The 115,343-nt window shown below is 46.6% G+C and carries 107 protein-coding genes, 1 pseudogene, 2 CRISPR repeat arrays and 1 other annotated feature (2 of these 111 only partly in view); of the genes and pseudogenes, 11 read left to right on the top strand and 97 right to left on the bottom strand.

Annotation, left to right across the window (positions count from 1 at the left end; all coding sequences use genetic code 11):
* The 5 genes from ABIA61_RS02490 to murI form a co-directional block, all read right to left on the bottom strand.
* A protein-coding gene (locus tag ABIA61_RS02490; RefSeq protein WP_404580251.1) for a hypothetical protein crosses the window boundary here: on the bottom strand, positions 1-898 show its 5' portion. The gene continues 461 nt to the left of window position 1, outside the view; only the first 898 of its 1,359 coding nucleotides appear in the window; the start codon lies at positions 896-898; its stop codon lies beyond the left edge, outside the window.
* A gap of 163 nt (positions 899-1,061) precedes the next feature.
* Positions 1,062-2,042, bottom strand: a complete 981-nt coding sequence (locus tag ABIA61_RS02485) for a S8 family peptidase (RefSeq protein ID WP_404580250.1) — start codon at positions 2,040-2,042, stop codon at positions 1,062-1,064.
* A 245-nt stretch (positions 2,043-2,287) separates the two neighbouring features.
* Positions 2,288-3,688 carry an MATE family efflux transporter gene (locus ABIA61_RS02480; RefSeq protein WP_404580249.1) on the bottom strand — a complete coding sequence of 467 codons (1,401 nt, stop codon included), beginning with the start codon at positions 3,686-3,688 and terminating at the stop codon, positions 2,288-2,290.
* 93 nt (positions 3,689-3,781) lie between these two features.
* Entirely contained in the window at positions 3,782-4,630 is an 849-nt protein-coding gene (locus tag ABIA61_RS02475) for a phosphotransferase (RefSeq protein WP_404580248.1), read from the bottom strand.
* 95 nt (positions 4,631-4,725) lie between these two features.
* Complete coding sequence (gene murI, locus ABIA61_RS02470; RefSeq protein WP_404519172.1) at positions 4,726-5,529, bottom strand: glutamate racemase; 804 nt, start codon at positions 5,527-5,529, stop codon at positions 4,726-4,728.
* A gap of 273 nt (positions 5,530-5,802) precedes the next feature.
* On the opposite strand from murI, the gene ABIA61_RS02465 reads away from it, so the two are divergent.
* Positions 5,803-6,429, top strand: a complete 627-nt coding sequence (locus tag ABIA61_RS02465; protein WP_404519173.1) for an FMN-dependent NADH-azoreductase — start codon at positions 5,803-5,805, stop codon at positions 6,427-6,429.
* Positions 6,430-6,504: 75 nt separating this feature from the next.
* Here ABIA61_RS02465 and ABIA61_RS02460 read toward each other — a convergent pair whose 3' ends face one another.
* The 11 genes from ABIA61_RS02460 to zwf all read right to left on the bottom strand — a co-directional run bounded on the left by ABIA61_RS02460 (position 6,505) and on the right by zwf (position 16,424).
* The gene (locus ABIA61_RS02460; RefSeq protein WP_283655735.1) at positions 6,505-7,479 is read right to left on the bottom strand and encodes a quinone oxidoreductase family protein; all 975 of its coding nucleotides are present in this window, start codon (positions 7,477-7,479) and stop codon (positions 6,505-6,507) included.
* Between the two features lie 213 nt (positions 7,480-7,692).
* The gene (locus ABIA61_RS02455; RefSeq protein ID WP_283655734.1) at positions 7,693-8,202 is read right to left on the bottom strand and encodes a hypothetical protein; all 510 of its coding nucleotides are present in this window, start codon (positions 8,200-8,202) and stop codon (positions 7,693-7,695) included.
* 175 nt (positions 8,203-8,377) lie between these two features.
* Entirely contained in the window at positions 8,378-8,533 is a 156-nt protein-coding gene (locus tag ABIA61_RS02450) for a hypothetical protein (protein WP_170970838.1), read from the bottom strand.
* Positions 8,534-9,064: 531 nt separating this feature from the next.
* A complete protein-coding gene (locus ABIA61_RS02445; protein WP_404580247.1) occupies positions 9,065-9,496 on the bottom strand; it encodes a hypothetical protein in 432 nt (143 codons plus the stop codon).
* Positions 9,497-9,863: 367 nt separating this feature from the next.
* Positions 9,864-10,949, bottom strand: coding sequence for a lactonase family protein (locus tag ABIA61_RS02440; protein ID WP_283655731.1), 1,086 nt, complete (start codon positions 10,947-10,949; stop codon positions 9,864-9,866).
* A 67-nt stretch (positions 10,950-11,016) separates the two neighbouring features.
* Positions 11,017-11,463 (bottom strand): OsmC family protein, encoded by a 447-nt coding sequence (locus ABIA61_RS02435; RefSeq protein ID WP_283655730.1) that lies wholly within the window; start codon positions 11,461-11,463, stop codon positions 11,017-11,019.
* Positions 11,464-11,518: 55 nt separating this feature from the next.
* Complete coding sequence (locus ABIA61_RS02430) at positions 11,519-12,727, bottom strand: MFS transporter (protein ID WP_283655729.1); 1,209 nt, start codon at positions 12,725-12,727, stop codon at positions 11,519-11,521.
* Positions 12,728-12,898: 171 nt separating this feature from the next.
* Complete coding sequence (locus tag ABIA61_RS02425) at positions 12,899-13,168, bottom strand: hypothetical protein (protein ID WP_137062855.1); 270 nt, start codon at positions 13,166-13,168, stop codon at positions 12,899-12,901.
* A complete protein-coding gene (locus ABIA61_RS02420) occupies positions 13,147-13,821 on the bottom strand; it encodes an SOS response-associated peptidase (RefSeq protein WP_283655728.1) in 675 nt (224 codons plus the stop codon). Before ABIA61_RS02420 ends, ABIA61_RS02425 begins: the two co-directional genes overlap by 22 nt.
* Positions 13,822-13,970: 149 nt before the next feature.
* Positions 13,971-14,864 carry a phosphogluconate dehydrogenase (NAD(+)-dependent, decarboxylating) gene (gene gnd / locus ABIA61_RS02415; RefSeq protein WP_192510466.1) on the bottom strand — a complete coding sequence of 298 codons (894 nt, stop codon included), beginning with the start codon at positions 14,862-14,864 and terminating at the stop codon, positions 13,971-13,973.
* Between the two features lie 57 nt (positions 14,865-14,921).
* Positions 14,922-16,424: a glucose-6-phosphate dehydrogenase gene (gene zwf / locus ABIA61_RS02410; RefSeq protein ID WP_283655727.1), complete on the bottom strand. Its 1,503-nt coding sequence runs from the start codon at positions 16,422-16,424 to the stop codon at positions 14,922-14,924.
* Between the two features lie 292 nt (positions 16,425-16,716).
* Here zwf and ABIA61_RS02405 point away from each other — a divergent pair, with 292 nt between their 5' ends.
* Together ABIA61_RS02405 and ABIA61_RS02400 are read left to right on the top strand one after the other, a co-directional pair.
* Positions 16,717-17,037 (top strand): winged helix-turn-helix transcriptional regulator, encoded by a 321-nt coding sequence (locus ABIA61_RS02405; RefSeq protein ID WP_044645595.1) that lies wholly within the window; start codon positions 16,717-16,719, stop codon positions 17,035-17,037.
* 142 nt (positions 17,038-17,179) lie between these two features.
* Positions 17,180-17,509, top strand: a complete 330-nt coding sequence (locus ABIA61_RS02400) for a hypothetical protein (RefSeq protein WP_283655726.1) — start codon at positions 17,180-17,182, stop codon at positions 17,507-17,509.
* 10 nt (positions 17,510-17,519) lie between these two features.
* Here the strand turns inward: ABIA61_RS02400 and ABIA61_RS02395 are convergent, their stop codons facing one another.
* The 36 genes and pseudogenes from ABIA61_RS02395 to ABIA61_RS02220 form a co-directional block, all read right to left on the bottom strand.
* The gene (locus ABIA61_RS02395; protein ID WP_283655725.1) at positions 17,520-18,443 is read right to left on the bottom strand and encodes an NAD(P)/FAD-dependent oxidoreductase; all 924 of its coding nucleotides are present in this window, start codon (positions 18,441-18,443) and stop codon (positions 17,520-17,522) included.
* 218 nt (positions 18,444-18,661) lie between these two features.
* The gene (locus tag ABIA61_RS02390; protein ID WP_283655724.1) at positions 18,662-19,264 is read right to left on the bottom strand and encodes a nitroreductase family protein; all 603 of its coding nucleotides are present in this window, start codon (positions 19,262-19,264) and stop codon (positions 18,662-18,664) included.
* 105 nt (positions 19,265-19,369) lie between these two features.
* Positions 19,370-19,554: pseudogene (locus ABIA61_RS02385) on the bottom strand (hypothetical protein); the annotation flags it as partial.
* A gap of 132 nt (positions 19,555-19,686) precedes the next feature.
* Positions 19,687-20,013, bottom strand: coding sequence for a (2Fe-2S) ferredoxin domain-containing protein (locus ABIA61_RS02380; protein ID WP_283655723.1), 327 nt, complete (start codon positions 20,011-20,013; stop codon positions 19,687-19,689).
* A gap of 29 nt (positions 20,014-20,042) precedes the next feature.
* The gene (locus tag ABIA61_RS02375) at positions 20,043-20,546 is read right to left on the bottom strand and encodes a metallophosphoesterase family protein (protein ID WP_283655722.1); all 504 of its coding nucleotides are present in this window, start codon (positions 20,544-20,546) and stop codon (positions 20,043-20,045) included.
* Between the two features lie 23 nt (positions 20,547-20,569).
* Positions 20,570-21,004, bottom strand: coding sequence for an Rrf2 family transcriptional regulator (locus ABIA61_RS02370; RefSeq protein ID WP_283655721.1), 435 nt, complete (start codon positions 21,002-21,004; stop codon positions 20,570-20,572).
* A gap of 100 nt (positions 21,005-21,104) precedes the next feature.
* Complete coding sequence (locus ABIA61_RS02365) at positions 21,105-21,482, bottom strand: DivIVA domain-containing protein (protein WP_044645601.1); 378 nt, start codon at positions 21,480-21,482, stop codon at positions 21,105-21,107.
* Positions 21,483-21,949: 467 nt separating this feature from the next.
* On the bottom strand, positions 21,950-23,158 hold the full coding sequence (locus ABIA61_RS02360) for a DNA glycosylase AlkZ-like family protein (RefSeq protein WP_283657836.1): 1,209 nt from the start codon (positions 23,156-23,158) through the stop codon (positions 21,950-21,952).
* A 234-nt stretch (positions 23,159-23,392) separates the two neighbouring features.
* A complete protein-coding gene (locus ABIA61_RS02355; RefSeq protein ID WP_404580246.1) occupies positions 23,393-24,406 on the bottom strand; it encodes a Gfo/Idh/MocA family protein in 1,014 nt (337 codons plus the stop codon).
* Positions 24,407-24,425: 19 nt separating this feature from the next.
* Positions 24,426-24,788 (bottom strand): replication termination protein, encoded by a 363-nt coding sequence (locus ABIA61_RS02350; protein ID WP_014281229.1) that lies wholly within the window; start codon positions 24,786-24,788, stop codon positions 24,426-24,428.
* A gap of 249 nt (positions 24,789-25,037) precedes the next feature.
* A complete protein-coding gene (locus tag ABIA61_RS02345) occupies positions 25,038-25,676 on the bottom strand; it encodes a CatB-related O-acetyltransferase (RefSeq protein ID WP_283655720.1) in 639 nt (212 codons plus the stop codon).
* A 168-nt stretch (positions 25,677-25,844) separates the two neighbouring features.
* Positions 25,845-27,017 (bottom strand): acyltransferase, encoded by a 1,173-nt coding sequence (locus tag ABIA61_RS02340; protein WP_404580245.1) that lies wholly within the window; start codon positions 27,015-27,017, stop codon positions 25,845-25,847.
* Positions 27,018-27,206: 189 nt separating this feature from the next.
* Positions 27,207-27,791, bottom strand: coding sequence for a general stress protein (locus ABIA61_RS02335; RefSeq protein ID WP_404519195.1), 585 nt, complete (start codon positions 27,789-27,791; stop codon positions 27,207-27,209).
* Positions 27,792-27,943: 152 nt separating this feature from the next.
* A complete protein-coding gene (hrpB, locus tag ABIA61_RS02330; RefSeq protein WP_404580244.1) occupies positions 27,944-30,478 on the bottom strand; it encodes an ATP-dependent helicase HrpB in 2,535 nt (844 codons plus the stop codon).
* A gap of 132 nt (positions 30,479-30,610) precedes the next feature.
* The gene (locus ABIA61_RS02325) at positions 30,611-30,985 is read right to left on the bottom strand and encodes a DnaJ family domain-containing protein (RefSeq protein ID WP_404580243.1); all 375 of its coding nucleotides are present in this window, start codon (positions 30,983-30,985) and stop codon (positions 30,611-30,613) included.
* 131 nt (positions 30,986-31,116) lie between these two features.
* Positions 31,117-31,311, bottom strand: coding sequence for a hypothetical protein (locus tag ABIA61_RS02320; protein ID WP_044649082.1), 195 nt, complete (start codon positions 31,309-31,311; stop codon positions 31,117-31,119).
* A 43-nt stretch (positions 31,312-31,354) separates the two neighbouring features.
* Positions 31,355-31,516, bottom strand: coding sequence for an aspartyl-phosphate phosphatase Spo0E family protein (locus ABIA61_RS02315; protein WP_200893535.1), 162 nt, complete (start codon positions 31,514-31,516; stop codon positions 31,355-31,357).
* A 304-nt stretch (positions 31,517-31,820) separates the two neighbouring features.
* Positions 31,821-33,239, bottom strand: coding sequence for a helix-turn-helix domain-containing protein (locus tag ABIA61_RS02310; protein ID WP_404519202.1), 1,419 nt, complete (start codon positions 33,237-33,239; stop codon positions 31,821-31,823).
* 956 nt (positions 33,240-34,195) lie between these two features.
* The gene (locus tag ABIA61_RS02305) at positions 34,196-36,745 is read right to left on the bottom strand and encodes a LamG-like jellyroll fold domain-containing protein (RefSeq protein ID WP_404519203.1); all 2,550 of its coding nucleotides are present in this window, start codon (positions 36,743-36,745) and stop codon (positions 34,196-34,198) included.
* A gap of 222 nt (positions 36,746-36,967) precedes the next feature.
* Positions 36,968-38,028: direct repeats of the CRISPR family, unit length 33 nt; unit sequence ATTTCAATCCACGCACTCCATACAGAGTGCGAC.
* A 181-nt stretch (positions 38,029-38,209) separates the two neighbouring features.
* The gene (gene cas2, locus ABIA61_RS02300; RefSeq protein ID WP_014281197.1) at positions 38,210-38,500 is read right to left on the bottom strand and encodes a CRISPR-associated endonuclease Cas2; all 291 of its coding nucleotides are present in this window, start codon (positions 38,498-38,500) and stop codon (positions 38,210-38,212) included.
* A gap of 8 nt (positions 38,501-38,508) precedes the next feature.
* Positions 38,509-39,540, bottom strand: coding sequence for a type I-C CRISPR-associated endonuclease Cas1c (gene cas1c / locus ABIA61_RS02295; protein ID WP_283655703.1), 1,032 nt, complete (start codon positions 39,538-39,540; stop codon positions 38,509-38,511).
* A complete protein-coding gene (gene cas4, locus ABIA61_RS02290) occupies positions 39,537-40,196 on the bottom strand; it encodes a CRISPR-associated protein Cas4 (protein ID WP_283655702.1) in 660 nt (219 codons plus the stop codon). Before cas4 ends, cas1c begins: the two co-directional genes overlap by 4 nt.
* Positions 40,183-41,058 (bottom strand): type I-C CRISPR-associated protein Cas7/Csd2, encoded by an 876-nt coding sequence (cas7c, locus tag ABIA61_RS02285; RefSeq protein ID WP_283657827.1) that lies wholly within the window; start codon positions 41,056-41,058, stop codon positions 40,183-40,185. Before cas7c ends, cas4 begins: the two co-directional genes overlap by 14 nt.
* Before the next feature lie 64 nt (positions 41,059-41,122).
* Complete coding sequence (gene cas8c, locus ABIA61_RS02280; protein WP_283655700.1) at positions 41,123-43,075, bottom strand: type I-C CRISPR-associated protein Cas8c/Csd1; 1,953 nt, start codon at positions 43,073-43,075, stop codon at positions 41,123-41,125.
* Positions 43,072-43,791 carry a type I-C CRISPR-associated protein Cas5c gene (gene cas5c, locus ABIA61_RS02275; protein WP_404580242.1) on the bottom strand — a complete coding sequence of 240 codons (720 nt, stop codon included), beginning with the start codon at positions 43,789-43,791 and terminating at the stop codon, positions 43,072-43,074. The genes cas8c and cas5c overlap by 4 nt, the downstream gene beginning before the upstream one ends.
* A gap of 113 nt (positions 43,792-43,904) precedes the next feature.
* Entirely contained in the window at positions 43,905-46,394 is a 2,490-nt protein-coding gene (gene cas3, locus ABIA61_RS02270) for a CRISPR-associated helicase Cas3' (RefSeq protein WP_404580241.1), read from the bottom strand.
* Positions 46,395-46,406: 12 nt separating this feature from the next.
* Positions 46,407-46,715 (bottom strand): hypothetical protein, encoded by a 309-nt coding sequence (locus tag ABIA61_RS02265; RefSeq protein WP_404519210.1) that lies wholly within the window; start codon positions 46,713-46,715, stop codon positions 46,407-46,409.
* A gap of 591 nt (positions 46,716-47,306) precedes the next feature.
* Positions 47,307-49,104: direct repeats of the CRISPR family, unit length 32 nt; unit sequence ATTTCAATCCACGCACTCATATAGAGTGCGAC.
* A gap of 245 nt (positions 49,105-49,349) precedes the next feature.
* Entirely contained in the window at positions 49,350-50,159 is an 810-nt protein-coding gene (locus ABIA61_RS02260) for an SDR family oxidoreductase (RefSeq protein WP_283655697.1), read from the bottom strand.
* A 247-nt stretch (positions 50,160-50,406) separates the two neighbouring features.
* Entirely contained in the window at positions 50,407-51,243 is an 837-nt protein-coding gene (locus ABIA61_RS02255; RefSeq protein WP_283655696.1) for a hypothetical protein, read from the bottom strand.
* Between the two features lie 12 nt (positions 51,244-51,255).
* Positions 51,256-52,008, bottom strand: a complete 753-nt coding sequence (locus tag ABIA61_RS02250; protein WP_025685035.1) for a vWA domain-containing protein — start codon at positions 52,006-52,008, stop codon at positions 51,256-51,258.
* Positions 52,009-52,082: 74 nt separating this feature from the next.
* Positions 52,083-54,062 carry a serine/threonine-protein kinase gene (locus ABIA61_RS02245; protein ID WP_404580240.1) on the bottom strand — a complete coding sequence of 660 codons (1,980 nt, stop codon included), beginning with the start codon at positions 54,060-54,062 and terminating at the stop codon, positions 52,083-52,085.
* A gap of 207 nt (positions 54,063-54,269) precedes the next feature.
* Positions 54,270-54,545 (bottom strand): WXG100 family type VII secretion target, encoded by a 276-nt coding sequence (locus ABIA61_RS02240; protein WP_013309990.1) that lies wholly within the window; start codon positions 54,543-54,545, stop codon positions 54,270-54,272.
* A 244-nt stretch (positions 54,546-54,789) separates the two neighbouring features.
* Positions 54,790-55,326 (bottom strand): WXG100 family type VII secretion target, encoded by a 537-nt coding sequence (locus ABIA61_RS02235; protein ID WP_404519212.1) that lies wholly within the window; start codon positions 55,324-55,326, stop codon positions 54,790-54,792.
* A 5-nt stretch (positions 55,327-55,331) separates the two neighbouring features.
* Positions 55,332-56,174, bottom strand: coding sequence for a hypothetical protein (locus ABIA61_RS02230; protein WP_404580239.1), 843 nt, complete (start codon positions 56,172-56,174; stop codon positions 55,332-55,334).
* A gap of 16 nt (positions 56,175-56,190) precedes the next feature.
* On the bottom strand, positions 56,191-60,189 hold the full coding sequence (gene essC / locus ABIA61_RS02225; RefSeq protein ID WP_404519214.1) for a type VII secretion protein EssC: 3,999 nt from the start codon (positions 60,187-60,189) through the stop codon (positions 56,191-56,193).
* Between the two features lie 67 nt (positions 60,190-60,256).
* Positions 60,257-60,577: a hypothetical protein gene (locus tag ABIA61_RS02220; protein WP_025685030.1), complete on the bottom strand. Its 321-nt coding sequence runs from the start codon at positions 60,575-60,577 to the stop codon at positions 60,257-60,259.
* Between the two features lie 393 nt (positions 60,578-60,970).
* Between ABIA61_RS02220 and ABIA61_RS02215 the strand changes: the two genes are divergently transcribed.
* A complete protein-coding gene (locus ABIA61_RS02215) occupies positions 60,971-61,210 on the top strand; it encodes a hypothetical protein (RefSeq protein ID WP_081473730.1) in 240 nt (79 codons plus the stop codon).
* 126 nt (positions 61,211-61,336) lie between these two features.
* Here the strand turns inward: ABIA61_RS02215 and ABIA61_RS02210 are convergent, their stop codons facing one another.
* A complete protein-coding gene (locus tag ABIA61_RS02210) occupies positions 61,337-61,489 on the bottom strand; it encodes a hypothetical protein (RefSeq protein ID WP_283655690.1) in 153 nt (50 codons plus the stop codon).
* 216 nt (positions 61,490-61,705) lie between these two features.
* Between ABIA61_RS02210 and ABIA61_RS02205 the strand changes: the two genes are divergently transcribed.
* Complete coding sequence (locus ABIA61_RS02205; protein WP_283655689.1) at positions 61,706-62,725, top strand: flagellar motor protein MotB; 1,020 nt, start codon at positions 61,706-61,708, stop codon at positions 62,723-62,725.
* 42 nt (positions 62,726-62,767) lie between these two features.
* Here ABIA61_RS02205 and ABIA61_RS02200 read toward each other — a convergent pair whose 3' ends face one another.
* The 3 genes from ABIA61_RS02200 to ABIA61_RS02190 form a co-directional block, all read right to left on the bottom strand.
* Positions 62,768-63,106 (bottom strand): L,D-transpeptidase, encoded by a 339-nt coding sequence (locus tag ABIA61_RS02200; protein WP_044644795.1) that lies wholly within the window; start codon positions 63,104-63,106, stop codon positions 62,768-62,770.
* Between the two features lie 76 nt (positions 63,107-63,182).
* On the bottom strand, positions 63,183-64,280 hold the full coding sequence (rsgA, locus tag ABIA61_RS02195) for a ribosome small subunit-dependent GTPase A (protein ID WP_283655688.1): 1,098 nt from the start codon (positions 64,278-64,280) through the stop codon (positions 63,183-63,185).
* Between the two features lie 448 nt (positions 64,281-64,728).
* Entirely contained in the window at positions 64,729-65,325 is a 597-nt protein-coding gene (locus ABIA61_RS02190) for a DUF2087 domain-containing protein (protein WP_014281176.1), read from the bottom strand.
* Between the two features lie 315 nt (positions 65,326-65,640).
* On the opposite strand from ABIA61_RS02190, the gene ABIA61_RS02185 reads away from it, so the two are divergent.
* The 3 genes from ABIA61_RS02185 to ABIA61_RS02175 all read left to right on the top strand — a co-directional run bounded on the left by ABIA61_RS02185 (position 65,641) and on the right by ABIA61_RS02175 (position 67,794).
* Positions 65,641-66,612, top strand: a complete 972-nt coding sequence (locus ABIA61_RS02185) for a YpdA family putative bacillithiol disulfide reductase (protein WP_283655687.1) — start codon at positions 65,641-65,643, stop codon at positions 66,610-66,612.
* Positions 66,613-66,634: 22 nt separating this feature from the next.
* Positions 66,635-67,078, top strand: a complete 444-nt coding sequence (locus tag ABIA61_RS02180) for a DUF441 domain-containing protein (RefSeq protein ID WP_134910013.1) — start codon at positions 66,635-66,637, stop codon at positions 67,076-67,078.
* Positions 67,079-67,281: 203 nt separating this feature from the next.
* Complete coding sequence (locus ABIA61_RS02175; RefSeq protein WP_404580238.1) at positions 67,282-67,794, top strand: ADP-heptose synthase; 513 nt, start codon at positions 67,282-67,284, stop codon at positions 67,792-67,794.
* Positions 67,795-67,929: 135 nt separating this feature from the next.
* On the opposite strand, the gene ABIA61_RS02170 is transcribed toward ABIA61_RS02175, so the two are convergent.
* On the bottom strand, positions 67,930-68,232 hold the full coding sequence (locus tag ABIA61_RS02170) for a HesB/YadR/YfhF family protein (protein WP_014281172.1): 303 nt from the start codon (positions 68,230-68,232) through the stop codon (positions 67,930-67,932).
* A 588-nt stretch (positions 68,233-68,820) separates the two neighbouring features.
* Between ABIA61_RS02170 and ABIA61_RS02165 the strand changes: the two genes are divergently transcribed.
* Positions 68,821-70,578: an ABC transporter ATP-binding protein gene (locus ABIA61_RS02165; protein ID WP_283655685.1), complete on the top strand. Its 1,758-nt coding sequence runs from the start codon at positions 68,821-68,823 to the stop codon at positions 70,576-70,578.
* A complete protein-coding gene (locus ABIA61_RS02160; RefSeq protein ID WP_404519217.1) occupies positions 70,578-72,770 on the top strand; it encodes an ABC transporter ATP-binding protein in 2,193 nt (730 codons plus the stop codon). The genes ABIA61_RS02165 and ABIA61_RS02160 overlap by 1 nt, the downstream gene beginning before the upstream one ends.
* A 110-nt stretch (positions 72,771-72,880) precedes the next feature.
* Here ABIA61_RS02160 and ABIA61_RS02155 read toward each other — a convergent pair whose 3' ends face one another.
* The 3 genes from ABIA61_RS02155 to ABIA61_RS02145 form a co-directional block, all read right to left on the bottom strand.
* The gene (locus ABIA61_RS02155; protein ID WP_404519218.1) at positions 72,881-73,849 is read right to left on the bottom strand and encodes an S-layer homology domain-containing protein; all 969 of its coding nucleotides are present in this window, start codon (positions 73,847-73,849) and stop codon (positions 72,881-72,883) included.
* Positions 73,850-74,054: 205 nt separating this feature from the next.
* Positions 74,055-75,779, bottom strand: a complete 1,725-nt coding sequence (gene argS / locus ABIA61_RS02150; protein ID WP_283655682.1) for an arginine--tRNA ligase — start codon at positions 75,777-75,779, stop codon at positions 74,055-74,057.
* 60 nt (positions 75,780-75,839) lie between these two features.
* Positions 75,840-76,094: a binding site (T-box leader), on the bottom strand.
* A 78-nt stretch (positions 76,095-76,172) separates the two neighbouring features.
* Positions 76,173-76,502, bottom strand: coding sequence for a four-helix bundle copper-binding protein (locus tag ABIA61_RS02145; RefSeq protein ID WP_283655681.1), 330 nt, complete (start codon positions 76,500-76,502; stop codon positions 76,173-76,175).
* 261 nt (positions 76,503-76,763) lie between these two features.
* Here ABIA61_RS02145 and ABIA61_RS02140 point away from each other — a divergent pair, with 261 nt between their 5' ends.
* A complete protein-coding gene (locus tag ABIA61_RS02140) occupies positions 76,764-77,279 on the top strand; it encodes a MogA/MoaB family molybdenum cofactor biosynthesis protein (RefSeq protein ID WP_404519220.1) in 516 nt (171 codons plus the stop codon).
* A 70-nt stretch (positions 77,280-77,349) separates the two neighbouring features.
* Here the strand turns inward: ABIA61_RS02140 and ABIA61_RS02135 are convergent, their stop codons facing one another.
* From ABIA61_RS02135 to ABIA61_RS01955, 37 genes are all read right to left on the bottom strand, one after another.
* Positions 77,350-78,813: a nicotinate phosphoribosyltransferase gene (locus ABIA61_RS02135; protein WP_044644931.1), complete on the bottom strand. Its 1,464-nt coding sequence runs from the start codon at positions 78,811-78,813 to the stop codon at positions 77,350-77,352.
* 119 nt (positions 78,814-78,932) lie between these two features.
* Positions 78,933-79,499, bottom strand: coding sequence for a cysteine hydrolase family protein (locus ABIA61_RS02130; RefSeq protein ID WP_283655679.1), 567 nt, complete (start codon positions 79,497-79,499; stop codon positions 78,933-78,935).
* A 67-nt stretch (positions 79,500-79,566) separates the two neighbouring features.
* Positions 79,567-80,355, bottom strand: a complete 789-nt coding sequence (locus ABIA61_RS02125; protein WP_134910030.1) for an NUDIX domain-containing protein — start codon at positions 80,353-80,355, stop codon at positions 79,567-79,569.
* A gap of 65 nt (positions 80,356-80,420) precedes the next feature.
* A complete protein-coding gene (locus ABIA61_RS02120) occupies positions 80,421-80,843 on the bottom strand; it encodes a PaaI family thioesterase (protein ID WP_283655678.1) in 423 nt (140 codons plus the stop codon).
* A 121-nt stretch (positions 80,844-80,964) separates the two neighbouring features.
* The gene (locus tag ABIA61_RS02115; protein WP_283655677.1) at positions 80,965-81,417 is read right to left on the bottom strand and encodes a YlbF/YmcA family competence regulator; all 453 of its coding nucleotides are present in this window, start codon (positions 81,415-81,417) and stop codon (positions 80,965-80,967) included.
* Positions 81,418-81,501: 84 nt separating this feature from the next.
* Positions 81,502-83,055 (bottom strand): tRNA (N6-isopentenyl adenosine(37)-C2)-methylthiotransferase MiaB, encoded by a 1,554-nt coding sequence (gene miaB / locus ABIA61_RS02110; RefSeq protein ID WP_283655676.1) that lies wholly within the window; start codon positions 83,053-83,055, stop codon positions 81,502-81,504.
* Positions 83,056-83,350: 295 nt separating this feature from the next.
* A complete protein-coding gene (gene pduL, locus ABIA61_RS02105) occupies positions 83,351-83,923 on the bottom strand; it encodes a phosphate propanoyltransferase (RefSeq protein ID WP_013309962.1) in 573 nt (190 codons plus the stop codon).
* Between the two features lie 112 nt (positions 83,924-84,035).
* Positions 84,036-85,139: a low temperature requirement protein A gene (locus ABIA61_RS02100; RefSeq protein WP_283655675.1), complete on the bottom strand. Its 1,104-nt coding sequence runs from the start codon at positions 85,137-85,139 to the stop codon at positions 84,036-84,038.
* Between the two features lie 192 nt (positions 85,140-85,331).
* Positions 85,332-86,345, bottom strand: coding sequence for a dipeptidase (locus tag ABIA61_RS02095; RefSeq protein WP_283655674.1), 1,014 nt, complete (start codon positions 86,343-86,345; stop codon positions 85,332-85,334).
* 126 nt (positions 86,346-86,471) lie between these two features.
* Positions 86,472-86,732: a stage V sporulation protein S gene (locus tag ABIA61_RS02090; RefSeq protein WP_007430104.1), complete on the bottom strand. Its 261-nt coding sequence runs from the start codon at positions 86,730-86,732 to the stop codon at positions 86,472-86,474.
* A gap of 129 nt (positions 86,733-86,861) precedes the next feature.
* The gene (locus ABIA61_RS02085; RefSeq protein ID WP_283656248.1) at positions 86,862-87,656 is read right to left on the bottom strand and encodes a TIGR00282 family metallophosphoesterase; all 795 of its coding nucleotides are present in this window, start codon (positions 87,654-87,656) and stop codon (positions 86,862-86,864) included.
* A gap of 75 nt (positions 87,657-87,731) precedes the next feature.
* Positions 87,732-89,276 carry a ribonuclease Y gene (rny, locus tag ABIA61_RS02080; RefSeq protein ID WP_014281153.1) on the bottom strand — a complete coding sequence of 515 codons (1,545 nt, stop codon included), beginning with the start codon at positions 89,274-89,276 and terminating at the stop codon, positions 87,732-87,734.
* Positions 89,277-89,653: 377 nt separating this feature from the next.
* Positions 89,654-90,403 (bottom strand): regulatory protein RecX, encoded by a 750-nt coding sequence (locus ABIA61_RS02075; protein WP_404580237.1) that lies wholly within the window; start codon positions 90,401-90,403, stop codon positions 89,654-89,656.
* Between the two features lie 195 nt (positions 90,404-90,598).
* Entirely contained in the window at positions 90,599-91,660 is a 1,062-nt protein-coding gene (recA, locus tag ABIA61_RS02070) for a recombinase RecA (protein ID WP_283655672.1), read from the bottom strand.
* Positions 91,661-91,906: 246 nt separating this feature from the next.
* Complete coding sequence (locus tag ABIA61_RS02065; RefSeq protein WP_404580236.1) at positions 91,907-93,175, bottom strand: competence/damage-inducible protein A; 1,269 nt, start codon at positions 93,173-93,175, stop codon at positions 91,907-91,909.
* A 95-nt stretch (positions 93,176-93,270) separates the two neighbouring features.
* A complete protein-coding gene (gene pgsA, locus ABIA61_RS02060; protein ID WP_283655670.1) occupies positions 93,271-93,858 on the bottom strand; it encodes a CDP-diacylglycerol--glycerol-3-phosphate 3-phosphatidyltransferase in 588 nt (195 codons plus the stop codon).
* 208 nt (positions 93,859-94,066) lie between these two features.
* A complete protein-coding gene (locus ABIA61_RS02055; RefSeq protein WP_025685003.1) occupies positions 94,067-94,558 on the bottom strand; it encodes a YajQ family cyclic di-GMP-binding protein in 492 nt (163 codons plus the stop codon).
* 143 nt (positions 94,559-94,701) lie between these two features.
* Complete coding sequence (locus ABIA61_RS02050; RefSeq protein ID WP_162833917.1) at positions 94,702-94,866, bottom strand: hypothetical protein; 165 nt, start codon at positions 94,864-94,866, stop codon at positions 94,702-94,704.
* Positions 94,867-94,947: 81 nt separating this feature from the next.
* Positions 94,948-96,069: a helix-turn-helix domain-containing protein gene (locus tag ABIA61_RS02045; RefSeq protein WP_283655669.1), complete on the bottom strand. Its 1,122-nt coding sequence runs from the start codon at positions 96,067-96,069 to the stop codon at positions 94,948-94,950.
* Positions 96,070-96,099: 30 nt separating this feature from the next.
* Positions 96,100-96,873 (bottom strand): DUF3388 domain-containing protein, encoded by a 774-nt coding sequence (locus tag ABIA61_RS02040; protein WP_235332175.1) that lies wholly within the window; start codon positions 96,871-96,873, stop codon positions 96,100-96,102.
* Positions 96,874-97,112: 239 nt separating this feature from the next.
* Positions 97,113-97,367, bottom strand: coding sequence for a DUF3243 domain-containing protein (locus ABIA61_RS02035; protein ID WP_014281144.1), 255 nt, complete (start codon positions 97,365-97,367; stop codon positions 97,113-97,115).
* 105 nt (positions 97,368-97,472) lie between these two features.
* Positions 97,473-98,261, bottom strand: a complete 789-nt coding sequence (gene ymfI / locus ABIA61_RS02030) for an elongation factor P 5-aminopentanone reductase (RefSeq protein WP_283655668.1) — start codon at positions 98,259-98,261, stop codon at positions 97,473-97,475.
* Positions 98,261-99,541: an EF-P 5-aminopentanol modification-associated protein YfmH gene (gene yfmH, locus ABIA61_RS02025; RefSeq protein ID WP_283655667.1), complete on the bottom strand. Its 1,281-nt coding sequence runs from the start codon at positions 99,539-99,541 to the stop codon at positions 98,261-98,263. The genes ymfI and yfmH overlap by 1 nt, the downstream gene beginning before the upstream one ends.
* A 3-nt stretch (positions 99,542-99,544) precedes the next feature.
* The gene (gene yfmF, locus ABIA61_RS02020) at positions 99,545-100,825 is read right to left on the bottom strand and encodes an EF-P 5-aminopentanol modification-associated protein YfmF (protein ID WP_283655666.1); all 1,281 of its coding nucleotides are present in this window, start codon (positions 100,823-100,825) and stop codon (positions 99,545-99,547) included.
* 157 nt (positions 100,826-100,982) lie between these two features.
* Positions 100,983-101,828: a spore cortex-lytic enzyme gene (sleB, locus tag ABIA61_RS02015; RefSeq protein ID WP_404580235.1), complete on the bottom strand. Its 846-nt coding sequence runs from the start codon at positions 101,826-101,828 to the stop codon at positions 100,983-100,985.
* Between the two features lie 227 nt (positions 101,829-102,055).
* Positions 102,056-104,737, bottom strand: coding sequence for an FtsK/SpoIIIE family DNA translocase (locus tag ABIA61_RS02010; RefSeq protein ID WP_404580234.1), 2,682 nt, complete (start codon positions 104,735-104,737; stop codon positions 102,056-102,058).
* Positions 104,738-104,840: 103 nt separating this feature from the next.
* Positions 104,841-105,053, bottom strand: a complete 213-nt coding sequence (locus ABIA61_RS02005) for a YlzJ-like family protein (protein ID WP_014281138.1) — start codon at positions 105,051-105,053, stop codon at positions 104,841-104,843.
* Entirely contained in the window at positions 105,050-105,904 is an 855-nt protein-coding gene (locus tag ABIA61_RS02000) for a ClpP family protease (protein WP_404580233.1), read from the bottom strand. Before ABIA61_RS02000 ends, ABIA61_RS02005 begins: the two co-directional genes overlap by 4 nt.
* A gap of 237 nt (positions 105,905-106,141) precedes the next feature.
* Complete coding sequence (locus ABIA61_RS01995; protein WP_044644827.1) at positions 106,142-107,821, bottom strand: ribonuclease J; 1,680 nt, start codon at positions 107,819-107,821, stop codon at positions 106,142-106,144.
* 353 nt (positions 107,822-108,174) lie between these two features.
* The gene (gene dapA / locus ABIA61_RS01990; protein ID WP_404580406.1) at positions 108,175-109,056 is read right to left on the bottom strand and encodes a 4-hydroxy-tetrahydrodipicolinate synthase; all 882 of its coding nucleotides are present in this window, start codon (positions 109,054-109,056) and stop codon (positions 108,175-108,177) included.
* Positions 109,057-109,097: 41 nt separating this feature from the next.
* Complete coding sequence (dapG, locus tag ABIA61_RS01985) at positions 109,098-110,315, bottom strand: aspartate kinase (protein ID WP_404580232.1); 1,218 nt, start codon at positions 110,313-110,315, stop codon at positions 109,098-109,100.
* A 36-nt stretch (positions 110,316-110,351) separates the two neighbouring features.
* Complete coding sequence (locus ABIA61_RS01980) at positions 110,352-111,389, bottom strand: aspartate-semialdehyde dehydrogenase (RefSeq protein WP_014281133.1); 1,038 nt, start codon at positions 111,387-111,389, stop codon at positions 110,352-110,354.
* Positions 111,390-111,524: 135 nt separating this feature from the next.
* Entirely contained in the window at positions 111,525-112,118 is a 594-nt protein-coding gene (locus ABIA61_RS01975) for a dipicolinate synthase subunit B (protein WP_044644831.1), read from the bottom strand.
* The gene (gene dpsA / locus ABIA61_RS01970) at positions 112,118-113,014 is read right to left on the bottom strand and encodes a dipicolinate synthase subunit DpsA (RefSeq protein ID WP_404580231.1); all 897 of its coding nucleotides are present in this window, start codon (positions 113,012-113,014) and stop codon (positions 112,118-112,120) included. The genes ABIA61_RS01975 and dpsA overlap by 1 nt, the downstream gene beginning before the upstream one ends.
* A gap of 221 nt (positions 113,015-113,235) precedes the next feature.
* A complete protein-coding gene (gene dut / locus ABIA61_RS01965; protein WP_014281130.1) occupies positions 113,236-113,682 on the bottom strand; it encodes a dUTP diphosphatase in 447 nt (148 codons plus the stop codon).
* Positions 113,660-114,925 carry a M16 family metallopeptidase gene (locus ABIA61_RS01960; protein ID WP_283655659.1) on the bottom strand — a complete coding sequence of 422 codons (1,266 nt, stop codon included), beginning with the start codon at positions 114,923-114,925 and terminating at the stop codon, positions 113,660-113,662. Before ABIA61_RS01960 ends, dut begins: the two co-directional genes overlap by 23 nt.
* A gap of 66 nt (positions 114,926-114,991) precedes the next feature.
* Positions 114,992-115,343: the 3' end of a polysaccharide deacetylase family protein gene (locus ABIA61_RS01955; RefSeq protein WP_283655658.1), read on the bottom strand. The gene runs 653 nt beyond the window's last position; 352 of the gene's 1,005 nt are visible here — the last part of the coding sequence; the start codon falls outside the window, past its right edge; its stop codon occupies positions 114,992-114,994.

Raw genomic sequence — 115,343 nt, 5'->3', positions numbered from 1 at the left:
TATCAGAGCCATGCTTATCTATTGCATAAAATTCCTTTTTCAAAGGGGGTAACAGATAATTCTGCATTTCTACAAACAGATTTTGTGGTGTAAAGTGTACTCTAAAAAATGTGCTGAACACAAAATCTCCGTCCCATGCTGTAACTTGAATCGATTTATAGAAGCGAACATGCTCTTCTTCTAGCTCTGTGTATTCTTGCAAAAATTTCGTATCAATCATTCTCTTAGGAGAACTCATTTCTTTCTCCAGGAACCTTGAATCATTCCTGATTTTACTGCCATCTACATAAAGAGCATTTGCAGTAGTCATGTGAGAAATACTTAGCTCATTCATTTTGCTATCAATGTATGTATACAGATCAGCGTTGTTAAGTTTGATGTATTCGTCCGAGTTTTTAATTTTTGTTTCTGCTAAAAAAGACCATCCTGATAAGCGATTACCGGCTCCTACAAATGGTGAATCCCCTCCGAAATAGATTACGTTGCCTTCCTGATTCATCTCCTCCATTTTTTTCGAAAAATCATTTTCTATCTCTTTGAGATCAGGTGCTTTGTCACTTGAAATATTTTCTGAAGAAAGCTTGTTTGTTACATACCAGTAAGGATATATTCTAAATCCAATGTTAACTAGAAAGGATAAGAATAACGGCCAAGAAATCAATAAATCTGTAAAAATCGCCGTAACAAACCATCCTAAAAGAAATAATAAAGCGCAATCCATAAAAAAGTCCCGTTTTTTTGCCTGTATACATTGAACAGCAACTTTAGCAATATCTGCTCCATAGCTAGGAGCTACAAAGCAGTAACGATTATAAACGATTTGTTCTAATACCTTTTGTCGAAAATTTCGATCTAGTTCTGCAGCAGCACATAAATAACGCGTTATCCCCGTTTTCATTAGTTATTTAGAACCCCTTTTCATATTTATACAAACTTTAGTACTATATCATTATGTTGAAGTATGTAATATTTTGTCAACCTAAATTTTCTTCATAAGATAAATTTTTGCACAAAAAAGCGGCTCTCTCTCATGAGAACCGCTATATAACCGTAGTTACGGCTTATTTAACATGTAATGATCCTGCACTCAATATCCCCGCTACACGCTGAGCGTCGAAAATACGGGAAAGCTCCTCGACTGCCGTCAAGTACAGCAGACCGTTGCCTTCCAGCTTTGCAGAATGGCCGAGTGGAATCGTGCGTTTGATCAGTTGGGCGTATAGCTCCGGCTCGGTGAGATTCCGTTCAAAGCTCGCGTTCGACAACTGCTTAATCAGCGCCAAAGCCCCAGCGACATGTGGGGTAGCCATTGAAGTACCGCTGAAGGTCGCGTATTTGCCTCCCGGAAGGGTAGACAGAATATCTTCTCCCGGCGCAACCAAATCCACCTCATTGTTGGAGTTGCTGAAATCGGAAGCATGTCTGTCAAAGTTTACAGCGCCTACGCTGATCACCTCATTATAGCAGCCAGGATAGCCCAGCTCGTCCGTTCTGTCGTCACCGTCTCCCTCATTACCTGCTGCGCAGACGACCAAAATTTGGCTCGCTACCGCCTTCTGCACCGCTTCATGCAGCTCAGCCACATCCTCGGGACCACCAAGCGACATCGAGATGATGTCTGCCTTTTGCTCAATCGCATAATGAATGCCCTGAATGATCCAGTCGTATTGACCGGAGCCTTGCTTGTTCAGTACCTTGATGATGAGCAAATCCGCCTCCGGGGCGACACCCACCACACCATCCTGATTTTCTGTTGCCGCGATTGTGCCTGCCACATGCGTACCGTGACCGTTGTAATCCGTGAAAATGTTTGGATCACTGTCATCATCATCCGTGAAGTTCCGGCCACCAATAATGCGTTCCTTCAAATCAGGATGGTCCGCATCACAGCCCGTATCCAGTACTGCCACCTTCACTCCCTGGCCTCGGGTTCGGCTCCACGCCGCAGGGGCCTGAATCAGCTCCACTCCTCGCGGTATTTTATTCACCTGTTGCTCCTGCTTGATCACTTGGTAAGGAATGATATGCACTTTACGTTCCATCCTATTCCCTCCTTCATGGATTCAATCGGAAACCATCCGTCTTTGAAACCTTCAAAAACCAAAACTTTCAAAACCGAAACTTTGAAAACCTCTACTGAAACTCTTGTTTGAGGTTACTATATTCTAGCAATTTTTGAAAAGTTTGAACATCCCCTTTTGCTTTTTTTGTAAAAAAATAGACATCCCCCCATATCTATGGAGAATGCCTATGTATAGAGGTGCCTGAGCAACTACAGCTTCAAGTGTCAGCCTGACAATGAATCCGCTTGAAGTTCAGCCTTGGACAACAGCGACTTGTGCTGCCATTTCCGACCTTTCCAGCGCAGGTAGTGGAAAATACCTCGTACCCACTCATCGCAGGCATGTGCAATCCACACCCCAAGCACACCATATCCCAGATGAATGCCCAGCACATACGCCAACGGAATTTTGATCCCCCACATCGAGATGATCGCCATCATCAAGGGAAACTGTACATCCCCCGCCGCCCGCAAGGAGTTAATGACGACGTGATTGAACACACGGCCCGGCTCCAGCAATATACAGAACAGCAAAATCGCTGCTCCCAGTTGAATAATCGCCGGCTCATCCGTAAAGATCGCCATCACTTCATATCGGAAAAAGGATACCACCACGATCACCGCAATCGTAATGACCAGAGACCATTTTAGGCTGCGCAGCAGTTGGTGATACGCCTTCTCCTTATCTCCTGCACCTATCAAGCGAGCAACAATAATTTCCGTCCCCTCGCCCACTGCCATTCCGAACACCATAAAAAAGTACACAATCGTATTCGTATAAAAATGAGTAGTAATCGCCGTTGTCCCCATGAAGCTGACAAACCGGGTCACCATCATTTGGCTGAGCTGATAAGACAACCATTCCAGTCCCGCCGGAATGCCGATTTTCAGGATGGCCACCAGCTTGCTCCATTGAAGCTGTACATAATACTTGATACGGATCGGCGCACTTACACGTTTGTATAACAGAATAAAAATCCAGACACAGGCTACAGCACGGCTAATCACCGTTGAAATCGCTGCTCCGGACACGCCCATTTGCGGCAGACCAAACCAGCCGTAAATCAGCAACGCATTCCCCACAATATGCAAAATGTTCATACCAATGCCCACGATCATCGTATCTTTCGTAAAACCATGCGAACGAATAACCGGACCTACGGTTAGCATAAGCGCTTCCAGAAACAGCGAGCCCCCTGCCAGCATCATATAGATCTCGGCATTTTCCTTAATCGTCGGGGTAATATGGTAAAAGGACAGCAGAAAATTCCGGCTTACAATAAACATCAAGCTCAGCGCCAAACCGAATACCAGATTGAAGGTCAGGGCCGAGGCCGTTACACGGCTCGCATCCACATGCTTTTGTGCACCCAATAGCTGAGCGATGATGACACCTACTCCAAGACCAAGCAGATTGAACAAGATAATCGTAAATTCAATCAGCTGTCTCGACACACCCACAGCCGACACAACCTCGTCCGACACATGGCTCAGCATGAACGTATCCACGCTACCCATCAAAATATGAAACAACATTTCTATAAAGATCGGCCAAGTGATTGCAAAAACTGTCATCGTTTTCACGACTTGTGCTTGCTTGGAGCCGCTTTCCTGCGAAAGTGACATACTTCTGTATTCCTCCCAGATGTGAACCCTGTATATGCTCAGACATTATTATTGATACCGCTTACTCAATCATAAAAAGTCATGTGCTTTTTCTCAACCCATCCTGCTCAACCAATATGCCCACGTCTCTACATACTTTTCAAGATCCCCCGGATGATGCCGAATGCAGGTAGCTATTCGAAAGTATAATCCCTGTAGCACTTCCCTGTTCAGCTCGTAACTCCCTGTCATTTCTGGCTCAAGCTTCTCTACCGCTGGCAAAATCGTATCGACAGTCAGTAGGTCCGGTGAAGAGCAAAAAGCGTATATCAGATCATATAACGGTTCTCCTACCACCGGATCAGGATCAATAATGCCCGTTAAAGTGTCATTTTCGGCAAACACGAAATTATGTACCCCACAGTCGCCATGGAGCAAGTATTTCAGATTCCGATGAGGTATTCCCGCCACAAGTGCATGAACAAACCGATGATCCTCTAGAGATAAAACGTCCTGTATGATCTTTCTGGATTCCTTTACCCTGTGCAGCAGAAAATCTCTCCATTTCACAAACGGATAGTCTGGATAACCATAATGGCGTTCCTCTCCCAGTGGCTTGTAGTGCGCGATCAGCTCCGTCGCCAGACTGAACAGAAGGTCGCTCTTGTTCCTTCCATGATAGCGGGTCAGCCCTGGCTTGAACATGTATACCAAATAACGATGCAGCGGATCAACATAAACCAGACGCGTTAATTTTTCAATTTGTGAATAGGTATGTAAAAATTCTGCTTCCGCTTCTACAATAACCGGATCATTCTGCTTGATCACATATCGAGGCCTGATTCCGTCCATGATGGCAATCACTTCGCTTGAGGTTCCTCCAGTCAGGGATTTGAGTTCTTGCATATGGCCTTCAAGTATACCTGCTTCCTGAAGCTCCTTTAGGATCAGTTGAACGTCCATCAAAAGCCTCCCCTCCATCTATGCCTCTGATTCACTACGCGACTGACGCTGGGATTCACCGCTATGATTCAATCCGTTCGCCAGTCGCACCTGCTTTAAAAAGAAATCTTTTCATGCTCCGCATAAATTTCAAGCGCACGCTCCATTTTGTGGACATAGTCCTCATCCTGGCTGGTACACAGGAACGTAATGTGTCCCTCCTGCGATTGACCCGCTTTTGCCGGAGATACCAGCAAATTGCGCTCAGACAACACCTGTTTTAACCGTCTGACCGTTCCCTGACTCCCGTCGATTAGCTGAATATGGGGAGGCAGCAGCCCCTTCAAGATCTCCTTATAAAAGGGATAGTGTGTGCACCCCAAAACGACCGTACCATATAAGTTCAGATCGAACGCAGACAGCTTACGGTTAAAATATTCGGCCATTACTGTCCGGTCAAAATTTAACTGCTCACAATAATGCACCAGCTCGGGCAAGGGCAACGAATCTACACTTCCATGATCGTCAACTCTGGACACCAGCGCTGCATAACCGGATTGTTTTAATGTCAACGGCGTGGCTAACACCAGCACTCTTTTACCATTCGCTCGATTCATCTCCACCGCAGGCTTCACGGCCGGCTCCATACCAATGATCGGGAGATGGTATTCGTTCCTCAGCTCCGCAACCGCGATACTCGTGGCTGTATTGCAGGCAATGACCAGCGCCTTAACGTCCTCTTTTAAAATAGTTTGTACCGAAGCCTTGACGTATCCGCACACCTCTTGCGGTGTTTTCGTCCCGTAAGGAACATGAAGCGTATCTGCCAAGTATACAAAATTTTCGTTTGGCAGCCGTCGTAAGGCCTCAGATAATACCGTAATTCCACCCAATCCTGAATCAAAAAAACCAATCTTCAAGCTACTCACCTTTTTTCGTTCATCTGTTGTACCTATCCTGTTGACCACATGGTAATTTCATTCTTCGCCTATGGACCATTCTTCTAATCGGCTCATACTTAAATTTTACCGCAAAACTGATATTTTGCAAAAGAAACACATAAATTTTACAGTGTAAAAAATAAAGTAGCTTGTTAAAATAAATTTAATATAAAAGTGTTGACAGATATTATCTTTATATTGTAATATTACGAGGTAAATGACTTACTTAACTTACCTAGGGGGAAATAAATCATGTCTAAAGTACTATTTGTCAAAGCTAACGATCGTACAGCCGAAGAATCCGCAACCGTTAAATTGTATAATGCCTTTTTGGAAAGCTACAAAGCTTCCCATCCATCCGATGAAATCACTGAACTGGACCTGTTCTCCGTCGAGCTTCCTTATTTGAACGCCAACATGATTAACGGCACGTTCAAATCTGCTAGAGGCTTGGAGCTGAACGCTGAAGAAGCTCGCCTGGCGGGCGTAGCTAACGGCTACCTTGATCAATTCCTTGCAGCAGACAAAGTCGTATTCGCTTTCCCGCTTTGGAACATGACGATTCCAGCAGTATTGCATACTTACATTGACTACCTGAACCAAGCTGGTAAAACGTTCAAATACACTGCTGAGGGTCCAGTTGGTCTCGTAACTGAAACTAAAGTAGTCCTGTTGAATGCAAGAGGCGGCGTATACTCCGAAGGCCCTGCTGCTGCTGCTGAAATGTCTTTGAACTTCATGAGCAACATCTTATCCTTCTTCGGTGTGAAAGACATCGTGAAGGTTGTACTGGAAGGACATAACCAAGCTCCAGATCAAGCACAAGCCATTGTTGAAGCTGCTGTACAAAGTGCAACAGAAGCTGCAAAATCCTTCTAAATCCATATATATGAACAAAAGAGGATATCCGCCCCCTATTTGGGATGGATATCCTCTTTTTTTATTGATATCGTGTTACGTGTATAGCAGCACTTTCCCCGTACTTTTTCTGCTTTCAACCCACTGATGCGCCAACGCCGCCTCTTTTAACGGAAATCTTTCACTGATCTTGATGTCTAATTGCCCATTTTCCAATAGCTTGAATACTTGAACTGCAATTTCCCGTAACATTTCAGGCCGTTCTTTTCGGGTCGTGCTCAAACTAAATCCAAGAACAGAACGACAGCTTGCATGCAGATCGCTTGTTTGGAGCTGTGCGCTTCTTCCGCTGGAGTTACCAAACATCACCAAGCGTCCAAAATGAGCCAGACAGTTTAAACTTTTCTGCGTTATATCGCCTGCCACAGAATCTAAAATAATTTGAACGCCTTTGCCTGCGGTCAATTCATTGACTTTCTCCGCAAAGTCCTCTGTTTCGTAACAAATAACATGATCTGCACCTGCACTTAAGGCCACGGGAATCTTGTTTTCATTCCCCACCGTTCCTATGACCTTTCCTGCACCTAACAACTTGGCTATTTGTATCGCTGTTGTTCCTACGCCGCCAGCCGCCGAATGGATTAGTACAGCTTCCCCTCTGGTTAACCGGGCCACATCAGCAAGGAGCTTATAAGATAAGAAGGATACAATGCCGCTCGCTCCTGCTGTGTCCATATCCACACGATCAGGTAACACAAAAGTCAGATTTTCTTCTGCAACGATATACTCCGCGTACGAGCCATGATGTGGTAAGGCAATGACGCGTTGACCCACACGTATAGATTTCACATCAGCACCCACTTTTTCCACAATCCCTGATGCCTCCAGTCCAGGCAAAAAAGGTAGCTTGCCTTCCCCCTTCTTCCCGTATCTGGCTTTAATATCCGCATAATTAACACTGGTTGCGTGAACCCGGATTAACACTTGTGTGGATTGAAGGGATGGAATTTCAATATCTACATATTTCATGTATTCCGGCGATCCGAATTGTTCGACTATAATGGCCTTCATCTCTTCATTCCTTTCTCTCCAAAAAGTAATGTGATATCGTTACTACTTAAAAACGATGAGTTTGTTGCACGAACCTGTTTTCCACATATTCGACATGCGCTTTTTCATCTCCTTGCTATCCTGATGAACTCGTTCAAATTTTGCATAAAAAAAGTGCTCCCACTGATCTACGATCAAATGAAAGCACGTGTCTGCTATGCGATTACTTCTATTTTAAGGAATGAACTGCTGCACGATTTTAACGACCTTACCGTCACGCAACGTCACATGGTATGGAAATTGGCTGAGATCCAATACATCTTTTTTGGCAAAATCTTTTTCAAACTGTGCCAAAGGGATCGATTCATTCCATTTTACATCTGTATCTTCTATACGACCTGTATGATCATAAATTTGTACCTCTACCGAAGCATCTGGGGCAACCTGGTACACGTCATTTTGCACGGAATTATTCACGATGTAGTAACCGTCTGGTGCTCCGTCCAACCCTGTGTTTCCTTCATGCTCCAAGAACGCCTTGTCTGCTGCCTTACCTTCATACCATTCAATCGGATCTGCCGACAAATAGATTTGTCCGTTACGCATCTCCAATTGATTTATATATACGGTCTCCTGATTTTCAGCAGGTGTTACGGGCGTGTAGCCTTGTGCTGTTGCTCCCGCCGCCGTCATCAGCATCATCATTAAAGCCAATACTGTCCATTTCGAAGCTAGTCTCATCATGTCTGATCTCTCCTTACCGTCTGGGTTATGTACACGGTGTCTGTAAGCTTCATTACCCTTATGCACTTACTATAAACGTTGTACGGTTAAAAAGTGTATCAGAACCATAAAAAAGAAGTTACGATTTTTTAAGACTTGGTCTTAAAACTTGCTTACATGTCTTATTTACAGCTTTTTATTTGATCAATCCGACCTGACGCGCCTGTTCTTCAGTGAGAATAAACTCTTCATTTTGCCACACCTCGTCCTCTTTGGTTACAGCGAACATACCCATGATCTCTGTCCAGATTCCTTTGTCGGCGGCTTCCTTTTGCGTAATGATAATTTTCATATGATTTACTCCTCCTTGTGTAAAATGTGTTTAATCGGCAGTTTTTGGTCTATGTGGCCCACTGCGCGAACAGATGGTTTCTCCGATCACTGTTGAAACCTGATTTTTTGAATTAGGTTCTTATGGTTAAAATCAAGTTCCAAAGGCGAACGCTATCGCTTCTCCGAAATCCATCTGCCCGCTCCGTTACTCAGCTTATCTCTAGCACACCACGAACAAAACTACCGATATGAACAGCTCTCGTCTCTCCTAAAATGTATGCTTTTGATTAAGAAACTTCTAACACTTATGTTGATCTTACAATGCTCATCTTAAATTTACCCAAATGATTCTTGTCCCACTTATAACATATGTACCCTTTTACTGCCGAGATTATTCGCTTCTTATTTGTAACCTTAAAATTTTATACATGTGATTTGTTATTTTTCATGGAGAAATTCTTTGCTTGCTCTATTCTTTAGTTAGAGTCTCCCCTAGTCTAATTAAAATAAGAAAAGGACCCACATAAGTGAGTCCTAAACTATCAAGCTTCTATTTATCAATTAAATTTACGTAATGATTAAGTATAGCAAAAGCAGGCATCCTAACAGCACTCCTTAACACTTGAGCAACCGCTTTCTTGCCCACTTCGTCATCATTTAAGCCTATAGATCCGATGACTTGACTAGAGAACTCCTGAAAGCTTAAAACAGTGGGATTCCCCCCCTCTTTTTGTTTTAAAAGAATCCTGGTGTTTTCTTTTAAAACAGAGTTTAAATTGTTGTACTGTTCACGGTTGAGCCCTTTAGAAATCACCCAATCCCATATTACATTTTCTTCGGGATTTACAGCAATCTGTCTCAACAAATCCACATACAATTCAAGGCGATCGACCTTTTCCTGAAAGGGTGTATTTGAGCGATCTAAGGATGTATGTAAGATTTCCATGATGAATATACCAGCTTTTTCTGCGCTTTTCAACATAATTCAACAAATTATGTTTATATATTACAATATATCCATATTAAATATTGTTATATATCATATGAAATAGAAAATGACTTCTATAAAAATAGCCAGCTATAAAAAGAAAAACGGCCGCAGGTTTAACCTACAGACCGTAATTCTCAAGAATTTTCTATGAACAGTTGCCCAGAAGCACAAAAGCAGCGGAGAGGACGGAATCGTTCTGAAGAAGCGTTAGCGTTCGCCTTTGTTCCCGGATTTCTACCCTTGAACATATAATCAAGAAATCCGGGGGCAACAGCGATCGGAAGAATGATCCGTCCTCGTAGCGGTCATTACCCGTATACCGTTTACCGTTACTCAGCCACCCAGCCTCTATCAAACTTTATACAGAAAAGTAAAAAGGTTGAACGCATACCGGCTTGGACACGGTTACTTGTTGTCCCGTATAGGTCAGTCGTCCACTAGCCTTGTCCACTTTAAATGTAACGATGTTATTCGTATCGCGGTTTGCCACGAGCAGATGCTCGCCGTTTGGAGTCAAAGCAAAATGACGTGGATGCTCTCCTTCGGCAGAAACATGCTCTACCAGGCTCAGCTTGCCTGTTGCAGCGTCTACAGCGAACACTACGATGCTGTCATGCCCACGGTTGGAACCGTACACATAAGCACCATCCCCCGAAATAGCAATCTCAGCGGTTGTGTTTTCGCCCGTAAAATCAGACGGCAAAGTCGGTACGCTCTCAAGCTCGGTAAGCTTGCCTGCTTCTACGTCATACGCAAAAGAAGTAATGGAAGAATCCACCTCATTAATGACAAAAGCAAATTTACCGTTCGGGTGGAACGTCAAGTGACGTGGACCTGCACCTGCATGGGTTTTCGTTTCGCCATGAAGTACCAGTTGTCCTTTACTGTCATCAATGGTGTAGACACGGATCAGATCCAAACCGAGATCCTGTACGAAGAGGAAACGACCATCAGGGCTAAAGAAACTGGAGTGTGGATGCGGACGATCCTGACGCTCAGGATGCGCTCCCTTGCCCTCATGCTGTTTAACATCCAGCAACTCGCCGATACGGCCATCCTCGGTTAGAGACACCAGTCCCACCATTCCTCCGTGGTAGCTGACTACGATCAGGTAGCGATCGGATGGATCACGCTGAATGTGACAGGTTGTTGCGCCAACGTTTTCCGCCCGGTTAAGCAATGTAAATGTCCCTTTGACCGGATCAATTTCAAAAGCAGCAGCTTCGCCCACCTTCGCTCCAGTAGCAGAAGTCGTTTCTCCAATGGAATACAGCTTCCGGTTCTTCACGTCTACGTTCAGGAAGGTTGGATTTTTCAATCCGGAGAACTCATCCTGTAATGTAAGAACCCCTGTCTCTTCATTAAAAGTGTACGCATAAACTCCGCTGCCTTCCAATTCGGCGTAAGAGCCTGCGAAAACGAGCAATTTTTGTTGTGCTGTCATGGTTGTGTCCTCCTCAAATTAGAAAAATAATGGGCAATTGGAATGATTACTCCTGGTTCAAATAGCGCTAAGAGGCGCGTTCCACGACGGGCTCTGTAGATAAAGCTACATTTCCCGCTACGGCACGTGAGATCATGCAAGAGCTCTCTGCCTGCTCTGCCAGCCGCACTGCCTGTTCGATCTGCGATTCTGTCGCATCGGCGGCCAAATGAACTCGTGGACGATGGATAATTCGACGATATGTAAAAATATTGTTCGTTACATCGACAATCCCTTCGGATTCCAGCGCCAGTGAAGCCACCGTAAGACCAGCGCGCTCCATCATCGCCGCCAATGTAATCAAATAGCAGGTCGCGGCAGCGCCTAGCAGCATTTCATCCGGATTGGTACCCACACCGGGACCACCCATCTCTGCCGGGATCGAAATCGCTGTCCGCAGCTGTCCGGCCTCAATATACCCAGCGCTGTTGCGCCCCCCGTTCCAGTCTGCCTTGAGCAGAAAGGTATGCTCCATTTCAGGTCACTCCTCTCTCTTATATTATGAATCTTTATAGAGGTGAATGTAAAGGTTAGTCGATCTCCCGATTTTTCGTTTCGGTACCCAGCAACCATACCGCCGCCGCTCCAATCAGGATCGCTACGAAGAAAATGACAAAGATAGATTGTATCGCCATGCCCTGTCCAACCAGCATTCCGACCAGGAACGGTCCAATCACGCCACCGATACGACCAAACGCAGCCGCCATACCCACTCCGGTAGAACGGACGGCTGTTGGGTACAATTCCGGGGTATAGGCATACATGGCTCCCCACGCGCCGAGATTGAAAAAGGACAAGCAGATACCGGCAGCCAGCAGCATTCCTGCCGTTTCCGAGGTACCGAACCAAATAGCAGACACCGCCGTTAGCAGTAAATAGACGATCAGCACGAATTTGCGGCCCAGCTTTTCAATCAGATATGCCGCAGTAAAATATCCTGGCAATTGCGCCAGCGTCATGATCAGGACATACTCAAAGCTTTTAACCAGTTCAAAACCCTTCATAAACATAATGCTTGGCAGCCACAGAAACATTCCGTAATAGGAAAATACAACCGTAAACCATAAAATCCACAGCATGAGCGTGGACTTGCGGTTCGGCCCTGACCAAATGGAAGCCAGTCTTTCACGCAGTGGAAGCTTGACACTCTGCTGCTTGTATCGTGGTGAATCCTCTACCGCTTTGCGTAAATAAAGGGCGTACAGGGCTGGTACTGCGCCGAGAATAAAGGCCATCTGCCAGCCGTACTTTGGAATAACAAAATAGGCAATAAGCGCAGAAAGAATCCATCCCGCGGCCCAGAAGCTTTCCAACAAAACGACCGCTTTTCCCCGTTCCTGAACCGGCACCGATTCCGACACCAGCGTCGAAGCTACAGGCAATTCCCCTCCCAAGCCTACGCCTGCAATAAAGCGCAGCACCAACAGTACACCGAGCCCGGTCGCCAAAGCTGACAAGCCGCTTGCAATAGAAAAGATCAACAGCGTCCACACTAATATCGCACGCCTGCCGTAGCGATCAGCCAAAATCCCCGCTAAAGCGGCCCCAAACACCATCCCTATCGAATTCATCGCAGTCAACAGACCAATCTGCTCTGATCCCAAATGCCACTCCTTAGCCAGCGCTGCGGCTATGAACGAAAGCAGCCCAACGTCCATGGCATCAAACAGCCAACTGAGTCCTGCGCTAAACAGCAGCTTTCGCTTTTTGGATGGTGGTAATGAAGTCAATTCACTCATGATTCGCTCTCCCTTAAAAATGCATTATATATAGCCGTATATTCAGGTGTCTTGTCACCTGTAGCTTAGCATCTATTGTACCGCAAGCTCCCTCCATCTGCGAGCATTTTAAAGTAATAACATCTCTTGTTGCTACTGTTGAAAGGAAAACGAAAAAAAGCGGAAGATTGCCTAGGGCAATTCTCCCGCCTTCTGGAACCTGCCACTTACCGGTTTTGGACCAGACCGATGATCGTCACCATGAGCACCAGCAGTTGGATGAGTGTATCGTTGCTCATTCCAATCGCCTCCATCCCATATGAGATACTCCTTCGGCCGTTTCCCCTCTCCCCGGATCATGACACTTGTTCCCCAATACATACCTATGCAGGCGGCGGGAAGCTTATGATCTGTAGTGAATGAAAATTCTCCATATTCATTTAAGGCTTGATCCAGGACCATTGCAAATCCATTTCCTGAATGCATTCGCGGTTATCGTGTTCATCATTGGCGACCAGCGGGGTCACCGGATAGATGCTCATATCGCCCTGTTCATACGTGCACAGCAACGGTAGCAACTCATCTATGTTCTTAATGGACGGGTCCAGCCATGAATCCATATTCGAGGGTTCCAAAATGGCGGGCATACGTCCGTCAAATTCACGAATATCCGCATTGGCCTGCACCGTCATCATCGTACAGGTACGTAGCGGCTCCTTACGGCTATCCTGCCATACCTCATACAATCCCGCGACCGCAAACATTTTCTGTCCTGGCAACACCACCCGCACCGCACACATACGTTTACCAAGCTTTCGCCAATAATAAAAGCCGTTGCAAGGAATGACACAACGTCGGGTTTCGGCCATTTTGCGGTAACTCGGATTCACTCGTACCGTATTCAAATCGGCGTTGACACAATCCTTGCCCCAGTAGGGGATAAATCCCCAGCGAAATTCATCTAGCACCCGTTCCCCCTCCTGATGCAGCACGATGGGAACATGCTGGGTAGGGCTCATATTGTAACGTGTTTTATAATAATACATCACCCGTTGTATGCCAAAATGATCCCTTACCTCGTCCAAATCAGCCGATAACGAAAACCTTTTGCACATATGCTATTCATCCTTCCGCCTTCTTTTTCATCTATTGTGCGGTTATACAAGGAAAAATATGCATATAGCAAAAAAGCGCACGGCAAGAACATATAGCAATATCCCCGCAGTTTTGAAGCTACGGGGATCGATGCTAAGCTATATCGTTACTATTTCTTTTCTACTGCATGACCGCCAAATTCATTGCGCAGCGCGGCAACGACTTTCCCGTTGAACGTATCTGCATCCAGAGAACGGTAACGCATCAGCAGGGACAACGCAATAACCGGAGTAGCCGCCTGAATGTCCAATGCCTCCTCAACCGTCCATTTGCCTTCGCCGGAAGAGTGCATAACCCCGCGAATTTCATCCAGATTTGCATCCTTGGAAAATGCACGTTCGGTCAAGCCCATCAACCAGGAGCGAATAACGGAACCGTTGTTCCAAACGCGTGCCACTTGCTCATAATCGAAGTCAAAGCTGCTTTTCTCCAGCACTTCAAAGCCTTCACCAATGGAGGCCATCATACCATATTCCACACCGTTGTGAACCATTTTGAGAAAATGTCCGCTACCGGATTTACCTGCATACAGATAACCATTTTCAACTGCTGTATCGCGGAAAATAGGCTCAACAAACGCCCATGCTTCCGGGTCGCCGCCAATCATGTAACAAGCGCCACTACGTGCACCTTCCATACCACCGGAGGTTCCGGCATCCATGAAGCTGATACCGTATTCCTTCAGACGGGCATGACGAGCAATCGACTCTTTGTAATGAGAGTTACCGCCTTCAATAATAATGTCCCCTTTGGACAAAATCGGTTGAAGCTGATCCAGCACGGAATCAACAATTTGATGGGGAACCATAATCCACAGTACTCTTGGGGATTGGGTCGCCTGCACAAGCTCTTCCAGTGTGGAAGCACCTGTAGCACCGTAATCCTTCATTTCTTGAATCGCTGCGGCATTGACGTCGTAAGCGACAACTTCATGCTTGTGATCGATCAAGTTTTTTCCGAGATTCAAGCCCATTTTTCCCAAACCGATTAATCCAACTTGCATTGTAAAGGCCTCCTGCCGTAGCAAAAATATATTCTCAATGTAGTGATGTGTACATGTTTACGAACGAACAACCGCTTTTTCAGAACGTTCTGACTTTTGATCCAGCCACCATGTAAAGCCCTGTTCCTCCAACAATTGGTCAGAAGCCTCTGGACCGTAGGAGCCTGCCGCATACGTATGAAGCGGAACTTCGCCGCGAGCAAAAGCTTCCAGCACTGGCTGTACCCACATCCATGAAAGCTCAACTTCATTCCAGTGAGCGAAATAGGTGGAGTCGCCGCGCAGCGCATCAAAGATGAGGCGCTCATAAGCTTCCGGTACATCCTTGGCCTCTGATGTGTAATTCATCAGCACCGTCTCCAGTTGACCATTATTCAGTGGGTCCTTACTGTTCAGACGCAGTGTTACCTTTTCATCCGGATTCACATGAATCGTAAGCAAGTTCGGCTCGGAAGGCTGTCCTTGAGCCGCATACGGGTCTGTGCTATCCTTTTTAAATTCCACGACGATACGTGTAGATTTTTCCTTCATGCGTTTGCCTGTGCGAATATAGAACGGCACACCTGACCATTGCTCATTGTCAATCCACAGACGAGCTGAAATGAAAGTATCATTTTGTGAGTCCGGTCCAATGTCCGGCTCTTCTTTATAGGAAGGAACTGTTTTTCCGTTAATCTCACCGTTCGTGTATTGGCCTCTCACCACGCTGGAAGCAATATCGGAAGGATCGAGCGCACGCAACGCCTCCATAACCTTGCTTTTTTCGTCACGCACCTGATCTGCCGTTACATGTCCCGGCTTATTCATAGCCGCCATCATCAGCACTTGCAGCATGTGATTCTGCACCATGTCCCGAATAGCTCCGGAGTGATCATAATATCCTGCGCGTTCCTCGACGCCTACAGTTTCGGAAGCGGTAATTTGCACATTGGCAATGTATTGATTGTTCCACACACCCTGAAGCAAGGGATTAGCAAATTTCAAGGCTTCCAGGTTTTGCACCATCGGCTTACCGAGGTAATGGTCAATACGATAAATTTCATCCTCAGCAAACGTTCTGCTTAAGCGATCATTCAGCTCACGTGCAGATTCCAGATCATGTCCGAATGGTTTTTCGATAATAAGCCGTTTCCAGCCCTTCGTTTCAGCCAAACCGCTTTCCCGGATGTTGAGGGCAATCACATCAAAAAATTCCGGTGCCACCGATAAGTAAAACATGCGGTTCCCCGGAATTCCCAAGTCATTTTCACGTTGCTCAGCAAGCTGTAACAGCTTTTTATAATCTTCCGGGTGATTGACGTTCAATGCACTGTAGCGGAAAGCGCTCAGGAACTGATCCATCTGTGCACGGTCATTATTCACGTATCTGGAAAAATCCTTAATGGATTGTTCTACGTTACTTTGAAACTGTTCGTCAGCCACTTCACGACGCCCCATACCAATTACAGAAAAGGAAGCCGGAATTTTACCTTCTACAAACAAATTATACAAGGCAGGGTAGATTTTACGTTTAGCCAAATCCCCTGTCGCTCCAAATAAGACAAAAGTCATTGAATCCATAAATTATTCCTTCTTCCCATTATAAAAGATGAGGTTATTAAAAGTTACCTGAGGAATTAACGTAACCTATAATACACCCAAAATAAGGGGCAAGTCAATCAAATTTTAGCGAAATCGTGAACATTCGATATTTCCTGTAATGATAACGTTTTCTGTGGTATGATTGACGCAAGGAATGAGGAAAAACTGTTAAAAATGTCACAGTTGACACAAACCAAGATAGTTACTATTGGTATACAGAGTTACTTTTAGTATACTGTTTAAAACAACCAATGAAATTGAGGGGATTCAGATGAGCGACGACAGGCAGCCTAAGCTTTTGTGCGGCAAGGTGGAACAGTCCTTTCAGATCATCAGCAAAAAATGGACCGCTCTCATCATCCATACTTTGATGGAACATCCCAAACGATTCAGTGAGATTCATGTTTCCATACCTGATCTTAGCAAACGTATGCTGAATGAACGTATTAAGGAGTTGGAGCATAGCGGCCTGATCCTTCGCAATGTCATTACAGAGCGGCCCGTGCGTACCGAGTATTCGCTGACACGCAAGGGTAAGGAGCTCGGTGATGCATTGAATGGCGTAGAGAGCTGGGCCGAAAGATGGCTCTAACCGCTAACAGGAGATCGTCATACACGGTCTTCTGTTATTGTGTTACCCTTTAGGAATCGTAATACAGGCTATAATGTGAAAATAATGGTACGCCTACCCGGCAGCTCATGATTTCGGAGCGAACCAAGAAAGGATGAGACCGATGGCATTTGGCATTACCCGGCAGGAGCTTTCAGCTTGGAAAAGAGAGGTCAGTCGTGGTGAAATTGCTTTTCTGACGCATTACTGGCTGGATGACCGCTTTCCAGGTATTACAACCGTAACCAAGGTGGGGTGTTCCAATTTGGACAAGTTGCGTTTATGGTGCAGCAATAATGGATTGGATCCCCAATATATTCACCAGCGTCAGCCCTATCCCCATTTTGACCTGATCGGCAACAAACAAACGGAAATTTTGCGCAAGTATGGCATGAACGAGCAATTGGAGCGCTTCGGCCTTCATCTTCACACAGGTATATGTCCACCATTTTAAACCGCAGTTCCTAGAGCTGCGGTACTTTTGTTTTCATACCAGATAATACTTTGTGTATCCAGATCGCTGACATCGCTCCTTCTCCCATCGCGACAGTCGCTTGCTCGGCATGGGCCCCCAAATCTCCGGCTACCCATACATTCTCTACATTGGTCATTTTGCTGCGGGGGTGAGTCTCAATATGCTTGTTATCCAGCAAGTGCACGCCCAACTGCTCGGCCAGCTCTGAATGGACTTGGTTGCCTCCAAAGGCCAAAAAGCCCCGCTCCGCCCGAACAACCTCTCCATTAGCCAGCCGAACTCCTTCAAAATGTCCCGGTTCCCCGATCATGATCCTGGAAATGGCTTCCTCCTTGTATCCTATTCCTTTCTCGCGCAGCTTCATCATCAGCTCGTCCGGCACCTCTGAACGCTCATGGTTTACATAAACCAGGTGGTCGGTACGCGCCGATAAAATCAGAGCCATGGAAGCTCCGGCTTTTCCCGCCCCCATCACGACCGTACTGCGATCCTGAACCTCGTATCCGTCACAGTCCGGGCAGACATACACGCTATTGCCCAAGCAGGCCAGAAGCCCCTCCAGCTTTGGAAAGCGATCGGTCAGCCCCGTTGCCAGCAGCAGCGTCTTTGAGGAATACACCGTTCCCTCTTCCACTTGAATGGCAAAAAGCTCATCTCTCTTGGCAGCTTTCACCGCCTTACCTTCAACAAATTCAGTGCCTAGCTTCGTGGCCTTATTACGTCCAAGCCGTCGCAGCTCCTCACCTGAAATCCCATCAGGAAAGCCCAAAATATTATGATACTGATGGCACAACGTGGAACGACCATAGCCCGAATCTATCACCAGAACCCGATGGCTGCTATATCTTCCCAATTGAATGGCTGCTTGCAGCCCGGCAATCCCTCCGCCAACAATAATGCAATCGTATGGCATATATTTTTCCTCCCTCATCAATAACACCTATGTAACCCTCTCATACAAATTTAAACGTAGCATCACCCGCTTCCGCCTGAATTAACCCCTGAATCATCCCGTTCACAAAAAAGTACATATCCAGAAGCTCACTCCTTAAAAATGGAATGTCAAAAAGCACTGTGGGTATCCACAGTGCTTTGATCAGGCGAGCATGAATCGTCGTTGCATTGTCTGGCTTATTTAAACGTTTTTACGCGTTCTTCAACAGGTTGGAATTCTTTTTCACCTGGTTGGAATGTCGGTTTACCGAATGGCAATTCAGCAATCAGTTTCCAATGCTCAGGAATGTTCCATTCATTTTTCACTTTTTCGTCGATCAAAGGATTGTAATGCTGAAGGGATGCGCCCAGTCCTTCTTGCTCCAGAGCTGTCCATACCACCAATTGCAGCATACCGCTGGATTGGTTAGACCAGATTGGGAAGTTGTCCGCATAAGCTTCAAATTGTTGTTGCAAACCAGCCACTACATTGTTGTCTTCAAAGAACAATACAGTGCCATAGCCGCTACGGAAGCCGTTCATTTTCTCAGCAGTAGATTTAAATTGCTCTTCATTGCCTACAACTTCGCGCAAAATATTTTCTGTAATATTCCACAATTTGTCGTGATGCTCTCCGAGCAGTACAACTGCACGTGAAGTTTGGGAGTTGAAAGAGGTAGGTGTATATTTAACAGCTTCCTCTACAATCTCTTGAATCCGTTGGTCGGAAATTACTTGTTCTTTGCTAATACCGTAATAGGAGCGTCTTTCTTTCAGAGCTGCGAAGAAATCTTTAGCCATTTTTGTTACCTCCTGAGAAAAATTAATTACTTTTCGTAACTAAATATATATTGTATTTGTCTTAAAGTCAAGAGATTTCTTTTTAAATATTACCAGTTCCTTGATTCATGATGGGCCAGCATTGTATTTTTTCTCACTGGAAGAGGTATGCTTGGTGACATCCTTATCTTTTTCCTCCTGACGTTCCATCTTAAATCCTCTACGGGAATGGCCTCTACCGTCTGTTCACTTTCAAATCGGTCGAACAAGCTCTCCTGCTCCTTCGGATACTGCTCAGGGTGATCCCGATTTTCGCTTCCCTCCCTATCGGATTGGTGTCCACAGTATACTTTTACCTTTCAGGTCAGGGATTAAACGCAAAAAAAGAAAATCTCCGCAAAGATTTTCTCTACTCACGTTCTTGTTTATAGTTTATTGTTGAATTATTGTGAACTGGATTCCCCTGTACACTCATGAAAAAGATGTGGTTTCAGCTTCTCTCCTGCAACAAGCTTCTGCACCAGTTCTGTGCCCGCAGCAGGCGTCATCTGACCATACCAGTCCCCTTGAGGGTATACGATAACAACCGCAGCATCGTGACAACGGCCATTACAACGAGTTCTGGTCGTATGAATATAAGCTTCTGCGTTTTGTTCACGGATTTCATCCCGAATTGCTTGTGTAACTTCTTCACCTTCATGCCGCATACACGTGCCTCCATTACAGATCAACACATGATGCTTCATCGGTTCCAATTCAAAAATAGCCATAGCTTCCCCTTTAATCAACGGTTGTTGGTTTATTCATGCTTATCTGGATAAAGTACAAGCTGTGCTTCCATCTGCCCGGCTTCAATCGTCAGCACGATAAATGAATATTCGTCCTCGCCGCGCTTGTCTGTCGGAGATCCGGGATTGAGGACAAGCAGGCCGTCCAACTTTTTGACAACCGGAATATGCGAATGTCCGTAAATCAGGCAATCCAGTGTTTCTCCCTTAAACGTATTCAACGCGATATTCTCTGTCGAGCCGCGCCAGCCGTGACCGTGAACCATACCGATCCGTTTACCCTCGACTTCAACGATTCTTTGATAGCCCAGACGCTCTACGATGTCTACTCCATCATTGTTTCCGGCAATCCCTTGCACAGGTGCAAATTCGGACAGCCTTTCAAATACGAACCAGTCCGTCCAGTCTCCGGCATGGAGAATGAGGTCGCTGCCTTTGAGCTCCTGTACAAGCCGACCAGGAAGCGCTTTGCCTCGGTGCGGCATATGAGTATCTGAAAGTACGATGATTTTCATTGCAATTCTCCTTACCGGCGTCTTTACACGGATGAACTCTGCTGCCCAACCCGCTGCTGAAGCGCCTGCTCCAGATCCCGCAGCGTTACTGTCTCGAAAAACGCTTGTATTTTCTGCTCTGCCAAGGTATATAATCCGTCCAGCAAAGCGTCGATGTTCTTGCCTACCTCGCAATTATGATTGCTGTCACCATGGATAGCGAACAGCGGGCCGTCGTCTTTGGTCGCTTCATATATCATTTTAAGATTAATATTGGAACTGGACATGCTCAGACGAAAGCCGCGTGCTCCTGGTGAGGAATCAACCAGACCGGCTTGCTTGAGTCGGCTCATGATTCTTCTCACAACCACCGGATTCGTATTGATACTGGAAGCGACAAGTGTCGAAGTCATCCGCTCCGGCGCTCCTTCAGCCAGAAGAAGCAGACAATGGATACTAACGGAAAAATGGGTACTCATGTTAACCACCTTTATATGTGTGCCTCATTAAATGTTTGTGTACACATGCATAGTCCCATCATACCACAATGAGAGGCACCGACACAGCGCTTACTGCGCCTTACTCCGGAAAATAGTCATTTTCAGGGCGTACTCGCACCTTTAGCTGGCGGACGCTATACTCCAGTTGCTTAACGATGTCCTCCAGTTGGCGTCGGTCAAGTGCGTTATAATCGGCGGCAGGCTTGGGTGCGTTTTTCAAATCACGTATGGTTGCCTGCTGCTCCTGCCACTTGTCCATCAGATCGGCTATGTTCGCATAGAAGCGTTCATAATCCTTTATCACTTCATCCAGAAAGGCGTCCACCTCATCAGGATCATAGCCACGCATTTTATTTTTAAACTGTTTTTCATGAATGGAGAGCGCGTCCAGCTGAATCCCCAGTTGCTTAAACAACTGCTTTTGCTTTTCCAGACGACGCTTCATATGTTCATCCATCGGTTATTCCCTCCTTAACACACTATTCTTTTTATATCACATTCTAGGCTGGGAATAAAAGTCTCTGCTGATTGCCCAGTCCTGTGAGCGGGTATAGAAAAGTATAAAGAAGCGATTAATGCGCCACTAAATCCAACCTTCAGCCTATACTTAGAACACCTCAAGTGAATTTGATATTATTCTTCCATTCTCAATTCACTGTGTCATTATCTAGTTTTTACAAAGTCCCTAGACCAAAACATGAGCGATGCAGAGTACTCGATAGAAGGTGGAATCAACTATAGAGCACTCCCTTTCAAGCATTTCCTCGAATAATGTCGCCCAACAGAAACGCCCGCACCCGCTCAGAGGGTACGGCAATGATAAGATTTTCTTAACATTACTCCAACGTGTCTCTAGTCCTGCACCAAAGAGAGCTTTAAGACATTGCTTTCTGTACGGAAGAACTGGTAGGGCATATAACCCAGTTATTGGATAATCTTGAGGCTGGAATCCTGGGATAACCCGTCCGCCTTTAAATAAGAACAGAACGCCTGCAAGGCTTCTCTTACCGATTCTACCACCGCGTCCGTTACCTCATACCCTTCCTCCCACCACCAATTCTTGATCCGCAGTGGCTCGGTCCCCCGATGCATATCCGGTTCAAATCGGGCGACAAGTTGATTTCCATAAAGAACAGGAAGAACATAGTACCCGTATTTTCGCATGGAGACTGGCCTGTATACTTCCCAGCTATATTCGAAATGAAAGAGATCTTTGATTAATTTCCGATCCCATAACAGATTGTCGAGCGGAGCAAGGAAATGGACCGTCTTGTTAAAATCCGATTTCATATGGTTGTAAAATGTAACATCCTCAGTTTTCATATAAAAAGTTTCCTTTATACCTGCCACCTTGACCTTGCTCAGTTCACCCTCTTCAAACAATTCGTGTAAAATTTTAGTTCTCAAAGGCTTATCCGAGACGAAATGGCCCAGCCAGCCTCCTCCGTTCCGATCCCAATAGGCTCCAATACCTCCAATCCTTCTCTTGAAATACCATTTATAAAAATCATGATCATTCTCGAACGGATCTATTTGGTCCAGAATTTCTTTGGGCAAAAGCTTCTCGGTTAAATCGTATATTTTCTGGGTGTTTTTTTTCTCTTTAACCGATAAAGTTCCTGCGTTCCACATGTAATCCATCGCTGCGCTGGACAGTTTGCCATGCCCCCATCGTCCATTCTTCGCATTTCCTAAATCCAACTTCAGAGGTGAGGCGGGACCGTGACTCTCTATAAACATTTTGACCTCGTCCACATATTGAATAGCTTCCAGCGACTGTCGATATGCCAATATTCCTTCCATCTCTCTCACCTTACTAGCCCTGAGTCTTTGGAAAAATGGCCAGTCTTCTACCGAATAGATCGACATCATTTTATCCCAGCCATCAATCAATTTTTGTTTGCCGTACAACAGATGTTCCAGTATCACAGGATCGTAATTGCTAAATCGGGATTGCAGCATAAGATCCGGATTACGGCCGACCATGTTAAGAGGATCATATTGGATACACCCTACTTTTTTGATAAAATCGACAATAACCACTTCGTCCGCCAGGGGCTTCAGTGACGTCAATCCTTGATAGGCGAGCAGATACGCTCGCATCTCTTCCTGGGATACTTGAATCTCCTCCATGACCTTTCCTTCCTTCTCTTCTTGTCTCTCATACTGATCGAGTCGCGACGGCGGTCCTAGAATACAGTACGTCCAATTAGCCTGCCACAGCCGCCAAATGTTATGTCAAAGATTACGTTTAACATATGTAATTTGTTTAATAATTTACACTTACCTGTAGCGTATGTATTCGTTCATCTAAAAAAGCAGCTTGTCCCTGTGACAGGCTGCTTTTTTACGCTTTCTGAGGACTGTTTATCCGGTATATCCGATCTCTACCCGTTTCCGGCTGCGGGACGACTCGATACAAGCGTCGATCACCTTCATATTGCTTACCGCGTCTTCGGGTTCATACGGCAACGGAACACCGTCAAGCACCGCTTTGGCAAAAGCATCCGCTTGTAGCTCAAAGGAATTGTAACCTTTAAGTCTTTCCTCGCGTGTAACCGAACCGACATGGACGAAAATTTGCGGGACGACAGATGATCTTTCCCAGCCGAACATTTTAGGCATCGCAATCGTCCCTTTGCTACCCAGAACCTCCATATTGGAACGGTTTGCTGCCCACATGCCACAATCGAAGGTAAGGTTCACCCCGCCCGGAAATTGCAGCAGGCCGGATGCCATCATATCCACATTGTCATGCTCTGGTGAAAATAAAGCATGTACTGTCACCGCCTCCGGCTCCCGATCCAAATACATACGGGCCGCCGAAATCGGATATACGCCTGCATCGTACAACGATCCACCGCCCATGCTTTTATTGAAGCGTACATTATCTGCCTGATCGGCATTGTTAAACGTAAATGTGCAATGCATGCCGCGAATGTCGCCAATTTCCCCGCTATTGATAATTTCCTTAATTCTTCGATGCTTCGGATGATAGCGATACATAAAAGCTTCTGCAAAAATGACTCCTGCACTTTTACAGGCTTCAATCATGCGGCTTGTCCCGGCTGAGCTAAGAGAGGATGGTTTTTCGCACAAAACGTGCTTCCCCGCTTCCGCGGCCCGGATCGTCCACTCTTCATGCAGATGGTTCGGCAACGGGATGTACACCGCCCCGATTTCAGGATCAACCAACAATTCCTCGTAGCTTCCATAGCTTTTCGGAATATCGAACTCCTGGGCGGCCTCAGCGGCTTTATCCGCATTGCGACTAGCAATCCCAAGTACTTCTCCGCGTTCGGATTGCTGAATTGCCGGAATTACAGCAATTTTGGCAATCTCCGCAGTGCCTAAAATTCCCCATTTCAGCTTTCTACCCATCATTCTCATCCTTTCGTGGTCAGGAATAGTTGTCTTGTTCCGCTTTGTGCAGCATACCTAAGCAACGGTCCAAATCGGTTTTGACCTGCTTCTTGTACAGTCGCGCTTTCTCCTCCCCATCATCTGTAAAATGATAAAGTACAATTTCCTGAAAATCTACGCGGGGATCTGTTCCTTTTAACCGTTTGGTACGGTAAAAAACGCCCTCCTGCACCAGCTCGTGCAGCGCCCGATAGACCTCACTCTGAGGCGGAACATATCCAAAGCCACTAAACTCATCCTTCATCGATTCGAGCATCTGATATCCATAACCGCGATGCTTCTCCACCATTGTGATCAGATAAATTTTGATAAAAGCCCGCTGGGATATCATAAACGCCATTTCACGGCCTCCTCTTCACACCATTCTCTTATATCTTACCTTCCATTATAAACCACTCAGCGCCTATACACTAATGATAGGGGGATTTTCAAGCTCTTCCTTGTGACCTGTTTGAAGTTGGCGGGAGATATAAAATGAAGCGTTGTGAGATAGTCGGCGAAGTGGCGGTCTGTGATTCTGTCTTTTTCTATTATGAATTTTTCATATATTGAAATAATATAATAAAGACTAAAAAAATAGAGTTACAGATTATGAAGACTTACTTAATTTCTTTAAGGCATCCGTATCGTTACTTGTCAAAACAGGAATACATTCTGTTATTTTTTGGATATCCCAGTTCCACCATTCTAGTGTATTGAGTAGTTCAATCGTTTCCTCGTCAAACCGATAACGAATTAATTTTGCCGGATTTCCACCTACAATAGAATAAGGCAAGACATCTTTAGTCACCACGGCATTGGATGCGATGATCGCTCCATTTCCTATATGGACTCCAGGCATAATGGTAGCATTGTAGCCTATCCAAACATCGTTCCCAACCACGGTATCCCCTTTGAAACCTCCACTTAAATTGGGTAAACCAACTGCCCACTCTCCACCAAACGCTCCAAAAGGAAAAGTGGTAAATGCATTTGTATTGTGATTTGCACCATTCATAATAAATTTGGCCCGGGTTGCAATTGCGCAAAACTTACCGATTTTTAATTTATCCCCTATAAAATCAAAATGGTAAAGGACGTTTTTTTCAAAATCCAGAGGATTATGTTGGTCGTCATAATAGGTATAATCCCCGATTTCGATATGTGGATTAACCACTACATTTTTCAAAAAACACAGACTTCTAATATTTTTCATCGGGAAAACGCTTCCTGGATCTGGACCACTCATGTAGCAACACCCCTATAATGTTATAGATTCACCTTAAATGAAAAGGCATGTCCAAGTCTAACAGTATGCATACCATTAAACAAATGGAGAAAATAAAAGATATCCCTCGGCCTTGTTACATGGGCTTCGGGATACCTTTTGTGAAAATATGTGATTGGGTTTACCAAATCAGGCTTGCTTATGCAAGGCTGACGGACCTCCAGCCGGGCGTGGACGAATCCGAAGCCCCACAATCCATTTTCCCAGAGACAGACGTGCCAACAGCCACGTGCCTGCAACGGAAAAGACCATACAAAGGACGAACGAAGCCAGCGTGCGAAGAATCAGGCTCCAGTCTGCAAACAACGCCTCGTCAAAAGAGTACGTGACACGCAGCATAAAGGCGTGCATCAGATACGCTCCATAGGACAACTTCCCGATGGCAGTCAGCAACCCCGCCACACGCCCGCCCTTATGAGCGATCCACGTCGCCACACGGTAAGCAACAAAAATAGACGTGACACAATATACAGCCATGACCGGACGCAGCAGAGACAAGTAGTTAAAGGAAAGAACCGTGCCTCTCGGCGTCTGAAACAGACCGATCATCTCATACAGCAAGTAGCCTGTAATTACAATAAACAACGGCCAGTATATGATTTGAGCCTTGGTTACCCAAGCATTCCAGCGCCGGACATTCATCCCGGCTGCCGCGCCTAGCACAAAATAAAAGAAAAAGTAAATCACATTACGGTCAGCATAGATGGTGAACCAGGAAGTAACCACCGGAAGCTGGAGCCCATCCATCAACCGGTACATCGGACCCACCGCAAACATGAGCATGATGTACAGCACGCCGACTCCAGCCAATGCAGCGGGTCGCCATGTTGACGGCAATACCGCTGACAAACGGCGGACGGCATAACGAAACACTGGAAATAGCACATAACACTGGATAATCATCACGATATACCACAGATGATAGCTGCTTTTCCCATTCAAAAGCTTCTGGAAAAAATCTAGCGGGTGAAGCTGCCCTCCACTTTGGACAAGCTGATTTCCCAATTCGTATAAAAGAGACCATATGATATAAGGCACGATGATGTCCATGAACCTTTTACGTAAAAACGTTCCGTACTTTAAAGCTCCATCATAATTGTAAAATAACACCATCCCGGTGATAAACACAAACACGGGAACCGCAAATTTGGAACACAGCAGTAAAAGTGTCATCAAAACTCCGTCCTGGATGCGCGCCCCCTGTGCAACCGCATAATGTGCGACAGAATGCTGAAGAACAACGGCGGCAAAGGCCAGCCCTCTTAGCAAAGCGACTTCGGAAATTCTCTCTTTTTGACTCATGTCACTCTCCTGTTACATCTAGCAATATATAAGTCTATTATAACGACAATTCTGTAAAAATACATAGAAGGATAAACGTGCCAATGCAAGCAAGCTTCACTTATCTCCGGTTTATCAACGAGCATACATATGGAAAAGCAGCAGCCTTCCCTTTCGGGGAGACTGCTGCTTTAAGCGTAAGCTATAAAGTTACAGGTTTCTTCTGGTATCTGTGTACGCATCTGTCCGGGTATCCGCTACCGTAGCATCATACGTTCTGTAACGATCCGCATTCAGAGAACGGTTGGTGCGGAAAATATCATACACATCCCTGTGATGATCAGCAGAATCCACCAGCACTAAAATCTTGCCCTGATCGACGTAGGTCTCGTATTGACGCGCATCATCTTCCGGAATGCCCAGCCCGACCAGTCCACCGACCAAGCCACCTGCTCCCGCTCCGACAGCCGCTCCGGTAAGGGTAGCCGCGATAGGTCCAGCAGCGAGAATAGGTCCGATGCCCGGAATAGCCAAGGCCCCGATGCCTGCCAGCAAACCAGCGACCCCGCCTACAACACCGCCTGTAGCCGCGCCTGTCGCTACACCCTCCGGTGCTTTGGTGCCTGTCTCTTCACTAATCGTCCTCAGCTCGTCACGGTCACGTGTGATAACAGAAATTTCACTGCTTGGAATGCCTCTGCTTTGCAATTGTCCAATCGCATGAGATGCTTCCTGCTCTGTATCAAAAACACCGACAATTTTCTTTTCGTTATAATCGTTTAAGTTATTAGCCATGGTAGTTACCTCCCAATATTTTGGTGTTGAGTGGTTCGTCCTTCATTACCCCGCTGTTCTGACGTTTAAACGATTTTACGAAAATTCAAAAAGCCGATGAACGAAAACAGAGCTTCATTTCAAACCAAAAATTCGCATAAAAAAGCTGCTGTTCAACGCTTGGGCTTCGTTCTGTTGGTCGCCACAGCTTCCAGTGGATCATCCGGCCAATAATGCTTGGGATATCTGCCCTTTAGATCCTTTTTGACTTCAAAATAAGCCTCGCTCCAGAAGCTGGACAAGTCGGAAGTTACCTGTACAGGTCGTTGCGCAGGTGACAGCAGATGCAGCACGATCGGCACGCGTCCGCGTCCAATACGCGGCGTATCTCGCATACCGAACAACTCTTGTAGCCGCACTGCCAGCGCGGGCGCCTCGGGATTCGAATAATCGACAGGAATACGGGAGCCGCTGGGCACACGGATATGCGTCGGCGCTTCCTGCTCAAGCTGCTGCCTTTGTTCCCAATCCAGTCTGCCCAACAGCAAGGCGACACCGTCCAGCCGTTGCAGATCGGATACATTTTTGGCTCCAAGGGCGAAGGGCAGCAGCCACGAGTCCAGTGAATCCAGTAACGCTGGTTCCGTGCTGTCTGGCCAATCCTCGGGCGATGAGAAATGCATAAAAATCAAACGCGCCTGCAACTGGAGGGTTTGCCGATTCCAGGACAGCAGCTTTAGACCCCGTTCACGCACACCCTGCATCAAGGCGGCAGCGATTTCCTCTGTCGGAGAACGCTCATAGGACGTTTCCTTTAAAACGAGTGCGCCGAGCTGTAATACCTTACGGGCTCTTACTGCTGACGCTGCACTGTCCCAGTATACGTTGGCTTTCTCCAGCAGCAATACGCTGCAATGCTCGATCAGCTCTTGCAGTTCAATCGGGGCCGCGAGCTGAATGGCACCGTCTGCCCCCTCGTCGTCCACTTCGGCGGCGACGAGATAGGACGAACGCGACATCCACTCCACTTGTCGGAGTCGCGCACCCCGGCCGCCGCTCAGCAAAAAGCGGCCATCCCCCCGGCCCTGCGCGATTCGGTCCGGATACGCAAAGGCCAGTAGCAGCCCGCAGGCCCCGGAGCCGTCAGGCTCGTCCTGCCCTGCGGCTGCTTTCGGCAGCGTGGCTAATAGCTGCCGACTCTCCTGCACGATACGGCGAATCACCGTATCGTCTGCCGCCCGCAGCAGGCTGTGCGTGCTGCGGGCGTGAGCCGCCTCGCGCAGTGCGTCCAGCCGCGGGCGCAAATCCGTTCCGCCATGGGTGCGGAACGGGTCCCGCTCTTGCAGCAGCGCAGCAAGGCGACTGGCGGTCGGCGCCAGGCCGAGGTTGGCCGCGCGCAGCAGCATGTGCCCGAGGCGCGGATGCGCGCCCAGGGCGGACACCTCGCGGCCGTGTGCGGTGATGCCGCCTGCCGTGCTATCGGCTGCGGCATCCAGGCAGCCGAGCTGGCGCAGCAGGCCCGTGGCCTGGCGGTACGCCGCCTCAGGCGGAGCATCCAGCCAGGCCAGCTCGGCGGGCTCGCGGACGCCCCAGGCGGCCAGCTCCAGCGCGAGCGGGGCCAGATCCGCCGCTGCGATTTCCGGTCGGCTGGCATCGGGGAGCGCGGCATGTTCCTGCGCGCTCCACAGCCGGTAGCACACGCCCGGCTGAAGGCGGCCCGCCCGGCCGCGCCGCTGATCGGCGGAGGCTTTGGACACCTTAACGGTGGTCAAACGGCTCATGCCGGTTCGCGCGGAGAAAACGGATTCCCGCGACAGCCCGCTGTCTATCACTACCGTAATTCCGGCTATCGTCAAGCTGGACTCGGCAATCGAGGTTGCCAATACGACTTTTCGGCTGCCCGAAGCCGACGGGCGTATCGCTTCATCCTGCTGCTCCAGCTTCATACTGCCGTACAGCGGAATCACCTTGACATGTACAGGAAGATTCCTTGAAGCCAGCTCACGTTCCGTTCTATGAATTTCTCTGGCCCCTGGGAGAAATACCAGCAGATCGCCTTCATGAGCATGAAGGGCCTTGTCTACCGTCTCTGCCGTAAAGGACTCTAATGGGTTCGATGAAGGCTTGGACAAATGAAACGTCTCTACCGGAAATACCATGCCGGGACATTCCAGCAATGGAGCGTCCCCCAATAGACGGCATACAGGCTCAGCCTCCAGTGTCGCGGACATGATCAATATTTTTAAATCAGGCCGCAACAATGCCTGACTTTGCAGCGCAAGCGCCAAGCCCAAATCTGCATGGAGGCTACGTTCATGAAACTCATCAAAAATGATCAGACCGATCCCCTCCAACGCCTGATCATTTTGCAGCATCCGGGTCAGCACGCCCTCCGTAACCACTTCAATCCGCGTATTCGGCCCTACTTTTGTATCCATGCGAACCCGGTAGCCCACCGTCTGCCCGGTTTGTTCTCCCAGCGCTTTCGCCATTTGCGCCGCTGCTGCACGTGCCGCCAAGCGCCTTGGCTCCAGCATCAATATTTTTTGCCCCGCCAGCCACGGCTCGTGCAGCAATTCAAGTGGCGTAACTGTCGTCTTGCCTGCGCCCGGCTGTGCAATCAATACCGCAGCCGAATGGGATTGCAGCGCATTTTTAAGCTCGGGTATAATTTGAATGATGGGCAGTTGTTTATCTGTATCTGTCAATGAAATCTCTCCAATGATACGCAGATGCGTAGAATCTAAGTGTTGTTTCTATATGAACAACGAATTTGCTTTTATTATTGTGAATTTTTCACTACCTGTAGTTATTATGGTTTGAATGACGAAGCTCCGCTTCTATCCCTCCAACCGCTTACGCACAGCCAGCTCATATTCATAAAATACAGACGAAGTATTCAGCCCTCTTTCCTCCAGCAGCATACGTAGACGAAGCGATTTTTCAGTCAGCTTGCGACGAATGCGCTGTTGCTCTCCCGACTCACGACAAGCGTGGAGCAAATCGCGTAGCTGGACGCACTCCTTTTGCAGTTGAAGCTCCTCTGGTAAAATGCCTGCATTTTTCAGCAGCTTGTACGACATACGCAGCTCCTCTGGCACATGTGATAAATCCTCAATAACCAGCGGCTTGCCCGCCCCTGACAGATTATCAAACTCGCCTTTTGCCATGGCTTCGGTAATTTTTTGCTCGGCCATTCTGGAGAACATTCCCATAGGTCAACTCAACTCCTGTATAAACATATGTACAACCATATTGGATCATAAAAATGGGGTCTTTCGTCACTGTAGCATAAATCTCCAGAAGATGTCCTGCATTCATGGGAAAAAGGGAAAGAGGGGAGGGATTACTCTTCTATTCCAAGCAATTGGGATACTTGTGTTCTATGTTTCTTGGCCCTACGTGTTCCGTGAATGAGATTGGACAATCGGCTAGGGGGGATATGATATGTCTCACAAAATGTTTTCTGGTCAATTTGTTTCTCAACCAGCTTTTGTTTGATTTTCCACCCAAAAGGGGTTACAGCATTGCGTTTATTCAACTTTATGACCTCCAGGTTAAGTTTTACTCTAATTATAAGTTCGTTAAGATTTTAATTTGCACGTTTGGTATTGATTCAAAAGATCATCCAGTTTCTTGGATTGTTCAATCACTTTGGGATGCGTTAAAAATCCGTATTTTTTCTGGACTTGGTACAGTCTTTTTCTGGCTCTCTCGACACGAAGTAAAGTCACACCTTGATTCATCATCAGCATGATTCCCCCTTCTGTGTCATATCCTAATGCAAAACGTCAACTTTTGGATTTTTTAATCATACGCTCAACAAAAAAAGTGCTTCTGGAACAATCCAGAGGCACTTTATGTCGATCTATGTTCATTTTCAGTTCTATCCAAGTTGCTCAGAGTTAACTTTCAACCAACAATACCCGCCAGCCAAGGTTAGCGTGCTGCTGTTACTTTTCTGTTTAAGCACCCCCATGCTGGTCATTAAGCTGGATACTATGGTGGTGGTTAAGGACTTGATCCGGCACATTCGGGATAAACAAAAAGCTAGCTGCGGCGATCAAAAGGAGCATTTTTTTCAACATTGTCTAACCACACCTTTTCAATGAAATTTAGAAACTGTGCTTTTCTCTCAGGAGCTACATTCAATCTGAAATGTAAGAACAGCCCCATGCAATTTATAAAATAAGTCTCATTATTTAGTATATGACACTTTAACATGGCATACCACAAATGTTTAAAGCCCTCATTATATAGACCCCGATACAAAAAATAATGGGCTAACTCATAGCTCAAACGTGCAGACTGCTCTGGAATCACTTGACGAGTATACATATCTCCGGATGCCGTCTTCTGCGAATAAGACTCAATCTCTTTTTCAAAATGTTGGAGTATGTCATTCACATCAACCTGATATCGGTTAGCTGCCATCATAATGTTCAGCAGTTGAGTAACCCTATCTTCTTCGGTTGTTTTTGATGATGCATTAATATATTCAACATAATTATATAGCACACTTATATCACCGGATAAAAGCTTATTCACGATTGCATTAGCTTGTGACCAATGCTTGAACATGTTGACCCAGTGTTGAGTATTCTCATCCTTCTCTATGACCCAATCCAAATTAGCGTAGGCGTATGTATATTGTAAAGCTTGTTGATAATCGCCTTGGGCTTCACAGACACTTGCACACAGTAAATCAGAATAGGTGATGTACACAAATATAGGTCGACTCAGCCTCTTATCTAGTTCCGCCCCTTTTGGTTTCTTCTGTTGATGCTTCAATGTATATTGAATTTTTGCTTTCTCTCTCATTTTTCTCGCTGTTTCATCCAACCTGTCCCAATTACGCAAAGACCTGTACACGTTAGCCAAATCCTTCAATGCATCAAGCTGGTCTTTTTCATCCAGGCGTTCAACAAAAGGTTCAAACAGAGTAGCTGCTTTGAGATTGCGGCTTTGGTCGTCACCAATTTGGATCGTGAATATACGATACTGACAGACTGCCAAGCGCTCGGAGTGCTGGTACTTCTCCCCTTCTGCTACACTCTCATAGAGCAGCAGTGCGGCAGCATGTTGCCCCTGTGCAAATAATGCTTCTGCAATATCAAATAGTCTGGGAGAGTACAATAACTTGTCCATGATTGCTCCAACCATTCTTCGGATCGCATCCAACTTGTCCAGCTCCGCACAACGATATAACAACGGCTCAATTCGGCGCATATTGGGGGAACGTTCTATAATGTAATTTTCTATGTATAAATCGTAGAAGTAGCCTTCTGGTAACCCCATAGCCAAAGTGATTCGGTCAAGCTGCTGTACGGAAACAGGCCGATGCTGAGTGATCCAATTACTAAGCGTTCTTTGATGGACCCCCGAATATTCCGCAAATTGACCCAATGTCATGTCATTTTGTTTCAAATAATCCTCAAACTCCGCCGAAATCGTAGGTGTATGCTTCAAGTCATAACCACCCTTCGCATAAAAATTCCATAATTTTAAAGATCAATTACTATTTTTGTCCAAAAATTAACAACTGTCAACATTTTTTTGCAACTCATACGAAAAAACTACGTTTGGCATAATTTGTCCAGAAAGGACATGGTGGCACAAGCGATAGGAGGGGAGTTTGATCGACCCAAAGAAAAGATTCACACGGGTTTTGAATGCTATTAGAACGCACGTGGGTAAGTGGAGAACAATGAATTGCTGATTAAAAATTTCAACCACGCACTCATATAGAATGCGACCATGGTCCGGGAAAGTAAGATGCCAGCGGTCCTGACGATTTCAATCCACACACTCATATGGAGTGCGACGGCATGATGAGATTGAAACCCAAGCTTTTTCGATATTTCAATCCACGCACTCCATACAGAGTGCGACTTTTGAATACGAGTTGTCGATCGCACAAATTTGTTCCAATTTCAATCCACGCACTCCATACAGAGTGCGACTTAATATCAGCGTGCGCTACGATCCGCTGTAATGTATTTCAATCCACGCACTCCATACAGAGTGCGACCGGGGATACCGAGAGTTTCACGTACTTTATGTCGATTTCAATCCACGCACTCCATACAGAGTGCGACAGCGAAAAAGGGTCAAAACAAACCTGTTTCAATTCATTTTAGCGTAATTTTGACCATAAGGCATCAAAAAGAGCATGTTCCCTTTATGATGCATTCACAAATCATTCACATTCGACAGAATTTCGACAAAATCTGAGGTGCGAAGGACCTGGGGAATTCATGTGAGCTTCACATTCGCACTTGAACAAATGCGCTCACGATACAAAGAGGTGATTTCATGCTTTTTAAACCTATGCACTGAGTATGCTACACAAAAAGAAGAAGCATACACAGTAATCTCTCACTGGAGATGCTTCTTCTCAACCTCTCATATCTCTCAGCCTAGCTTCATTTCACCTTGGCCAATTCTGCTACCTGTGAAGGAGGAAGCGCCCCTTCGAATATACTAAGTTCATCGATAGCGCCTTTAAAGGCAGGGTCCCACCAGTTAACACCTAAGCTGAACGTTCCTGCTTTGGATGTAAATACGTCTGGAAATCCTGCGCCTGTAAACTGAGGTTTACCGTTCACATACACGGATAACACTCCTTTGTCTACAGTGAAGGCGAGATGTGTCCACTCATTAGTTTTGATTTTCATACCGGTGCTACCGTTATACCAAGATGAGCTACCGGACCAAAGCATCGTGTTGTCTCCCTCGGGACCTTTGGGCAGCAAGCTAATCCAGTGATTACTATCCATAGCTCCGAAAAAAGTGGGGGTATACAGCGTCAGTTCACTCGGATGAACCCACAGGGACACGGAATATGCAGAACTGGATATAATCCCTTGGGGCAGCTTAATTCCAGATTTTCCATCCAACAGGACCGCTTGACCACTTGTACCCTCCGTGTAGGTGACAGTTCCTCCTTCACGATCAATCCGGTCACCGATGACCTCACCATTCGCAAAGGCAGCTTCACTGTCCTCAAGATTATTTTCAAATTTATATTGTGCGGTCAGCGTTGCCATCTCATAAGGAGATACTGTGATGTTAAAGGTTTTGTTCTTACTGCTCTCCCCTTTGGAAATCGTGGCTGTAAGGGTTGCTGATATAGCCTTTTCTCCGATTTCAGGACGTTTAACCTCGCCTGTCGCAGAAATGACGTCCGGGTCCGAGGTTTGCCAAGTAATCGAAGTTTGCCGACTTCCTTCCTTTGGAAGGGATACATTGGCTACCACCCCACTTGTATCACCAAGGTCCAACTCACCATATACACTTTCAACCACTGTTGCATCCGTCGAAGCAGCGAACTGACTCCCCCAGGCCATTTCCCCTGTTTTGGATACAACCGTAAATGTCATTACATATTGCTTGGTATAATCATCCCATTGTCTAATGAAAACTCCGTCATACACAGTTCCTTCCAGCGTCAGCTTGACACTCGCGTCTCCTACCTTACGCCACGTTCCTTGTAGCTCACCTGCGACGGTATGATCTGCTTTTAGCTGAATAAACTGCGCTTGCTTGATCGCCGCTGACGTATCGCTGCCATGATTAACATACTGATAATCTCCGACGACTTGATCCTCATCCAGCTCTGTAAGCGTCTCACCACTATAACGGTAAGGAGCTACTACTGGCCAGCCTTCCTGGTTCATGAACATCTGATGTATGCGCAATTCATGCTTCTCTCCCTGCTGAGGAAAGCGGGTATGAAAGACAACAAACATTTGCCCGTTATCAGGATCGGTATAAGCAGAGTTGTGGCCAGGGGATACGTAGCCATAGCCAATTCCTTCGCCTGGATCACCTATTTTACTGTTGAACAAAAAGTTGCCTATCAGTTTGTTACCAAAAGCGGCATTCTTGGTGTTAGCAGGTAATACGGCGTTCTGCCCCTTGGCATCCTTATAAGGTCCTGCCGGATTTTTGGAACGGAATAACCTCATGTTATATCCACCGTCCGAGGCAAGTCCGCCATAGGTTACAAATAAATAGTAGTAGCCTGTCTCTTTATTGTATTCAATGTAAGGGCCCTCTCCTGATTCCCCATATCCGCCAGCAATTTTGGTGCCAAAATAACGATCAATCAGCCGACCATCTTTCGTCGTTCCGTCTCGACCTGGATAGATAGGCTTTCCTGTTGCTTTATCCAGCTCTAGTAAAAAAATCCCCCCAGACCATGATCCATATGTCATCCATAAACGCCCTTCTGTATCATAAAAGATAGCTGGATCAATCGCATTCGGAAACATTTTATTTGCGTAAGAACCATCTACGTTGAACCATCCCGCTCTTGGACCTTGCAGTTTGCCTTGATCAACCAACTGTTGGATCGGCGTGTTGGTCCATTTTTTATCCACTCTGCTGTCCTTGTCGTAGGCAGTCTCTTTCGTAAAGCCGGAATACACAATCGTATCCACATATTGATAAGGACCTTCGATTTGGGGTGCAACAGCAACACCGATCGCGGAACGAATGTAGGTAGAAGACGCACTATAATAAATCATATAGGCCCCTTTTGTCCCATCGTCATTGACATAATGCTCATTCCAAAATACATCCGGCGCCCAGACCGAGAATCCTCCCTTGCTGTCCGAATCATTTTCCCCTGCCCAAGCAAAGGAACCTGCGAGATTCTTCGATAAATCCCCAAAAAGCGTGTTTCCCGGAGTTGTGTAACCGTTTGCAAAAGAAGTCCAGTTTTTAAGATCCTTGCTCTTCGCCGCTGAAATATGTGAACCAAACACATAATAAGTATCGCCGTCTTTGACGATGGAGGGATCATGAACGGATACCTCGGAAAAAGCGGGCGCATCCTGCTCATCCTTCTGCTCAGATAGTGCAGCGGAAGCATCACTCATTCCCAATGAAGACCCTGCAATCATTAGTAATAATGCTAACGTTATTAAAAAACCTCTCTTGATTCCATTTGCTGCAACCCGCCTTTTCATCCTCATCTGCCCCTCTCTGGAATTGGAGTACAGCGATATATATTCTACATTGATCAGTAGATACCTTTATGTTTTCAAGAATCATAAAGGTATTTGTAAAATATATTTTGAGTAGATAAGAGGATAGTTTGCTTAAAATGGACGCAGTGTGTGATGGAAAGGTCGCACTCTATACAGAGTGCGACTAGCTTTATTGTACTCTGCAATTGAACCCTGAATGTTATTTCAATCCACGCACTCCATACAGAGTGCGACCCTATTCCATCAGTATAAAAAACTAAATCCAGAATTATTTCAATCCACGCACTCCATACAGAGTGCGACGCGTCCGACTTGCGCCAGCCATGTAATCACCTCACAACTATTTCAATCCACGCACTCCATACAGAGTGCGACGTATAACTACGATGAGGTTATGGCTGATGGGTTGATATTTCAATCCACGCACTCCATACAGAGTGCGACCTTGACCTTTATTCCTTTGGGCTCTTCCTGTGGTGGATTTCAATCCACGCACTCCATACAGAGTGCGACCTCTACGCTTAATGTCGCCTATGCTGGCGGCACAATTTCAATCCACGCACTCCATACAGAGTGCGACTCATTGCCATAGACAATTAAGGACTTGTAATGATCATTTCAATCCACGCACTCCATACAGAGTGCGACTGAGTAATTCCGATATAATATAAGCAATGTGTTGTAATTTCAATCCACGCACTCCATACAGAGTGCGACGTGACGGTACAGGCAGCTAGTAATGACGCAGCTGATTTCAATCCACGCACTCCATACAGAGTGCGACGTTAGACATTATCGTGCCCTGGGGATACAGCACGGTATTTCAATCCACGCACTCCATACAGAGTGCGACGTCATAATTTAATATGTCGTTTTGGTGAGTGGAAAAATTTCAATCCACGCACTCCATACAGAGTGCGACTTCCGTACATTGTTTGCCGCTTGCACCATAGGTATTTCAATCCACGCACTCCATACAGAGTGCGACAGGTGTCACTATGCGCGTACAGGATATAGTAGAGATTTCAATCCACGCACTCCATACAGAGTGCGACTTAAGACAACCAAAAAAAGACGTAAACGGGAAGGAAGTATTTCAATCCACGCACTCCATACAGAGTGCGACTCCGGGGCTGTTTTTATTTAAGCTCAAGTTTTACGATTTCAATCCACGCACTCCATACAGAGTGCGACCGCAAGGGCGCTACGGGCGGTCACCCGAAACCGAAATTTCAATCCACGCACTCCATACAGAGTGCGACAGCGAAAATACAGCAATTGATACCCTAATGGTATCAATTGCACACATTTTCGCACAAAATAATGCTAAAAAAGACTGAATTAACTATTGACTTCTATTATAGGAAGTGGATTCTAATCCTTTTCGACAAATTTCGAGGTGCGAAGGATCCGGAGTTTTTATGTGAGCTTCACATTCGCACCTTACAGAATCAGCGGGCTTTCCATATCGTAAGCTTCTTTTGCACCCATATGCTCTACCTTCTTTTTATAGTTATCTCCTAAATTGTAGAAACGCAGGCTGTCTTCTTTTTTGTCTATCAATTCTTCTAATTCATACTTCAAACGGCGAAACTGGGTCGAATCCAAAATGCACTCAAACACGGAATTTTGTACCCTTTGTCCGTGATCTACACACTTTTTTGCAACCTTGGCCAATCTTTTTCTGCCTTCCCTGTCTACTGTGCTTACATCATACGTAATTAGAATTAACAAGATCACACCTACTTCCACAAAAATGGAGGGTACTCGTCCAGATCTCCCCGAATATGTCTAGCCAAGAGCAAAGCCTGTGAATAGGGCACAAGCCCCCAAGACATTTTCTCATTCAAATAAGGATGAATAATCTTTTCCTGTTTGCGTTCCTGCCATGCCTTCAATACTATCTTTCTCGTGTCATCGTCCATAATCACAGCGCCATTTTCTTTCCTGTAAAATCCTTTGCCATGAATCAACTTTTTGTTAATCAATGTAAGGACAAAACGATCTGCATATACTCCACGAAGCTCTTCCATAACATCCAGTGCCAATGAAGCTCGCCCCGGACGATCTCTATGCAGAAAACCTACATAAGCATCCAAACCGACAGCTTCCAGTGCAGATTTCATATCGTTGGACAGAAGTGTGTAGGCAAAAGATAATAAAGCATTGACATTATCCAACGGCGGGCGTTTATTGCGTCCATGGAAGTAAAAATCCTTCTTTTGCTGCAAAATCAGTTCATCAAAAACCGAATTGTACTGTACAGCCGCCGCACCCTCCAAACCACGCAAAATGTCCAGATCCTCCACTTCACGGACTTGCTGCATGGCCCCTGCTAAAGAAGCAGTCACCTTTTTCATTCGATCAGCGTCAATACGTAGGGGATAGTCCCTTGTCGCTCGCTCCAAAATCCATTTATTATTATATATCTTGCCTATAATCATATTTCTGGCTACAAGAGCACTTCTTTTGTCATCATCGGAAATCCGATACTGTTCTTTTCGGAGTACCACATTTCCACGACTCTCTCCGATCACACGTGCCAGGAAACGTCCAGTTCGCGTCATAAAGGTTAAATCTATATTGCGTGATGCACAAGCACCCATCAGTCCCGGACTTACCCCTGCATAGCCAAAAGTACATACAGCTTCCAGGTTATGCAACGGGTAGCGTGCCAAAATGGCCTCTTCTTGTTTGATAACGATATTGTCCCCATCCAGTGACAAGTACGTATCCGGCAAGGTAACAAACAACGTATTCAGTAATTTTTTCATTCAGCTATCCTGCTTTCAATGAAACTGGAAACAGACCTTTTATTCAAAATTTCCGGCACACATATATGTTGAAGCGAGCAGCTTTGGCAATGTGGCCCCGCTTTAGCTTTAGGGGTGTGATTGCGCTCAAAATAATGCCGCATTTCCTGAATACTTGCTCGCACCCGTTCACGGTCAGCAGCAGTGATCATGACCTCTACCCGATGCTTGATCTCATCGTAATAAAAGTAACCTTTTGCAATATCACACACGAGCATTTCTTCAAGACACATCACTTGTGCAACTAACTGAGAATGATCTGAATCATTTCGTTTGGGTTTGCCGCGCTTGTATTCCACAGGAAAAGGAAGGTACATACCTTCCTCCCCTGCCAGCGGAACCCCATGAGCATCCCGTACAAACTCTACGACGTCACAGATTCCGGTAATCCCAAGTTCTCTGGAATGTATAGGCAACGCGCGTACGATGAGTTTATCTCCTCTTTTCTCACGAATCATCGGCTGATCCGCTTTTCGGTGTAAATGATCCCCCTCAATCGTCCGCACATTTTCTTCCCATTGCTGCTCAATGTGAATAAGCGCCCACTGTCTTCTACAAAAATTAAAATGCTGTATACCGGATAATAGCAAATAATCTTCTTCGTTATAGCCCTGCATACTCTTGGACCTCTAAGCCTTCGAGCGGTGTTACTATACATTCATAATGGGTGTCAAAAGATTTGTCGATTGCACTTACATCTTCTTTCGGTTTCACTTCCAAAGAACGATGTACTTTAGCAGATGAGTATTTTCCAAGCTTGGAAGGATGCTCCCACCAATAGACCTTATGAACCTCCATACTGCCGTCAGGACGGGCCGATGATACGTCATTTTCAAACAAGCTAATCAGCGCTTCCCTGATCTTCGCCGCGTCTTCGTGTGTAAATCCTGTTTTTTCAGCTAGCTGTGTATTGATGCTTCCCTTAAAAACGTACACACCAAAATCCACCCGATGCTTCATCCCCATCGTATCGGAGCCTCTTTCTTTGCCGGGTTCGGAGTTTACACTTTTGGTAATTTGCATACTTGTAATATCAATAGGATCTATACTGGTTGCTGTATGTATAGATACAGGCCCTCTTACCCCAACAGACACTCCTGCTCCCTTACTTGCCGCCTTGAACGCAAACACTTGACCGAAGCTACGAACATCTATCCATTCCTGACAAGCAATTCTAGCAAATTCATCACTTGAGCTTTCCTTGCCCTTAAAGAATTTTTCCAATTCAGGGTTGGCATCTGCACGTTCTCTTAAACTATGAAAAGCATCTGACTTCCGATCATTCGATTGAACAAAAATAGACTCGCCCATATCTTGCAGACGATTTCTTATTTTCCGTTTCAGAGCCACATCTGAAATTTCGCCATAACCATCGTAATTTTGCCGTGGGCGATTGCCATTCAACGGATCGCCATTGGGATTGGCTTTTGTGACAGACATTACAACCGCAAAATCAATTTTATGATCCAAAATAGACATGTTAGGATTCTCCTTTTAATGTTGCTCTGTATTTATAACGATTGCTATGATTACTGCTATTCATTCACATACCTGAGCTACTGTCTTCCTTATGGTCTTCATCTCCTGCATGATTACCCTCATCCTGCTTTTTCTCCGTCTTCTGATAGAGCTTGTAGCGCTGGCTGTAGAATCCAAGCAAATATTTCCCGGTCAGCGGCTCGTTATTAAATTCATCAAACGGGATTTGTGAAGCAACCTCATCAATCATACTGGAATAATAGTTTAGTTGTTTGCCGAATTTGGCTTGATACGGCTGCAAAGCATTCTGAATGGTTCTCCAGGTTCTTTCCGGATGCTGTGAAAATACACTCATATATCGAATTGCATTCGTAGATCGCTTCTCATCCTTGTCTAATGCGTTTCGTTCCATCACATCAGCTATCGCCAACAATCTGCCAAATAAATAACTGCGATCCGTATTTTCTTTATCTAATGCCACATCGTATCCCTCCCGTTCGTTAATCAATGCACATGTTATACTCAGTGTCTTTTCCCATTCCCATTTATCCATAGCTACCGGATTAGAGGCACGGTGAGTAGCACTCCTTACAATATCCTGCGGAATTCTTCGACCATCTACAATACAGGGAAGCATTCGTTCCATCAGCCCTTTAACAAGCTTGTCATTCGCCTTCGAACCGTAGGCCGCAAAAGCAATGTCCTTCGTCGCCGGCGCTCCCCAAAATTGTAGCAGATCACCTTGCCCGTCCTTTTGATAACGGTGCAGCCAGGCACATTTAGAATGCCAGTCTATTAGCTTGTCAAAATACAATTTTTTATCCAAGTTTCGATAATACAGAACCGCCATGCGTCCCGTTGTCGCTGAGTCAAGCACAAGAATATTGACGTTTGCTTTGGACGCCGATTTGATAGCCAATTTATTACGATAACCCGATAGCGCTTTGGCCAGATCAAAAGCAAACTCTTGGTTAGTATGGGCTTTGAGGGTTATCGGCCGCGATGATTCAGAACCAAATTCCATTGCAAAGATGTTGTCATTGTCCGTAAGGCATGGCACTTCCGGGGAATCATTCCCCCAGACGAGAAAGACACGATTTTCCATGATTTTTCCTTGACGTTGAATCAGCCACTTTAAGGCATTATGAGCTTTTTGAGATACCTCGTAGCTGATGGTTGCTGCTTCATGACTGTGAGTAAACCTTCCCCTGAACGTGAAGCCGCTCGTATCATTGGCGGAAATCAGCTTGGCTTTATCTCCGGAATTTCTGATTTTATTCGCGTGTTTATCTGTACCGGGAAGCTTCTCCCCGGTTACATAACATATGTCTTCCTCGCCCAATAGCTGGCTGTAGTAACCAATAAATGAATCATATAGTTCTGTATCCTTCCAGACTTTAGTTAACGCTTTATCTGGTGAATACACGTTAAAACGAATAAATACGCTATCCACTTCACCGGGAACTGCCGTAAATATACGTGGTTTTTCTCCATGTAAAGGTTCGTACTTCTTGTCCCATGTAGTTATTAATTTCTGATCCGCATCCAGATATAAAACAGGCTCTCCAACTACCAAGTCTTGAATCAGTCGGCGCTTGCTCAAGTAACGATAGATGCTTTTCAGCTTGGGCGTAGCAAACTCCGAATTAGCCCAACCCTCTAACTGTTGGATATAAGCCGCAAAAGGCTCTTCTTTTTTGATCTTTCCACCATAAGCGACAAAATCTCCGGCTACATAACTTAATTTATCATGCAGTGGATAAGGTGCTACGACAGAGCCAGCCCGGCTGGCCGACTTTTCTGTACAAGGAATTAATGTACTAAACTCGGTTTTGTCCAACACTCTGGCTGAATGAAAATCACCTTGTTCGGTAATTTCCACTTCAATTTGTGCATTTTGGGTTGTATGAGCGATGGGTAGGAGCGTGTATTCGCGATCATTATACTTTTTTTCAATCACGCCGACACATTTGTCGTTGGAATTATATGTTTCATATAGATTTAACAGCCAGCTCATTTCATGCCCCACCCCTCCCACTCTGCAAGCAGCTCATCAGCGGCCTGAACGTTATTTTCATCAAACCGTTTGGGCTGCATCTCTGCTATGACGCGAACCTTGGTGCATTCCTCTGGTTTAATAAATTCTATGACTCCATCCTTCATCACAGGCTCCCACAAGCGTACCTCCAACTGATTCCTGCCTGTCTCATCCGGGTAGTTAATCCCATGTACCATGTTTCCCAAATGAATGTCGCCATAGTTATCATAGAACCCGGGTGCCTCACCAAAAACACATGGCTCTATATAAGCCTGACATTCACGTGTACCCAGAAAAATATCTCGGCGTCCACCCGCAAGCAGCGAGCGTTTAAGAATGTTATGATGTTTATTCTCATTACGATCATATTCCATCTCGGGACGATGCGGATTAAAAATAAAATGAGCCTGAACCTCATAGCAAGGGTCTTTGAGATAGGTATAATTAGCAAGCGTATTACCGCCGCTATATTCAATGGGCCGAATCCCCTTGGACTCCATCCGAATAGGCTTGAGTACACGAACCTTGTCAACAATCATCGTAAGGGTCGGTTTCCAATAAATACTTTCTACGATCCCTTTTAGCGCCTGATAGGTTGGGACACTATACGTTAATTTCTCACCACCAAGTTTGGTTAGCGGGTCTGTGAACAGTGCATAGTCTCCATACACTTTGAATTCGATTGCGTTTCTCAACTAGCATAATCCTCCTTTCTATTCCTATTTTTTCTACATACAATACCAGAATATTACTTTCGTCATAGTCAGTCAACGTAAAAGATGAGTCCTGAGTCCCAATAAAGGACATGTTAAAGGACAAAACCACTATGAGGACTATCATTTTCAAGGTTAATACCATAACAATCATGATAGGCCCCATCGGTTAAAGCCAATATTTTTCCATCCAGAAAAGAAACTAGCGCCTTATTTCGATCTAGTTGTTCTTTCTCAAAGTGAGATATATTAATGGTGAATGGTTGCGCCCTGCGCAGCAAACGGGTAAGATCATCTATGCTTTGCTGTCCATTGAGATCAGCGATAATTTCTCTTCCTTCTTTTTCTCCATCCCCATATGGAACAATTACAGCTGTGGTATGATCCTCAATGACTTGAAAATGGTTCGCCGCTGTCTTATAGCTATTCGCTAAGAATAAGGGAAGAACCCTACCCTTCTCATCGTAATAAGAGCGATAATACGTATTTTCACTGCGATCGGCAGATAATAGTTCAGTCATATTTTTTCTTAGCTTAGGTACAAAATAGTTCAAATCTATTGCCAGTTCGGTGTAATATTTTTGGAAATATACCTCCATAGCCTGTGCTGACAATACATTACCTCCGAAGCAAGTTTCGTCACGTTTGAAGTCAATGAACATTTTTCTGGAAATTTCTTTACCGATTTTGATTTCTTTTAAACTCTTGAGATTTTCTTCTTCATGATCTATGACATACACTTGCTTCTTGTTATCTTCTCCGTGGCGATTACATCTGCCCGCTGCCTGAGCAATAGAATCCAAACCAGCCAAGGACCGAATCACACACTTAAAACTGATATCCACTCCCGCTTCAATCAATTGTGTACTGATGCAAACGACAGGCTCTTTATGCTTCAAATGTTTTTTTACTTGCTCCAATATATCATTGCGATGGGCGGGGCACATGGATGTACTTAAGTGGTAAATTGGAGCTGTACTGTTGTCTTCTTTTAATCGGCGATATAAATTTTTGACCACCGCTTTTGTATTGAGAATAACAAGTATGCTTGATTCATCAGCAAGTCTTTGCTCAACGAAATCGGCAAGTTTCTCCGTATTCATGTTCACGTCCGTTGCTTTATCCACAATTTCAACCCGCTGAAACGATTCAATGACATGATCGAGTTCATGCACCATTTCGGCATCCGGTTCAATGTCCAGCTTGTTGTGAACAAAATCCAATTCCGGTTGCGTAGCCGTGCAAAGAACAATACTTGAAGAGGCATACGTTTTCAAAAAATTCAGCGCTTGATTAAACAATGAAATACAGTGTGTGGGGACTTTTTGGACTTCATCAAAAATAATAACCGACTCACTCAAATTGTGAAGTCTACGGATATTTCTGCTGCCATCTGCGTAAAACACATTTAAAAATTGCACCATGGTCGTGAAAATGAGGGGCGAATCCCAATGATCCTTAGCCAGCTTTAATTTTTGCTGAGTGTTCACCACAACATCTTCAAGCTCATGACGCTCACCGTCTATATCCTCTATTTCATTCATGACCACATTGGAGTGGTGCTCCAGAAGGTTGCCGTCATCTTGTATTATTTCACGAACCTCCCGTGCGTTTTGTTCGATAATGGTCGTGAATGGAACCACGTATATGATATGCTTCTTTTCAAATGTGAACGCATGTTTTAGGGCATAACGCAGACTAGCCAGCGTTTTTCCACCCCCTGTAGGGATTGAAAGAGTATGTATGCCGGAAGGCTTGTCTGCAAATTGCTCACATTGCTCGGACATTTGTTTTCTAAGCAGATTAATGGGTGTGTCGGCATCCTCTCCTGATTGCAGAGCGTTAATACGCTCCATTAGCCTGTTATAATACGTTTGAAATAGCTGTTGGCGATTCATCGATTCATCTGTGCTCTTATCGTCTGTACTCTTATTTTCTTCAAAGCAGCGGGTATTCGTGCGATCCGCATCAATCAAAGCACTGAACACAAACTTGGATAAGAACATCATTTGGAGTTCAACGTCTGGACTATGATCCCGCTGCATATACTCAGCCAACTCGGCCCCTGCTTGATTGACATAATGATAGAATTCAGATTTTTTCATCACCTGCTCATAAAAAAGGGAGACTGCATGATCAAATCCCTCTAATTCCCGGTCACGCACCCGATCCAAAAACTTTGATTCCAGATCAGGGTCTAAAAAATCCTGCAAATAGGCATGATGTGAAATAATCGCATTTCCTACAACTTCGGATAATAGTGCCTTGTTCATGAAATCCTGCTGATCAAATGTTCCTTGAGGGGGGATATGAAAGAGATTGTATAGCAGCTTTCCACCAGCCGTGGAATGATCTACACTTCCCCGCTTCGGTGGATTGTCAGGATTTTGCACCGCCAAACGTATGTAATCTTGAAACTTTTCTGTGTATTTGCCCAAGTCATGCAGCATACCAGCGAGTCCAGTAATATGTCGGATACCTATTTTGTCTCCATAAGATTCTGCTAGCTGTTGAGTTTCCAACAGGTGGTCTGCTACCGTCTGAATCTCTTGGTCACTTTCCCGTATGTGGGCAATATATTGCATGTTTTCACTCCTTTAATTTTTCTTCGAGAATAACCTTTTCCAAGTAATCACTAGCCACATCGGAAGCCAAAAAAGAATAAATAAGATGTATATGATAGCGATAACTCCTTTTTGACCTATTACCAGATAAAGATTATGTAGGGATTGATAAAGATCCTCTCTAGCTGTTGACAGTTCCTCATCTTTTTCCGCTGGGTCCTGTTCCTGCATTTCCTGCTGTACACGCTCTGTTAATTCCTTTGATATAAACCAATATCCTACTATAAGGCCTATAACTAGATAGACATAAAAATACAGACCAGGAATATATAATAAATTCATTCGTTTTCCTCTCCTAACAACCAGATGCTGTTACTGAATAAATGGAAATATATTGAATCCTTCTTCTCCATCAATTCTTGTTCTCCGTGTCCTCCAATATGGTAAGCTTAGCAACCAAATATCGCTCGTTGTTTATGGTGACTTCAACAGCAGACTTCCATTCCTCTTATCTTTCAACTGGGGCTACACATATAAAATAAACCCTGTTCCTCTGCCTTCATTTATTATTGGTGTAAATGAGCTTATAAGGTCTGGTTCTGAATATATATCGGCGTCAATTCACATTTTTCAAGCATCCGATAATCGATATTCCAAGATTGGCAGTGAATAGAGATGATGATTCCGAAAAGACGAATGGCTTTATTAATTATGGTAAAACTCTTCTTACTATGTAAACATCTATATTATTTATCGTCATTTGATAATTGATTTTTCAGATTGAACTGATCTAACAGAAATAAAATTTTCTTTTACATCAGTGTACAAGATAAATATTCACCGAATAAATAAAATCTCATAATCCGCTTGTGTATTTTAGTGAAGTGTAGGGTGCAGTTGGGGAAGTTTACACGAGGATAGGACGCTGTAGATGTTTCAATCCACGCACTCATATAGAGTGCGACGTTTGATCCTCGTACATTACACCGTCACCTCCATCGATTTCAATCCACGCACTCATATAGAGTGCGACGGAACAGTTCCCGGCGTAGTTGGATTGCGGAAGATTTCAATCCACGCACTCATATAGAGTGCGACTAATTTTAGAGTCTTGGCTTTCTTATCCAAACTGACAATTTCAATCCACGCACTCATATAGAGTGCGACGTGGTACTGGTGGCACAAGCCCGCCTGTAGTACCTAACATTTCAATCCACGCACTCATATAGAGTGCGACCAGCAGCACCAGCCTATTTAAAACTTTTCATCATATATTTCAATCCACGCACTCATATAGAGTGCGACACGTGGAGACGGGTGAACAGGTTGATACCTTTGCAATTTCAATCCACGCACTCATATAGAGTGCGACCTGATTATTTAAATACAACAGTCGATGAATTGAGAGGATTTCAATCCACGCACTCATATAGAGTGCGACCGTGACGCATCTTTACGGGGTATACCCACACGTAAGGGATTTCAATCCACGCACTCATATAGAGTGCGACGGAAAAATTACGCCTGAAAATGTACAAAATGATTGACATTTCAATCCACGCACTCATATAGAGTGCGACGGGATAGAAGGCGCTGTGTAAGCCGCCCTCTACCAAGATTTCAATCCACGCACTCATATAGAGTGCGACGTTTATAGCATAGGCAGAGCCTTTGCGAGGTTAGCGATTTCAATCCACGCACTCATATAGAGTGCGACCGTGACCTTAACCCTAACCCTAACCCTAACCATAAAATTTCAATCCACGCACTCATATAGAGTGCGACCAACTTCGGTAAGATATGGTTATGCCGATCAGATATTTCAATCCACGCACTCATATAGAGTGCGACGAACAATAATGAAATTTGGTATATAACAACTCTTCCATTTCAATCCACGCACTCATATAGAGTGCGACCTAAAAAAGACTATATTCATCACATTAAATCTCAAAGAATTTCAATCCACGCACTCATATAGAGTGCGACAGCGGCTTTCTCCTCGTCCCCTTCTTCTTGTGCCTATTTCAATCCACGCACTCATATAGAGTGCGACGATATCGAAGCTGTGATGATCGACTCATTGCTTATATTTCAATCCACGCACTCATATAGAGTGCGACGTTTTTCCTCCTTGATGGTCGGCGTTTTGGCACGATTTCAATCCACGCACTCATATAGAGTGCGACTTAATAGATGCAGCGAAGCTGCTTAAGTGGATTGAAATTTCAATCCACGCACTCATATAGAGTGCGACGTTTTTCTGAGGACTTGGTAGAGTGGGAAAAAGACATTTCAATCCACGCACTCATATAGAGTGCGACGATGCTCAATATGGCGAATCAAACAGGATATTAATTTCAATCCACGTACTCATATAGAGTGCGACCCGTCGTGTCTGAGATAAGATCCTGTCTTTATGTCCTATTTCAATCCACGCACTCATATAGAGTGCGACCTGCTTCCGTACAGGCATACATCCGGCATGTGACAGATTTCAATCCACGCACTCATATAGAGTGCGACTTTACTCTGTAGGGCCGGAAGCCTGCCAAAGTGTAGATTTCAATCCACGCACTCATATAGAGTGCGACTATTTAGAATGGAAGATCATCGTCACTCACTCCTCGTATTTCAATCCACGCACTCATATAGAGTGCGACGATTGACCCGCGTGATAACAATTTGTATTTCTATGAATTTCAATCCACGCACTCATATAGAGTGCGACAGCGAAAATACAGCAATTGATACTCTAATGATATCAATTCCATACATTTCCGCAAAAAACGATGCTAAAAAAGCTTGAATCCACCCTTGACTTCTATTATAGAAAGTGGATTATAATCCTTTTCGACAAATTTCGAGGTGCGAAGGATCCGGGGTTTTTATGTGAGCTTCACATTCGCACCTTAACCAAGACGTTACACTCAGGATACCACAAAACATTTTTCCCTCACAGAGAATTCTTTAGCACTAAAACAATAAGGATTCCGCCCCGTCAATCACAATTTGCGCACCAGTAATATGACGCGAATGATCGGAAGCCAAGAATGTCACCAAATCAGCTACCTGCTCGGGTTGACCGGGCCCATCAGCCAACGGCTGCCCTCCTTCGGGAAACTGAACGGGGATGGTAATCTGCTTTAACCTTTCGGATTTCTCCGTTGTTTCATCAATATTCGTCGAAATAGCTCCCGGATAGATGACATTGACACGAATACGGAACTTGGCTAGCTCCAGCGCAGCCATTTTAGCAAAACCGGTTTGACCTGCCTTGGACGTACTGTAGGCTGACATTCCAAAGCTGGTAAAGCGCTGATTTCCATTAATAGAGCTTGTAATGATAATGCTGCCGCCACCGTTTTTTTTCAAATGCGGTACGGTATACTTCACCGTCAGGAAAGTGCCGTCCAGATTCGTAGACAGCGTCTGCCGCCAATCCTCGATGCTCAAATCCTCAATCGGTCCGACCACCCCGTTAATCCCCGCATTGGCAAAAATGATATGCAGTCCGCCAAACAGTTCAACTGCTTCCAAAACTGCTTTTTCCACACGCACCGGATCGGCAATATCCACGTCAAAAGCCCGAGCGGCACCTTCACGTATAGCATTAATCTCTCTCTCCGTCTCTACAATCCGTTCATTACTGACATCAAAAAGAGCAACATTTGCTCCCTCTCTGGCCATTTGAATAGCTGTTGCCTTGCCAATACCAGAACCAGCCCCCGTGATCAGAGCCGTTTTGCCTTCAAAGCGCGCGCCTCCTGCCAATGTGTAGCTCATATGTATCGCTCCCTTTCAGTATCCTGTATAATCACAAGATTACCCAAAAAGGTATACTTTATAATCACCATTTTTGCGCATTTTTTGCTATTCCTTTGCGATATTCAAGAAAAGGACCAATCATACACCCATTATCGCACCTTTTCTTCTCCTTTCTTGTTGACCTTTAGTTTCTTTCTATGTATTCATCAAAAAAGGACGTTATGCAGCCATCAGTATGGATGCATACGTCCTTTTCTTATTCCATTTACCACTGCAATTCAATAAATGCCGCATCATCATCAAGCCCTCCGGTATGGGAGGCATCCAGCAAAACCTGTATCTGCTCATCAGGGACAGGCTCACGAATAGGGTCCAAATCGGATAATCCGTCACTATATACCTGTAATCTCATCGGCATATCTGCGGGTATACTTCTTTCGTACCAATGAGGCTTACCTCCAATCGGCCCGCGGTTTGTGGACCAGCGTTCCGCTGTGGAAAAGGTATGATCAAACAATTCGCTGATCTCCTCCGTCCCGTTCCACAGCCGCAATCGTGAATCTCCTTGCCAGGCAAGTCTGAGACGCCCGCGGGTGCCGCGCTTTGGCAGTTCGATTTTACCGCAAATATACATCGACTGGCTTCCCTGACGACGTTTATCCTCCAGCACCGAACGCATCAAGCCCGATTCATGGTGTAAAGGCTGCCGATCCAGTTCCTCCGCAGCTGTACCCGCCAAGCGTTCGAGGTACAGCCCCAGCTTATCGGCAGACAGATCCTGCCCCTGTTCCATCCAATCCAGCAAAGAGGAACCCAAATAGCGGGCTGCAAAATCTCCCTGGTAACTAAGCCCGACACCATCACACAGAACAAAACAACAGACGGATTTATGAATACGCACTGCGGCGAAATCCTGTCCGCTTTCACCCATACTGGCAGATTCGGCAGACCTTCCGTAACCATAACGGCACATAAATCGGCTATGATGCGTCGATAGTGGCTGATCGCCCGTCTGAGAGCTGATGTAGGCAAAACGCTGCGCCAGCCGTGCATTTATTCCCTTCCTTTTGCTCGTGGGGAGCAGAGACAGCAGTGGATTCATGCGTTTTCCTCCTTACCGTACAGGCGTTGCGGCCGACATTTGAAAACCGATGGACACCAGTTCCGGACAGGTTCCAGGCAGCATCATAACTGCTCCCTCACCTAGCTGATAATCTGCCTCAAACAGCATTTCCCGATAGCTTTCAGGAAGTACAGAAGACATATTACGCAATTTCACAGCATGTTCATCCTGTAACGGCGTATTATGCGTAAGACCTTTCCAGCGGCGTGGGTCCTGAATAGGCGTTTCCAGTAGTCTGTCCGATAAAAATATGTTTTCCACCAGTACATTGCCGTCCGGTACGCTCATGCTCATAATACGCTTCGCAATCGGTTCTGGATCATCACCTGTGGAAACACCATCTGTCATATGACAAACCAAAGGCGCAGGGCAATCCTGCATCCCCGGCAGCTCTGCCTGTAAAATTCGTTCGGCTTGCAAGAAAGCTTTTGCCGAATCTGAAAACCGTTTGGGCGTCAAATCGGGCAAAGAACCAATCGCTGCGATTTCATCAATCCCCTTCACACCGTTGAGCAGATCATATACGTCGTCACTATAAGCCAAAATCGCAATCCGGTAGCGTGCAGTCAGCCGATTCCCTTTCGTCGAACGGAAAACCATCTGCCGGATCGCCAGTGATATAGCTTCATATACGACATCAATTCGCCGCCGCCCCTCCATAAGCATGTTCATTGACGCGCTAATGTCAATCAGGTAAATGATCAGGGCGGGGGTACGTTGTGAAGCCTGTATCGTATAATTCATCGTTTACACATGCTCCCCTCAGTTACCTTCTAAACTACTTCTGTCATTCAATCCATATCTGAAAATATGAATAATTAAATTTTAGGCAGTCTGAAATTCGTATCGCTCAAAAAGTTATAGATAGAGGAAGCGCGATAACCAACTTCGCCTACCGAACGATAATAGGAAGAATTACTTTCGTACAACGCTCTAAAACGATTGGCAAAACCCTTCGCCTTCGCCGTGCTTCCGCCCTCCTGAGAAGCATAAGCCTTGTTATACAGGGAAATAAGCTGGAGAACATTTTGTTTGTTACTTGCATGAATTGATGCTTTTTGCTTTTGCTTCGCCTCTGCCGCCGCCTTACGTGCTGCCTCTTCCTGCGCTGCGCGGGCAGCCTCGTTCTTTTTCCAGGCTAAATATTTTTCGTATTTCGCCTGCTGATCATACGCTTTCTGCTTTGCCAGCTTGGCGGCCGCCTGCTTGTTTTGTTCCTTTTGAGCAAGGTAGGCTTCATATTTAACTTGCTGAGCTACAAGGGCCTGTTGTTTGGCCTGCTGCTCAGCTTCCTGCCGCTGCTTCTCCGTCAGTGCCTTTTGAGAGGCCTCCTGCTCGGCAGCCAGCTTCGCTTTCGCCGCCTTTGCGGCTTCTTCCTGCTTGGTTGCCTCGATTTGCCGCTGATTGGACTGATCAGCCAGAATATTCACGGCTGGAATGCCAACAGCCAGCAGAACGACAGCCGCCGCCGTTGTCACAATGAACGTTTTGGAGCGGTACCAGGCTGCTGATTTTTCAGGCTGCTCAGGCGGCTTGGGGTTCAACTGCTCCTCCAGCCCCATAATGGCAGCCGATACCTCCACATGCAGAGGGCTGCCGTCTTCTACAAAATGATACAACGACCGATATACCTCTAGGGCCGCAGCAGGCTTGTTTTGCTTCTCCAGTTCACGCGCCTGTCGGAACAGCTTGTCCGTCACCCCACGCTCCCCTTGCTCCTCAATCGCCTGGTTCAGTATCGCAGCTTGTTCCGCTTGGAGCGGTGCAACCAAGGAGGATGCAGCTTCCCCGGACTCGCCAGTAGCTAATGCTGCTGCCTCTGTCGCCTCGGTTTCCACCGTCTCTACTTCAACAGGAATCTCTTGCTCAGTAAGTGCATTGAGTACAACCAGCCATTCACCAAAGGTAGGGCAACTGCTCAGATCCTGGCTGTCCCAGGCACGGCTAAACAGCTCCACCACTTTGCTTCCCCAACGGGCTTCCAGCGACTTGCGTAAAATATAATAACGTTCGCAAGGCGTCTGCATTTCATGCTGGTCAAAATAACTTTCGCCCCACGCTTTATCGACCACCACACGGTCTGACCATCCCAGCATTTCGCCGATAATAACGGCCCCTGCAAAACGATCCGCATACGCGCTCCATAATCCGCTGTGAACGGTACGGTGCGCAGCATACCCCGGCGAACCCGCTAATAGAGCATCCGGACGATCCATTTTGGTACTGTACATTTGTTCCACATCGACCAATTCTACAGCTGATGTGCCTTCAGGCAGTTCCACTTCAGAAAAAAACGGAAGCATGACATTCGGCGCAGATAAATCACAGTGTGCCAGTCCTTTTTGCTCCATAGCTGAGCCGATCCCTGCCAGCGCTCTGGCCAAAGCCAGACTATCGGAAGCCTCAAGCTGCTGCTGAGCTGTGAGGCAATCGAACCATGTTGTCCCATGAATCCATGGCATCAGCACTGCATATAGCAAATCAGGCTGCTCGGCGATCAGACTTCCGTTTCTTTCTGGAGTGAGCACATCACGCTTGCATACCTGCAACCCGGGGATATCCCCATACGCTTCCATATGCTCTGATTGATAAACCATAGCCGGGATACGGAACTTTGGAAAAAACACTTTAAGGGCTTTAGCCTCATGCGGCGCTCCGCTTTTGGCATTCAGCTGGTATACGATCCCCTGCCGCCCTGCTTGAGCATAAGCCAAACCGGGTGCAGCAGGATGTCGCCCAACCACATAGGCTGTGCCGTTTATGATCAATTCGTCTCCCGGATTCGGTTGAAAAGACATGGAACATCCCTCTCCTTACATCGTTCAGTATGCTAGTTTCCACACCCTATTATATACAATCTGTGGATGGCAAGAAAACCGGGTGTCCGAAGATCGCCCGGTTTCTCCTGATAACCACTATACCAAATGTACAAACCACAAGAAATGGTTCATATATATTGCTTCCTCATAGAGTGGTATATTATAAGGTGATGCCTATCTCGCATCTTACTTCGTTTGGTCAACAGTACGGAATTTATTAGCGATAGCCGTCAGTTCCTGGCTGATGCTGTTCAAAGTCGTTACGAAAGCTTGCATTTGTTTGCTGGCTTCCTGAAACTCTTGAAAGAAACGTTGTTTGGTCATACCTTCCCATTGACCTTCCATGCCTGAGATGGATTGTGTCAAGCTGGAAACGATCTGCTGGCTTTGTTCACCGCTTTGTTTAAATTGGTTGGCTACCTGATCGACCTGTTCCGGGGTAATTAAAATACGTCCTGCCATATTATGAGTCCTCCTTGATGATATTAAATGTTTTGTTTAACTGGTTCAAATTGTACTATGTTTATTTAATTTCCTACAAAAGGCGAAGGTCCTAATTGTAATAACCCCACTTTTTGACTATAAAACAGCATCTAACAATATAATATCAATAGAATTAGTACCTAATAAGTCCCAAAAAATCAGGATTCCATGAACTGAATTTATATGGCCTCATGTGACCAGGCAGGAGAGTCCCGAGAATCTACTAAGCGACAGGCTGATCCCTAACTATAGCCGGGTCAACAAAATACCATTCCTGCGGATTGCTGGAGGACGCCTGCTTCAAAATATCCTGATTCAGCGTACCTGCATCCGACGACTGTACACCAGCAATAGCATTCACGACAGACTGCGGGTCCGAAATCGGACCGCTTCCTTCTGAAGGTTGCCCGGGCAAAATAGACGATGACTGCTGATTCGACCAATCCAGCATTGTAACTGGTCGTCCTAATGGTTGGCTGGCAGATGACAGAATCGTATGATAGTTGTGGTCAACAGACTGGAACTGTTCTGCCTTTTGATTCAATTGTGCACCTGATGTATGGAGGTAAGCATGAATTTGCTCCGACATTCGCTTGGCCTGCATCCAATGATTCAAGACAGTCTCACGTGTAGATACATCCCAATCCATCGATTGTAACGCCTGCTCCAACCCTGCTGTTAACTGTTGAATTTGCTCCGCCGCATGCTGTAGCTGCCCGCTAAGCCCCCGAAGCACATCCGGTTCAACTCGAATGCGCATATCCATCACCCTTCTTCTGTCGCTTCTTCAGTTTCTGCCGACTGTCGCAGCCAATTTAATAATAAATCCACAAACTGATCTCTTGATGCCATGGCTGCAATAAGCCAATCTCCGTTGCCATTAGAGCTCATACGAAATATCCAGTTCATCGTTGGACACAGGACAAACGCAACCCGCTGTGATTCCCACTCCCTGCCGTTCCAGACCAGCAATTGCAGTTCTCCTTCAGCTATACGGGAACTCAATGACCGGGCAAGTCTCGCAGACCCCTCTACATCTCCGCTAGCCTCGGTCAGTTTACTGCTGATTAGAGACACACTCTCTCCTGCTGATTGCTCGTAAATTTTATTAAATGCCTGCTTGGAGAACATGAGCGCAGGAGATTCAGGCACAAGCCGATCTACCCAGCCCATTTTATCAATCAATGTCTCGCAAGCCTTCTCCACATTACCCAGATCATACAGACGGTACTCATCGGGTTCATCAACGGATTTTACTAGCTCCACGACACGCTCGTTCGTGCAATGGAGGTAACCTTCGAACTGCTTACCGCCCCGCGAATAGCGTATGCGGCAAGCCCGGCTAGATAATCCCGCGATAGCAACCCTCGAAAAAACGGTAGGGGGCATTGCCAACTCAGTACCCTCATCTACCCGCTTTAAATACCCCTTTTCCAGAAGAGAGGCTTTTACCTGCTCCCACTCTTCCGCCAACTCTTCTGCCAGATAGCCCTTAAACGGATCTTCCACCCCAAGCAGTCTGTCAGAACCCAGAACGCCTGCCAGGAAAAACAATTCCTTCGACTTGAGGGTTATTAACTTCTGCTTGGAAGCTTGAAACGTTAACATTATGAGCCACCTCCCTTCAAACTACAACATGCCATCGGTCACGAATTTCCGTTATCCAATCCTCACAGCTCACTTGCTCTGAGAAGGGAATTGCCGCTTTTATCCTGGTAAATTTGCGTCGTACGTAGTATCCCTGCCCAGGGGGCAGGACTTTTAGGCCACCAGCGGCGGCATTCGCTTCTGAATAGGGGATACGAAAGAACGATAAATCATTCGAATCCAGTGTTCCGAAAAGCATACCGCTTTGACTCGCCTTAACATCATTAAACCAGTCTACGCCAAAGGTTGGGAAATCAGATGGCACGCCCGACAGCACGACATGCACATTGCGATCACGCCCCAACCGTACAATGGCGGAGAGCTGATCCTTTATCGTAAAATCGTTCAATTGCTTGCTTAGCATATCCGCATCATCAATGACCAGCAGCAATTCGGGATCATTCCCCTCCTTGTTCCGCTGTTGAACGATATCATACATTTGCTGTACCAATGGACCAAGCTCTTCCTCGCTTTCAGCAGCAGCCTTGACATGAGGAAGATGCCGCAATCGTGATAGTCCCCCGCCTCCATAGCGGGTATCGACCGTATAGACTTCCAATTGACTCGGCGATGTGTAATAAGCCAGCGATATGATCCAGCTCATCAGGAAAGAGGTTTTTCCTCCCTCCATAGGACTACCAACGATAAAATTAGGACCTTCCTTGAGGTTCAGTAAGAAAGGCTCCAGATCGTCACTCTGTAGCCCTACAGGCACCTCATAAGGAAGCGCGCCCGAAGGCCCGCTCGTCCGGTCCCATTGCTGAAGCAGTTCCGCCAACGGGATTCGCTCGGGCAACGGAAGAATGGCTGGGGCGTTTTTGCCCTTCCATTCCTGTACGATGCCAGCTATGTTGCGGCGCAACCGTGCTGAACGCTCCGTTTCATCTTCTCCGGGTGAAGGCAATGCCGTCTGGAACTCCAGCGGCGGGATATGCCCTTTGACCAAAGCCCGACCCGGAATTAAAGGCCCCGGTGTTTTGGCTGGTCGTCCTACCGCATAATAATAATCACTTGGGTCAGACATTTCAAAAGAAACAGCGTTCGGAATATTACTGCGGAACTTCTCAAACACATCGGTAATCCGATTCGCTGTAATGATAAATGTAATACCGAGACTGCCACCTTCACGCAAAAGAGATTCCAGCAGCTCATTTTCATCTGGATAAGCATTACGGAAATTAAGGTAGCCATCAATGACTACGATCATTTGCGGCACATCCTCAACAGCAGAACGTCGATAAGAGCTTATCGTTTTGACACCAGCTTCGGAAATCATTTCCTTACGTACAGCCACCTGTTTGAACAGATAACGGAACAACCGCTTGATCCGGTCGTCCTCCTCTACCATCATAACAGCACCGATCTGGGGAAGTTCCCCAAAGTCGCGCATCGTTCGACCCATATCAATGATGTAACCGTTCCAACGGTTCGCATGAAAGCGCTGAGCCACCGACATTAGCATTGTTTGCAAAAAGGTCGTTTTACCCATGCCCGGCATACCGTACACTGCCCAATGACCATGATCCAGTGATGCATAAATCGGCTCCTGTCGCTGGTTCGGCAAATCATCAACCAGACCCATGACCGCCTTCAGCTCTTGAGGAGATGCTGGACTGCCCGTTTCGGCGCATGGAGGCAGCAAGTCAGTTAAATCCAGCAAGTCAGGCAGCGGCGGAAGCCACGGTCCCTGAAGCCGTTCGATCCCTGCCTTGGCAGCTTCTTCTGCAATATAATCAATGAATATCTGAAGCTGTTTGGGAGCTTCTTCCCCTTTTAAGCCTGAGTTTGCCCGTTCGCCGCCAGTCAGCAGCGCTTCACGCTTGCCGTTCAGTCTCACCTCGTGAACAGGCAGTGCGGAAGAAATATCGCTGTTGCCTACATACGGGGCACCGCTCCAGGCAAACTGCATTTCTTCAAATACCTCATCACTGCCGACCTGAAAATACCCTCGTCCCGGCTTCGTAATCCACGCAGCATTCGGTATTTTCAACATATCACGGCTGTCGCCTTCGCTCTGCACCCGTAAGCAGATACGGAACCTGGAGTTACTCCAGATTTTATCGTCCACAACGCCAGCAGGCTTTTGGGTCGCCAAAATCAGATGGACACCCAATGTCCGTCCAATGGCGGCAATACTGATTAGCTCATCCATGAACTCGGGTTGATCCCGTTTTAATTGTGCAAATTCATCAATAATAATAACCAGATGAGGCAGCGGTTGTGCGTGCCGCTGCCGGAGCAATCTGTAATATTCATCAATATGCTGCAAATTGCCCGCATCGTTTAATATTTTCTGTCGGCGGACCAGTTCTGCTTTTAGTGATATTTTGGCGCGTTCGATCAGGTTATTGTCCAAATTCGTAATCGTGCCCACCACATGCGGCAAATTGACGAACGTATTGGACATGCCGCCACCCTTGTAGTCAATCAGCATAAACGCAAGATCATGCGGGTGAAACTCAGCAGCAAGGGAAGCTACGATGGACTGAATAACCTCACTCTTCCCTGAACCTGTCGTACCGGCGATCAAACCGTGGGGACCGTGTCCCTGGCGCTCGATTTTATCATGCAGATTAATCATGATCTTCTTGCCACCTGCCCGCACACCCATAGGTACAGGTAATGTATCAGGATAACGGTTGCGCCGCCACCGTTCTGATACGTCCAGTTCTTCCACACCCGCTATACTCATCATATCGAACAGTGGCAGCACAGAGGGAATATCCGAAGCCGAGGAACGCTTCAAGCGAATAGGAGCCATATACCGCGCCAATGCATCTGCTTCCTCTCTCGACAGACGATCCGGTTTAAAACTTTGCTGTTCAACCTCCGGTGACTCCGATTTGCGGGCATATACGCCCTGCTCCTTGGAAGCCTCCACGATAAGCTGACATTGCATCGGCAAAGCTTCCTTTCGGGAAGCCAGAACGATGGTACACGCATCAATTGCCCGTCCGTCCTCCAACAGCAACGGGAGCAGCGGTTCTTCTTCAATTAGCTGGCTATCTGATAAAACAACCACATAACACGGGACCTCCATCCCTTTTCCATGACGTTCGTTACGGTTGTTTTTACGGCGGTTCAATCTGGCAAACAGAAAGTCGGCCAATTGATGGGCGCTACTGCTGCGGTCTGACATCATCCGCCCGGTTCTGTCATCGTCCCACACATGCGGAAGCCAACGCATCCAATTCCATTCACTTTCCTCACGCTCATCATAAAAGGAAGCAATTTTCACTTCATCCGGCGAGTGACGGACAGTCACCTGTGCCAGAATCACTCTTAATGCTGCCAGAGTATGCTCTCGCTCTCCAACCAGTCCCACCACCTTGGATTGAAACAGCGGCAAGGCAATGGAAGCAGCATCCACCAGACGAAACTCTTCCCCCAATTCATCCGCAGCTCCCAGCAACGGGTCTCGGTCATAGCCGTCCGGGCGTGGGATTTGCAGCTTGATATGAAACGAAACTTGTCCGGTTCCAATACGCACTTGCAAAAAATCCTCATCCTCCGGCGAACGCTCCCAGAGAGAGCTGTTACGGTTTTTGACGATTTGAGCGCAGATTTGCGGGTCACCGTGAATTTCATATAGCGTGCGAATTTGCTCTTCGCGTTTCAATTCAAGCTCTTCCCGATGCTTCTGGAGCTGTTCCCGATACATCCGGTCACGTTCCTCCAGCTTGCGCTTGTAGTCCTTCTTATTGTTCAAATACACGAAAAAAGGAATGGTATAGGATGTAAGCATCATGACCACAGTAACCATCTGGAACATCAGGTAGTTACTGTTGCCTATCTTGCCTGTTTTGCTCATATATACGTAAAAACCAATAGTTACCAACGTCATCATTAACGGAATAAGTATAGATATAATGGAAAAAGACGGCTTGCTCGGCTCAGCCGGAGGCCGTAAAATCTCCAGCTTCTCCTCTCGGAGCGCCGGTCTTAATCTCGGGGAGCGCTGGTATAATACATTCAAGACAAAAGTCCCCCTTTTTGCTTACTATTTCATTTTACCAAGGTTTCATATAATTTCATGTGTGTATTTACCCATTTTTTTCACTTTGAAACAGCGAACGCCGTCCATATACAGGAGCTTCGTCCCGGGTTGTCGAAAAAGCACGCTGAATACGCACCGTACAGCCTTCCCGCAGACCCGCTCCTATCAGCAGTTGGTCGTCATCCACTCTGAACCAAAGCCCCTCCGGGAATTTTGCTTCCATAATATATTGCATTCCTTCCGCCGGAGGCTCACCAAAAATACGCACACCCAACATCAGCTTCAAATGATCTACCGAGTATTCATCAGCCACCTCGATGTCAAACCACTCTGTTTCCTGTCGTCCCGAAAGCACGGTCAGGATCATCTGTCATCCCTCCCGATCCTTAATATATACAGTAAAACTCACACAAAGAGCCTATTTTCTATGAAAATATGGCTATCGTAACTGTAGCATCCGCCTATTAGACTGTCAATTTGTTACAAACTACCCACTCGCACTATAAAATCATGACTTTAGTTGTATTTTTATATCTTAAAAGAGTCATATGAATCAATAAACTATATTTTCAAAGTTTTGTAGAATTCGCATATACGTCATTTTGTCGATGGGTTAAACTAAATTTGATTGTTTACCAGAGTATTGTGAACACTTTGTAAATTTTTCAGACCTTTATGTTTTTATAAGGTGTTTTTAAGGTAATTTTAAGAAACGGGCTCTACAATAAAGTCATGAAATAACTCAAGCGAGGTGATTTTTGTGAGAACATTAATTACATTTCAAAACAAACGTATTCCCGTATACTTCAACCAAGAAAACAAACAACCTGTACAAAAAACATTAAAACTTCTAAGCAACACTTTGGAGAACAAAATCTCCAGAGGCAAGCGTGCCCTTCAAAAATGTCTTAACTCTTTGATCAGTATAGAAATTGTCGGTTGTGAAGCCATCCTGCATAGCGTTAGTGAAAATGATTCATTGGCACTGTCCCTCTACTAAGAGGGACTTTTTTTTGTTCCGAAATCATAGCAAAAAAGAGAGAGTGACTATGCACCCTCTCCGTATCAGCGGCCTTGAAACATGATACATGTAACTAGCCGAACCTATCATTTTATAGCAAACTGCTTATAGTATTCTTTTGCGATAACCTTTTTTTCCGCCTCGTTCCAACTTCTGCGCCTTCTCAATTCGTATTCTAAACAGCTCCACTAAATTAGCGCGTGTATGCTCTTCCCGGCAGTTGTCCAGCTTTTTCAGGATAAAACGGTCAATGGACATATGGCTCAGGCTCCTTTACAACATGCTGCCCCTGCATTCCAAGGGGATGACCAGACTATCCATTTTTAACCATTCCGCTTGTGGTTTAAACATGTAAGCAACCTGTTGGATAAAGTAGGCTGGATTACATAACCTTTATAAAGGGTAAATACATAAAGTTTCAAAGGATTGACCGCTTTAAATCTGGAAGCTATGAACAAGGAGCGTGCAGAAACTATGGAAAAGCACAGATTGGCTAAAATAGTCTGGATATTTTTATACACTTTGTTGTTACTGACAATTCTGTCTGCATGCAGCAGGGAAAAAGCCTCTACCCGCAGTATGGCCCAACATGAGGCTGAGGCCCGCGCCTACACCGTTACCGGCAACCCGAATCAGAATACGTCCTCCCTGGATGAACGAGCTGCCAATCGCACCCCTGTACATCAACAAGGCAGCAGTTATGTCGAAATATCAGGCAATGTAAATATAGACAGAAAAACCGTAAAGGTCACAGGGCGCTCCAACCTCCCCGCCGGAGCGCGGATTAAGGGTAATCTCGCGGTCAAAAACTCCCTGCTCACCGGGTACACGGACGAAGCAACTGTTCAAAAGGACGGAAGCTTTGTACTTCGTGTGCAACGGCCAGGCATACAGGGCAGCATGGATCTGACGGTTTTGTTCCGTCCGGCTGACCAAGACGACCCGATACGCAATCTTTACAGCAGCGGTGGTGAGAAATTGGAAGGGCCCTATGTATATCAATACGAAGAAAAGGAGCAGCTTCGGCAAGAAGTCCGAATTGGCGCCGAGTTTGATCCTGAGCAGGAACAAAGCACCCCGCTGGTTAAGCCTGTCTGGAACAAACCAAAGGATTACGGTAGCCCCAAAGTGTGGATCAAGCCGGATGTGAAGCAGGAAGGCAACTATTATCATGTGTATGCGCGCAGTAATTTACTGGAAGGATCAGATGTCAAGCTTACCATTGATTTCCCGGGACGCTGGCAGTTTGGCTATGACGATCAAACCAAAGTCATGCCTGACGGCTCTATCAGTATGAGGGTCAAAAAACCGAGCCTGGCTAATCGTTACACCATGGTTATAAGCTTCGAACCTAACGAAGACATATGGGCGAATGCGAAACGAGTGTATGGAGCAGGCGGAGAGCATCTTTCCGGCACACTAGTTAAATCCGCGGACGACAAAGAGGGCTCCAAACGGGTTGAAGCCCGTATCCCTATTCAACCCAAATCATAATTGGACAGCACATGGCTTGCAGGTATTGTAACTTGTCGGTCACTAAGGCTGTATGGTGACCGGCGTGCCAATGCTCACCTTTTCCTGAAGCTCCAGCACATCCTTGTTCTGCATACGTATGCAACCATGCGACACCAGCTTGCCAATGGACCAAGGCGCATTGGTGCCGTGGATGCCATAATGCGGCTTGGACAGCCCCATCCAGAACGCTCCGAAGGGGCCGCCGGGATTGGGCTGTTTGTTGATGATGGTAAATTGTCCGTACGGCGTCTGTGTAGCAATTTTACCAATACCGACCGGATAACTAAGTACAGTCTGATCTCCATCTTTTAAATACAGACGACGATCCGACAAACTCACCACAATACTATAATTCGGCATATACTCACCCCTCTACAGGATATGCCGACCACACCGCAGATTCTCTTGTGATTTTTACAAATAACCTTTCTTCATCTCACCACTCCACATCACGTCTCCAGCCCCTTCGATTACCGACTCGGCCCTGATTTGTGCTTGAACGTTGATCCTTTTTCCGCCGATCTGCTTCTTTACGTGCCTGATACTCCAGCTCCCGCTGCATTTTGCGATAGTTGTTCACTCTGGATTCAGATAGCTCACCACGCTGCACAGCTTCCTCTACCGCACATCCCGCTTCTCCTTGATGCTTGCAGTCTGCAAAACGGCAATTTTGTGCCATTTCCGTAATATCCGCGAAGGTATTGGCGACCCCAGTGGAATCATCCCACAGATTCAGTTCACGCATTCCCGGCGTATCCAGCAGAACGGCTTGCCTCAATATGGGGAACAACTGTCGGTGAGTTGTCGTATGGCGACCCCGGCTGTCCTCTTCCCTCACATCCTGTGTAAGCTGAACTTCGGCCCCGGACAGCCAGTTCACAATTGTTGATTTGCCGCTGCCGGAGGAGCCTGTCAAGGCAACTGTGCGTCCGGGTTGAAGAAACGCCTCCAACTGCTCTCTCCCTTCATTCTGCAAAGCGGAAATAACGATGACAGGCACACCGGGGGCAACCCCCTCCGCTTCTGCCACCCGCTCTTCCACATCGAAACAAAGATCGCTTTTGCTCAACACAACGACCGGATCGACCCCACTGTTCCACGCCATAATTAGATACCGTTCCAGCCTGCGCACATTAAAATCGTGATTCAGTGCATTGACGAGAAAGAGCGTATCTACATTTGTCGCAATCAGCTGCTCCTTCGTCTCAAAGCCGGCAGCCTGCCGGGATATCCGACTTTTACGTGGCAGCACGGCATGAATGACTGCATCCGAGGTTCCATCTGGCACGGTGACAGCCACCCAATCCCCCACAGCCGGCATTTCTGCCGGATCGACAATAGCATGTCTCAGCTTGCCGGAAGCAGCTCCCCAGCGTTCTCCATCCATAGTCATAAGCTTTACTTTTTGACCATAATCGGCAATCAGACGGGCAGGGCGTACCTGTGTATTTTCTGCTCGTTCTTCAAAGCTTTGTTTCCATTGATCCCAAAAGCCGTTCCAGTAATCAGACCAGCCGTATTCATGTATACTCATTGTTTTCCTCCTGTGAATCATCGTTTATTGCTGATGTTTAAAGTTGATGTTTTTTTATTTCCGTGTTACTCGGTGCTTGTAAATGTTCTCTCCCGCGAGCAAAAAACGCAAAAAATCCGCAGGGAAAACCCCTGCGGAGGGTGTATGATTCAGGCCGAGGCTATCCCAAGACCCTAATCATAAAAAAATCCGCAGGGAATCACTCCCTGCGGATTTCATCGGTTCTACTGCTCAACCGAATGCCATGTAAAAACTATACTTATTTCATATAGTCTTCAACTATGCATCATCCGTGCGGGAGACAACGTCATACTGCTGCTGAACCAATCCATTCATGTTCGTACGCATATAACATCGCCTCCTCCTAAAATTTCCTTAATCATACAAGTCCTGAAATCGTCTGTCAAGTCTGCTGCAAACCTTTTTTTAAATCTTTTTCAAGTTGCTTTTAGCGCACTTGATCCCAGCGTGTCCACATCTCACGTGGATTCAATTCATACATTTCACGTTCCCTGTACATAAACTGATGCATAATCAGCTCACGCCGAATCGTCGCAAAGTCCTCATGGTACTGCTTAATCCACTCGTTTAGCTCACGTTCAGGATACACGCGACCCGGCTCCAGCTTTTCTGCCAGCAATTGAAGCACGATCAGCTTCTTCTTGTATTGCGAGGGAATTTGACGCAACTTGCCGTCCTTGGAAAAAAAATTACGCAAGACTGTCGCTTCCAGCGTTTCATTAACCTCTGACATTTCTTCCTCCCCCTCTCCTTTTTCAAAAATAAACCGCACTGTCGCCTCGGCATGCTGCCGGATCAGTTCAGGATTCAGTGTGAAATATACCGTATTCTTATCACGTCGCTCCTTGATTAACCCCGCCTCACGAAGCTTGGAAGCATGATGCGTGACAGTCGGTTGGGATAAATTCAGTTTTTCTGCCAAAGCCTGACCATGCATCTCTCCACGTGACAAGAGCAGCAATATACGCATACGCGTTGGATCAGCAAGCGCTTTATGATAATTGACCATTTTATCCAGTTGCATCGTTAACCCCTCTTTTCATCACTACATACTTTCCGTATATTTACCGTAAAAAATAAACACATCATAATAGATACACATCTAATTATATGTACGTTAAAAATGTATGTCAATCGTATCATTCTTTTACTTCTTTCTGAAAACGGCTGGATATTGTGTACGCATTGCGGTAGGATGATATTACTTGACTTTTGTGCAGAGATTGCATATATTCAATTGTTTCGCCTTTTCAATTTTTTGTGAATTAGCGCATTGAAACTTCTTACATACTACTGCAAAACTGGCGCAACAGACCAATACAACGGGAGGTTCATCGAGATGCACGACGTAGTCATTATCGGAGGCGGGCCTTGCGGGCTGTCCGCTGCAATCGAATGCAGTCGCAGAGGCTTGCAAACCGTCATTATCGAAAAAAGTAACATTGTTCACTCCATTTTTCTGTACCCGACAAACATGCAGTTTTTCAGCACGGCTGAACTGCTGGAAATTGGCGATGTTCCGTTCAGTACGCCTAATGACAAACCTTACCGTCATGAAGCACTGGCGTATTACCGCAAGGTAGCGACACATTATAACCTGAACGTCCGTCATTACGAGGAAGCAAAAACAATCACACGACAGGATGACGCTACATTTACTGTACATACAGTGAGCAAGCAGGGAATAGCCAAAACGTATTCGTCACGCTATGTCGTCGTGGCTACAGGATATTTTGATCATCCGAACTATTTGGGCATTCCCGGGGAACAATTAGATAAAGTTACTCATTATTTCAGTGAAGCCCATCCCTATACCGGTACGCGGGTCGCAATCATCGGCGGCAGCAACTCTGCGGTGGATGCAGCGATGGAACTCGTACGTGTCGGAGCTACAATTGACATGGTGTATCGCAGAACCGAACTGTCTGAATACATTAAGCCGTGGGTTCGTCCACTGTTCGACAGTATGGTGCAAAAAGGGAAAATCACGCTCCATCTGGGCGCCCGCATCACTGAGATTCATCCGGATTATGTAGTGGTCACCCCGTTGGAGACAGCAGCTTTCCGACTCGAAAATGATTTTGTACTGGCACTCACCGGGTTTCACCCGGAACGGAAGCTGCTGGAGTCTGTGGGTGTCCACATGGCCGAGGATCTGGACAAACCGGAATATGATCCTTCCACGATGGAGACCAATATACCGGGTATATATGTGGCGGGTGTCATCGCTTCAGGCAGCAACGCCAATGAGGTGTTCATTGAAACAGGCCGCTGGCACGGTCGCCAAATCGCTGAGCATATTCAAAGCTAAATGAACTAAGGAGAACGCATATATGGATTACAGTTCACTCATACTGCTGGTACTGGCTGGTCTTGGAATTGTCAGCGGCAATTCCACCGTCACCATTGCCATGGTAGTACTACTGCTACTTCGGGTAACCCATTTTCATACTGCTTTCCCCTGGCTTGAAAAGTATGGATTGACGATCGGGATCATCATTCTAACCATTGGTGTGATGACCCCACTGGCCAGCGGTAAAATCAGCATTAGCCAGGTGATGGAGTCCTTCCTTCACTGGAAGTCGCTGCTCGCTATTGCCATTGGCATCCTGGTAGCCTACCTTGGCGGCCGCGGAGTAACCCTGATGTCCGGGCAGCCCATCATTGTGACGGGTTTGCTTATCGGAACTGTAATTGGTGTCGCCTTCTTCAAAGGCGTTCCTGTAGGACCGCTCATCGCCGCTGGGCTGCTGTCGCTGTTAATTGGACGCACTTAGGCTTTCCCACGTATCCTTTGTCTGGCCGCTGGCAGATGCTATCTATAAAAAAACGTATTTGACCAGCGGCAGACATAAGATTGAAAAAGGCAGTCAACGTAAAAAACGAATGAACCGGAGCAATCTGCATGAAGGGCTGAATTCAGTCCCGCTTTGTGTTATACTCTTATCGCATAATTTGGTAAATGCAGGAGGCTTGACCGATGTCCCGACAATTTGTAACGGAAGCTGTAATGGTTGCCATATATGGCCAACTGCTTACAACTCCCGCCCCTGTGGAATATATAGTGCCTTACACATCGTTGCTGGAGCTATACGAATTTCAGGATAGCACGGAACCGCTCATGGAAAATTCTGTTGACGATCAGCATGTGAAGCGAAAGGTAAGCGAACTGATCAGCTATTTTGAGGAGCCTTTGAATCAGAAAAAAATTCGGCGCGCGCTTCAGATGCCTTGGGCCAAAAGCTTGCCCATCCTGTTCGACGCCAACACCTCGCTGATCGTCATTAATGCCGTCGATACTGCGCATTACGGAGAATATTTTGATCCAATCGAGACTGAATTGGTACTAACAGCCCAGCGTGAAGAATTACCCATTTTGACTGATCAACTGGACTGGATTCACCGCATTATTGAAGCTTCCGTTCCTGTACATGTGTACGACATAGATGATTTTGATTTTGCAGTGGATGGTCCGATGCCTAACAACCCTTAACATGCAGCACGCGCGCCCCAAGGACAACAAAACGGCGGAGTATCACATACAGGTTAATCCCCTGTAATGCGATACTCCGCCGCTTTTTCATGTCCCTAAACGGTTAACCTGCACGCTATTTCTAACGTTAGAGCTTTAAGACTGCTCTTCCTCGGCATACGTGTAAATAATGTCGTCATGTTCCTCCAGATACTTCACTTCCAGATGATGACCCTTCAAATACCAGTAATCCTGATCCTCCATATAAAACGTAATGCCAGCCGCTTCATGTTGTAATACGGGGTGCTGCGGAGGCTCTACGGCAATTCCCAGAGAAAAGCCCGGATGTAACCCACCGCCGGAACTATAGCGGGCAAAAAAACGGATCGTATCTCCACGGTTCAGACCAAGCTCCTTGATGTACCACTGTGCCGCTGGTTCAGTTACCTGTATGCTCATGCGTTAGCTCATCTCCTTGTACAATTACATCCTGTTAACTATATCATAGCATGATTTAGAATGACCACCAACCGCCCCTTACTCAAGTGAAAATCTCCAGCGAGCGATATACATTTTTTTGAAAAAGGTTTGACAATTCGCAAAAGACGGTGTTAAGATTCAACCATACGAGATCCATTTTGAAATTAATTACCAAATTGAACGATTACTCATGTTCAGAATGAATCCAATTCGAAGAAGAAAGGAGTGTTACCGGTGCTAAACATTCATCTCGCCTTTTACCCAACTTTACAAACACAACAACTTCATACCGGAGCATCTCCCCTGACGCATCCTTCGGAATTGGGCCATTCACGTTGTATGGTTTAATACGAGTGGCTGCCTGCGTTTGAGCAGTTTTTCAGTGGTGAGTGTGCTGAAAACATCTGCGCGCCATATGATATTGAGATTTAAGGCATATCGTCTGCGGACGGTATGCCTTTTTTGCGCCTGTTACCGGATTGAAGCTAGTGGTAGCAAGCCTTATTGTTTATTCAAAATGGCACAACAACTCTCGCATGAGCTTTTCATGAAAGGATGGGATTCCTCTTGTTTTCGGTACTCAAAAATTTAAGCTGGTTTTTTAAAAGAGAACGAAGCCGGTACTCGATTGGGCTGTTTTTGCTGATCGCCGTTGGCGTGCTGGAGCTTGCTCCGCCTCGGCTGCTAGGTAGCGCTATTGATGAGATCGTACGCGGTTCAATTTCATGGTCCTCGCTCTGGCATTATATTTTTTATATTTTAGGCATTCTTGCCGTCATCTACTACATTACGTACATATGGATGCACAAGCTGTTTGGGGGTGCCAATCTGGTGGAGCGCCTGTTGCGCACACGCTTTATGAACCATCTGCTGCGGATGACACCTCCATTTTTTGAACGCAATCGTACTGGTGACCTGATGGCTCGTGCTACGAACGACCTTCGCTCTGTCGCTAGTACTGCGGGCTTTGGCATGCTGACGCTAACTGACTCTACAGTTTACCTGAGCGTCGTGCTGGTCGCCATGGGTACCCTGATTAGCTGGAAGCTGACACTGGCGGCGGTCCTGCCGCTGCCATTCATCGCACTGGCAATGAGCATTTATGGCAAAGCCGTTCACGAGCGCTACACGCTGGCACAGGATGCATTTGGCGATATGAACGACCAGGTGCTGGAATCCGTGGCAGGTATCCGGGTTATTCGCGCCTATGTACAGGAAAGGATGGATGAAAAACGGTTCGCCGATATTACCGATGACGTATTTCGCAAAAATCTGGCGGTCGCCCGGATGGACGCTCTCTTCGAACCGACGATTCGCTTATGCGTAGGACTTAGCTATGTTATCGGGCTCGGATATGGTATTTATCTGGTATTTCATAACGATATCACGCTGGGTGAACTGGTATCCTTTAACATGTATCTGGGGATGATGATTTGGCCGATGTTTGCCATTGGCGAGCTGATCAACATTATGCAGCGCGGTAGCGCTTCCCTCGATCGGGTAAACGAAACTCTCCATGTGGAGCCGGACGTACAAGATGCAGCTCAGCCTGTAACGGTTAACCACCCCGAGTCCATTACGATGAAAGATGTTACCTTCCGTTATCCAACCTCATCTGTTGACAATCTGTTACATGTGAATTTGGAGCTGAAACGTGGAGAAACGCTAGGTGTCGTCGGCCGAACAGGCAGCGGGAAATCCACCCTGCTCAAACAGCTACTGCATGAATACCCGACGGGTAGCGGTGACATTTTAATCTCTGGTACTCGGCTGGAGGACATTGCTGTTGAACAACTGCACAGCTGGATCGGCTACGTGCCACAGGAGCAAATTCTGTTCTCCAAATCAGTGCGTGAGAACATTCAGTTCGGTAAACCGCGTGCAGATGATGACGATATCATGGAAGCGATCCGTACCGCAGCTTTCGATCAGGATTTAGGCACCCTGTCCGATGGACTGGACACACTCGTCGGAGAAAAAGGCATAGCCCTGTCCGGCGGGCAGAAGCAACGTGTTTCGCTGGCACGCGCCTTTATCGGCGATCCGGATATTCTGGTGCTAGACGATGCACTGTCCGCGGTTGATGCTCGAACAGAAGCACGTATTATTGATAATATCCGGCGTAAACGCTCGGGTAAAACAACTCTGATCTCCACTCACCGTCTCTCGGCTGTAGAACATGCAGACCGGATCGTCGTGCTGGAGCAAGGACGCATTATTGAGGAAGGAACCCACAACGAGCTGCTTCAGACGGACGGATGGTACCGTCAACAGTATGAACGGCAGCAAGTGGAATCTGTTCTGACCTCAGGGGAGGTATCCTAATGAAACCCAATATCGGCAAAAGGCTATTCCAGTATGCGCTGACGAGCAAAGCGGGCTTTATCGCCGCACTCATCGCGTTGGCTATCGGGGTAGCCGCCGAGCTGGCCGGACCCTTCATCGCCAAAACGATGATCGACGACCATATGCTCGCTATTGAAAAACCATTTTACGAGACAACTAGCGTGGACGGCACGGTAGGTTATGCCGGAACCCATTTTAAGCGTGAAGACCGCTTTGAGGCCGGGGAGGTCAAAGGGCGTGAAGCGAGGATTTTACAAGTCGGCAAATCCTTCGTATTTATTGATGGTACGGTGCAGGTGGCTGACGGTAACCGCTCCTTTGCGAACGGCACGCTGTCGGTGACACGCGGCTCCGACACCTTTCGCTATGATGCCAAGGCTTTGACAGCCGATGAGCTGTATAGCTTTTACAAACCGGAAATGCCCGGTATCTTTCAACTGATTGGCTGGTATTGCTTCTTTCTGGTCATTTCGATCTTTGCCGAATTTGGCAAAACGTACTGGCTGCAATCCTCGGCCAACAAGGTCATTCAAAAGCTTCGGCTTGACCTCTACGCACACATTCAACGGTTGCCAGTTTACTTTTTTGACAATCTGCCCGCAGGTAAGGTCGTATCCCGTGTTACGAATGACACAGAAGCGGTAAAAGATTTATTCGTGGCCGTACTGTCGAACTTCACTTCAGGTATTGTGACGATGGCTGGTGTATATGTCGCACTCTTTTTGCTGGACTTCAGACTGGGTCTGATCTCTCTGTTCATTGTACCGCTGCTGATCTTGTGGATTGTGCTGTACCGCAAGGTCGCCACCCGCTTTAATACGATCATTCGGTCCCGGCTCAGTGAGATTAATGCGATTATCAATGAATCTATTCAAGGGATGTCCATTATTCGTGTGTTCCGGCACCAGAAACAAACGCAACATGAGTTTGAAGAACTGAACGATGATTATATGAAGCATCAGAATAAAATGCTGAATTTGAACGCCTTCACTTCACACAATCTGGTCAATGTGCTGAGAAATCTTGCCTTTGCCGTCGTGTTGTGGTATTTCGGAGCAGAGGCGCTTGGCACGACAGGCAGTGCTGTATCACTAGGCGTATTATACGCCTTCGTCGATGTACTGGGACGACTGTTCCAACCGATGACTGGTATGGTCAACCAGCTTGCGGTGCTGGATACATCAATCGTATCCTCTGGACGGGTATTTGAACTGATGGATGAAACCGGAGAACAGGTAACAGACGGCACGATGCGGCGTTACAAAGGTCTGGTGAAGTTCGACGACGTAACCTTTGCCTACAAAAAGGATGCTGTCCTTAAGCATATTTCCTTTACTGCACATCCCGGCCAAACGGTTGCACTCGTCGGACATACCGGATCCGGAAAAAGCTCAATTATTAACCTGCTGTTCCGGTTTTATGATCCGCAAAAAGGAACGATCACCATTGACGGAACCTCTGTCAAGGACATTCCAAAGCAGTGGCTACGCCATCATATGGGTATCGTTCTTCAAGATCCATATTTGTTTACAGGTACAGTAGCCTCCAATGTCAGTCTGGGAGACAGCCGGATTACCAGAGAACAGGTGAACAAAGCACTGTGTGATGTCGGGGCTGACAAACTGCTGGCCCATTTGCCGCAAGGCTTTGACGAGCCAGTGATCGAAAAAGGAAGTACTTTATCAGCCGGGCAGCGTCAGCTCATTTCCTTCGCCCGTGCGTTGGCCTTTGATCCGGCGATTCTGATTCTCGATGAAGCTACCGCCAATATTGATACCGAAACCGAGGCGCTTATCCAATCTGCGCTGGAGGTGCTCAAGAAAGGGCGTACTACCTTCATCATTGCTCACCGTTTGTCGACCATCCGCAGTGCGGACCAAATTCTGGTGCTGCATCGGGGCGAGATTGTCGAACGCGGAAACCATGACGAACTCATGGCTCAGGGTGGTCGTTACTTCCAGATGTATCAGCTCCAGTCAGGAACGGCGGGAACAGATACAAATCCATCCTCTAGTGCATCGTCGGAACAAGAAGCTTTACTTGCAGAGAAAACTGCTGTAGCAGCAGGAGCTGCCACTTCTGGAAAAGCCGATACCCGAGCAGGTACCAGCTCCTTGCAGAAACCGGGCACAGGTCAAAACGGACCCGGCTTGGCTGGAGGAAGCGCATAAAGTAAGCACACAAAGCATGCATAAAAAAACAGCAAGTCTCCGGATAAATACAATGGAGACTTGCTGTTTTACTTTTTCTAAATATATGTTTCGTGTGTACGCTACAAGTATTATTGGGCTACCGAGGTGCCTGATCCTGTAGGAGGAAAAACAGTTCCCTCTACCGCCTTAATCGTAACTTTATACTTGCTGTCCACCAGTGTACTTGTGTGGGTATCCGTAATGACCTGGATATTCATTTCCCCCGGCTTTGGACTTGTCAGCTTGTAGTAAATCACTGCAGTGGCGTCATCTACGTAGTCGATATGATCCACTTCAATGCCGTAACCGGGATTGGGTGCCTGCAAACGGGTTAATGTTACCTTGTTCTGCTGTTCATTCACCTTCTCTACACTCATACTAATACCATTTTGCTGGCCCGGATCTGAAGGCTCTGCCGGATTTTCTGGAGTGGATTCAATCGGTTTATGATTTTGCACAAATTCGGATGCATTATAGACCATCTCCGCTGCCTCCATTCGGGTTACTTTACGTTCCGGATTAAAGTTGCTCTTTTCATCTAATTTAGCAATTTTGGTCAACAACAGGAACTGAACCCCTTCGCTTGAATCTTGGTCCAGCTTCTTGCCATCCGCAACATTAATGTACATGCGGACTGTTGGATATTCTCCGGTTGCACTAACCGCTTTGTACAGTATATTCGCGAATTGTTCTCTTGTCATCTGAGTACTTGGATCAATATCCGGTGACAAAGGAATTTGGTGTTGAGCCGCAATCCGGTAAGACTTGGCATACCATGCCGAAGACGGAATATTGGCGAAGGAACCCGTCGTGAAATCCGGCATAACTTGAAGATCCATCGCATTAACGACCATATGCACCCCTTGTGCATACGTAAGTGATTGATCAGGCGCAAACTTATCCTTCGTGATGCCCTGAATAATACCTTTGTTCTGAAGCGAACTTACAATCTTCTCCTGCTCTGTTCCTTTTATATCACGAAATGCCGAAGCTGACGTAGCCACTGCCAACGAACAGATCACCAGCAAAGCTGCTGTCACGCTTTTGTTTTTTTTCATGAGATGCACCTCCATATTTACTATGTTTCTTCTATACTTATCGACGCAATACTATCAACAAATGTTTCAGATACTCAAAAATTGATTGTAAAAAAAGCCTACGATACTTACAGTTAGTGTAACCCGTTTAACTCTTTTCTGCTCACGTCCTAGGCTATATTCTAAGGATACTCACTTTGCGGGCACTCTTCCTCAGGCCATTTGGCTACATCCGATAGGGTGCTTTCAGGCCAAGAAGATGCAGCGTATGTGCCAAAATATCAGCAGTTTGTCCAGCCAACTGAATGCGCCACGGCCCACCATCGACAATCCGCTCCTTGGCGTAAAAGCGGTTGAACGCCTGCGCCGTATCCAGCGCAAACCTCGCGATAACCGAAGGTTCCAGTTGCCGAGCCGCACGTTCCAGTTGTCCCTGATAACGAACCAGTTGCTTAAGCAGTGCCCAGCCTGCATCCCCCAGCATTTCATCCGATGCATCGGTGAAATCAGATACTGGATGTTCCCTCATAGGAACGTCGATACCAGAACCATCCACCGTACCGGCGCCAGCATAAGCTTTTTCCAAAAGACTGCGTATACGTGCATGTGTGTATTGTACATAAGGACCTGTCTCACCTTCAAAGGTTAACGCGTCTTCCAGTGAGAAATCCACTTCGTTCAGGCGGTTATTTTTTAAGTCGCCAAAAATGATCGCCCCGATGCCGACGTCCTCGGCTATTTCCTGTTGATCCTGTAAATTGGGATTCTTCTGGGTGATGATAGTTAGAGCGCGGGCCACCGCTTCATCCAGCACCTCCTCCAGCTTCACGACCTTGCCGCGTCTTGTGGACATTTTTTTACCTGCAAAACGCATCAGACCAAACGGCACGTGCTCACACTGCTCCGCCCACGTCTCCCCTGCACGCTTTAGCACCTCAAACACCTGCCGGAAATGCAACTGCTGCTCTCCACCTACCACGTACAGCAACCGATCAGCTTTCATCACCTCATGACGGTAGAACGCCGTAGCCAAATCACGGGTCGGATAGATGGTAGTCCCATCCTTTTTCAAAATCAGACAAGGCGGCAGCCCTTCATCCTCCAGACGCACCACAAGCGCACCGTCACTTTCTTCCAGCAAACCTTTCGTCCTTAATCGGGCAACAACCGCCTGCATTTTATTATTGTAAAAGCTCTCTCCCAGTACATGATCAAATGTAAGGTTCAGACGCTGGTACATGCGATCAAATTCACGCAGGCTGACTTCAACAAAAAACTCCCATAGCTGCTGAGCCTCGGTATCTCCATGCTCCAGACGGCGGAACCATTCTCGACCTTCGTCCTCCAAAGATGGGTCATGCTCGGCTTCCTCATGAAAACGCACGTACAGCTTAAGTGACTCTCCAATCGGATCTTGCTGTAGCTGCTCTTCATTTCCCCATCTTTTATAAGCCGCAATTTGCTTACCAAACTGTGTTCCCCAATCCCCCAAATGATTCACACTAACCGGAACATACCCCGTTTCCCCGAGAATGCGGTACAGTGCAGCACCGATGACAGTAGAACGAAGATGGCCGATACCAAACGGTTTGGCAATATTGGGCGAAGACATATCAATCACTACCCGCTGTCCGTGTCCGAGATCTGGCTTGAAAAATTCGGGTTTGCTCAATTCAGCCAGCATCAGTGGAATATGAATGGAACGCCCCAGTGTTATATTGACATAGGCTCCTGATGCCGAAGCAGTCAGTCCTTCCTTACGGGTTATGGCCTCCGCCAGTTCCAACGCAATTTGCTGCGGAGCCTTCCTAAACTTTTTAGCCAGCAAAAAACAGGGAAACGCTACATCCCCCCATTCCGGTTGTGGCGGTACCTCCAATAAAGAGGAAATCTCCTTTTCCTCCAAGCCCGTATGGGCAGAAATAGCCTGAGTAGCGATCGATAACAGCATGGCTTTCTCTCCTTTTTTTCATTAGAATCTAACAAAAAAAGCTCCCGCCTCTTGAATTATTCAAGAGACGAGAACTTCAATATCCCCGCGGTACCACTCTTCGTAAATCGGATTGTGCAATGAACTATGCATAATCGCCGATTTCACTCCAATGACAAATAACGGTGTCTGCCGGGCTGAACTACTAACGGAACTCCGTGTTGGAACAACCGTCTCCCGGGTGCGCTTCACGTTGGGCCTCATACCGGCTTCCACCTTTTCCGGCTCGCTGTAATGATATGGCTCCCCTGCTACTCTCCCGTTCCAAGACGTTAATTCCCATCATTATACAAACCTATCCTGTAGAAAGCAATGTTTTATTTTCTGTTCAGGCGCTGGCTCGATTATATGTAATTACACAGCCACCATTTGGCGGCATGCCTGAACACAACGGCGGCAGGCTGCTGCACATTGCTTGCAATGCTCATGAGCGTGCTTACCGCATTCAGCAGCACATACTTCACAGGCTTTGGCACACAGCTCACAAATTTGCTCGGCAAATTCCGTTCCGCGTTCCAACATTTGAGCAGCAAACCCGCATATTTCTGCACATTCCCGGCTCACTCGAATACACTCGCGCAGCATAGCCAAATCATATTCCTTCAAGCTCGCCACGTAACAGACGTTGCAAGCGTTCATACATTCCAGGCAAGCATCCACGCATTGTTGGTATGAATGTTTCATAATACATTACCTCCCTGTTGTTGACCCTGCTGTATTATTACCCGTCGACAATTGAGATTAATCAACCGTTGTTCACGCTTTCAACTTGACCAAACAAAAAATCCCGGCTTATGTAAGGAAGTGTACTATATTCCATCCCATCCGTGCAAGGGGATAAATCACACAACTCCCTAATGCCTGCTCCTGACTTGCACACCGACAATCATTCCTCTATTGTAAAAAGAGTATGTCTAACCATAGATCGAGGAGTGAGCATTGCAAATGAATATATCTTCTGTAGAGGAGCATCGACGGGAGGCCCCACAGCAGGTTAGCTGCATGGTTGTAACCGTCTCCGACACCCGCACCGTGGAAACAGATACCGGAGGACGTCTACTGGTGGATCTGTTGGAAACGAACGGCTATCAGGTGGCCCGATATGTTATCGTCAAAGACGACTATGATGGCATCCGGCAACTGGTATCCGAAGCCGCGGAACGCGATGACATTGAGGCTGTTCTTCTGACAGGCGGCACCGGTATTTCCCCGCGTGATACAACGTATGAAGCCGTATCCTCTCTGCTGGATAAGGAACTGCCCGGATTCGGGGAAATCTTCCGTTATTTAAGCTTTGCCGAGGATATTGGTTCTGCAGCGATATTGAGTCGTGCTGTAGCTGGCACTGTCGACCGGACAGCCGTATTTTCTATGCCAGGCTCACGTGGAGCCGTCCGTTTGGCGGTGGAGCGCATTATTATACCTGAGCTGCGGCATGTCATGAGGGAAATTTACAAATAACACACAGATTTTCCTCTTATGCTCTGAAACACAAAGAGGCACCCCATTATTTGCAGGGTGCCTCTTAAAACTATTCCTTTTCTTCCACTTCTGGCTGCATATAGCTGTCGATCAGCTTTTGTTTCAGCCCCCATACCTTTTCACTGAGATTTACACGGTAAATTTCCGGGTTCATTTTCCGCAAATATTCCGGCCAGAACAGTTGCAGCTGGGAAGTATGGTATGCGCGAATTTCATCCAGCCCGGGAAGTTCATACACTTTCTGCCCATTTACGAAAATAGGCTCCAGCATCGGAACTGCCTCGTAATTTTCCACATACTTCTTCATGTACGGATGCAACGGGTTAAAGAGTTTCAGCCGCTTTCCATTGCGCGGACGGTCTTCGTCCGGAAAAGAAATATAATCGGCGACAGCTCTCCCTTTCTTCTTATCTATAATACGATATACATCCTTCTTACCCGGTGTGGATACCTTTTCCGGGTTGCCCGAAATTTTAATCGTCGGCAGCATTTCTCCTTCTACTTCCCGTTCGACTAGCTTGTAAACCCCGCCCAATGAAGGTTGATCCGAAGCTGTAATGAGCTGTGTCCCCACACCCCATACATCGATACGCGCGCCTTGGGCCTTTAAGTTAAAAATTGTATTTTCATCCAAATCATTAGAGGCTACAATTTGTACGTAATCCAGCCCTTCGGCATCTAGCATTTCCCGAGCCTGAATGGATAAATAAGCCAAGTCACCACTATCCAGCCGGATCGAATTCATCCGTTTACCCTGACTCTCCAGCATCTTCGCTGTCCGAATCGCATGGGGAACGCCGCTCTCCAGCGTATCAAAGGTATCTACCAGCAGTGTGACCTGATCCGGTAAAACCTTCGCATACACGTCAAAAGCCTCCTGCTCGCTCATAAAGGTCTGCACCCATGAATGAGCATGTGTTCCCTTCGTCGGAATACCAAAATGCTCACCTGCCAGCATATTAGATGTCGCGTCAAAGCCCGCTACATAAGCAGCCCGTGCTCCCCAAATCGCCGCATCTGCTTCCTGCGCCCGTCGTGTGCCAAATTCCAGCAGCGTATCGCCGCTTGCCACCTGCTTGATGCGAGACGCCTTTGTCGCAATCAGTGTCTGGTAGTTCATAAAATTCAGCAATGCTGTCTCGACCAGCTGTGTTTCCATAATCGTTCCTTCGACACGTACCAGAGGCTCATTCGGGAAAACAAGTGCCCCTTCTTTCATTGAATGAACGGTTCCACCAAACCTAAACTGGCGCAATGCCTCCAGAAACATAGGATCATACTTCTCCTCTTGCTCTGAAAGGTAACGGATATCCTCTTCTGTAAAGCGCAGATTTGCAATGTAATTCACAATGCGTTCCAGACCTGCAAACACCGCATATCCGTTGCCAAAGGGCAACTTGCGAAAATATGCCTCAAACACAGCTTTTCGCTGGTGACTTCCGTTCACCCAATGGGCATACATCATATTAATCTGATATTTATCTGTATGTAATGCGAGGCTCGTTGACTGCATCATAATCATCCTCTCTGACTGTCCCCGGTTTTGCAGCGACGTACCGCCTCATCCATCTGGATTCAGCAATATCCGACTCCATTCTGTTATCGGATATGGGTGCACAATCGTTAAGTTATTTACTTCTTCTGGCGTAAAATCGTATCCTCAGCCGACCATACGGCGGCTCCAAGACTGCCCTGAAAATGACCCAAAGCCCAATCATGTCCGGCCTGATTAAAGCTGGCCACAGCGTCCTTGTATACCGTAATCGCAAATCCTTTGTTATAAGCGTCTACAGCCGTATGCAGTACACAAATATCCGTGCATACACCGATCAAATGAACTTCTGTAATACTACGTTCGCGCAGCCTGAGTTCCAGGTCCGTGCCAGCGAAGGCGCTGTATCGTGTTTTATCCATCCAATAGATGGAATCACTCTGATTGGCATAGAGGTTATGGAGCTTGCCATACAAATCTCGTCCCCCGGTTCCACGAATATTATGCGGAGGAAACAGTTTGCTTTCCGGGTGATAAAGATCATTTTCCTCATGCCGATCCACTGCCATTACGACAAAGTCCCCTTGATCCACATACGCCTGCGTAATGGCTGCCATCCGTTCATCCAGCTCTATTGCCGGTGGTCCAACAGGCAGATTGCCGTCCACAAAATCATTCGTGTAATCAATAACAATCAATGCCTCCATCGTTCAGTCAGCTCCTTCATCCTCAAGTTGGGGAGTGTGCGTTCTTTACGTGACCTACTACAATACATTAGGTGTAGATAGACAACCGCGGCACCCTGTCACTAAAACGATAAAGCTGTGCCGGTCTCTGTGAATACTGGTTGGAGCTGAGCGGTTTGCCATTCTCGTCCCGTACCTCTTCCAATATTCCCTGTCTGCTGCGAGTCGACGTTATTTTGCGAATAAAGTTCGGCTCTTCGAAATCCGGTACGACACTTTGAATGACCTGATACAGCTCGCCCAATGTAAAATGCAGAGGTAAAAACTGCTTGGCTATCGTCGTCTGGAGCATTTGCAACTGAATCTTCCGGTAGGCATCCACAATAATGTCCCGATGGTCAAACGCCAGCTCCAATTCCTCCAGCGCTTCACGGATCGTGAACAGCCCAACCTCGGAAGCATCATCCGCCGCTTGCCGCTGCTCCAGCATCCATTCCTCTACCAGTGCAAAAAACGCATGCGATATGATCCACCCGCGCGGATCACGCCCAGGTCCACTATACACACCTAGGTACTCCAGATGACCGCCGTCCACGCCGGTTTCCTCTAACAGCTCGCGCTTGGCAGCTCCGTAAATGGATTCATCTTCCTGACAAAAGCCCCCCGGCAACGCCCAACGTCCGGCAAACGGCCAACTACGACGCTTGATAAGCATTACCTTCAGCTCACGGATCGGCAACGTCTTTGTCACCGTCTTGCGCTCCCGCTTGGTTAAGGTGAACATGACGATATCTGCCGGAGCACCATCCGGGGTGCGATATTTCTTAATGTTATACGACGCCTTCTGCGTCTCTTCGTTTATACGTTCGTTATCCATTGGCATCACCACATTATATCGTTTTGATAAATTCATTATGACATAATAAAAAGTTTTGTCAAGCGTCAGGCCTTATCCAAATGATCTGGTTGTTTACGCAATACCCGGAATGTCGCTGTAGCCATGCAGCCGAGTATCCCTTCACTATCCTTTACTTCCGCCTCAGTCGTTATGGTACGCCCCCCTTGATGGAGAATTCGTGCCTTAACCTCCAATCGCCCTTGTTTCATCGCTGACAGAAAATGAACGTTCAGATTCGTCGTCACACATAATTCCATATTGCGTGAAACCATACTAACCATCCCCATCGCCTGATCCATCAATGTTGTGAGCACGCCCCCATGAACAATTCCCACCACATTGGTATGCTGCGGTCCAGCCTGTAAAGCGATATGTACCTCATTTGCATCAGCTTCGATTAATTCACATCCTAAATACTCCCAAAATGTGTTTACTTCACCCTCTACCAAACTACGCAAGATATCCATTCCTTGTTTTCATCCTTTCTATGATGCCCCATTTCCTCTTGAGGTCTGATACAGTACATATGATTACAAGTTGCTCCTGAAAAAAAGGCGTGGAGGCTGAGCCTCCACACCATACATCATTCTAGTCACTGCAATTGGAGGAAGAAGTACTTTTTCCCTCTTCTACATTCACCTTTTCGGCAACTGTATCACGAATTGCCATGATAACCATTTGCAGCAGTTCATTAATTTCTACCTGGCTTTGCTGAAACTCCGTTACAATCGGAATACCGTCAAGCTCTTCCTGAAGCTCCTGCAGCTCTGCCTCTATTTTGGAAATCATCGTCTGATTCTTCAAGGATTCGAAAGCCACAATTTCCTTTTGCTTTTTCTTCATTGCTGCAATCAGAAGCTGGATGCGCTCATGATCGCGGATTTTATCTTCTGCTTTCCGAAATACCTGCACTTCTTCACTGTTGCCCAAAATACCCGCCAACTCTTGGGCTTTCGCCAATATCATATCGCGATTGACCAAATGATCATGCTGGCGCGCCGCCGGTTGAAGCTCTGACTGTTGCAACCGCTCCTCTGTCACTGTCCATCGCTCCTTTGCTCACTTAATAAGGTCGTACATACAGTTCATATTTGATCCACATGCAAACCTTGCTATGATATTTTGTTAACCGTTAACCGCCACAGCGGTTTGAACCAAATCGCCCTTGATGTAAAAGGTCATAGGCTCCGTAATTTTCACCTGCACAAAGGTCCCGATCAGATCCTTGGAGCCTTCAAAATGCACCAGCTTATTGGAACGGGTCCGGCCGGCAAGCACCTCACTGTTATTTTTGCTCTCGCCTTCTACCAGCACTTCAACCACCTCGCCACGCAGTCTACCGTTAAAACGAAGGCTGTTTTGGTTCACCACATTGTTCAGACGCTGTAGACGCTCTTTTTTGACTGACATAGGCACATTATCTTCCATAGACGCGGCTGGCGTACCTTCACGTGGTGAATAAATAAAGGTGTAGGCAAAGTCATAACCGACCTCGCGCACGAGAGAAATGGTATCTTCAAACTGTTCGTCCGTTTCGCCCGGGAAACCTACGATAATATCCGTTGTGAGCGAAGCATGCGGAACAGCCGCTTTGATCTTCGCCGCCAGTTCCAGAACGCGCTCACGTGTATATTTTCGGTTCATTTTCTTCAATATATCCGTATTGCCGGATTGAACAGGCAGATGGATATGCTCCACCAAATTGCCGCCCTTACCAAGCACTTCAACCAAGTGGTCATCAAAATCACGCGGATGTGATGTTGTAAAACGTATACGCGGGATATCTATCTTACGCATATCGTCCATCAGATCCCCGAATCTATAATTCATATCCTTCAAATCCTTGCCATAGGCATTGACATTCTGACCGAGCAAGGTAATTTCCTTAAAGCCCTGACGTGCCAAATCCCGTACCTCAGCAATAACATCCTCGGGACGACGGCTTCTTTCCTTACCGCGTGTGAAGGGAACAATGCAATAGGTGCAAAATTTATCGCAGCCGTACATAATGTTCACCCAAGCCCGCATACCCTCGCGCTTCTTCGGCAGGTTCTCGATAATGTCGCCTTCCTTGGACCACACCTCGACCACCATTTCTTTGCTGAAGAGTGCTTCCTTGACAAGCTGCGGCAGGCGGTGGATATTATGGGTACCAAAAATCATGTCGACAAAACCGTGCTTTTGCAAAATCCGGTTGACGACACTCTCTTCCTGCGACATGCAACCACATACGCCAAGTAGCATGCCCGGCTTCTCTGTCTTGAGATGCTTGAGGTGACCCAGCTCACCAAATACTTTGTCCTCCGCATTTTCACGGATCGCACATGTATTCAGCAAGATAATGTCCGCTTCCTTACGATCCTCTGTCGCCTGATAACCCATTTGCTCCAGCAATCCTTTAATCGTTTCGGAATCATGCTCGTTCATCTGGCAACCGAATGTGTACACGATGTAATACTTTCCCTCGCCGATATGCTTCAGCTCATCCGGAACTGCATTATCGTACAATACCTGTACGTCTTCTTTACCGCGTTGCTTTTCTTTTCTATGATTCGGCTCCGCCATAATATTGATTTCACGTCCGCGAATGCGGATCTTCTTGCTATGCTCATCCTGAGAAATGATCTTTGCATCCGAGAAATCAAAATATTTGGAGTAATCTTTCGTTTCCTTGGCCATTCCTTTGGTCACTCCTTACACCATCTATTTCACGCCAATTACGCTTTTACTATATCTTTGCATATGGGTACATCTCTTTTTAGCCCGTAAAAACTCCTTTGAAAAAGGCATTACACTAAATTATAGCATGATTTATAAGCCATCGCCATATATCCCCGTGAACGCAAAAGGGGTACACTGAGAATCTAATGTCCATATTTTTATAGATGACCATTTTGAGAATCCTTAGTATGTAAAAAAGCCCGACTCTTTAGCAAGAATCGGACCCTTTGCCTTTCGGCATTATATACGTATATTAGTCAACGATTTCAGCGTTGTCACCGTTTTTCACGCCGGCTCCGTTCGCTTCATCTGTATCAATGTGCATATCCAAAGCAAAAGAATCGGACACACGCGCAAGAACATTTTCAAATACAAGACCACGTTCGCCGCCGACACGTACTTTCAGCAACTGCTTGTCCTTAATGTCCCATTTCGCTGCATCAGACGTATGGAAATGAATATGACGGGCAGCTACGATTACACCCTCTTGCAGTTCCACTTCTCCAGCTGGTCCTTTTACTGTGATTCCTGGTGTTCCGTCAATGCTGCCAGATTCGCGTACAGGCGCTTTTACACCGATGGCAAAGGAATCTGTGCGAGAGATTTCAAGCTGGGAAGCCGGACGAGCTGGTCCCAAAATGCGAACCTTATCAAATTGGCCCTTAGAACCAATTACGGCTACCGTCTCATTTGCGGCAAATTGTCCTGGTTGGGATAATGGTTTAAATTCCGTCAGTTGATATCCTGCTCCGAACAAAATTTCAATATGCTCTTGAGTCAGGTGAATATGGCGTGCGGAAACGCCGACAGGTACGATTTTACTCATCGTATGGTCACTCCTTTTTCTCTATACAATACTTTACACATCTATATTATTATACTCCTACTTTGCCAAGAAAGAAAAGGAAAGCGGGACAAAGTTCCGTTTTTCGCCCTATTCAGCCTTTAATATCGTGAACTGTCATTTTAGCGAACAGGATAAAGAACAGCATGATTTCAGCTACGATGAGATGAGAGGGAACAACAATAAATATGTTAAGGATAAACAAGACACAGAGGACTCCAGTTAAGAAAAAAATGACTCTAAGGCTTGGTTTAAGATGACTTAATCTGTAGCGATGGAATACCAGCAAAACCGACAAAAAGTAAATAAGTACAGAAGCAAAGGTAAAGCAAAGTACAAAGATATAGGCTACTTGTCCCAAAAACAAGAGCTGTATCGAAGCTGCTAGCATGCTAAGTGAAAGATAAATAAACAAATGACCATAAATAATAGTCTGTCCTGCTGTTTGTTTTGATTTATCTACGTGCTTCTCCATATTCTCAAAGTATTGCCACCAGATTGCGATGACTAATACAAAAGCCAAGGCAGCAAATACAACGGAAGAGACCGTAAAATGATCAGATTGTAAAACAGAAAGCATACTTATCACCGATTCGCCAAGCAGGATTAAGGTGAACTGTGCAAAGCGCTCTAATAAATGCTCCGTATGGATAGGTGTGATCACCAATTTTTTACGACCCATCAAAGGAACGAGGATATCAACAGCAATGCCGACATATAAAATCAAATATCGAACCCAGGACTCAAAAAAGAGGGAGAAACTGGAGATGACTATTCCGATCCAAAAATAGGTACCGAAAAAACGAGCTGTTTCCTGTTTATGACCCGCTTCTTTGGGTGCCGAAAGTAAATATTGAACGGCAGTCAAGCCTCTTAAACCAATATAGCCAGCAAAAAAGGATACATAATACGCGTCAAAATCTATATTCAGGCTGGCGGTCATAATTAACACGAAAAACAATTGCAGGATCATAAAGATTCGATGCGTCATACTGTCTTGACCAAAACGGTTGTTGTAGACAGTTTGTCCCACCCAAGCCCACCATATCGGAATAAAAATCAAAATAAACTTTTCCAGATTCTCCAAAGAAATACTATCATGTTCAACATGTAGTAAAACATGAGTGGCCTTGGAGACAGCGGCTACGAACAATAAGTCATAAAAGAGTTCAAGCCAGGTAACCTTTTTTATCAACATTATGTAATGGAGCTCCCCTCTGATATGGCGGTACAGCATGGTAACTCGTCAAGCTCGCTCCAAATGTCTGTCATATTTCAGCAAGCGTTATTTTAGCACCATACCATTCTAGGATGCTCCAATTATTTCGTAATATATCTCGCATTGTCAAGGGTATTAAGTAACCAAAAATAACTGCTATTAAATAGCTATTTAAGAAGACATTTTGGAAGGCAGATTCGTTTGCAGATATTCCAGCGCATGTCCTCCCAGCCACCCCTTGACCAGTTCCTCAGGATAATGCTTCATCAGCAGTTCCGCAAAACGTGGATATTTCCCTGAATGCTCCAGCCCCTGCACATGATGCTCAATACCGTCAAAATCAGATCCGAACATCAAATGACGTTCGCCACCTAGTGAACAAATATGTTCAATGTGTGGCAACAAATCCTCAGCGGTCACCGTACCCTGCTCTTTGAGAAACATCGTGACGAAAGTCAAACCAATCCGTCCGTTACGCGCGATCAACGCACGAATCTGTTCATCCCGAAGATTACGTGGGTGAGGACATACCGCGAAGGCGTTGGAGTGCGAAGCAATCGGCGGTTGAGCTGCCTCCTCCAGCACCTCCCAGAAGCCTTGTTCAGACAAATGCGATACATCTAGTAGCAAACCTAATTCATTACAGCGCTTGACCAACTCATGCCCCTTGCGAGTCAGCCCGCCACCCCTCTGCTCCATAATGCCGTCAGCCGCCCAATTTGCATAATTCCACGTCAGCCCGATCAATCGGATTCCCAAGGCATAGCACAGTTCAGCATAAAACGGATTTCCTTCCAGCGCTTCCACTCCCTCCAGCGATAGCAGAGCCCACGGTGATCCTTGATGTTGTTTTATTTCATTCCCTTCCAGATGTCCCACTGATGTATCCTTACGTTCTTCCAAGTCTTCTCTCCACAATAGCGACTTCAACCCGACAGATGGGGATATCATATGCTGTCTGAAGAGTTCAACCTGACGAATTACATGCTCAAATCTTGGCGTACCCAGCACCTGGGAAATATATATTGCGAATGTCTGCAAGTTCACATGGCCTTCTAACAAACGCTCTCTTGTAACATCAAGCGAGGGATGACTGAAATCCACCTGCGGGTTAAGCTGCATCTTACACAACACATCACAATGCAAATCGGCAACCGACCATTTCATGTGTGGTTTACTGTTCATGCATCTTACCTCCATTCATAGATTACAGCGTGATGAAGTTATCTTACAATCTATGTAATAAAGGGCGACTTCCATGCAAAAAAGCCCGTTTACACCATCGTAAACAGGCTCAACAACTAACATTTATTATCTTGGCTCTACAATCAACTTGATTGCAGTCCGGTCTTCTCCGTCAATAACAATATCCGTAAAAGCAGGAATACAAATCAAATCCACTCCGCTTGGTGCGACAAATCCCCGGGCAATGGCTACAGCTTTAATGGCTTGGTTCAGTGCACCCGCTCCAATCGCCTGCAATTCGGCATTTCCGCGTTCACGCAGTACTCCTGCGAGTGCGCCTGCAACTGAATTAGGATTGGATTTTGCTGATACTTTTAATACATCCATAGTAAGTACCTCCCCTGGGAATGATGATGGTTTGATTCCACTATTAGATGTTATTCGAGGGTCAGCAAAAAATTCCTGCTTTTTGGTGACAGTTTTCCTTATTCTTTCCTTAAGCAGTTTCCAAAAAGGTTAATCCATCCGCCATTCATCTTCTTTGAGTCTAATTTTCTGAATTTTACGTGCCATACCGTCGTTGTCATTCAACTCTACGCTAACTGCGTGAAAATGCCATTTTCCGTTGTCCGGTTGAAAACGTACCGGAAGCTGAGTCTGAAATTTCTGCAACACGGCTTCTCTCTGCATGCCAAGTACTCCTTCATAGGGACCTACCATGCCCACATCTGTCTGATACGCAGTTCCTTGCGGTAAAATCGTATCATCGTTGCTCTGCACGTGGGTGTGTGTACCAACAACAATTGAAGCACGGCCATCTAGATGCCAACCCATAGCGATTTTTTCCGATGTCGCTTCGGCATGAAAATCAACCAGAATGTGCTTATGCTTCTTGCGCAATTCATCTACGATCTCATCTGCTGCGCGGAACGGGCAATCGATGGGTGGCAGAAAGGTTCTGCCCTGCAAGTTAACGATCGCCAGCTCCTTGCCTCCACCTTTCACCACGGTATAGCCTCGCCCCGGCGTTCCTGGCGGGAAGTTTGCCGGACGTATGATACGCGGCTCATCATCTATAAAATCAAATATATCCTTATTGTCCCAAGTATGATTACCCATTGTAATACCATGTACGCCCCAATCAAAAAATTCTCTGGCGATGGCTGGAGTAATGCCTCTTCCTGAAGCTGAATTTTCCCCGTTCACGATAATGATATGCGGGTTGTATTTTGATTTTAGCGAAGGGAGATTTTCCCTTAATGCCTTTCTGCCTACACTACCGAAAATATCTCCAATAAATAGTACGTTGATAGAAAACCCTCCCTGGTATGCCTTACATAATGAAAAGTGGCCCTACAAACAGCGGCCACTTTTCGTTAAATTACTTTATTTTGCGTATTCTACCGCGCGGGTCTCACGAATGACGGTAACCTTGATATGTCCCGGATAATCCAGTTCATTCTCAATCGTTTTCGTTATATCACGAGCCAGTCGGAATGCTTCCGCATCATCAATTTTCTCTGGCTGCACCATGACGCGGACTTCGCGTCCAGCTTGAATAGCGTACGATTTTTCCACGCCTTCAAAAGACTCGGAAATGCGTTCCAGCTTCTCAAGACGACGGATGTACGTCTCCAGTGTTTCACGCCGCGCTCCTGGTCTTGCTGCCGACAGGGCGTCTGCCGCCCCAACCAGCATAGCAATCACTGAAGTCGCTTCGCAGTCGCCGTGATGTGAAGCAATACTGTTGATGACGACCGGGTGTTCCTTGTACTTCTTCGCCAGTTCCACGCCAATTTCAACGTGTGATCCTTCCACTTCGTGATCCAGCGCCTTCCCGATGTCATGCAGCAACCCTGCCCGTCTTGCCAGTGTAACGTCCTCGCCCAGTTCTCCGGCCATCAGACCTGTCAAGTATGCAACTTCCATCGAGTGCTTCAATACGTTCTGTCCGTAGCTTGTACGGAACTTGAGACGTCCCAGGATCTTGATTAAATCCGGATGCAGGCTATGCACGCCCACCTCGAAGGTGGCTTGTTCGCCATACTCGCGGATTCGTTCATCCACTTCTTTACGGGATTTTTCCACCATTTCTTCAATACGAGCCGGATGTATCCGTCCGTCCGCTACGAGCTTCTCAAGCGCAGTACGCGCTATCTCTCTGCGAATCGGATCAAATCCGGACAAAATAACCGCTTCCGGCGTATCATCAATAATGAGGTCAATTCCCGTAAGGGTTTCAAGCGCACGGATATTACGGCCTTCACGTCCGATAATCCGGCCTTTCATTTCTTCGTTCGGCAACGTGACAACGGAAACCGTCGTTTCCGCCACATGGTCCGCCGCACAGCGTTGGATGGCCAGTGTGATAATTTCACGAGACTTTTTGTCCGCTTCCTCTTTGGCCTGTTGCTCAATTTCCTTAATCATCTGAGCGGTTTCATGACGAACTTCCTGCTCTACGTTGGACAGAATAATACTTCTGGCATCTTCCGTCGTCAGATTGGAAATACGCTCCAGCTCAGTTACCTGACTCTTGTAAATCAAATCAATCTGCTGCTGGGTTTCATCGATTCGTTTCTCTTTGTTGGCCACTTGTTCTTCTTTACGTTCCAGCGATTCCAATTTTTTATCCAGCGATTCTTCTTTTTGCAGCAATCTTCGTTCCTGTCGTTGGATTTCATTCCGACGCTCACGAGTTTCTTTTTCAGCTTCGGCACGGATGCGGTGAATTTCATCTTTCGCTTCCAATACCGTTTCCTTCTTCAGCGCTTCTGCCTCTTTTTTCGCGTTCTCCACGATTTGCGCGGCAGCTTCTTCCGCACTGGAGATTTTAGCTTCTGCAATAGATTTGCGAATAAAATAACCAATCCCGAACCCAAAGAATAACGCGGCTACAGCAACGAGAACGAACCAGATCGCAGTCATCATCATACTGTTCACCTCCCCGTTGGTTCCTCCAAGGCATTCCTTGGGACTTTTTGCAATTGTCACATTAGCTTTGATCGTCAAACTAAGATAACGGCACGCGGCCGTTTCATTTCATATGCACATGCTTTCACATGTACAATTCCGCCTGGCATAGCGGCATCACTTGTTATTTGGCGATGAGAACGTACCCATGGACTCCACTTTTTTGGAAGGAAAAAGGGTGTTCCACAAGCATCGTTTCATATATATTTTATTATTTGACAAATGGCATTGTCAAGGGAATGCAAACTTTAGTAGATTACCATGTGGCTTTCCATGTGATAACCAGCTCATCCTGTTCGCTTATACCAGCTAATGGATGCCCGGCTGTTTAACAGCTATTCATCCCACAGCGATAATTCCTCGTCATCGGAAGCCCCGTCTTGCTCGGCCATCGTGAGATGATTGACTACGCGGCGTGTCATATCCCCCGAATATCCGCGTCTCATGAGAAAGGGGTACGTTTTCCGTTTCTTCTCCATTATATCTCCACGCACCTGATTCCATTTCCTGCGTCCGACTATCAAAGCGCTCTCCCATTCCTCCTGATCGCTGACCTCACCTAAAGCTTCCCCGATAGAGGCTTTAGAGATGCCCTTTTGACGCAGTTCCTGCCTTACCCACATCTTCCCCTTCCGCTGGCTCGTTATGCGCTGTCTTGCCCACTGACGGGCGTACAGATCGTCATCCACAAGTTGCTCCCGCTCCAGACGGTTCAACACTTCATCAATAACAGCTTGACCCATTTCCTTTTGCGTCAAACGCTGCTCAATCTCCTGACGTGTACGTGGCTTTTGTCCCAAATAACGAAGCGCGTGCACGTATGCCTGTTGCTTTTCGTCCGCCAGAACGATTTCTTCCAGTTCCCTTTTGACGAAAGTCGTTCCTTTGAACATATTGTACTTGATCATTACATCTTCCAGTACGGACAATGAATACAGGCCAAAATGAATCGTGTATCTTCCGCGTTGCCTACCCTGCCCCTGTTCCACCCTCGTAACCATCAATTCCTCATGATCAGGAAAAAGGGAGATTCCTTGCTGCTCATTTTCCTTCGAAGTGTGTTCACCTTCATCTTCCAATTGCAATGTGCTTCCCTCACTTTGATATTCACGAAAGCAAGCTGAAAACGCCCGCCACGCAAAAGTAAAATGTAGCCGACACGCAGGCCACATTCGATGCAAAAATACCCTGCACAACTGTGCAGGGCATCAGAATCATGCTATTCAAACGGCTGTGCCATAACCCCTGGCTCCAGTTCACGAACCAGGATTCACCAAGCTTTATTCAAGCTCCAGCAATTCCTGTTCTTCCTTGGCTTGCTGTGCCAACTCTTCTTCTGTCGGCGGAGCTACCGTCGTAATCAAATTGCTGGCCACCCGAATTTTTTGTTCGATCGTACTAGCAATGTTCGGATTTTCCTTCAAAAATTGCTTCGCATTTTCACGTCCCTGACCTAGTCGTTCACCTTCATAGGAATACCAGGCTCCGCTCTTATCGACAATGTCATACTCCGTACCAATGTCGATCAAACTGCCTTCCTTGGAGATGCCTTCGCCGTACATAATGTCCACTTCCGCCTGACGGAAAGGAGGTGCGACTTTGTTCTTCACCACTTTAATACGTGTGCGGTTACCTACAACGTCATTACCGCTTTTCAAGCTTTCAATGCGGCGGACATCCAAACGAACTGTAGAATAAAATTTCAGAGCACGTCCACCTGGTGTAGTTTCAGGGTTACCGAACATAACACCTATTTTTTCACGTAATTGGTTAATAAAGATAGCAATGGTATTCGACTTGTTAATAGCACCGGACAGCTTACGCAATGCCTGCGACATTAAACGGGCTTGAAGGCCAACATGGGAATCCCCCATTTCACCTTCAATCTCCGCTTTTGGCACAAGTGCCGCTACAGAGTCAACAACAACAATGTCTACCGCTCCACTACGTACAAGCGCTTCGGCAATCTCAAGTGCTTGCTCTCCTGTATCTGGCTGCGATAGCAACAACTCATCAATATTGACACCCAGCTTGCTGGCATACGATGGATCAAGCGCATGCTCGGCGTCGATAAAAGCGGCTTGTCCGCCTGTTTTTTGTACCTCTGCTATAGCGTGAAGAGCTACTGTTGTTTTACCAGATGATTCTGGTCCATACACTTCAATAATTCGGCCTCTCGGGAAGCCGCCCGTTCCTAACGCAATATCCAAAGCAATCGAACCACTGGGAATCGTTTCCACTTGCATGTGGGTGGACTCACCCAACTTCATAATGGAACCTTTACCGAATTGCTTTTCTATTTGACGGAGCGCCATATCCAGCGCAGCACGACGATCTGACAATAAACTCACATCCTTCGTTGTTTGTACTTTAATAATACCTTGTTTTGACACGCTTGCCAAGCATTTTTTCGAACATACATTCGTTTTTTTGTTTAGACAGTTCTCTTCTATACTTCCATCTGTCTCTTAAATCAAAAAAGAACCGCAGGCAAAAAGGCTTTTGCAACGGTTCTTCCGATAGTATGATTATATCATTAATCGTTTACCTAAAACAACTCTATGAAAACTCGCGTCGGATACAGATCATTAAGAGAGCTTCTCATTTTCCACCAGTCTGCGCCATAATCTGTACAGGATTGCTTTAACAGACCGCAGACGAATCGCTTCACGATTCCCGCTCAGCTTCAGCTCGTATACCTCAGTCTCCTTATCACGCTCAGCAATACCGATATAAACCAGACCAACCGGCTTCCGCTCAGAATATCCGGGTCCAGCTACACCTGTAACCGAGAGTCCGAAATCACTGTCCGTGACCATTCTCGCCTGCTCTGCAAGCACAAGGGCTACTTCCTCGCTTACTGCGCCGGGCGCATTGTCCCCCTCCAAATAATCATGAGGCACGTTGAGCAGCTTCTTCTTCATTTCATTGGAATAACACACGATACCGCCCTGAAACATAACTGAGCTGCCCGGAACGGAAGTGATGTGCTCCATCAGCATTCCACCTGTGCAGCTTTCTGCCGCGCTAACAGTCAGTCCGCGATTGGACATCAAATCCACAATAACCTTCTCCAGCGTGACGTCCTCGCTCGCATACATGTATTCCGAAAGACGTTGCTGAATTTCTGCTTCCGTAGCCCCCAGCTTGACCAGTGCCTCACTCTCGCTGGCCGCCTTAGTGGATATACGGATTGTGACCTCTCCCTCCTTGGCATAAGGAGCAATGGTCGGGTCTGTCTGTGATTTTATCAGATCCAATAAGCGGGTTTCGAGAGCTGACTCGCCGATTCCTGCAAACTTTAGCATTTTCGAATAAATCGGCAGTTCCTCACCACTCAGTGCTTGCTGGAGCAACCAAGGTTTCGCCTGATTCTCAAACATCGGTTTGAGTTCCTTCGGCGGTCCAGGCAAAACCACATAATATTTACCATCCTGTGCAATCGCATCGCCCACAGCCAGACCTGTCTCATTTTCAAGAGGGGTAGCCCCTTCAATGGAAAGCGCCTGACGCCGATTATTTTCGGTCATTTCCACCCCGCGATTACGGAAAAACTGTTCCAGCTTATCCATAGCGAGACGGTCTATATGTAATTTACGCCCCAGCACAGCGGCGATTGCATCTTTCGTCAAATCATCCTGAGTCGGTCCCAGACCACCGGAGAACAAAATAATATCCGCACGCTTCTGAGCCAGACGTACCGCTTCCTGAAGTCGATCCATGTTATCGCCAACAACCGTCTGAAAATATACATCAATCCCAACCGTAGCCAACTCTTGTGACAAATATTGGGCATTTGTGTTCACAATTTGTCCGAGCAATAATTCAGTTCCTACTGCGATGATTTCAGCTTTCATCGTTTCTGCCTCCTGTAGAGCGAATGTTGTGGGAATTATGCAAAGAAACAGCAATAAGCAAACTCCCTATCGCTGTTCCCATGAAACTTATCCTGTTAAACCTTGGAGGAGCGAAGTAAATGGCTGTTCTTTACAAAATAGTCAATTCCCGAGTAAATAGTAATAAACGCAGCCGCCCATATCGTTATTAAATCAAACGGAATACCCAGAAAGACAAACGGAAAATTATTAATGAGCAACGCTACAATGGCAACGATCTGGATGATGGTCTTTAATTTGCCCCAGTTGCTTGCAGCGACCACAGAGCCATCCAATAAAGCAATCTGACGCAGACCAGTAACCGCAAACTCACGGCTAACAATGACAACAACAATCCACGAATCAATCTTGCCCATTTCCACCAAAGAAACCAAAATAGCAGTTACCAGAAGCTTATCCGCAAGAGGGTCCAGTAATTTCCCCAAGTTGGTGACCATGTTATTTTTACGGGCCAAGTATCCGTCAAGACCATCCGTGCTGGCGGCTATGAGGAAAATGATAGCCGCCATCAACTGATTATACGGCAGCTCGAAAGCTCCGATCTCAATCGGCGGCGGATAGAAATCAAAATCCACCAGCAAGGCCAGCATCATCACCGGGATGAGGCAAATCCGCGTTATTGTAATTCTGTTGGGTAAATTCACAACACACTCTCCCCTGATTATCGTACTTGATTAAAAATGGCAGTTTTCGGATTGGATTCAATCCTATGTAAATCGTTTTGACTACCGCTATACACCTGATCATCTGCATTTTCGTTACAAGTATAATATGGTGCAAAACGCATGTCAAAATAACCTGCCGCGCATCAAGCATCATTTTTTCTTACAATCTGCATGAGGGAAAACGGCTTTATTTCATATTCGTAAATTGAAGTTCCAATGGTAGATCAGCTTTGCGCAATAACTGAATGACTGCTTGTAAATCATCCCTGTTTTTTCCGGTCACGCGGATCTGATCACCTTGAATCTGACTTTTAACTTTCAGCTTGGAGTCCCGGATAAGAATGTTAATTTTTTTGGCATTATCCTGATCAATTCCCTGCTTGAGAGCAAGACGCTGGCGTACTGAACCCAAAGACGCTGGCTCCAGCTTCCCGTATTCTACGTTTTTAAGGGATAAACCACGCTTGGCCATTTTAGATTGCAAAATATCAATTACCGCGTTGAGCTTGTATTCGTCCTCCGATGCAATTGTAAGAGCTTCCTTTTCAAGCTTAAGGCTGCTTTTGCTCCCCTTAAAATCAAACCGTGTTTCAATTTCACGCTCCGTCTGATGAACCGCATTGGTCAATTCCTGCATATCCATTTTGGAGACGATATCAAATGAATTTTCTGAAGCCATCGTTTCACTTTCCTTTCCACAACAAAGTTCAATAACTAATTATAGGCTAGTCATTTACAAAAATCCAATAATCCGATCACTAAAAAGGCGCTCTTGCCAGTTAATGACAAAAACGCCTTTATTTCATTCCACGGTCAACATATCTAACTGTGGCTGCGGGTCGGATTCCGGAACATATCCAGAAGTCCCAGCACAATGTGAGCAAGACCAAAGCCCAGTATGCCATAGCCCCATGCACTTGGGGTCAGATAATAGCCAAGCAGGCTGACAATTATACCAAGCCCTGTCACAATCCAGCTGACAGTCATAATGTATACACCTCACTTTGCGGAAAATGAAATGGGCTTCCCATGAATTACAGTCATTAGTATTTCCGCGCAATAGAGGGTTTATTCACCGCCAGTAGTTGAAGAATCTGTACCGCTCTGTGTTGAATCCGTACTGCCAGTAGTCGAATCCGTAGTAGTACCACTCACCCCGGCACTCGTTCCGGTCGAGGAAGCTTCTCCTTGCTGTATCAAAACACGAGTCGTCGATTTATTATCAGTTATCGGTTGACCTGCTACGGAAATATCCGTGGCAGAAGAACGTCCTGATTTGATATACAAGCCTTCCGGACCGATGTCAAAGGACACGGAATCTCCACTTTTGGTCATGCCATAACTCAGCTTTTCACCACGTGAGTTTTGCCCCTTGTACACCTCAAGCCAGCTTTCCCCCGTTGCCTTAATATCCACCTTGACTGTAGCTCCGGTTGCACTGGAAACTTTGAAAATCGTCGTTTTGCCTTGCTTGCCATCCTGAGCCACGGTTACACCTTGTTGCGGCGTAGTGGTACTCGGCTGCTGGCTACTGTCAGGAGTGGTCATATCCGTTCCTGTACCTGTTCCTTCCGGTGGTTGGGTTTGCCCCGTTTGCCCAGCATCAGGAGTGGTTTGTCCGCCGCCACCATTTGGAGCTGCCGTCTGACCGTTATTCGGCGTTGTTGTCTGAGCGCTTTCCTGAGGAGGGGTTGTCGTCGTATTTTGCGGTGGTGTCGTAGTTCCCTCCTTGGTGCTGTTAGGAATGGACGTACTCGGTGTCGTAATCGGCGTTGTATTCTCGGCTGTTTTTGGAGCTGTATGATTGTTACTCACCCAATATGCATAAATAACCCCAACAATGAGAACCAGAAAAAGCCACATTAAAGCTGTCGGCAACCATTTGAGATTCCCAATCGTAGCCGGACGGCTGGAGCGTTTCTGTGTCACAGGCTCCATGACAGCTTCCGGCTCTGGTTCAGGTACATTGCTTTTATGTCCTTCCAGAATCTCGTCGGGGTTTAAACCGACCGTTTCAGCGTAAGTTTTAATAAAAGCTCTGACATAAAAGCTTCCCGGCAGCACTTTGTAATCGCCCGTCTCAATGGCTTCCAGATAACGTTTGCGTATCTTCGTCATTTCCTGAACATCGTCAAGGCTCAATCCTTTTTGCAGCCGGGCCTCCTTTAATTGCTGACCCAGTTCTGACATGTCATCATCTCCTTGTATAATTACGCTTATTTAAAGATCTTCTGTATAACTGGCTGTAAAGGTATCATAAATAATTTCCTCAGCCGGATTATTGCGAAGTTCAATAATGAAATTGAAATCGTCGAAGCTGTATCCCGATTCACGTACAAAAACGTCAGGATGCTCAATAACCTTCGTACTCGGCATGCTCATTATTTCCTGAAGCAGGTGATAATGTCTTTCATTTGACCGAATTGTACTCACAATGCCGTCAATAATAAATACATTGTTAGGGTTCATTTCCTCTTCGGAGAGCTGACTGCGCACCGTCTGCCGTAATAACGTTGAAGACACAAAAGTCCAGCGCTTCATGGCGCATACGCTGCTGGCAATGATGGATTCGGTTTTTCCCACACGAGGCATTCCGCGAAGTCCAATCACCTGATTTCCATCCCTCTTTAATACTTCACCCAAAAAATCGACCAGTAACCCAAGCTCGTCGCGTGTAAAGCGGAATGTTTTGCGGTCATCCGAATCCCGATCAATGTAACGTCCGTGCCTTACTGCCAATATATCGACCAGCCTTGGAGCGCGTAAGGCGGTAACTGTAATATTGCTGGCCTTTTTTAAAGTATCTCCGAGAATGCGTATCTTCTCGTCATCGTCCGTTTCCAGCAACATCCCCCGTCTTTCGCCTTCAACACCGTTGATCGTCAGTATATTAACCCCCAGAATACCAAGCATGGAAGCAATGTCTCCCAGCAATCCGGGACGATTTTTATGTATCTTGTACTCCATGTACCACTGTTTCAATTCTTCCGTCACATTAGCACCTCATTCACATTCAAAACCGTCAACATTTCCAAATCAAAGCCTTATTGTATCATAAAATAACACCAATCGACAAAATCAATTATTGAGACCACAAAGGCTTCTTGTATTCAACACAATTGCATAAGCCTCGATCACGTTTATGATATATAAATTACAAAGGAATTACAAGAACAGCTCTGTAACCATTACAGAAAAGCCCCCAAAAGGGAGCTTTTCATGTTGGTTCCTGCTTATGCGTTGCTTTTGGCTAATTTGACCATCAGCCGGGCGATAGTGTGACGCTCGTCCTCATCGGCAACTCCCCACAGTTCTTTCAGTGCGCGGTTGGAGTGGTTGGCCGGATCGACCTTCTCATCCAGAAAATCACCGATTTCATAAGCAAGCTCTGAAATGGTATCCTGGCTGATTCCAAGCTTCTCCGCCTGTTCCACACGCTGACCAAGGAACTTCTTCCAGGTATCGAAATTCTGAACAACTGTTGACATACTTAAATCCTCCTTAGATGATTCAGATTTAAAATCAACAGTTATAATATGTTCTTCTCAGGTGCTCTCTATACTGGTGGTTTCCTCCAAACGCTGTACTTCTCGTCAAGTCACCCATCCTCCGTTAGGACTAATGACCTGCCCGTTAATATAACCGGATTCAGGAAGCGCCAGAAAATAAACCAGTGATGAAATTTCATCAGGCCGAGCCAATCGACCGGCAGGAATTTCTTCTTCGAGACTGGAAATTTCCCCTTCGTCCAGATGATCCAGCATAGACGTACCCACTGCACCCGGAGCTACCGCATTTACCGTTACTCCAGAAGGTGCAACTTCTTGAGCCAGTGCTTTAGTGAATGCGTTGATCCCGCCTTTGGTGGTGGAATACAGCACCTCGCACGAAGCGCCGCATATTCCCCATACAGAAGACACATTCACGATACGGCCATAGCGTTGGGAAATCATATGCGGCATAAAAACCTGCGTACACAGAAAGGTTCCCTTCACATTGACGGCCATCACATCATCCCATTCCTCTTCCGACACATCCGTCAGCAATCCGTAATGAGATAATCCAGCGTTATTCACAAGAATATCTGGCTTCATTCCGTGATTCTCCAGCTTCTCACGCATGCGTTCAATCTGCTCCTTGCTCCGCAGGTCCGCTGAGACGGTCATCACCTTGCCTGAATAAGCCATACAACGGCGGGCAACTTCATTCGCTTTTTCATGGGACTTCATGTAGTGAATGACCACATTCATCCCAACAGCCGCAAAACGCTCCGCAATAGCCGCTCCAATCCCGCCGCTTGCTCCTGTGATCAGCACAGTCGTATCGCCAATGGCTTTTAATTCCCCATCCTTGGTGGTTATCGTTTCCCTCTCCCTGGACATTACGGACTCACCACCAGCGATATGCCCATCTGATCCCACTGAATATGATCCTTCAGACGACGGTTAACATCCTCAAGTGTAATACTTTCATAGACCGGAAGCAATTGGAAAAAATCGCCGTCCCGGAAGCGATGTCTCGTAAACTCATGCGCTATATTTTCGGGCGAATTGAGCATACGCAGGTAACCACCGATTTTCTTTTTACGTGCCCGTTCAAAATGTTCTGCCTTGAAGCCCTGTTTTTGAATGGACCCCACCTCTTCACGTATCCGCGCCAACAGCCCATCCGGGTCCTTTGTATCTCCACCGATAGCAGAGAACGCATACTGCGGTGTACTGTTGTACTCATGGCCGAAGCTATCTGAAATGAGGTCCTCATCGTAGAGCTTTTGATACAGCTGCGTACTGGAGCCAAACAAAAGATCAAGCATCAACTTGGTTTCCAGATCATGACGAAGCAGTTTCTCACCCGTGAGACCTACCTTGGCTTCCTTGAATCCGAACAACAGCTTAGGGAGAGAAACCGCCAGCTTTACCTCACGACGCTTCTCTGCCACAGTAGCAGGCTCTTCGTCAAAAATACGCTCAATCTCTCCTTGAGGCTTGTAATCCTTTTTCGCCTGATTGTTACGCACCAGTTCTATTACTTCCGTCGGGTCCACTCCTCCTACCACAAAAAGAATCATATTGCTCGGGTGGTAAAAAGCCTCATAACAGCTATACAGCGTTTCTTTCGTAATCGTGCTGATGGATTGAACGGTACCCGCAATATCAATATGCACCGGATGGACCTTGTATAGCGCTTCGATCAGGCCAAAGTAACTCCGCCAGTCCGGATTATCCTCATACATATTGATTTCCTGACCGATAATGCCTTTTTCCTTCTCCACATTTTCATCTGTAAAGTAAGGGTGCTGTACAAAATTGACCAATGTGGTCAAATTCTCCTGAATATGCTCGGTTGCGGAAAATAAATATACCGTTTGATCAAAGCTCGTAAATGCATTGGCCGATGCCCCATTGGAGGAAAAAGTAGCGAAAATATCACCTTGAGGCTCTTCAAACATTTTATGCTCCAAAAAATGGGCGATGCCATCCGGAACCTTAACCGGCTGCTGACCTTCCACACGAAAATGATTATCGACTGAGCCGTATTTGGTCGAAAATGTTGCGTATGTCTTCTGAAAGCCCGGTTTGGGCAACACATAAACGTGTAATCCGTTATCCATCACTTCATAGTACAGCGTTTCCTGCAAATGCTCATAAGGTATGTGCTCCACCCGCTATTCCCCCTTCTGGTCTCTCAAGAAATAAATGGTGTCCAGTCGGAACGTCCGGGCGGCATCCTGAACATCCTTCACCTTGACAGCCTCCACCTGGCTCAGCAGCTCATCTACCGTACGCTCTTTGCCGGAAAGCTGTCTGTTAAAATCGTAAGCGATCATTTCAAAAGCGGAATCCTGCATTTCCTTCAATAAATTGCGGATCATCGCCTGTGTCTGGGTCATTTCCAGCTCGGTAATCGCCCCATTTTGCGTATCTTCCAGTTGCTTGCGGATAATGGTAACCGCTTTTTCATAATTGGGTATTTCAATACCGGATTGAATCGTCCCTATGCCCTTGTGCCCGTCATACCGTGATGAGGCGTAATACGCCAAGCTTTCCTTCTCCCGCACGTTGACGAACAGCTTGGAGTGAGGATAACCGCCTAAAATCCCGTTGTACATCAGGGCGGAGGCATATCGATCGTCACCATACGTAATTGGAGTGCGCAATCCCATGTTCAGCTTCCCCTGATTTACATCAAGACGCTCCACCACCGTTTGTACATCACGCTCCACCGCTTTTGGTTGTTCAGGAGCATATCCCTTTTCTTCCGAACGGTTCAGTTGGAAATAGCGGTCTACGAACTTCTCCACTTCCTCCAGCGTCGTATCTCCAACCACATACAAATCCATGCTGGCGTTATCCAGCCATTCTCCATAAGCCTGATACAGGCCTTGCGCATCTATACTATCCAGATCAGACCGCTGACCGAGGGGATGCAGACGATAAGGCTCATTTTTGCACATTTCCTCCATGCAGCGCTCTCCAGCATAACGAATTTTATCATTGACTATAGATTCCAGCTTCTTGCGTACGTTTTCCCGTTCCTGCTGGACGTATCCGGTCTGAAATGCTCCATTCTCCAATGCAGGCTTCGTCAACACCTCTCCGAGAAAAGCAAATGAACGATCCAGCAAGCTGTCCGAGCTGTTTACAAAGCTGTCATTAATCGTATCCATTCGAAATTGCACGATTTGATAATCTCCGCGTTTATATACATCAAATCCAAAGCCCGCGCCATACAATTGCTCTAATTGTTCTCTGAATTGTGTAGTCTGCGGATATGATTCTGTACCCCGTCGTAGTACGAATGGTGTCAGTCCCACTCGGGTTACCGTTTCCTCTCGTAGTGGAGTACCTACATACAATGATATGGCAAACGTCTTGAAGCGTTTGGTTGGCAGTACATGAATCCTTAATTGTCTGCGCGTCCCACGCTCGAAACCTGTTTTGTTCAAGTCCAAAACTCCTTTGTGACGTCAATTTCGTCTAGCCTTTTTAGCATGAGCCGCTGTGAATCATTATCCTGTAAAGAGGTAAAGTGTGCCAATCTTTATTCTAACGATGCAAAAGCCAAGAAGCAACCGGAGACAAGCTCCCGGCTGCTTCGGCGGTTTACATGCAGAAAATATGCTGACCAATCGTCTTCACCTGCGGGCGGCTCCAAATCCATTTGGAGGTGGCTGTTTTTGGATTAAAATAATAGAGGCAGCCTCCGCTTGGGTCCCAGCCGTTCAGTGCCTGGCGAACTGCCTTTGTTGCAGTTTCATTTGGCGTGAGCCAGATTTGACCATCAGCTACAGCTGTAAAGGCCCCCGGCTGAAAAATCACTCCAGACGGTGTGTTTGGAAAGCTGGGGGATTTGACCCGGTTCAAAATAACTGCCGCCACGGCTACCTGTCCTTCAAACGGCTCGCCACGGGATTCACCGTAGACTGCGTTAGCCATAATTTTGAGATCGTTGTCAGACAGTCCCATCGCGTTAGCTGATCCCATTGTTTCATCTTTTTGATCCGGTTTATTATTATCCGCTGTCTGCCCCTGAGCGGAAGCCTCATTTTTACGATGTAAAGGCGTTTCCGTCGGTTTCCAATTAGGGGTTGCATTCACCAGCTTTAACTTTGTTTTTGCTCCGACCACTCCGTCAGGGGTGATGCCAAACTCTTTTTGAAAGCCCTTAACAGCCTTCAATGTACTACTGCCAAAATGACTGTCCACTTCCGCCCCGAAAAAGCCCAACAGCTTCAAACGGGATTGCAGTTCATATACATCCTGACCGTAGGAACCGTAATTAACCGCCTCCGTGCTAAATGTCGCTTGGGAAGGCTGTGTTGCTTGTACTTCCTGCTGTGTGCTCAGCGGCTCTGCATGCTGCGCAGAGACGTTCGCAATAAGTCCTGTGTACGTGATAGCCGAGGCTGCGAGAATACCCGTGCAAATCCAGACCATTGTCTTTTTCATATGCTGCGCTCTACCTTTCTTTTGTGGGATTAACAGGATGGCTACGTTTATTATGACAAGCTCTGCTTAAAGCTATTCACCCTTTTAATCTTCTTTCATTCGGCTACTTCTATTCCTGAAAAAAAGCAAAAAAAAATCGCTGTCTGTACGCATAGTGTTGTCGAATTTAAACAAACACCACACTTACAAACAGCGATTTTGGATGCGATTTCCGGTAAAGCCTATGGTCAGGAACTGACTTTGTTTTGCTGATATTGCTCCATTGAAATAAGCACCTCACGGGGCTTGCTTCCCTCGTAAGGGCCGATAACGCCACGAGCCTCCATAGAGTCAATCAACCGGGCCGCACGTGTATAGCCGATCCTCATTCGGCGCTGAAGCAGAGATACAGATGCTTGCTTGGCCTCTAAAATGATGTTGACAGCCTGATCGTACAGCTCATCCAGCATTTCATCGGCATCAGCAGATACTTCCTCTACCTCCGGTACAAGCGTTTCATCATATTGTGCTTCACCCTGCTCACGCACATAGTTAACGATGTTCTCCACTTCCTGATCGCTCATGAACGCTCCCTGAACGCGAACCGGCTTGGAAGCGCCCATCGGCATGAACAGCATATCCCCGCGTCCAAGCAGCTTCTCGGCTCCGCCCATATCCAGTATTGTACGGGAATCCACCTGCGAGGACACACCAAAGGCAATACGCGAAGGAATATTGGCTTTGATAACCCCGGTAATTACGTCAACCGACGGTCTCTGCGTTGCAATGATAAGATGAATCCCTGCGGCACGCGCCATTTGGGCCAATCGTGCAATCGCATCCTCCACATCCCCCGCAGCTACCATCATCAGATCCGCCAACTCGTCCACAATAACGACGATATAAGGCAGGAACGCAGCAGGATTGTCTTTCATCAAATTATTATAGCCTTCTATGTTACGGGTTCCTGATTTGGAAAATAATTCGTAACGCTTTTCCATTTCTACTACAATTTTTTTCAAAGCGAGTGAAGCGCGCTTCGGATCGGTAACGACCGGTGCCAACAAATGCGGAATACCGTTGTACACGTTTAACTCCACCATTTTGGGATCGACCATGAGAAATTTAACCTCATCTGGCTTCGCCTTGTACAAAATACTCGTAATAATACCGTTAATACACACCGATTTACCTGAACCGGTTGCTCCGGCTACAAGCAAGTGGGGCATTTTGGCCAAATTACCAACAATCGTCTGGCCTGCAATATCACGTCCGAACGCAATGGACAAATTGGATACAGACTCCTGGAAAATGGTCGTCTCCATAACCTCACGCATCGTTACAATAGAAACCTCGTTGTTCGGAACCTCAATACCGATAGCCGATTTGCCTGGAATTGGAGCCTCCATACGAATATCCTTCGCAGCGAGCGCAAGCGCAATGTCATCCGTCAGGCTTACAATACGGCTGACCTTCACACCAATGTCCGGCTGAATTTCATAACGCGTCACCGCAGGTCCACGGACAACCTCCAGTACCTTTGCCCGTACGCCAAAGCTTTCCAATGTGGCCTCCAGCTTGCGTGCCGTTTGCATGTAATCCTTTTGCCCAAGGCCTTTGCCCACGTTTTGTGGCTTGGCAAGCAAACGGAACGACGGGAGCTTGTAAGGCTTGGGTGGCGGTGGAGCAGGAATGGCCGCAGTTGTGCCTGCAGTCTCTTCGCCTGACGTCCCCGTTGCATTCGCTTGGGCCTGTCCATCTGCACTGTCCGGTGTATTATGAACTGTTGTTGCCATACCGTCCGTATCTGTGTTTACAGCGGCATCCATAAAGTTGTCATCCAGCGACTCATCATAAGCTGAATCCGTCTGCTCTGACCCGGCCAAGGATGCCTCTGATTCATCCTCAGGTCTTCTTTCCTCATGCTTCACCTGCTCGAAGAAATCCCGAATGATCGGTGACCTTTTTACCGAAACAGAAGCTTCCTCCTCTATGTGTTCAGCAGTATCGGACAATTCTTCTGCTTGCTTGGCGTTTCTCCACAAGGGCTGTCCTTCCTCAGCTTCATAAGCATGCTCTTGATCATCCTCATCAGCATGAACAGAACGATCATCCTTGTCCTCTCCAGCCGATTTTTTCAGGCCAAACAGCTGAAAGAAAATCGGCTGCTTACGCGCCGGAGGCTGCATTTCATCGAAATCATCATCCATATCTTCCTCATAAGCAGGAATCGACTCGGACTTGATTTTTTTATTCCCGGTACCTCTGCCAGATGCCGAAAGTGGAGTGGCTTTACCAATCCATTTTTTCCGAACGCTACCCCCTGCTGCCAGCATCTTCGTCCGAACAATTCGCACCAGATCCACATAAGACAGCTGGGTCAGCAGCATAAAACAAATCACAAACATTACAATCATAATCAGCTTGGCACCCGTAAGACCAAACAGCCACAACAGCACAGTAAGCTGCAATGCGCCGATGTATCCCCCGCTAATATCCTTGTTCAGCATTGAGGTATGGCCTTCCTTGTCAGGCGATAGCAACTGCTCACGCATATCTATATGTATCTGGCTCATCACCCCGCCTGGTTGAAGTGCATTAATCGGCCCCAAACGCTGCTCCATAGATGAAATAGAGCTCATAAGCGTAAAGGCAAATACCAGCAGCAACAGCCCTGTTTTACGTGAGTTCCACTGGTTTGGCCATTTGCGGTGAATCATCACCATCAGACCGTAATAAATGCCGATCAGGGGTATGACAAAATAAAATTTCCCCAGTACCAGCCCAAACATCTTGGATAGCGACCGACCGACTGCCGCTTCACCCGACAGCGCAATGACCGCCAAAGTTATCAGCACAATGCCGTAAATTTCGAATTTTAGAACTCCGCCAAACGCGGCTTTCTTTTTCCTTTTCCTTCTTCTGGACATTCAAGGTCACCCCCCAGAAGAATATTATACCACGTCACCCGGTATCCGCACATATGTTCTTTTTCAACATCAAACGACCTATTTTCATCCTATTCGACACCTTCTACGACCATTCGATGACTTGTCCGGGTGCATAACGCGGATTCAGGTAAGTTTCCAGCGGACAATCTAGCAATCGCACGATAATCCCCCTGCGGCTTTCGAGCGGCTGCACCTGCATAAGTAAACCGTCAACCCGAATCTCCGCAAACGTCTCCGCCTCCTTCCACATGCCCTCCCACACCATTTCCATTGGCATTACGGTATATAAGGTCATTGAGGCAACTCCCCACTATGCACATTAGGAAGCGTTCCAGTCGAGGTATCTGTAGCATTTGGGGAAAAAGGTACGAACGGAGCCTGCTGCTGAGTCCCTGTAATCCCGTTTTGCTGACGTCGAGATTCAATGATGGTGTTCAGTTGTTTCAATGCTTCTCCGATGCCACCAACCGCGTCCATCAAGCCGTATTTCACTGCATCGGCTCCCCCAACGGCAGTACCAATATCCCGATTCAGTTCACCGGTTTTAAACATAAGCTCCTTGAACCGCTCCTCGGTAATACGCGAATGGGAAACCACAAAACGTACAACACGCTCCTGCATTTTTTCCATATATTCAAACGTTTGTGGAACTCCGATAACCAAGCCATTCATACGAATCGGGTGAATGGTCATCGTCGCGCTCTCAGCAATATAAGAATAGGTGGACGAAACCGCGATAGGTACACCGATACTATGCCCGCCTCCAATGACAATGGTCACCGTCGGTTTACTCATTGAAGCGATCATTTCAGCAATAGCCAGCCCTGCCTCGACATCCCCACCTACTGTATTCAGCAGAATCATTAAGCCTTCAATACGGGGATTTTGCTCCGCTGCTACCAGTTGGGGAATAATGTGCTCGTATTTGGTCGTTTTGTTTTGCGGTGGCAGAATCAGATGCCCTTCAATCTGACCAATTATTGTCATGCAAAAAATATTGGATTCGCTTCCGGGCATGGAGGTTTGTCCCAGTTGCTGCAAGGCCTCCATAGCGGGGGAAATGGGTCTTTGCCCAACTTCAGGCATAGGTTGATCCGGTGCTTCCGTTTCTTGTCTGCCGGATGATAGGTTGCTGTATTGTTCCATGTGGGCGATCTTCCTTTCGCTTTACGCGTCTTTGTGACCCGTATTCACCCTATAGTATGGGATGGAAATGGAATATTTTATACCCGCCCCCATGGCTTTCCTTCTTTCCTCACCCGGAAAAGCCAAAAAAGCCTCCCCTCCCGCGGAAACCGTCCAATATTTCCTGCGGGAAGAGAGGCGACTGTGTGCCTGTGACTTAAGTTTTTAATTCAGGTTTTTGAGCAAATTTCAATTGACTCACACTTCCATAATGATTGGCAAAATCATCGGTCTGCGACGAGTTTGCTCATACAAGAAGCGACCCAGCGCATCCTTGACATTTGTTTTAAGGGAAGCCCATTCATTTACATTCTCGCTCATGAGCTTATGCAGTGTACTTGAGACAATACGATTCGCTTCATCCAGCAAACCTTCCGATTCGCGGACATATACGAAACCACGGGAAATGATATCCGGTCCAGACTTGATCGTGCCGTCCTGCTTGCTCAGGGTGACAACAACAACCAAAATACCGTCCTGTGACAGCAATTTGCGGTCGCGTAATACGATATTCCCTACATCTCCTACACCCAGTCCGTCGATTAACACGTTGCCCGCTGTAACCTTACCAGCTCTGCGTGCTCCGCCGTTCTGAATTTCAATAACTTCACCGATATCTGTGATGAAAATGTTGTCCGGCTCTACACCCACCGATTCGGCAAGGAGGGCATGACGACGTTGCATTCTGAACTCACCATGAATTGGCAGGAAGAATTTAGGTTTCATCAGATTCAGCATCAGTTTGAGTTCTTCTTGGCTTCCGTGTCCGGAAACGTGAATTCCCGGATTAGCTGCGCTGTAATAAACATTGGCACCTAAACGGAACAGTTCATCAATCGTGCGACCGACATATTTTTCATTACCCGGTACCGGTGTAGCTGCGATGATAACCGAATCTCCCGGAAGAATATCCACCTTACGATGTGTGGAACGCGCCATTCTTGTTAGAGCAGACATAGGCTCGCCTTGGCTACCTGTGCAGAGAATAACTACGCGATCCGCTGACATTTTGCCAACTTCCTCAGGCTCGATCAGCATTCCATCCGGAATTTCCAAATAGCCTAAATCGGAAGCAATCCCTACGACATTAACCATACTGCGACCGATAACCGTCACTTTGCGTCCTGTCGATTCAGCAGCATTAATAACCTGCTGAATACGGTGTACGTTGGAAGCAAAAGTAGCTACAACTACACGTTGTTTCGACTTACGGAAAATGTCTTCCAGCACGATGCCGACGCTTTTTTCCGATGGAGTAAAGCCTGGTTTTTCCGCATTGGTACTGTCTGACAAAAGAGCCAGTACGCCACGTGTGCCGATTTCAGCCATACGCTGCAAATCTGCATATTGTCCGTTTACCGGAGTATGATCAAACTTGAAGTCACCTGTATGAACAACAGCACCTTCAGGAGTATCAATGCATACACCTACAGAATCCGGAATACTGTGGTTTGTTCTGAAGAATGTTGCTTTCAGTGTGGAACCCAGCTTGATTTCGGAATCAGCATTGATCAAAATACGTTTGGTTTCGCCAAGCAGATTCGCTTCCTTCAGCTTGTTTTCCACCAGCCCCAACGTCAATTTGGTACCGTATACCGGTACATTCAAATGTTTCAGCACGTAAGGCAAACCGCCGATATGGTCCTCATGACCATGAGTCAGCACAATGCCTCTTACCTTGTCGCGGTTCTCCGTAAGGTAGGAAATATCAGGAATAACGATATCAATGCCAAGCATGTCCTCTTCCGGGAATTTCAGACCCGAATCCACCACGACAATGTCATTGCCGTATTGAACGACATACATATTTTTCCCGATTTCACCGACGCCGCCCAAAGCGAAAATCATCAATTTATCGTTGTTTGTTTTTTTAGACAAATGAATCTAAACCTCCTATGGTAGTTGGACGTCGTACCTTGATTTATTTATTTAATTTTCAAAAGAATACCGCACCCAGTCACTTGACCTCATTATACATGATTAAAATAAGAAAAAACAAGTCATCCTGTTCGTTGCGCATAGGTTTCCCACTGCCGTCTAAAACCATTACTCCCTGTTCAATTATCTTGATACATGGTTAAAAGGCACAGCAAAAAGGGCGCCCTATAAGAACGCCCTCATGCCGGAGTACCTTTTCAAGGCTATAAAATCCTCCGGCTTCTTTACTCCCGGCTGCCTTTAACAAGCGTACTCCCCGTATTCATTTAACATTTAAAATTCATTCTTCCCGATTAGCGGGCAAATAACTTCTTAATAAATTCCGCTTCCTCTTCGGTCGGAGGAATAAGCGGCAACCTAACAGAACCTACCGAAACATTCCGTAACTCCAATGCATATTTTACAGCCACCGGATTAGGCAGCGGATGAGGACAGCCGAACAAACCCTTGAAAACCGGAAACAACTGCTGATGCAATTTTGCTGCCTGCTGTGCGTGTCCCCCTACAAGTGCATCAATCATCTGCTTCATTTCTGCGCCTACTACATGACTCGCCACGCTGATAATACCATAAGCCCCTACAGCCATAGCAGGCAACCCGGAAGCGTCATCCCCCGAATAAATGAAGAATCCCTCCGGAGCTGCGGCTGCAATCTGTGTGACCTGCGCCAGCGACGCGCATTCTTTGGTTCCTACAATGTTAGGGATTTGCGCAAGACGCAGCGTCGTTTCCACGGTCAAGCTGGCTGCGGTACGGCTTGGTACATTATACAGTATGACTGGAAGGGATGTGGAATTTGCAATACTTTCAAAATGCTGATACATCCCTTCCTGATTCGGTTTATTGTAATAAGGCACTACCAGCAAAATACCGTCTACCCCCGCCTGCTCCGCAGCACGGGTCAGATGAATGGAGTGACGTGTATTGTTGCTACCGGTACCGGCAATGATTTTACATCGTCCGGCTGCTTTTTCTACAGTAAATGCAAACAACTTGATTTTTTCATCATCGCTCAGGGTAGGAGACTCGCCCGTCGTTCCTGATACGACAAGAGACTCCGAATGTTGTACTTCTATTAAATAATCAATCAACGAGGACAATGCAGTCCAGTTAATCTCTCCTTGCTGATCAAAAGGTGTCACCATTGCGGTAATCAGTCTGCCGAAGTTCACCATGCTGCCTCCTTTTTTTGCAAGTCCGAGCACGGACATTGCGCCTATTGATGGAGTTCAAATTTATTATGCAATGCGCGTACAGCCTGCACCATATCTTCTTTTTTAACGAGTACCCAAATCGTCGTGTTGGAATCTGCCGATTGAAGAATCTGTACGTCTGATTCTGCCAATGCCTCTACAATCGTCGCCATAATGCCAGGTACCCCATTGATACCGCCGCCTATGACGGATACTTTAGCGCACCCTGCCAAAATTTTAGGCTCCAAGCCCAGACCGTTCAGTACTTCAACCGCTTTGCTTCCATCAGCATCGAACACGGTATAAACCGCTCCGGATGGAGTTACATTAATAAAATCGACGCTGATTCCATGCTCAGCCATGGATTTGAATACTTGTAATTGCAAATGCTCCGAGCCTGGCTTTAATTCTACGGTAATTTGTGTGACGTTGCCGACATACGCAATACCGGTCACGAAACGGTCAACGATGTCTGCCTGTACGTCCTTAAAGCCCTCCGGATGGGTGACCAGCGTTCCTTCCCCTTCGGAAAAGGTAGAGCGAACCCGAACCGGAATATTCGCCTGCATGGCAATTTCAACAGCACGGGGATGGATAACCTTTGCCCCCTGATGAGCCATATTACAAATCTCCGTATAGCTGACATGGGCAAGCGGTTTTGCATTTTCCACGATGCGCGGATCGGCGGTCAAGATGCCGTTCACATCCGTATAAATGTCTACCATGTCCGCTTGTAGAGCGGCACCCAGAGCGGTAGCGGAAGTATCGCTGCCTCCACGACCCAAGGTAGTCATATCACCGTTTACAGTCTGACCCTGGAAGCCTGTCACAATGACGACACGGCCCTGGCTCAGCTCTTCCACGATACGGTCTGGCTTTATATCCAAAATACGAGCATTGCCGTATTGATTATCCGTAATAAAGCCCGCCTGTGCCCCAGTCAGCACCGTAGCAGGAATACCTTCATTTTCCATCAGGCTGCATAATGTAGCGGCAGAAATGATTTCACCACAGCACAGCAGTAAATCCCGTTCGCGCTTAGGAAGACTGTCGCCGTTAGACGCCGCCCAATCGAGCAGCGTGTCCGTAGCATAAGGCTCTCCTTTCCGCCCCATGGCCGACACAACGACAACCAGTTGAAAATGTTGTTCCAGCTCTCGCTTCACATGACCTAGCACCAGTTGACGCGCTTCGGGTGTGGACAGCGAGGTTCCCCCAAATTTCTGTACTAAAATACTCATCGCTCTTCCCCCATCTTACTCCCTGCTTCAGGAACTTTATTCCGCATTTGCAGCAATAATCTCCGCGATTTGCACCGCGTTCCATGCTGCTCCCTTGAGCAGGTTGTCGGATACGACCCACAGATTCAATCCACGGCTGTTGCCCAAATCACGACGTACACGTCCAACGAATACATCAGGTTTCCCTGCGGCTTCGGATGCCAGCGGATAGAGCTGCGCAGCAGGATCGTCTACCAGAGTTACTCCCGGTGCCGAAGCAAGCAGATTGCGGATTTCTTCCAAATCATAATCTTTTTTAAGCTCTACATAGACGGATTCCGAGTGTCCGTATACGACAGGAATACGTACACACGTTGCTGTTACGTCCACGGATTCATCATCCAATATTTTTTTCGTTTCACGTACCATTTTCATTTCTTCCAGTGTGTAACCGTTGTCCTGGAATTTGTCGATTTGCGGGATAGCATTGAAAGCAATTTGATGCTTCACCGGCAATGAGCCGACTGGGAGCAGATCAGGCTGAACTTCTTCACCGTTAAGGATCGCTGCACTTTGACGATTCAGTTCATCAATGGCACGGCTTCCAGCCCCGGACACCGCTTGATATGTGGATACGATGATACGGGAAATGCCATACTGATCATATAATGGTTTCAAAGCAGCTACCATCTGGATGGTGGAGCAGTTCGGGTTGGCAATAATCCCTTGATGCTTGGCAATTTTGTCGCTGTTCACCTCAGGAACGACAAGAGGAGCTGTAGGATCCATCCGGAAGGCGTTTGTGTTGTCAATGCACACTGCGCCATGACGAACAGCATGTGGTGCCAGTTCCTTACTTACGTCTCCGCCTGCGCTGAACAAGGCAATGTCGATTCCTTCAAAGCTGTCGGGGGTTGCAATCTCTACTGGAATTTGCTGACCTTTAAAGCTAATTAAAGTGCCGGCAGAACGGGGCGAAGAAAGAAATTTAATTTTATCCACAGGAAAATCCCGTTTTTCCAGCAGATTTACGATTTGTTCTCCTACGGCGCCTGTCGCTCCAACGACAGCTACATTAAACTTTCTATTGCTCATCTGGTGTATCTCCCCTTCTCGACTAAAAAACCATTTTTTTATTCTGAAAGCATCCACCGCCAACAAGAAATTAGACCCGATGCATCATCGAATCATCTTCTAGGCGAGGGATGCTCAGCAGTTAACTATAGTACTTCATGGAGTCTTGCGTTCCACAATCATCGGTTGAAGCTGTTTGCCCTGCATAGCAGCGTAAGCGGCTTCTGGAATCAGCTCCATGTCAGCCACAAGTGAATTGGGCTTTTTAACTGGATTGTCCTGTCCGAACGGCACAAAAAATATATTTTTGGCTACCAGTAACTTGGCGATATTCGCAGCATTCAAACCAAGCCCATCATTGGTTGATATGGCCAAAAGAAGTGGACGACCGTTGCGCAATTGGGCCTTGGCGGCCATCAGAACCGGACTGTCTGTCATGGCATTCGCCAGCTTACTCATCGAATTCCCCGTCAAGGGTGCAATCACCAGTACATCGAGTATTTGGGAGGGACCCAGTGGCTCAGCCTCCACAATTGTAGAAATGATATCATTCCCTGTTATATCTTTCAACTGTTTTTGCCAACTTTGCGAAGTACCGAAGCGGGTATCCGTTGTTAATACCGTATTGGATATAATGGGAACAACCTTCGCGCCCTCGTCAACAAAACGCTGTATAACAGGCATAACCTCTTCAAATGTGCAGTGTGAACCTGTAATTGCATAACCTACCGTTTTCCCTTGCCAACTCATTACGAATCACCCCGATCAGGATTATCTTCCATTAACAACTGCACCAGCGTATTCGCTATAATGGCACCAGCAGTTTTGGGAGCGACAATACCGGGAAGACCGGGGGCGAGCATGGCCGTAATTCCACGCTTTTCCGCAAAACGAAAATCACACCCGCCCGGGGCGGAAGCAAGGTCAATAATCACGGTAGCCTGTGGCAATTTAGACAGGATTTGCGCTGTGATAATCATAGAGGGTATCGTATTAAAAATCAAGTCAACTCCCTGAGTCTCATCCGCCAAATCCCTTGTCATAAAAGGCTTCCAGCCCATTTCTACCGCTCTCGCCGCATCTTCTGCCCTACGTACCCCGACCTTCACTCTGGCTCCCAATCCTTGTAGCGCCCTGGCCATGGTAAATCCAGTCCGTCCCATGCCCAGAACCATACAATTTGCACCATGAATCGTAAAATCCGTATGCTGAATCGCCATCATCAGTGCGCCTTCCGCCGTAGGTATCGAGTTATATATGGCCACATCGTCTCTTTCCAGCAACTCCACCAGCTTTAAATCATGTCTGGAACAAATTTCTTTTAAGTACGTCCGCGCCATCCCCGTATATACGACGCAGTGCGGCGGAAGAGCAGCGGCGTGCTCATTCAGAAACTGCAGCTTTTGCGATCCAAAAAGTGCGTTCACATTGCCTCCCTCATCACACCCCACAACTGGCAGCACAAGCGCATCTGCCGATTCAAGCAGCTTGACAGACAACGACTCCCGCGATGCTCCTCTGAGCGGCTCTTCAAGCTGGTCAAAGCCGACCACGCTGACGGTAGCATCCATGTCTACACATTTTCGGATTACCTCAAGCTGCCTCGCATCGCCACCCAATACAACGATGCGTATTCCTGTTAGCATCCGGATCACTCCTTTCCGAGACACGATATGTTTTTAGTCTATGCAGCCACCCATAGATAGGTGAAGAAACACAAAAAAACCGCCCCTTTTCGGGACGGCTTTTTATGTGTATCCATATTCATATGTTATTCATGCTCTAGCTTAAAATCGACAATTCAGTTACATTCTCCAAAATGCCGATTAAAGCCGTGACATTCAGTCGTTTGAAGGAAACTGTGGACTCAGCGTCCTGTATGACCGAAGCCTCCAGCACCACGCACAGTTTCAGACAAACGGTCTACCTGCTTCAACTCTACCTCAGGCACAGTCTGAAATACCATTTGTGCAATTCGCTCATTACGTGTAATGGTGAATGGTTCCTCGCCCAAATTGATAAGCAATACCTTAATCTCCCCACGATAATCCGCATCAATTGTGCCCGGTGTGTTGAGACAGGTAATACCATGCTTGAGAGCCAGTCCGCTGCGCGGACGGATTTGTGCCTCCAGCCCTGCCGGCATCGCTATAGCCAATCCGGTTGGAACAAGACAACGCTTGCCGGGTTCCAAAACTAAGTCTTCCTGTACCGCAGCATACAGGTCAAACCCGGATGCAAGCTCTGACATTTTACGGGGCAGCTCAATATCCTCATTGCCCCCAAGTCTGTTAATTTCCACGTAAGTTAACAAAATAGTCCCTCCTCATATCCTTAACCGCTGAATCGCTCGCTCCGACCATCGACAGGGCAAACGGCTCCGAGAACATCCGGTCCAGTACCTTGTTCACATCATCAGCTGTCACTTGCTCAATGTGCTCAATCATTTGATCCAGCGTGTAATGCTGACCTAGCATCAACTCATTTTTTCCAAGACGATTCATCCGACTTCCTGTGCCCTCAAGGCTTAATATCAAGCTTCCTTTTAACTGCTCCTTGCCTTTACGAAGCTCGTTATCATCCAGTCCCTTAACAGCCACATCCTGCAACAGTTCAAGCGCCAGATTCAGCACATCCTTCGTCTGCTTGGGAGCCGTACCGGCATAAATGGTGAACATACCACTGTCCGCATGGGAGCTATGGTAGGAATAGACCGAATAAGCCAGCCCACGCTTCTCCCGAATTTCCTGAAACAGACGTGAGCTCATACCGCCGCCGATCGCGTTGTTCAGCAATACCATAGCATACTGGAGATCGTCACCCGTTGCAAATCCAGGCAGAGACAAGCAAATATGATTCTGTTCCGTTGCCTTTTCATGATACAACAGCTCACCGTTAAACGCAGGAACCGTCAGGGGCGAAGCAGTTCCATGGTTATCAAAGTGCCCAAAGTGACGCTCCAGTAGCTCTACCAGACTATCATCAATATTACCAGCCACACTGATGACCGTATTGTCGATTGTATAGTGTTCTTTCATATAATTGCTGAGATGGGAGCTGTCCATAGCTAATAAATGCTTTTCGGTACCGAGAATGGGATAAGCCAGCGGATGGTCGCCATAAGCGGCCCGTGATAAGAGATCATGCACCATATCGTCTGGTGTGTCCTCGTACATGGAGATTTCCTCCAGGATCACGTTTTTCTCTTTTTCCAGCTCTTCATGATCTAATTTAGAATTAAAAAACATATCGGACAGTACATCAACCGCAATCGGCAGATGCTCATCCAGCACTTTTGCATAATAGCACGTATATTCCTTCGAAGTGAATGCATTAACATTCCCTCCGATGGCGTCAAATTGCTCGGCAATTTCCTTCGCGTCGAAGCGCTCTGTTCCTTTGAAAAGCATGTGTTCAATAAAATGAGAAATACCGCTATTGTCCGGGGTTTCATTTCGGGAGCCGGTTTTAACCCAGATGCCGAAAGAAACGGAACGCACGGTTGGAATTTTTTCAATGACCACTCTTAGGCCGTTTTTGAGTTGAATTCTTTCCACGATTGGCCCTCCTAAACTGAATTGCAAACTTTGCCATAATGTTCAATCCTAACAGAAAAAAGACGTTCACTCAACCGGAGCAGGTAGCTGCCGATCAGGGGAAAGCGTCTGACTGACGGTTCCGGGCACCAGTCCCTTGCTGCGAATGGCATGAATCATGCCTTTGAGAGCCGCCGATGAAGAATCTGTCGGATGCATCAAAATCAGTGATCCCGATTCGACCTTGCTGCTGATTTTAGCAATTACCGTTTCCGGCGAAGGATGTCTCCAGTCCACTGTATCCAGTGTCCACAGCACTGTTTTAAGCCCGAGACCTGCTGCTAAATCAACTGTTTCCTGATTAAAATCGCCCGATGGTGGGGCAAACCAGCCGTTTTTCACACCTAAAATGTCCTGAAGAAGCACTTGTGTCTTCTCT

The sequence above is a fragment of the Paenibacillus sp. RC21 genome, assembly GCF_044907935.1.
In the GTDB taxonomy this organism is placed as follows: Bacteria; Bacillota; Bacilli; order Paenibacillales; family Paenibacillaceae; genus Paenibacillus; species Paenibacillus terrae_A.
Note: the sequence above shows the minus strand (reverse complement) of the source record. Positions and strands in the feature narration are given on the sequence as shown.

What these genes read in the sequence shown, in the direction of transcription:
- ABIA61_RS02485 (WP_404580250.1), bottom strand. Translation starts at nt 2,042, where the DNA reads ATGGAACGTAAAGTGCATATCATTCCTTACCAAGTGATCAAGCAGGAG.
- ABIA61_RS02480 (WP_404580249.1), bottom strand. Translation starts at nt 3,688, where the DNA reads ATGTCACTTTCGCAGGAAAGCGGCTCCAAGCAAGCACAAGTCGTGAAA.
- ABIA61_RS02475 (WP_404580248.1), bottom strand. Translation starts at nt 4,630, where the DNA reads ATGGACGTTCAACTGATCCTAAAGGAGCTTCAGGAAGCAGGTATACTT.
- ABIA61_RS02465 (WP_404519173.1), top strand. Translation starts at nt 5,803, where the DNA reads ATGTCTAAAGTACTATTTGTCAAAGCTAACGATCGTACAGCCGAAGAA.
- ABIA61_RS02460 (WP_283655735.1), bottom strand. Translation starts at nt 7,479, where the DNA reads ATGAAGGCCATTATAGTCGAACAATTCGGATCGCCGGAATACATGAAA.
- ABIA61_RS02455 (WP_283655734.1), bottom strand. Translation starts at nt 8,202, where the DNA reads ATGATGAGACTAGCTTCGAAATGGACAGTATTGGCTTTAATGATGATG.
- ABIA61_RS02450 (WP_170970838.1), bottom strand. Translation starts at nt 8,533, where the DNA reads ATGAAAATTATCATTACGCAAAAGGAAGCCGCCGACAAAGGAATCTGG.
- ABIA61_RS02445 (WP_404580247.1), bottom strand. Translation starts at nt 9,496, where the DNA reads ATGTTGAAAAGCGCAGAAAAAGCTGGTATATTCATCATGGAAATCTTA.
- ABIA61_RS02440 (WP_283655731.1), bottom strand. Translation starts at nt 10,949, where the DNA reads ATGACAGCACAACAAAAATTGCTCGTTTTCGCAGGCTCTTACGCCGAA.
- ABIA61_RS02435 (WP_283655730.1), bottom strand. Translation starts at nt 11,463, where the DNA reads ATGGAGCATACCTTTCTGCTCAAGGCAGACTGGAACGGGGGGCGCAAC.
- ABIA61_RS02430 (WP_283655729.1), bottom strand. Translation starts at nt 12,727, where the DNA reads ATGAGTGAATTGACTTCATTACCACCATCCAAAAAGCGAAAGCTGCTG.
- ABIA61_RS02425 (WP_137062855.1), bottom strand. Translation starts at nt 13,168, where the DNA reads ATGGTCCTGGATCAAGCCTTAAATGAATATGGAGAATTTTCATTCACT.
- ABIA61_RS02420 (WP_283655728.1), bottom strand. Translation starts at nt 13,821, where the DNA reads ATGTGCAAAAGGTTTTCGTTATCGGCTGATTTGGACGAGGTAAGGGAT.
- gnd (WP_192510466.1), bottom strand. Translation starts at nt 14,864, where the DNA reads ATGCAAGTTGGATTAATCGGTTTGGGAAAAATGGGCTTGAATCTCGGA.
- zwf (WP_283655727.1), bottom strand. Translation starts at nt 16,424, where the DNA reads ATGGATTCAATGACTTTTGTCTTATTTGGAGCGACAGGGGATTTGGCT.
- ABIA61_RS02405 (WP_044645595.1), top strand. Translation starts at nt 16,717, where the DNA reads ATGAGCGACGACAGGCAGCCTAAGCTTTTGTGCGGCAAGGTGGAACAG.
- ABIA61_RS02400 (WP_283655726.1), top strand. Translation starts at nt 17,180, where the DNA reads ATGGCATTTGGCATTACCCGGCAGGAGCTTTCAGCTTGGAAAAGAGAG.
- ABIA61_RS02395 (WP_283655725.1), bottom strand. Translation starts at nt 18,443, where the DNA reads ATGCCATACGATTGCATTATTGTTGGCGGAGGGATTGCCGGGCTGCAA.
- ABIA61_RS02390 (WP_283655724.1), bottom strand. Translation starts at nt 19,264, where the DNA reads ATGGCTAAAGATTTCTTCGCAGCTCTGAAAGAAAGACGCTCCTATTAC.
- ABIA61_RS02380 (WP_283655723.1), bottom strand. Translation starts at nt 20,013, where the DNA reads ATGGCTATTTTTGAATTGGAACCGATGAAGCATCATGTGTTGATCTGT.
- ABIA61_RS02375 (WP_283655722.1), bottom strand. Translation starts at nt 20,546, where the DNA reads ATGAAAATCATCGTACTTTCAGATACTCATATGCCGCACCGAGGCAAA.
- ABIA61_RS02370 (WP_283655721.1), bottom strand. Translation starts at nt 21,004, where the DNA reads ATGAGTACCCATTTTTCCGTTAGTATCCATTGTCTGCTTCTTCTGGCT.
- ABIA61_RS02365 (WP_044645601.1), bottom strand. Translation starts at nt 21,482, where the DNA reads ATGGATGAACATATGAAGCGTCGTCTGGAAAAGCAAAAGCAGTTGTTT.
- ABIA61_RS02360 (WP_283657836.1), bottom strand. Translation starts at nt 23,158, where the DNA reads ATGGAGGAGATTCAAGTATCCCAGGAAGAGATGCGAGCGTATCTGCTC.
- ABIA61_RS02355 (WP_404580246.1), bottom strand. Translation starts at nt 24,406, where the DNA reads ATGGGTAGAAAGCTGAAATGGGGAATTTTAGGCACTGCGGAGATTGCC.
- ABIA61_RS02350 (WP_014281229.1), bottom strand. Translation starts at nt 24,788, where the DNA reads ATGGCGTTTATGATATCCCAGCGGGCTTTTATCAAAATTTATCTGATC.
- ABIA61_RS02345 (WP_283655720.1), bottom strand. Translation starts at nt 25,676, where the DNA reads ATGAGTGGTCCAGATCCAGGAAGCGTTTTCCCGATGAAAAATATTAGA.
- ABIA61_RS02340 (WP_404580245.1), bottom strand. Translation starts at nt 27,017, where the DNA reads ATGAGTCAAAAAGAGAGAATTTCCGAAGTCGCTTTGCTAAGAGGGCTG.
- ABIA61_RS02335 (WP_404519195.1), bottom strand. Translation starts at nt 27,791, where the DNA reads ATGGCTAATAACTTAAACGATTATAACGAAAAGAAAATTGTCGGTGTT.
- ABIA61_RS02325 (WP_404580243.1), bottom strand. Translation starts at nt 30,985, where the DNA reads ATGGGAATGTTCTCCAGAATGGCCGAGCAAAAAATTACCGAAGCCATG.
- ABIA61_RS02315 (WP_200893535.1), bottom strand. Translation starts at nt 31,516, where the DNA reads ATGAATCAAGGTGTGACTTTACTTCGTGTCGAGAGAGCCAGAAAAAGA.
- ABIA61_RS02305 (WP_404519203.1), bottom strand. Translation starts at nt 36,745, where the DNA reads ATGAAAAGGCGGGTTGCAGCAAATGGAATCAAGAGAGGTTTTTTAATA.
- cas1c (WP_283655703.1), bottom strand. Translation starts at nt 39,540, where the DNA reads ATGAAAAAATTACTGAATACGTTGTTTGTTACCTTGCCGGATACGTAC.
- cas4 (WP_283655702.1), bottom strand. Translation starts at nt 40,196, where the DNA reads ATGCAGGGCTATAACGAAGAAGATTATTTGCTATTATCCGGTATACAG.
- cas7c (WP_283657827.1), bottom strand. Translation starts at nt 41,058, where the DNA reads ATGTCTATTTTGGATCATAAAATTGATTTTGCGGTTGTAATGTCTGTC.
- cas8c (WP_283655700.1), bottom strand. Translation starts at nt 43,075, where the DNA reads ATGAGCTGGCTGTTAAATCTATATGAAACATATAATTCCAACGACAAA.
- cas3 (WP_404580241.1), bottom strand. Translation starts at nt 46,394, where the DNA reads ATGCAATATATTGCCCACATACGGGAAAGTGACCAAGAGATTCAGACG.
- ABIA61_RS02265 (WP_404519210.1), bottom strand. Translation starts at nt 46,715, where the DNA reads ATGAATTTATTATATATTCCTGGTCTGTATTTTTATGTCTATCTAGTT.
- ABIA61_RS02260 (WP_283655697.1), bottom strand. Translation starts at nt 50,159, where the DNA reads ATGAGCTACACATTGGCAGGAGGCGCGCGCTTTGAAGGCAAAACGGCT.
- ABIA61_RS02255 (WP_283655696.1), bottom strand. Translation starts at nt 51,243, where the DNA reads ATGAATCCACTGCTGTCTCTGCTCCCCACGAGCAAAAGGAAGGGAATA.
- ABIA61_RS02250 (WP_025685035.1), bottom strand. Translation starts at nt 52,008, where the DNA reads ATGAATTATACGATACAGGCTTCACAACGTACCCCCGCCCTGATCATT.
- ABIA61_RS02245 (WP_404580240.1), bottom strand. Translation starts at nt 54,062, where the DNA reads ATGTCTTTTCAACCGAATCCGGGAGACGAATTGATCATAAACGGCACA.
- ABIA61_RS02240 (WP_013309990.1), bottom strand. Translation starts at nt 54,545, where the DNA reads ATGGCAGGACGTATTTTAATTACCCCGGAACAGGTCGATCAGGTAGCC.
- ABIA61_RS02235 (WP_404519212.1), bottom strand. Translation starts at nt 55,326, where the DNA reads ATGCGCATTCGAGTTGAACCGGATGTGCTTCGGGGGCTTAGCGGGCAG.
- ABIA61_RS02230 (WP_404580239.1), bottom strand. Translation starts at nt 56,174, where the DNA reads ATGTTAACGTTTCAAGCTTCCAAGCAGAAGTTAATAACCCTCAAGTCG.
- ABIA61_RS02220 (WP_025685030.1), bottom strand. Translation starts at nt 60,577, where the DNA reads ATGATCCTGACCGTGCTTTCGGGACGACAGGAAACAGAGTGGTTTGAC.
- ABIA61_RS02210 (WP_283655690.1), bottom strand. Translation starts at nt 61,489, where the DNA reads ATGTCCATTGACCGTTTTATCCTGAAAAAGCTGGACAACTGCCGGGAA.
- ABIA61_RS02205 (WP_283655689.1), top strand. Translation starts at nt 61,706, where the DNA reads ATGGAAAAGCACAGATTGGCTAAAATAGTCTGGATATTTTTATACACT.
- ABIA61_RS02200 (WP_044644795.1), bottom strand. Translation starts at nt 63,106, where the DNA reads ATGCCGAATTATAGTATTGTGGTGAGTTTGTCGGATCGTCGTCTGTAT.
- rsgA (WP_283655688.1), bottom strand. Translation starts at nt 64,280, where the DNA reads ATGAGTATACATGAATACGGCTGGTCTGATTACTGGAACGGCTTTTGG.
- ABIA61_RS02190 (WP_014281176.1), bottom strand. Translation starts at nt 65,325, where the DNA reads ATGCAACTGGATAAAATGGTCAATTATCATAAAGCGCTTGCTGATCCA.
- ABIA61_RS02185 (WP_283655687.1), top strand. Translation starts at nt 65,641, where the DNA reads ATGCACGACGTAGTCATTATCGGAGGCGGGCCTTGCGGGCTGTCCGCT.
- ABIA61_RS02180 (WP_134910013.1), top strand. Translation starts at nt 66,635, where the DNA reads ATGGATTACAGTTCACTCATACTGCTGGTACTGGCTGGTCTTGGAATT.
- ABIA61_RS02175 (WP_404580238.1), top strand. Translation starts at nt 67,282, where the DNA reads ATGTCCCGACAATTTGTAACGGAAGCTGTAATGGTTGCCATATATGGC.
- ABIA61_RS02170 (WP_014281172.1), bottom strand. Translation starts at nt 68,232, where the DNA reads ATGAGCATACAGGTAACTGAACCAGCGGCACAGTGGTACATCAAGGAG.
- ABIA61_RS02160 (WP_404519217.1), top strand. Translation starts at nt 70,578, where the DNA reads ATGAAACCCAATATCGGCAAAAGGCTATTCCAGTATGCGCTGACGAGC.
- ABIA61_RS02155 (WP_404519218.1), bottom strand. Translation starts at nt 73,849, where the DNA reads ATGAAAAAAAACAAAAGCGTGACAGCAGCTTTGCTGGTGATCTGTTCG.
- argS (WP_283655682.1), bottom strand. Translation starts at nt 75,779, where the DNA reads ATGCTGTTATCGATCGCTACTCAGGCTATTTCTGCCCATACGGGCTTG.
- ABIA61_RS02145 (WP_283655681.1), bottom strand. Translation starts at nt 76,502, where the DNA reads ATGAAACATTCATACCAACAATGCGTGGATGCTTGCCTGGAATGTATG.
- ABIA61_RS02140 (WP_404519220.1), top strand. Translation starts at nt 76,764, where the DNA reads ATGAATATATCTTCTGTAGAGGAGCATCGACGGGAGGCCCCACAGCAG.
- ABIA61_RS02135 (WP_044644931.1), bottom strand. Translation starts at nt 78,813, where the DNA reads ATGCAGTCAACGAGCCTCGCATTACATACAGATAAATATCAGATTAAT.
- ABIA61_RS02130 (WP_283655679.1), bottom strand. Translation starts at nt 79,499, where the DNA reads ATGGAGGCATTGATTGTTATTGATTACACGAATGATTTTGTGGACGGC.
- ABIA61_RS02125 (WP_134910030.1), bottom strand. Translation starts at nt 80,355, where the DNA reads ATGGATAACGAACGTATAAACGAAGAGACGCAGAAGGCGTCGTATAAC.
- ABIA61_RS02120 (WP_283655678.1), bottom strand. Translation starts at nt 80,843, where the DNA reads ATGGATATCTTGCGTAGTTTGGTAGAGGGTGAAGTAAACACATTTTGG.
- miaB (WP_283655676.1), bottom strand. Translation starts at nt 83,055, where the DNA reads ATGGCCAAGGAAACGAAAGATTACTCCAAATATTTTGATTTCTCGGAT.
- pduL (WP_013309962.1), bottom strand. Translation starts at nt 83,923, where the DNA reads ATGAGTAAAATCGTACCTGTCGGCGTTTCCGCACGCCATATTCACCTG.
- ABIA61_RS02100 (WP_283655675.1), bottom strand. Translation starts at nt 85,139, where the DNA reads ATGTTGATAAAAAAGGTTACCTGGCTTGAACTCTTTTATGACTTATTG.
- ABIA61_RS02095 (WP_283655674.1), bottom strand. Translation starts at nt 86,345, where the DNA reads ATGAACAGTAAACCACACATGAAATGGTCGGTTGCCGATTTGCATTGT.
- ABIA61_RS02090 (WP_007430104.1), bottom strand. Translation starts at nt 86,732, where the DNA reads ATGGATGTATTAAAAGTATCAGCAAAATCCAATCCTAATTCAGTTGCA.
- rny (WP_014281153.1), bottom strand. Translation starts at nt 89,276, where the DNA reads ATGATGACTGCGATCTGGTTCGTTCTCGTTGCTGTAGCCGCGTTATTC.
- ABIA61_RS02065 (WP_404580236.1), bottom strand. Translation starts at nt 93,175, where the DNA reads ATGAAAGCTGAAATCATCGCAGTAGGAACTGAATTATTGCTCGGACAA.
- ABIA61_RS02055 (WP_025685003.1), bottom strand. Translation starts at nt 94,558, where the DNA reads ATGGCTTCAGAAAATTCATTTGATATCGTCTCCAAAATGGATATGCAG.
- ABIA61_RS02050 (WP_162833917.1), bottom strand. Translation starts at nt 94,866, where the DNA reads ATGACTGTCAGCTGGATTGTGACAGGGCTTGGTATAATTGTCAGCCTG.
- ABIA61_RS02045 (WP_283655669.1), bottom strand. Translation starts at nt 96,069, where the DNA reads ATGTCAGAACTGGGTCAGCAATTAAAGGAGGCCCGGCTGCAAAAAGGA.
- ABIA61_RS02035 (WP_014281144.1), bottom strand. Translation starts at nt 97,367, where the DNA reads ATGTCAACAGTTGTTCAGAATTTCGATACCTGGAAGAAGTTCCTTGGT.
- ymfI (WP_283655668.1), bottom strand. Translation starts at nt 98,261, where the DNA reads ATGTCCAGGGAGAGGGAAACGATAACCACCAAGGATGGGGAATTAAAA.
- sleB (WP_404580235.1), bottom strand. Translation starts at nt 101,828, where the DNA reads ATGAAAAAGACAATGGTCTGGATTTGCACGGGTATTCTCGCAGCCTCG.
- ABIA61_RS02010 (WP_404580234.1), bottom strand. Translation starts at nt 104,737, where the DNA reads ATGTCCAGAAGAAGGAAAAGGAAAAAGAAAGCCGCGTTTGGCGGAGTT.
- ABIA61_RS02005 (WP_014281138.1), bottom strand. Translation starts at nt 105,053, where the DNA reads ATGACCTTATATACCGTAATGCCAATGGAAATGGTGTGGGAGGGCATG.
- ABIA61_RS02000 (WP_404580233.1), bottom strand. Translation starts at nt 105,904, where the DNA reads ATGGAACAATACAGCAACCTATCATCCGGCAGACAAGAAACGGAAGCA.
- dapA (WP_404580406.1), bottom strand. Translation starts at nt 109,056, where the DNA reads ATGGTGAACTTCGGCAGACTGATTACCGCAATGGTGACACCTTTTGAT.
- dapG (WP_404580232.1), bottom strand. Translation starts at nt 110,315, where the DNA reads ATGAGTATTTTAGTACAGAAATTTGGGGGAACCTCGCTGTCCACACCC.
- ABIA61_RS01980 (WP_014281133.1), bottom strand. Translation starts at nt 111,389, where the DNA reads ATGAGCAATAGAAAGTTTAATGTAGCTGTCGTTGGAGCGACAGGCGCC.
- ABIA61_RS01975 (WP_044644831.1), bottom strand. Translation starts at nt 112,118, where the DNA reads ATGAGTTGGCAAGGGAAAACGGTAGGTTATGCAATTACAGGTTCACAC.
- dpsA (WP_404580231.1), bottom strand. Translation starts at nt 113,014, where the DNA reads ATGCTAACAGGAATACGCATCGTTGTATTGGGTGGCGATGCGAGGCAG.